We start from the raw sequence: 115343 nt of genomic DNA on the forward strand, positions 1-115343 counted from the left end.
TGCACACCTGGCCGCCGGGCGGTGGCCTCCGGGGGGCTCCGCGGGGGGGGGGGGGGGGGCGGTTCTCGCGCCGCTCGCGCGGGGCCGGGGGCTCCCGCCACGAGCACGACGACGGCCACGAAGAATTTGTCCTGAGAACCCAGGGCCTGAATGGCAGCCTCTTTGATAGATCCCGGTGTCAGGTCGACGGCCGCGGAGCCGATAGCGGCACGCGCATCGGCGCGCGCACCGAACGGGATGCCCACCAGCTCGGCCACCCCGAGCGACACGGACGCGGCAGCGAGCCCCGCGAGCATCCGCGCATTGGACGGGCCGACGACCATCGACCCACTGTACTCGCACTCACCGCAACGACTGCGCGTGGAAAGGCTCTTGGGGCCCTTGTCATTTCACACAGGGAATGCCATCGGCGCTCATGCGTGTGAGGTTGGTCGCCGCCGGTTCCTGCGTGCCTGTGGCGGTGGCCGGTACCGTGCTGACGGGCGCCGCGGAAGTGGTGGCCGGCGATGCCGACGTGGGGTGGAAATTGTCAAATCTGGCGAAATCGGTCCCGACGGTCAGTCGCACCGTGTTGCGGTCGACGCCGTCGGATGCCGTGGCAGTTATGCCGAATTCATCGGCCAGCTCGGCGGCGGCGATCTTCGCTCCCGGCCCGTAGGCGATGGTGCTCGTCTGGCTGGTGGAGTCCGCGGTGCTGACCTTTCCCTTGCTGAAGTGCCCTGTGGCCAAGGCCATTTCGAGGTCCGCGGCCTCGCCTTGCCTGCCTGAGGCGTTGACCACGTCGAGCGCGACGCCCCCGGCGGCCAGCGAAGTGTCGTCGCCCGGTTGCGCTGTTGTGCTGGGGATGCTGGTCGAGGTGGCCGCCGACGGATCGGCGGCGACCAGGTTCTGCACGATGGAGCGCACTGCGGATACGTCGATGAAATTGACGAATGCACCGTTTGAGATTTCGCCGAAACCGGTGACCGGCAGCGTGTAGAGCGAGACCGACCGGCTCTGGAACGCGGACGCGTCACGCGCGAGTTCGTCAAGGTCGAAGCCGGCGTCAACGGCGACGTTTTGCTTGGCGACCTCCAGCAAGCCGTGCAGTCGGATGGGGTCCGACAACGCTCCGCCGCGGCGCAGCGCACTGACCAGCGAGGCGATGAAGGCCTGCTGACGGCGGGTTCGATCGAGGTCGGTGAACATCGCGTCGTTGGCGTCGCGGCGTTGGCGGACGAACGCCATTGCCTGGGTCGCGTTGATCTGCTGGATGCCTCGATGAAAGTCCGCGCCGGAGTAGTAGCGATCCGCAGTGTCTTCTTTCAGGCACACGGTGAGGGGTTCGACCACCCGCGCGATCTGAAAGAACCCGGCCAACGTGACCTCAATGAAGTGGTCGATCGGAATTTGCAGCAGACGCCTGACCGTGCCGATCTCCGCTTTGCGGCCGGCCTCGCGCGCCGCCTGTTCTTTCGCCGCGGAGTCCTGCCCTGCGGGCGAGGCGGCATCGGATTCCGGCTTGTAGGAGCCGCGCCCCTCCATCACGCGCTCGTAGGCGAGGCTGTAGGCCTCCTTGACCTTGCCGCGGCATTCCGAGGCCGGGCATCCAGCCAGATCGACATAGTCGTCCCGCGGGATTGAGATCGCCGTGGCCGGGCCGTCCCCGGCGGGCAAGTGCACGACGATGAGCGCATCGGCGTCGCCGTCAGCGGAATCCTCGTTGCCTGCGTGCAGCGCGTCATAGATGTCGGGCGGCAGCGGCCGGCCGTGCTGGTCGCGACGGCTATCCAACCCCATGATCAGGATGTTCTGATCACTTCCGGGCGACGCGGGTTCACCGGCCAACGCCTCGGATTTGGTGATGCCCGCCGATGCCCTGCGGTAAGTGATCCATCCGATGCCAATGGCGACAACCACCACGACCGCTATCAGCGCGGCGATCACCTTGGCGCCCAGCGCCCTCCCGTTTGGGCGATGTCGTCGCTGGTGCGTCGGTGAACGCGCTCGATCTGTCATGACCAGGCGAGAATAGCCAGGTCGCCGGGGTTCAAACCAGCGTTTGCCCAGGTGACGAGGCCGTACACTCCGTTGACGAGCTATTTCTCCCCTTGATCAAGGTGGTGTTTACCCGGCCCTCGCCGGTCAGCTGCCTTCAGAACCCCACGGGCTGAGGCGTTTGAGGAGCGACCGCTCTGGATCTTTTTCGCGTTCGTCGAACAGGAAATCGAGCCCGCCCTCGATCGAAGCGGCCGTGCGGGCCCTCAGGTCCTGTGCGTTGTCCTTGTCGGCGACACCCTTGTATTCGAGTGTCGAGATCGGTTCACCGAACCAGAAGTACAGGCGCTCGGGCCGGGGTACGGGTGTCAGTCCGATGCCCCGCACGATCGGCAACGGTTCAACGTTCAGCAGCTTCTCGCACAGTTTGCGCAGCGGAGCCATCAGCGGATGATCGTTGTCCAAGACGATGTCCAACGCGTCTTCAATGCCCAACGAGGCAAACGGGACGATGGGGTAGCGGCCTTCGATCGCCATCTTGGCGAATCCGAGACGGTTCTTCCAGATCAGTTGATACCGTTCGCCTTTGCGTTTGGCGACCTCGCGAGCACCACCCGGAAAAACCAGGATCAAGTCGCGACGGCGCATAAGTTCACGCATGTTGGCTCGGGTTCCCGGGACGATACCGCAGGCTTTCAAGAGCTCACCGCTACCCGGCACCCGGAACAGGACATGCTCTCCGAGCCCGCGAACCATAATTCCCCGCTCAATCAACTCCGCAGTCCACAACAGCAGGTCGAACACCCCGTACAAGGTGTGGTTGCCTACCAGCAGCGCTCCGCGTTTGGGCACATGTTCGATGCCGTAGACCTTGGGTTTGATGACGCGGCGCAAGGGCGCCAAGGCCTTTACGACCGGCGCGAATGATTTGGCGGACGGGGCGTCGGGGACCGCTTCGCGCGGGTTTGCGGCTTTCGCCACTCGTCGAGTCTAGCGCCGGCCATGATCAGAGGAACATCGCGGAGAAACGGGTACTTAGGTGCCAATGAGTCTGGCCAGCAAGGTAATGAATGCACTCGTAAGCCCGCCGCGAGTGGCGGATCAAGGCAGGCTCCGGAGAGCGGTGTCCGGCAAGTGCGTGCTGGTGACAGGCGCGTCATACGGCCTGGGGGAGGCGACTGCCCGCAAACTCGCCGCCGCAGGGGCAACGGTTTTGCTTGTCGCTCGCTCCGCGGACAAACTCGACGAGCTTCGCGACTCGATCTCTGCCGACGGTGGGCGCGCAGTCGCCTTTCCGACTGATCTGACCGACGCAGCGGCGATCACCGCGCTGACAACCCAACTGACCGAGACGTACGGGCCGTTGGACATCATTGTGAGTAACGCCGCCAAGTCGATTCGCCGATCGCTGAAGCTGCAGTACGACCGGCCGCACGACTTCGAGCGCACGATCGACACCAACTATCTCGGGCCGATCCGGCTACTGCTCGGACTACTACCGGCGATGCAGGAGCGGGGAAGCGGACACGTCGTGAATGTGTCCAGCATCGGTGTGCGGATGATGCCAACCCCGCGTTGGGGCACCTACCTGGCATCCAAGGGCGCATTCGACCTGTGGTTGCGCAGCGTCACCCCCGAGCTCCGCGCCGTCGGCATCGATGTCACCTCGGTGTACATGGGGTTGATCCACACCCGAATGAGCGAGCCCACCCCCAGCCTGCGCAGAATGCCCGGCATGCAACCGGATGAGGCTGCTGATGTCGTCGCGAAGGCGATCATCCACCGGCCGCGCAAAGTTCAGCCGCGCTGGACCCTGCCCGGTGAACTCGCATCGGTGCTACTGGCCCCAGTGCTAGAACGCGGGGCAGGGCTGGTCTACCGGCACTCAGAAGACTCCGATCGGGCGCGGAATGTGTATCGATGACTGAAGACACCGTTGGGCTGGCCGATATCGCTGCCGGATTACCCGGTCTGATCAAGGATGCGCCCATCATCTTGCGTGGCGCGCTGACCGGCTTCATCGCCCATCGATCGATCAAGACCTCGATCGGCAAGGTCTTCCAGGACCGCGCGGCACGGCACGGCAATCAGGTGTTCATCCGGTTCGACGACGAAAGCTGGACCTATCGCCAGGCCAACGAGACGGTCAACCGCTACGCGGCGGTGCTTGTTGAGCGCGGCGTCGGGCGAGGCGATGTCGTGGGCGTCATGCTGAAGAACTCGCCGCGGATGGTGCTGGTAATGCTCGCGGCCGTGAAACTGGGCGCGATCGCCGGCATGCTGAACTACCACCAGCGCGACCAGGTGCTTGCCCACAGCATCGGCCTGCTTAATGCCAAGGTGTTGGTCGGCAGCGATGAGTTGCTCACTGCCGCCAAGGAATCCGGGGCGCAGGTCGCAGACATGATTTCCGTGGACGAACTGGACCGGCTCGCCGCCGACGCGCCCGCGGACAATCCGGCGGTGACGACATCGGTGCGGGCCAAGGACAACGCCTTCTACATCTTCACCTCCGGAACCACCGGCGCGCCCAAAGCCAGTGTGATGACGCATTTCCGGTGGCTGTGGGCACTGGGTGGGTCGGGCGCGTTCGGCATGCGGCTGAAGAGCAGCGACACGCTGTACTGCTGCCTTCCGCTCTATCACAACAACGCGTTGACGGTGGCGTTGTCGGCGGTGGTCGGCGCCGGTGCCACTTTGGCTTTGGGGCGGTCGTTTTCCGCATCGCGGTTTTGGGATGAGGTGATCCGGTATGACGCGTCGGCGTTCGTGTACATCGGTGAGGTCTGCCGCTACCTGCTCAACCAACCGGAGAAGGACACCGACCGCCAGCACAAGGTGCGCGTAATCGCCGGAAACGGGTTACGCGCCGACATCTGGGACGAGTTCACCACCCGGTTCAATATTCCGCGGGTCTTCGAGTTCTACGGAGCCAGCGAGGGCAACACCGGGTTCGTCAACGTGTTCAACATTCCGAGGACCGCCGGGATGTGCCCGACGCCGGTGGCCTTCGTCGAGTACGACACGGAAACCGGTGAGCCAGTTCGTGATTCCAAAGGTCGGGTTCGCAAGGTCCGCGGCGGAAAACCGGGGCTACTGCTGAGCAAGGTCACCAGCGTTCAGCCGTTCGAGGGCTACACCGATGCCGAAGCTAGCGAAAAGAAGTTGGTGCGCAACGCTTTCCGCAAGGGCGACGTGTGGCTCAACAGTGGAGACCTGATGCGACCTCAGGGTTGGCGCCACGCCGCGTTTGTCGACCGGCTCGGTGACACCTTCCGGTGGAAGGGTGAAAACGTCGCCACAACCGACGTCGAAGCGGCCGTGTTGGCTGACCCGAACATCGAAGCCGCCACCGTGTTCGGCGTCGAGGTGCCCGGCACCGACGGACGCGCCGGGATGGCCGCCGTGGTGCTGCACGAAGGTAAACAGTTCGACGGTGTGTCGTTGGCCAACACGGTGTCCGAGGGCCTGCCGAGCTACGCTCGCCCGCTGTTCGTGCGAGTGGTCGACTCGCTGGAGCAGACCTCGACGTTCAAGAGCAAGAAGGGTGATCTGCGCAGTCAGGGCTACGGATCAGACGTCTCCGACCCTCTGTACGTGCTGGAAGGTCGCGAAGAGGGCTACGTGCCCTTCTACGACGAATACGCCCAGGAGGTGGCGGCCGGTTCCCGTCCGGCGGGCTGACGGCGCAATCGGGGTTGCTGTGCTGTAATGGCGGTATGGCTGGCTATCGCCGCCCGCTTGGCTTTCAGTGGCAACCGCCTCGGCTGCCCGGGTTTGCTCGGGTCGGTCAGGTGCCCAGCGGCCGGACGGTGGAGTTGCCTGGCCGCGGTTGCACTTATGTGGTCGATTCCGGGCCGGTTGCCGGGGCGCCGACATTCATGCTGCTGCATGGGCTCGCCTGTACCGGGCTGATGATGTGGTATCCGGTCTTGGAGATGATGCGCGGGTTTGGCCGCGTGGTGGTGTTCGATCAACGCTTCCACGGGCAGGGCATTTCATCGCCCCGGTTTCTGCTCGAGGACTGCGCCGATGACGTCGCCGCGCTCGCCGATGCGCTCGGCGTGGAGACATTCGTCCCGGTTGGTTATTCGATGGGTTCGGCTGTGGCCCAGCTAGTTTGGCGTCGGCACCCGCAGCGCCTCGACGGGCTGGTGCTGGGGGCGGCGCCAACCGGATGGTGGAATGGGGTGACGTGGGAACGGATGGGAGCCGGAGTGTTGGCGGGGCTGATTGAGGCGTTCAGCCCGCGTCCCGGGCTGCCGCGGCCCGCGGCGGCCGACGCCGAAACCCTCGTCCGCAGTGACCTTAAGTGGCTGCTGGGCCAGTTCCGAAGCACCAGGCCGGGTGGAATCGCCCGTGCGGTTGCCGAGATGACGCGGTTCGACTCGACTTCGTGGGTTGGGCAGATCGATGTTCCGACGTCGGTGCTGATTCCGCTGCGCGACAGGGCGATTCCGCCAAAACAACAGTTCTGGCTGGCTAAGCAGATACCCGATGCGCACGTGGTGACCGTCGATGCCGGCCATTCATGCAGCGTGTTGCAGTCCGAGCAGTTCGTGCCGGCGCTGCGCGAGGCCGTTGATTCAGTGCGGCGACGCATCGACCCCAAGCCCGACAGCCGGGCGAGCGGCCAACTCAGGGCCTCGCACAAATAGACCATATTCGAGTCGGCGTGGCGCGGCGGCCCGGAAATTCGACCGAGCGCAAATCCTTCCAGGCGAACGCCAGCAGACGCTAACCCGGCGCCGGGTGGCGGACGAAGGTGCGCGGCTGGGTGAATGCCCGGATCCCCTCGACGCCCAGTTCCCGTCCGATGCCGGACTGGCCGCAGCCGCCGAACGGCAGGCGCGGGTCCTGGGCGGCCAGGCCGTGGCAGTTGACGCTGACCGTGCCCGCCACGAGCTGCCCGGCGACGCGGTCGGCGAGGGCGTCATCTCCGGTCCAGACCGACGCGGTGAGGCCGAATTCGGTTGCGTTCGCGGCGGTTACGGCGTCATCGATGCTGTCGTAGCCGAAGATCGGCAGCACCGGACCGAACTGCTCCTCGGTGGCCAGCTTCGAGTCCGGCGCCAGATCGGTGACGACGGTCGGCAGCGCGAAGTAGCCGCCCGCGGCGGCGTCTTCGTCGCGGACCCTTCCCGCCGTTCGCACTGTCGCTCCCTGCGTCTCGGCGTCGGCGACCAGCGTGGTGACGCGGTTGCGACCGGCGGCCGTGTGCAGCGGGCCCAGCGTCACCTCGTCGGCGAGGCCGTCGCCGAGAACCTCGCGCTCGCAGCGCGCCAGCACCGCCTCGGCCAGCTCACCGACGCGATCGGTGGGCGCATACAGCCGCTTGATCGCCATACACACCTGCCCGCCGGTGGTGTAGGTCGCCGTCACCAGGCGGTCGACCAGCTCGTCGCTGACCGCGATGTCGGGTGCGACGATCGCGGCGTCGTTCCCGCCCAGCTCGAGCAACACCGGGGTGAGCCGGCGCGCGGCGGCCGCCATGACCGCCCGCCCGGTGGCGACGCCGCCGGTCAGCGAGATGAGGTCGATGCCCGGGTGGGTGACCAGCGCCTGGGCGAGCTCGGTGCCCGGGCCCGCAAGCACGTTCACCACACCCGGCGGCAGTGCCTGCGCCAGCGCCCCGGCAAGTTGCAGCGCCGCCAGGGGACAGCTCGGCGGCACTTTCACGACGGCGGTGTTGCCGGCGGTCAGCGCCGACGCCAGCTTCGTCATCGTCAGCGCCAGCGGCCAGTTGAACGGGAGCACGAGCGCGGCCACGCCGAACGGCTCGCGGTGCAGCCGCGGGTATTTCGAGTGCGGATCGATCTGCTCGGGCGCCAGCGCGGCCTCGGCCATCGACCCGATCAGCGCGGCGAGCCCGGGTCCCGTGTCGATCTCGAAATTCGCTTCGGAGAGCACCTTGCCGTGCTCGCGGGTGTACAGGCGTGCGCCATCGCGTGCGGCCAATTGTTCGGCGGCAGTGGTGGCCGCGGCGGTGAAAGCGGCGATGCGTTCGGCGACGCCGAGGGCTCGCCATCCGGGCGCGGCCCGACGTGCGGCCGACACCGCGGCGTCGAGCTGGGCCTTGTCGGCGGCGGGCGCGTAACCGACGATCTCGGCCGGGCGGGCGGGGTTGTGGACGGGGTAGGTCCCCGCGGCACCCGGCTGCGCCTGGCCGCCAATCGTCAGTACCGCCTGATCGGCGTGGGTTTCCCGCGTGATCGTCGTTGATCCCGTCATGCCCGTCTCCCTTGACCCGGTGCGCATGTCCCGCCATCGTAAGTCGATATGACGTGGATCACACCGGCGGCCGTCCCATGAAAGCCGTCGTGCTGCGCGAGGTCGGCCAGCCCACCGCGGTGGAGGAACTCTCGCTACGGCCCCTCGGCAAGCAGGAGGTGCGGGTGCAACTGCGCGCCAGCGGCGTCTGCCACAGCGACCTGTCGCTGCGCGACGGGTCGATACCGACGCTGCTGCCATCGACGCTCGGACATGAGGGCGCCGGAATCGTCGCTGAGGTCGGCGACGACGTCACCACCGTGAGCCCGGGTGACCACGTCGTGCTGACGTGGAACGTGCCCTGCCGGGCCTGCCCGTATTGCCTGCGCGGCGAGGCCCAGCTGTGCGCGCACGGCTACGACCATGCCTACGGCGATCCGTACGCGGAGAGCGCCGGCGGGCCGGTGTGGCCTGGCATGGGCGTGGGGTCGCTGGCCGAACAGACGCTGCTCCCGGCGGCGGCGGTGGTGCCGGTCGACGAATCGCTACCGCTCGACCTTGCCGCGCTGCTGGGCTGCGGTGTCACCACCGGAGTCGGCGCGGTGATGCGCACGGCGGCCGTGCGGCCGGGGGAGAGCGTGCTCGTGATCGGTTGCGGCGGCGTGGGTTTGGCCGCGATCCAGGGGGCGCGGCTGGCGGGCGCGTCGCCGATCATCGCCGCCGATCGCGTCGCCGCCCAACTCCCGGCCGCCGTGGCCAACGGCGCGACCGACACCGTCGACGCGAGTGACGTCGACTTGCCCAAGGCGGTGCTCGACCTCACCGGCGGCGCCGGGGTCGATCACGGAATCGAGGTGGTCGGCAAGCCCGCCACGATGCGCGCCGCCTACGAGGCCACCCGCCGCGGCGGCCGGGTCACCCTGGTGGGCGCCGCCGGGATCGCGGAGGAGGTGACGTTTCCCGCGCTGTCATTGATGGCCGACGGCAAGACGATTCAGGGCAGCGTCTACGGCGCCAGCGATCCGGTGCGCGACATCCCGGTGCTCGCCGAGCTCGCCCGGCGCGGCCGCCTCGACCTCGAGGCGCTGGTGACGCAGCGGATCGGCATTGAGGACGTCGAGGCGGCCTTCACCGACATGACCGCCGGGCGCGGGGCGCGCAGCGTCGTCTGCTTCGCCTAAATTCGCCGAAATAATCAGCGAGACAACGTGATTGCCTGCTCCGGACAGTTCTGCTCGCCGACCGCGGCCTGCGCTTCGAGTTCACCGGAGACCTCGTCGACGAGCACGACGCAGTGACCCACCTCGTCGGCATCGTAGACCTCGGGCGCCAACGTGTAGCAGCGGCCGTGCCCCATGCAGCGCTCGGCGTCAACCGACACGCGGGTCATGACACCGGGAATACCAGCGGCAGCGACTCCACCGACCGCAGCGCTGCGGTGTAGGTCAGCTGCGTGCCCGGCTTGATCTCGTAATCCGGGATGCGCCGGTGGAATTCGCGCAGCGCCACCCGCAGCTCCATGCGGGCCAGGTGCGATCCGAGGCAGCGGTGCGGTCCGCCGCCGAACGCGCGGTGCCGGTTCGGGCTGCGGTTGAAGTCGACGAGTTCGGGGTCGGGGAATTCGGCAGGGTCGGTGTTGGCCGCACCGAGCAGCGGACTGATCCGTTCGCCCTTGCTGATCGGGCAGCCGCCCACTTCGGTGTCCTGGATGCAGACGCGGGCCACACCCGGCACCGGGGTCTCCCAGCGCAACAACTCCTCGATGGCGCTGGGCAGGATGTCGGGCTGCTCGACGAGCTGGCGACGGTGGTCGGGATGGCACGCCAGGTACACGAAAAAGCAGTCGAGCGAGTCGGTCACCGTGTCCAGCCCCGCGATGAGGAAAAGGATGCAGATGTCGAGGAGCTCCTCGCGCGTTAGCGGTCTACCTTCCACGTTCGCGGCGATCATGGCGGAGAGCACGTCGTCGCGCGGGCTGGCGATGTGGTCGTCGATGGCGCGGTCGAAATAGTCGTAGATCTGTTGCGCTGTGCCCGCACAGGTGTCGTGGCGGCGGTCGAAGCCTGAGTCGCCCTCGGGCCGGATGATGCCGTCCTTCCACTCCAGGAACTGGTCGAGGTCCTCCAGCGGCAGGCCGAGCAATTGCAGGAAGACGGTGCAGGGGAGGGGAACGGCGAACTCTTCGTGGAAGTCGCATTCGCCCCGGCCGGCGAAGCGGTCGATCATCTCGTTGACCAGCTCGCTGACGCGGGGCTCGCGCCGGGCCATTTCTCGCGGGGTGAACAACGGATCGAGGATGCGGCGGTACTTCGCATGGTCGGGCGGGTCGATTTGCAGCGGGATCATCGGGCGGACGTTGCCGAGGTCGACGGCGTCCATGTTCGACGAGAACAGCTCGGTGTGCTTGAGCGCCATCTCGATGTCGGCCAGGCGGCTGAGAACCACCGCCGTCGGGCCTCGGAACACCGGGGTGGATTCGCGCAACGCCTTGTACATCGGCTGGGGCTCGGCGATTCCCATGTACGCCTGATCGACATACCCTTCGGTTTCTGTCATCCGGTCAGCGTGACACCAACGTCGCTAATTAGGCAATGATTGAATAAATGGCGTAATGGACAAACGCCGCTGGCCAGCAGATTCCGCTGCGGGTACCGTGGATCGTCGCGGACGAGTTGGCCGGGCGGCCGCGGACCGTCGCAAGGCGGTTCGAGGAAAGTCCGGACTTCACAGAGCAGGGTGATTGCTAACGGCAATCCGAGGTGACTCGCGGGAAAGTGCCACAGAAAACAGACCGCCACCCTCGCGGTGGTAAGGGTGAAACGGTGCGGTAAGAGCGCACCAGCATTCCGGGTGACCGGAGTGGCTTGGCAAACCCCACCCGAAGCAAGGCCAAGAAGGCCGCACGAAAGTGTGGCCGCGCAGGCGTCCGAGGGTTGCTCGCCCGAGCCTGCGGGTAGGCCGCTCGAGGCACCCGGCAACGGTGTGTCCAGATGGATGGTCGCCGCCGCGTCGCCGTTGCTCAAGCGCGGCGGCGGGGAACAGAATCCGGCTTACAGGCCAACTCGTCCGCCCCCTTTGGGGCTCATTCCCGGGCTTTGCGCACCGACTTGGCGAGCTTGCGTAGCGCGTCGTCGAGCTGCTGGCGGCAACTCTCGGCGAGTTCGGCCTCCTGCTGATAGAGCAGACCGTAGGTGAAGGTGTCCTCGCCGGCGACGTGTGCGGCGTTGGCTTGTTGGTTCAGGTGCTCGCGGCTGACCACGCTGTCCTGGTGATCGCCGAGCAGCGTCTGGATGGCCTTGGCCTGCTTGGACACCTCGTCGTCGCCGGTGGCCGCCGCGGTGTAGCGAAGTCGCTTGGCGCGCTTGCGGATCCGGTGCAGCGCCTCGTCGCGATGATGCTCGTACTCCTGGTCGGTCTGATCGACTTGGTCCAGTTCGGCCGCGGCATTGGCCGCCTTTCGCACCTTCTTGTAGGCGCGCTCGATGGTTATCGCATGCGATTCCTCACCGGACGCGGGCGCCGGGACCTCGGCCACCATCGCATCGAGCGCGTCGAGCAGACGGAAGTATCGCTGCGAGCGCATCGCGATCAACGATCGCCGCAGCCCCGTCTGATAGCGGCGGCGGGCGCCCTCGACCAGGCGTTCCCAGATGGGTCCGCGCACCAGCTCCGGCGCCAACCGGTTCAGCTCCTGCTCGTAGCGCTGCCCGAGCACCTCGGCGTCGCGCGCCACGCCCAGCAAACCGGCCAACTCGCGCAGTTCGTCGAGGATCCAGGCGCCGTCGGACAACCCGAAGGACTCCGGCGATTCCCGCAGCAGGCTGCGGATCTTGCGGGTGGTCACACGCATCTGGTGCACGGCGTCGTCGACGTCGGCGCGTACGGCGCGGTCCCACGCCAACAGCTCGTCAACCTGTTCGGCCACCGCGCGGTGCACGGGGTCGTCGGGCGGGCGGCTGCCGTTGGCCGGCAACGTCGGGCCCAGCACGCGGGCCAACTTCGAGCCGTGACCGGCCGGCGCGGCACCCGCGTCGAGCAACCGATTGCTCAGCCGGCTCAACAGCGAGGCGTCGGCGGCCCCGTTCCCGGCGACGAGTTCGAGTTCCCACTCACGCCACTCCTGTTCGGCCGGGGCGGAGCCGGCGTCCGCGGCCGCGCCGCCCGACCAGGCGGTGACGTGGTCATTGCTGAACTCCGCCAGCGCGGTGCCGTCGACGCTGTACAGCAGCTGGCTTTCCCGCTGGGTGGCAATCCGGGCGACCGGCTCGATCGGGCGGTCGCGGACGATCGCGAGCACGACGTCGAGCAACTCGCTCGGCACGGTGTTGTCGTCCGCCGAGTCGCCCAGCGGCGCCCGGATCTCGGTGCGCGCATCGGGCCCGGCGGGCAGCTTCAGGTGCCAGCCCGCATCGTGGCCGCCGGTGCGGCGCCGCAGCGTGATCTTGTGGCGCGCCAGGTCGTGCGACGGTGTGTCGAAGTACACCGCATCCAACGATTGGGTCGGCGATCTCTCGACGTGGGCCACCGCCGCGATGCCCTCAAACGACGGCGACACCGTGGATTCGACGACGTCGAACTTGCGCTCGACCTCCAGATAGCGGGAGGTGTTTTGCGCTTCTGCAGGCATTTTCGGCTCCGTTGCGCGTTGCTGCGCTGTCAAAAGGTCGTCGGCGCTCGCGACCGGGCACACACAGATTGCCACACCGCGGTGCCGCGCTTAAGCAGCCCTAAGGGCGCAGGTGCATCGCCAGGCCGTTGAGCTGACGAATCGCTTGGATTTCATCATCCTGAAACGGCCGTCCATCGGGCTGAAGCAGATCGTGAAACCAGACGTCCGGAAACGCCGTGTATGGGTGATCCCACGAGTCCCACGGGAAGTAGGTCTGAGTCTTCCCCGCGACGAGTCCCCAATTGATCGCACCAACCTTGTAGCGTTTGGCGATTGGCAGGATCTCCGCAACGGTGCTGCCCAGGGGCCGGGCCAGGTACTCGGTGCACAGGATCGGTCGGTCCCCCGAGGCGAGATCGTCGATGCGCCTCTCGAAGTCCGCCGGTTCGCCGTAGGAGTGGAACGTGAGTATGTCGGAGTTGTCGAGCTGGATCCGGCTGATGGCATCGGTACTTCCGGCGTCCGGCCACTCGCCCTGCCAGACGGCACTCGTCAGCGGTTGAGCGGGATTCACCGAACGCGCCCACGCGAAAACCTGCGGAAGCAAGTCCGCGACCAGCTCCAACTTGTCCGGCCGCTCGACGGACGCATAGTGGCGCGAGGGATTGTCGGGCTCGTTCCACAGGTCCCAACCCAAAACGCGGTCGTCATTGCGGAATTGGGTCAGCACGCCGGTCACATAGTCGCGCAGCGTATCGAGGTAGCCGCGGTCGCCGAGGCGTTCGGCGCCCGGACTTTGCACCCAGCCCGAGTTATGGACGCCGGGCGTCGGGGCACGCTGCGGGCCCGCTTTCGGGATCGGGTCCCAGCAAGAGTCGAGCAAGACGAAGAGCGGCTTGATGCCGTGGTCGGCCGCGAGGGCGACGAACTGGGCCAGGCGGCCTTGGAACCCACGCCGATCCTCGGTCCAAAGCTGGTCGTGCAGGAACACCCGTACGGTGTTGAATCCCGCGGCGCGGGCCCAGCCCAACTCGAGATAAATGCGCAGGGGGTTGAAGGTGTCGGGCTGGAACATCTCCAGCTGGTTGACGGCGTTCGACGTGACGTAGTTAGCGCCGACGAGCCAGCCTTGGGCTCGATACCAGTGGTCGGCGCGGTCGGTCGACCACCGGCTCGAGTCCGGCGGGTCGAGGGGCGGTTGCGCGGCGGCGCGAGGCGCTCGCGCCAGGGCGGTGCCTCCTGCCAATAGCAGCGGCAACTTCAAGACCGTTCGGCGGTGCACGAAGCCACCACGATTGCCGACTATATGTTCAACCCCCCGCCCACGGAGTCGCGTTTGTATACAGGAGAAATCCTACCACCGTTGTCACACAACGATTTTCAGCAGAAGCGCTCCGGGTGGGGTGACGTGGGCGTCCGCCCGATGCTAGAAGCTGTGCTCGTCGGCCGGGAAAACCCCGCCCGCCACTTCCTGGGCGTATTGCGTTGCGGCCCGGCGCAATTCGGCCCCCACGTCGGCGAACCGCTTGACGAACCGAGCGGTCTTGCCGCCGCTCATCCCGGCCATGTCCTGCCAGACCAGGACCTGCGCGTCGCAGTTGGGGCCGGCGCCGATTCCGATCGTCGGGATGGTCAGCTTACCGGTGATCTGGGTGGCCAGCTCCGCGGGCACCATCTCCATCACGACGGAGAAGGCTCCGGCTTCCGCGACGGCGATCGCGTCCGCGATGGTTTGCTCCGCGCCGTCACCGCGGCCCTGCACCCGGAAACCGCCGAGGCTGTTGACGCTTTGCGGGGTGAAGCCGATGTGCGCCATCACCGGGATGCCCGCCGCGGTCAGGCAGGCGATCTGTTCGGCTACCCGCTCGCCGCCCTCGAGCTTGACGGCGTGCGCGCCGGCCTCCTTCATGAACCGCGTGGCGGTGGTCAGGGCGGCGTCGGGTCCGGGTTCGTAGCTGCCGAACGGCAGGTCGGCGACGACCAGGGCGTGCTGCGCCCCCCGGACGACGCCGCGAACCAGCGGGATCAGTTCGTCGACCGAGACGGGCACGGTGGTGTCGTAGCCGTACACGACGTTGGCGGCGGAATCACCGACAAGCAGAACCGGGATGCCGGCCTCGTCGAAGATGCGAGCGGTCGAGTAGTCGTAGGCCGTGAGCATGGCCCACTTGTGGCCCTCGGCCTTCATTTTCTGCAAGTGATGAGTGCGGATTTTGGCCGGCGGCTTGCCGTCGGTCGCCGAGTTTGCGGATGAGTTTGCACCGTAAACGTTGTGCTCAGACATCATTGTCCCTGGTAGTGGTCGGTCGATCCTCGTGGCCCCGCAGGGTCCCCGGGTTCGCTTGACGGTGCCATTGTGCCATCTCGGCTGCGCAATTGCACCGCCTCGGCGGTGTGAGACATACCATTCAGGCCATGCAGCGGCTCAGCGGACTCGACGCCAGTTTCTTGTACCTGGAGACCCCCTCTCAGCCCATGCATGTTTGCTCGATCGTCGACCTGGACACCTCGACGATGCCCGGCGGCTACAGCTTCGACCGGCTGCGCGACGCGCTGTCGCTGCGCCTGAAAGCGATGCCGCAATTCCGCGAAAAGCTCGCCAACAGTCCGTTGAACCTCGATCACCCGGTGTGGGTGGACGACGAGAACTTCGACGTCGACCGCCACCTGCACCGGATCGGGCTGCCACCGCCGGGAGGACGCGACGAAATGTCGCAAATCTGCGGGCACATCGCGTCGTTGCCGCTGGACCGGCAGCGGCCGCTGTGGGAGATGTGGGTCATCGAGGGCGTGGCGGGCACCGACTGCCATCGCGACGGGCGCGTGGCCGTGATGACGAAGGTGCACCATTCCGGAGTCGACGGGGTCACCGGCGCCAACCTGATGTCGCAGCTGTGCGCCACCGAAGCCGACGCGCCCCCGCCGGACCCGGTGGACGGGGTCGGCAGTGCCAGCGCCTGGCAGATCGCCGCGGGCGGCTTGTACCGCTTCGCCACCCGGCCGTTGCGTTTGGCCAACGCGGTGCCCGACACGGTGTCGTCGGTCGTCTCGACGCTGCGCAAGGCCCGCCACGGTCAGACGATGGCGCGTCCCTTCGCCGCGCCGCGGACCGTCTTCAACGCCCGGATCAATGGCCGGCGCAACATCGCTTACGCCACATTGGATCTCGACGACATCAAGAAGGTGAAAAACCGTTTCGACGTCAAGGTCAACGACGTGGTGTTGGCGTTGGTTTCCGGGGTGCTTCGGCAATACCTGGCCGAGCGCGACGACCTGCCCGAGGCGTCGCTGGTGGCGATGGTGCCGGTCTCGGTGCACGGCAAGTCCGATCGTCCTGGCCGCAACAAGGTTTCGGGCATGTTCGCCAGTCTGCACACCCAGATCAGCGATCCGGTGCAGCGCCTGAAGGCCATCGCCGAAGCGAATTCGGTTGCCAAGCAACATAGTTCGGCTATCGGCGCTTCGCTGTTGCAGGATTGGTCGCAGTTCGCGGCGCCCGCGGTGTTCGGCGTGGCGATGCGGCTCTATGCCAGTTCCCGGCTGACCGAGAGCATGCCGGTGCACAACCTCGTCGTCTCCAACGTGCCGGGTCCGCAGGTTCCGCTGTACCTGCTCGGCTGTGCCGTCAAGGCGATGTACCCGTTGGGCCCGATCTTTCACAGCTCGGGTCTCAACATCACCGTGATGTCGTTGTGCGGAAATTTGGACGTCGGGCTGATCTCCTGCCCCGAGTTACTGCCCGACTTGTGGGAGATGGCCGACGAGTTCGCGGTGGGGATGGAAGAGCTGCTCGAGGCCGCCGGCTAGCGGGCCGACGTCCGGCCGCTGATCAGGCACTCGGTGCTGCTCTGGCAGCATATGTTGGCATGGGTTCGTCTCGCCGCGACATGATCGCGCGCTTGCTGCTGATCTGGACGGCGATTGCTGCCGTGGCGTTGCTCCTCGCGGGGTGTGTTCGTGTCGTGGGCGGGCGTCCGGTCATGGCCGGGCCAAAGTTGGGCCAGCCGATCGAATGGACGCCGTGCCGTTCGTCCAACCCCAAAGCCAAGATCCCCACCGGCGCGCTGTGCGGCAAGCTGGCCGTGCCGGTCGACTACAACGATCCCAACGGCGACCTGGCGACCCTGGCGATGATTCGCTTCCCCGCGACGGGGGACAAGCTCGCGTCGCTGGTGATCAACCCCGGCGGCCCCGGCGAGTCGGGCATCGAGGCCGCGCTGGGCCTCGTCCAGACGCTGCCGAAGCGGGTGCGCGAGCGGTTCGACCTGATCGGGTTCGACCCACGCGGGGTGGGCTCGTCGCGACCGGCGCTGTGGTGCAACTCCGACGCCGACAACGACCGGCTGCGGACGGAACCGAACGTCGACTACAGCCCGGCGGGTGTGGCGCACATCGAGGACGAGACCAAGCAGTTCGTCGGCCGGTGCGTGGACAAGATGGGCAAGAGCTTCCTGGCGAACGTCGGCACCGTCAACGTCGCGAAGGATCTGGACGCCATCCGTAAGGCGGTCGGCGACGACAAGCTGACTTACCTCGGATATTCCTACGGCACCCGGATCGGCTCCGCCTACGCCGAGGCCTTCCCGCAGAACGTGCGGGCGATGATCCTCGACGGCGCCGTCGACCCCAACGCCGACCAGATCGAGGCGGACCTGCGTCAGGCCAAGGGATTTCAGGACGCGTTCAACGCGTTCGCCGCGGATTGCGCCAAGCAGCCGACCTGCCCGCTGGGCACCGACCCGGCCAAGGCCGTCGACGTCTACCACAGCCTGATCGACCCGATGGTCGACCCGAACAACCAGCTGATCGGCAGGCCGATACCCACCAACGACCCGCGCGGGCTGAGCTACAGCGACGCCATCGTGGGCACCATCATGGCCCTGTACTCGCCGACGCTGTGGCATCACCTGACCGACGGCCTGACCGAACTCGTCAACCACCACGGGGACACCCTGCTGGCGCTGGCCGACATGTACATGCGCCGTGACCCGCACGGCCACTACACCAATGCGACCGACGCGCGAGTGGCGATCAATTGCGTTGACCAACCGCCAATTGCGGACCGCGCCAAGGTTATCGACGAAGACCGCCGATCCCGGGAGATCGCCCCGTTCATGAGCTACGGGAAGTTCACCGGCGACGCGCCGCTGGGGACATGCGCGTTCTGGCCGGTGCCGCCTACCACCAAGCCGCATACCGTTACGGCGCCCGGCCTCGCGCCGACCGTTGTGGTGTCGACCACCCACGATCCGGCGACACCGTACAAGGCCGGGGTGGATCTGGCGAACGAGCTGCGCGGCTCGCTGCTGACTTACGACGGAACCCAGCACACGGTGGTCTTCCAGGGCGACAGCTGCATCGACGACTACGTGACGGCGTATCTGATCGGAGGCAACACGCCGCCCAGCGGCGCGAAGTGCTGAGGCCTGAGCCGTTGCGCCGTTCGGCGACAAGAGGTCCTGAGATCAAGGCGTAACCGTTTCGCGCTGCGACGGGTATTCGTGGATGCAACGATGACAGCCATGTCGCGCCGCAGACCATTGAGCTCGGCGCTGTTGTCGATGGGGCTGCTGGTCGCGGGGCAATCCGCGCTGCCGCTGGCCGGCGCGACTCCGGAACCCGGTGCGGGACAGACCCCGAGCCCGGCTCCGCCACCGGTCGCCGCGGCGCCGCAGAACTGGGGCGGCTGCGAGCAGTTCGACGTCGACAGCAGCGATCTCCCCACCGCCAAGTGCACGACCGTGTCGGTCCCGGTCGACTACGCCAATCCCGGTGGGGCGCAAGCGAAGCTGGCGGTGATCCGGGTGCCCGCGACGGGCCAGCGGATCGGATCGCTGTTGATCAATCCCGGCGGACCGGGCGCGTCCGCGGTGGACATGGTCGCGGCGATGGCATCCGACCTACAAGGCACCGACATCAGGCGCGATTTCGACCTGGTGGGGTTTGACCCTCGAGGGGTGGGTCACTCAACCCCGGCGCTGCGCTGCCGCACCGATGCCGAGTTCGACGCGTTCCGGACCGAACCGATGGTCGACTACAGCCCGGCCGGTGTGGCGCACATCGAACAGCTCAACCGGCAGTTGGCCCAGCAGTGCGTGACCCGGATGGGCAACGGTTTCCTGGCCAACATCGGCACCGCGTCCGTGGCTCGCGACATGGACATGGTTCGGCAGGCGCTGGGTGAGAATCAGATCAACTACCTCGGCTACAGCTACGGCACCGAACTCGGCACCGCATACCTCGAGAAATTCGGTGACCACGTGCGCACGATGGTTCTCGACGGCGCCATCGACCCGACCGTCGGGCCGGTCCAGGAGAACGTCAACCAAATGGCTGGATTCCAAACCGCTTTCAACGACTACGCCGCGGACTGCGCCCGTTCGAAAGCCTGCCCCTTGGGCACCGACCCGGCCCAATTCGTGAACCGGTATCACGCGCTGGTCGATCCGCTGGTCGCCAAGCCCGGGCATACGTCGGATCCGCGCGGCCTGAGCTACGCCGACGCGACCACCGGCACCATCAACGCGCTGTACACCCCGCAGCACTGGAAGTACCTCACCAGTGGCCTGCTCGGGCTGCAGCACGGCACCGACGCGGACGACCTGCTGGCCCTCGCCGACGATTATGAAGGCCGTGATAAAAACGGCCACTACAACAACGACCAGGACGTGTTCAACGCTGTCCGATGCGTCGACGCGCCGACGCCGACGGACGCCGCGAGCTGGGTGTCGGCCGACCGACAGATCCGTCAGGCCGCCCCGTTCCTGAGCTACGGGCAGTTCACCGGCAACGCCCCCCGCGATCTGTGCGCGCTGTGGCCGGTGCCCGCGACGTCGACGCCGCACAGCGCGGCGCGGGTCGGGCCGGGCAAGGTCGTCGTGGTCTCGACCACCCACGACCCCGCCACGCCGTATCAGGCCGGGGTAAATCTCGCCAGCCAGCTGGGCGCCCCGCTGATCACGTACGACGGAACCCAGCACACCGCGGTCTTCAACGGCGACCAGTGTGTCGATACCGCGGTGACGCGCTATTTCGTTGCGGGGACGGCCCCGCCCCCAACGCTGCGGTGCAAGCCCTAAGGCCGGCTCCCAGCCGACCCACAGCCCCCCGTCTGAGCGGTCCGCAATGGTTCTGAGCGGGCATCGGTAACACGGATTTAACAGCTGTTGCCTACTGTCGGGGTATGGATCGACAGAAGGAATTCGTCCTCCGCACGCTGGAGGAACGGGACATCCGCTTTGTGCGGCTCTGGTTCACCGACGTGCTCGGCTACCTGAAGTCGGTCGCCATCGCCCCAGCAGAACTCGAGGGCGCGTTCGAGGAGGGCATCGGCTTCGACGGATCGTCGATCGAGGGCTTCTCGCGTGTTTCGGAATCCGACACCGTGGCCAACCCGGATCCGTCGACCTTCCAGGTGCTGCCCTGGGCCACCCCCTCCGGCCATCACCACTCGGCGCGGATGTTCTGCGACATCACGATGCCCGACGGTTCGCCGTCCTGGGCCGACCCGCGGCACGTGCTGCGGCGCCAGTTGCAGAAGGCCAACGATCTGGGCTTCTCCTGCTACGTGCACCCCGAGATCGAGTTCTTCCTGCTCGAGCCGGGCCCCAACGACGGGTCGCGGCCCATCCCCGTCGACAACGCCGGCTACTTCGACCAGGCGGTGCACGACTCCGCGTCCAACTTCCGCCGGGAAGCCATCGACGCCCTCGAATTCATGGGCATCTCGGTGGAGTTCAGCCACCACGAAGGGGCGCCCGGCCAGCAGGAGATCGACCTGCGCTTCGCCGATGCGCTCTCGATGGCCGACAACGTCATGACATTTCGCTACGTCATCAAGGAAGTCGCGATCGAAAACGGTGCGCGGGCCTCGTTCATGCCCAAGCCTTTCGCGGAACACCCCGGCTCGGCCATGCACACCCACATGAGCCTGTTCGAGGGCGACGTCAACGCCTTCCACAGCGCCGACGATCCCCTGCAGCTGTCGGACGTGGGCAAGTCGTTCATCGCCGGAATTCTCGAGCACGCCTCTGAGATCAGCGCGGTCACCAACCAATGGGTCAACTCCTACAAGCGGCTGGTGGTTGGCGGTGAGGCGCCGACCGCCGCGTCCTGGGGCGCGGCCAACCGGTCGGCCCTGGTGCGGGTGCCGATGTACACGCCGCACAAGACGTCGTCGCGACGGGTCGAAGTGCGCAGCCCCGACTCGGCGTGCAACCCGTACCTGACATTCGCCGTGCTGCTGGCCGCCGGGCTGCGCGGGGTGGAGAAGGGCTACGTGCTGGGACCGCAGGCGGAGGACAACGTATGGGACCTCACGCCCGAGGAACGCCGCGCGATGGGCTACCGTGAGCTGCCCACCAGCCTCGACAGCGCCCTTAAAAGCATGGAGGCCTCCGAGCTCGTCGCGGAAGCGTTGGGGGAGCACGTGTTTGACTTCTTCCTGCGCAACAAGCGCACGGAGTGGGCGAACTACCGCAGCCACGTCACGCCGTATGAGCTGAGCACCTACCTGTCGCTGTAGACCACCGGGTCGCCCGGTCGGTCCGAACGATCGGCGGCTTGCGCTACCGTCTTGATCGTGACCAAACCCGCGACGCAGCGCCCGCGGCTGCCCAGCGTCGGACGGCTCGGGTTGGTCGATCCCGCCGCGGGTGAGCGGCTGGAGCGGCTCGGCTGGTACGACCACGACGACCAGGCGCACATCGACCGGTTGTGGGCGTTGTCGCGCGCGCCGGACCCCGACGCCGCACTGCGCGCGCTTGTCCGAATATCGGAGCACCCCGAGGCTGGTTGGGACGAGCTCTGCGCCGCGCTGCTCACCGAGCGGCCGCTGCGCGGTCGCCTGTTCGCCGTCCTCGGTTCGTCGCTGGCCCTCGGGGATCACCTCGCCATCCATCCGCAGTCCTGGAAACTGCTGCGGGGCACCGCGAAACTGCCGACTCGCGACGAGCTGCGGCGCGCGTTCACCGAATGCGCCGACGAGGCGTTGGCGGGACCCGGTTCTGCGCCGGGTTCGGCGATCCCGCCATTGCGCACCCTCTACCGCGATCAGCTGCTGCTGCTGGCGGCGCTCGACGTGGCCGCGACCGTCGAAGACGAGCCGGTGCTGCCGTTCCCCGTCGTCGGCGCGCAGCTGTCCGACCTCGCCGACGCGGCGCTGGCGGCCGCCCTGCGGGTGGCCGAGGCAACCGTGTGCGGCGACCGCACGCCACCGCGGCTGAGCGTCATCGCGATGGGCAAATGCGGTGCCCGCGAACTGAACTACGTCAGCGACGTCGACGTCATCTTCGTCGCCGAGCAGGCGGACACGCTCAGCACCCGGGTGGCCGGCGAGATGATGCGGGTGGCCTCCGACGCGTTCTTCACCGTCGACGCGGGGCTGCGGCCCGAAGGCCGCAGCGGTGAATTGGTCCGCACCGTCGAGTCGCACCTCGCCTACTACCAGCGGTGGGCGAAGACCTGGGAGTTCCAGGCGCTGCTGAAAGCCCGCGCCGCGGTCGGCGACGCCGAACTGGCCGAGCGCTACCTGACCGCGCTGACGCCCATGGTCTGGGTCGCCTGCGATCGCGAGGATTTCGTGGTCGAAGTGCAGGCCATGCGGCGCCGGGTGGAGGAGCTGGTGCCCTCCGACGTCCGCGCCCGCGAGATCAAGCTCGGCAGCGGCGGATTGCGCGACGTGGAGTTCGCCGTGCAGCTGCTGCAGCTGGTGCACGGCCGCAACGACGAATCGCTGCGCGTGGCGTCTACGGTCGACGCCTTGGCCGCGCTGGGCGACGGCGGCTACGTCGGGCGCGAGGACGCGGCGAACCTGACCGCGTCCTATGAATTTCTGCGGCTGCTCGAGCACCGGCTGCAGCTGCAACGGCTCAAGCGCACCCATCTGCTGCCCGAGGTCGACGACGAGGAGGCGGTGCGCTGGCTGGCCCGCGCGGCGCACATCCGCCCGGACGGCCGCCACGACGCCGCGGGGGTGCTGCGCGAGGAGCTCAAGCATCAGAACCTGCGGGTGTCGCAGCTGCACGCCAAGCTCTTCTATCAGCCGCTGCTCGAGTCGGTCGGGCCTGGCGGCGTGGAGATCTCGCACGGCATGACGCCCGAGGCCGCGGAGCGGCAGCTGGCCGCGCTGGGCTACGAGGGACCGCAGACCGCGCTGAAGCACATGTCGGCGTTGGTCAACCAGAGTGGGCGGCGCGGCCGGGTGCAGTCGGTGCTGTTGCCCCGGCTGCTGAACTGGATGTCGTACGCGCCCGACCCCGACGGCGGGCTGCTGGCGTACCGGCGCCTGTCCGACGCGCTGGCGGCTGAAACCTGGTATTTGTCCACGCTGCGCGATAAGCCCGCGGTCGCAAGGCGGCTCATGCATGTGCTGGGGACGTCCGCGTATGTGCCGGACCTGTTGATGCGTGCGCCGCGGGTGATCCAGGACTACGGCGACGGGCCGGCCGGCCCGAAGCTGCTCGAGACCGATGCGGACACGGTGGCCCGCGCGCTGGTCGCCTCGGCGGCGCGGCACTCCGACCCGGTGCGGGCGATCGCCGCCGCGCGTTCGCTGCGGCGCCGGGAATTGGCCCGCATCGGTTCCGCGGACCTGCTCGGCCTGCTCGATGTCATCGACGTGTGCAAGGGACTCACCTCGGTGTGGGTGGCCGTGCTGCAGGCCGCGTTGGACGCGATGATCAAGGCCAACCTCCCCGACGACGGCTCCCAAAAAGGAAAAGCCCCGGCGGCCATCGCGGTCATCGGGATGGGCCGGCTGGGCGGCGCCGAGCTGGGTTACGGGTCGGACGCCGACGTGATGTTCGTCTGCGAGCCGGCCGGCGGTGTCGAGGATTCCGAGGCCGTGAAATGGTCGACGTCGGTCGCCGAGCAGATCCGGGCGCTGCTGGGGACCCCCAGCGTCGACCCGCCGCTGGAAGTCGATGCCAACCTGCGGCCCGAGGGACGCAACGGCGCGCTGGTCCGCACGTTGGCGTCGTATGCCGCCTACTACGAGCAGTGGGCGCAGCCGTGGGAGATCCAGGCGCTGCTTCGCGCGCACGCCGTCGCCGGTGACGCGGACCTGGGCCAGCGCTTCCTGCTGATGGCCGACCGGACGCGGTATCCGTCCGACGGGGTGTCGGCCGAGGCGGTGCGCGAGATCCGCCGGATCAAAGCACGGGTGGACTCCGAGCGGCTGCCGCGCGGCGCCGATCCCAACACGCACACCAAGCTGGGCCGCGGGGGACTGGCCGACATCGAATGGACCGTGCAGCTGCTGCAACTGCAGCACGCGCACGAGGTTCCCGCCCTGCACAACACCTCGACGCTGGAATCCCTGGACGCCGCCGCCGCGGCCGATCTGATGCCCGAGGAAGACGTGGAGCTGCTGCGCCACGCCTGGCTGACCGCGACCCGGGCCCGCAACGCGCTGGTGCTGGTCCGCGGCAAGCCCACAGACCAGTTGCCGGGACCCGGACGCCAGCTCAACGCGGTCGCTGTCGCCGCGGGCTGGGGAACCGACGACGGCAGTGAATTCCTGGACAACTACCTGAGGGTGACGAGGCGCGCAAAAGCCGTGGTACGCAAGGTGTTCGGGAGTTGAGCGACGCCGGCGCGTTCGGAGCCAACTTCGACGCCGTGTTCGAAGTGCTCAGCGCGGCCGAGGCCGACCGGGTGACGTCCCTGTACGCACCGCTGGCCGACGCCGTGCGTGAACTCGTCGATGCCACCATCCGGACCGAGGCCGACGACGACGTCGTCGCCAGCGCCCGGACCGCGATCGAGGCGGTCACCCGGACGCTGCGGCAACGGACCCGGCCGGTCGGAGTGAGCTACCGCGTCGAGGATCGCCCGCTGCCCTTGGGCAACGCCGCGATCGGCGTGTGCAACCCGATCGCCCCGCCCATCGTCGTCCGTCACGACGGTAACGGGCGCTGCTGGAGCGAGTTCACCCTCGGGTCCGCATACGAGGGTCCGCCCGGGCGGGTGCACGGTGGCGTCAGCGCCCTGGTGCTCGACCACATGCTTGGCGAGGCGGCCAGCGACGGATTGTCCAAGGCGCGTTTCACCGGGACCATCACCGTCAAATACCTGCGCGGCACTCCGCTGGGACCGCTGCGCTGCGACGCGTGGATCGACCGCAGCGAGGGCGTCAAAGTCTTTGCGCGCGGCACCATTTCGGACGCGGACGGGGTAACCGTGGAGGCCGAAGGCATCTTCATCGAACCAGCCTGGGCACGGGGAACCGAATGAAGTTCTATATCAGCAGTGCCTTCTTGAACACCCGCGAGATCGTCGAGATCGCCAAGGCCGCCGACGAACTCGGCTATGACGGCATCGGCATCCCCGACCACGTCGTCAACCTGGAGACCCTGGAGACCCCGTACCCCTACACCAAAGACGGGCAACGGCGATGGCAGCCCTTCACCGACTGGCCCGATCCATGGGTCCTGGTCGGCGCGCTGGCGCAGGTCACCAAGCGGCTGCGGTTCGTCACCACCGTGTACATCCCCGCGATGCGCAATCCGTACTCCGCGGCGAAAGCCATTGGCACGGCCGCGGTTTTGGCCTCGGGACGGGTGGAGCTCGGCATCGGGGTCGGCTGGTGCAAAGAGGAATTCGCTTTGATGGGTGAGCAGTTCGGCGCCCGGGGCAAACGCACCGACGAAATCATCGATCTGATGCGGGCGCTGTGGCAGCCGGGCTGGACGGAGTTCGGGGGTCAGTTCTACCCGACGCCGCGGCTGGAGATGCAGCCCACGCCGCCGCCGATACCGGTCTACGTCGGCGGGCTCAGCGAGGCGGCATTGCGCCGCGCCGCTCGCAACGACGGCTGGATCGGGGACCTGATCAAGACCGATCGCGCCATCGAGGCGGTGGGCCGGCTGCGCGAACTGCGCGTCGAAAACGGCTTGTCCCTAGACGATTTCACCATCCTGACGCCGCTGACCGACGCATTCACCACCGCCGACTACCAGCGCGCCGCCGAGGCCGGTATCACCGGCATCATCACCATGCCGTGGATGTTTTACACCGGTCCCGACGCGGCCCTGGCCGACAAGATCGACGGGATGCAACGGTTCCGTAAGGATTTGGCGCTGGACGGCTAGACGCGAAGTTTCGACCACGCCATACTCGGACCCATGTCATTCACGGTGGTGTTCAAAAACGGTGTGCCGCGGGACTATGGCGTGTTCGACAGCTTCGAGATCACCGACGCGGGCGTGTTACTGATCCGAATGCAGCGCCAGGATGTCAGCAGGCACTATGTAGCTCCCGGTGGTTGGCTAGAGGTCGTCGAGATGGCCGAAGGACAGCCCGTCAAGATGTCACGCGGGATAATGGGCTGCCAAAACCCCTAATTACTTTGCCCCACAACATAGTTCGCGTCATCCAAGGACGATCGGAGGGATCATGAAATACCAAACCGGTGTCGCGGCGATCGCCATGGGTTTGGCCTTGGCCGGGTGCAGCAGTTCGCCGAATTCCAGCACGGCCACGACGACGACGGCGTCCAAGACGGCCACGGCCTCCGTGTCACAAGCTACGACGACCGCCAGCACGGGCGGGGACCTGAAATCGCTGATCCCCACACCGGCCAACGCCACGAGGACCGACGGTCCCGACGCGATACACGACAACGGCATCCATCTGCATTTCTTCGTCAACGGATCGCCGAAGGATGTGATGAGTGTGTACAAGGCTGCGCTCGAAGGCATGCAATGGTCAGTGTCCGTCCAGAGTGCAGGTGGCAGCGGCGGAGGCGGCGGCGCGACCATCACCGGCATCAACGGCAACGCCTACGGCGTGTTCGCCGGTGGCGGCTACGGCGGCACGACCGACGTCGACGCCTGCGCATGGCCATCACAGCCCACCAACACCGACTGCGGCCGCGGCGGCCGATGAACTGACGAGACGGCGTCCCGTTCGAATCCTCGGGGCATTGCGGCGTGGTCCAGCTCAATTCCGGAAAACAAAAGTGCGACACTGGTTGAAGTAGCGGTAAAACCGCCGCTACCCGTCCGCACCACAACTCTCGGTGGTAGCAGCCCTCCCAGCCGGTGCGGTTCCCGGAAGGTCACACGATGAAAGCACTCGGGATTGCGGTGGCAGCCGTCTTGGCGTTCGCCCCGTTCTCGGTGATAGCCACCGCGCCAGGTGTGGCGCAGGCGGCGCCGTGTGCCGGCGCCGGGGCGGACCCCGGACGCTGCCAGTACTGCCAGTTTCTGGTTGGCGCTTACCACACGTCGAACGGGGGCGTGTGTAGCGAAGACCCGCCGCCCCGCCCGGCCCAGGCGCCGCCGAGCAGGGTGCCGGTACCGCTTCCGGCGGCCCCGGCGCCCCCCGTGCCGGTGAATGTGCCGCCGGTGCCTACCCCGGAGGTTGTTCCGCCAAGCCCGGCGCCCCCGACCACAGCAGCCGTCCAGACCCCGAAGATCCCGCCCAACACCGGCGTGCCGGGAGGCGCGGCGGTGGTGACACCGCCAAAGGGTCTGGAGGCGTCGCCGCAGGCGATCGCCGCCGCCAAGGACGCCCCGGCGACCAGGGTCAATCCCGGCACCGCGCACCAGATGCAACAGCTGGTGGACTTCAACCGCCAGGTGCAAAACGTGGTCAACGCCCACGGCGGCAACATTGACGTCGTCAAGGCCGACAACCAGACGCTGGCCCGCCCGCGGCACTGGGACTACCTCGACTACGACACCTACCACCGCCCGAGCCTGTACAACCCGCTCAACCAGGCGATGACCTTCCGCTTCACTTACAACGGCGCCGCCCGGGAGGCGTACGTGCCAGCCGGCGGCCGCGTCGTGCTCGACGTCGCCACCGCGGGCCTGTTCCCGTTCACCGCGGTCGGCGACAGCTATGTGGCGTCGGGCAGTTTCTACGGCGGGGCGTGGATACCACCGGACGGCTGGGGCGGTCCGCCGCCGCCGAGCTACACGCCACCCGCGCCGGAGGTGTACCAGGACGTCTCGGTGGCTGTCCCCGCCGCCGCCCAGACCGTGCAGGTCGGCCAGGTGGTGCTGGTCGGGCACGACGCCAGCCAACCCGCGGGCAGCCAGGACACCTTCCTGCTCGACGACACCACGTTGGCCTGGGGTCAAATCAACGATCCCGGCAGCAGCGCCCAGATCAAGGTGACCAAGACGCAGTCACTGCCCGGCGTCGGTCCCACCGACAACGGCAGCTACCTGGTGGCGTTGACCTCTCAACACGACGCACCCGCCCAGCCCAGCGAGCCCTGGTGGCCCATTCCGCTTCGGTTCGGGGGCTTCGCGTTGGTCGTGGGCCTCGTCGCCTGGGTGATCAACCGCCGCAGGCGCAGCGCGGAGCCGACCGCGGGCCCCTAGGAACGAAGGGCCAGGACCGATGAACCTCGACGACGACTCCGTGACCACGCTGGAGGATCTCAGGGGAGATCTCGCGCAACGGTACAAGCGGACACCAACCGGCGGGAGCACGGTCGACGGGTCGCTTGCCGAGGCCGACATGGCGGCACTCGAGCGCGACGGCTACGTCATCTGGGAGAACCTGCTCAGTTCCGAGGAGTGCGCACAGATCCGCGAGGTCGTGCGGCCGTGGCTCAGGCACACCGGACGCAACTCGTTCGAGGGCCGTCGCACCCAGCGCATCTACAGCGTGCTGAGCAGGACCCGGGTGTGCGATCGCCTCGTCGATCATCCCCAGGTACTCGCCGTGCTCGACCGGCTGCTGATGCCCAACTATCTACTTTCGGCGTTGCAGGCCATCAACATTCAGCCCGGCGAGGCCGCGCAGCTGGCTCACCATGACGACGGCTTCTACCCGATCCCGCGGCCACGGGCACCGCTGGCGGCGGCAACGATTTGGGCGATCGACGATTTCACCGCCGACAACGGCGCCACGGTCCTATACCCCGGCAGCCACCGCTGGGGCAAGCGCCGGCCCGGCCCGGGCGATCACGCGCTACCGGTCGTCATGCCCGCCGGCTCGTGCGTCTTCTTCGTGGGCACCCTGTGGCACGGCGGGGGAGCCAACAACAGTGATCGGGAGCGCCTTGCGGTCACCGCGCAGTACTGCCAACCGTGGCTGCGGCCAATGGAAGCCTTCACGCTGTCCATATCGCGCGACATCGCTCGCAACGTCTCCGATGACCTCCGCCGCATGCTGGGCTACAGCATCCACCCGCCCTTCGTGGGCGCGGTCGACGGCCTGCACCCACTGCGGCTGTTGGAACCGGACCCGGAGGGCCCGTGAGAAAAAGGAAAAACCATGAAGAGGGCAATATTGACCGTGTTGGCGGGAGCAGCCGTAGCGCTGGCGCCCGTCGGCATTCCGCCGGCACAAGCACACGCCGGCGACGACCCCTGTGCCGGCATCACCAATCCCGCTGCCTACCAGGATTGCATCAGCGATTACATCACCAGACGCGAGCAGACCCAGTGCGATGCGAGCTCCAATCACGGACAGCTGGGCCAACTTTGCGGCTGACACCGCTACCGCTAGATCACGGACACCAAGGGGGGATTGGGCAGAATTTGAGGCCGGGTGGTGCCGGCGGCGGTGGCGGCGGACTGTCGCCCTCGAAAATGTTTTGAGCAACATTTCCCTGCCCAGGCGTGACATACCAGTAGGTGTGGCAGACGTTGTTGTCCCAAATGACTGGGTTGACGCGCTGATTTCCGGTGTGCACCGGCGCCATCCCGGGGCACCAGCGGCATGGCCCCGCGGGATGGTCATCGGGGCAGCCCGGCCAGGCGTGGTTATCCAGCGGCACGGGACCGGGCTGGGCCTGGGCGGTTCCGGCGCTCATCGCCACCACGCCCGCGACGCCGCCCCACAGCAGCGCCGCGGTCGATAAGCCGACGATCGTTCGCTTCACTAACCTGGGATTATTCTCCGAGCCGGCATTCATGGTGGTCCCTTTGCTTCATTTCGGCCCGTAGTCGGACTCGAAGCAAGTGGACACCGCCCGCGCTGCTACCGATCCCAAGTTCTCGCGGACCCCTGACCCGTGGCTGGGCCGCGGGTCAGGGGTTTCGCGGATTTACACGTCTCTAGACGTCGAAGTACAGCGAGAATTCGTAGGGGTGCGGCCGGATCTGGACCGGCAGGATCTCGTTCTCGCGCTTGAAGCTGATCCACGTCTCGATCAGGTCGGGCGTGAAAACCCCTCCCTCGGTGAGGTATTCGTGGTCCTCTTCCAGCCGGTCGATCACCGCGGACAGCTGCGTGGGCGCCTGCGGGATGTTGGCGGCCTCTTCGGGCGGCAGCTCGTAGAGGTCCTTGTCGACCGGGGCCTGCGGCTCGATCTTGTTCTTGATGCCGTCCAGGCCGGCCATCAGCATCGCCGAGAACGCCAGGTACGGGTTGCCCGACGAGTCGGGGCAACGGAATTCCAGCCGCTTGGCCTTCGGGTTGCTGCCGGTGATGGGGATGCGGACACACGCCGAACGGTTGCGCTGGCTGTACACCAGGTTGATCGGCGCCTCGAAGCCCGGAACCAGCCGCTTGTAGGAGTTCACCGTCGGGTTGGTGAACGCCAGCAGCGAGGGCGCGTGGTGCAGCAGTCCACCGATGTAGTGGCGTGCGGTGTCCGACAGACCGGCGTAGCCCGTCTCGTCGTACATCAGCGGGCTGCCGTCCTTCCACAGCGACTGGTGCGTGTGCATGCCCGAGCCGTTGTCGCCGAACAGCGGCTTCGGCATGAAGGTGACTGTCTTGCCCGCCTGCCACGCGGTGTTCTTGACGATGTACTTGTACAGCTGCATGTCGTCGGCCGCATGCAGCAGCGTGTTGAACTTGTAGTTGATCTCGGCCTGGCCGCCGCTACCCACCTCGTGGTGGCCCTTCTCCAGGCTGAAGCCCGACGCGATCAGGTTGTGCAGCATCCGGCTGCGCAGGTCGACGTAGTGGTCGACCGGGGCAACGGGGAAATACCCACCCTTGGGGCGGACCTTGTAACCGCGGTTGGGGCTCCCGTCGGTTTCGTTGGGAGCGCCGGTGTTCCACCACCCCGAGATCGCGTCCACCTCGTAGAAGGAGCCATTGGTGCGCGAGTCGAAGCTCACCGAGTCGAAGATGTAGAACTCCGCCTCCGCGCCGAAGTACGCGGTGTCGGCGACGCCGGTACTGATCAGGTAGTTCTCCGCCTTACGCGCGATGTTGCGGGGGTCGCGCGAGTAGGGCTCGAGGGTGAACGGGTCGTGGACGAAGAAGTTGAGGTTCAGCGTCTTGGCTTCGGTGAACAGGTCGATGCGCGCGGTCGCCGGATCGGGGAGGAGCAGCATGTCGGATTCGTGGATCGACTGGAACCCGCGAATCGACGAGCCGTCGAAGGCCAAACCATCCTCGAAGACGCTCTCGTCGAAGAACGAAATCGGAATCGTGAAGTGCTGCATGATGCCGGGCAGGTCACAGAACCGGACGTCGACAAATTCGACGTCCTCGTCCTTGGCGAGTTTGAAGACGTCGTCGGGCGTCTTTTCCGTCACTGAATGCTCCTTTACCTTGGTAATCCGCGGCCTGACGCTATGGAGACGATATTGCCCACCCGTCAACCACGTGTTGCACGGAGGTTACGTGACCACGCGTCCCACGACAGAAAGCGGAGCACAGGTCGGGTTCTATTGTGGGGCCCATGGACCGCAAGATCGTAACTGGTCTCGCCCCGCGGCGCAGCGTCGGGCCGTCCTCTTTTCGGACCGAGACGGCCGGCCGATGACGGCGGGGACACCGGGATCGCGCCCGGCCTATCCCGGCGAGGCGCTCGGGCTGCCCGAACGCGGGCCGGGATCGCTGGCGCCGATGGGACGTCGGCTGGTGGCGCTGCTCATCGACTGGCTGATCTCCTACGGCCTGGCGGCCCTGGCGATGGGTTTCGGTGTCATCTCCAAGGAGATGTTGGCGACGTCGGTGCTGGTCGTTTGGTTGGTGCTCGGCGTCGTCGCCGTCCGCCTGTTCGGTTTCACACCGGGGCAGTTGGTGCTGGGGCTGGGCGTGGTGGCTCTTGACGGCCGGCTGGGGCTGGGCCGGCTGGTGGCGCGGGGGCTCCTGGTCGGGTTAGTGGTCCCGCCGTTGTTCACCGACTGGGACGGCCGCGGGCTGCAGGATCGGGTGACCGGCACGGCCGTCGTGCGGCGCTGAAACCGCAGGGCTATTTGCGGCGCACGGTGCGCTGCACGCCGCGCATCTTGCCGGCGTTCGGCAGCGGCCCCTTCGGCATGACGGCGGCACCGGCACGCGTTCCCAGCGCCGCCAACCGCGACTCCAGGTTGTCCATCTGCTTGACCGTGATGTTGGCCGGAAGCCGGGTCAGGTGGCGCTCCAGCTTGCCCAGCGGAATCTCGCCCTCGCCGGTGCCGACGATGATGTCGTAGATCGGCACGTCGCCGACCAGTCGAGCGGTGCGCTTTTTCTCCTGGGCCACGAGCGGTTTGACCCGGGCCGCCGCTCCCTCGCCGACCAAGATGACGCCGGGCCGGCCGAGAACCCGGTGCACGGCGTCGAAGTGACCCGTCGCGGCAACGCCCGGGGTTACCCGCCACTTGCCGCGCAGATTGTCCAGCACCCACGCCGCGGCGCCGGTTTGACCTTCGGCTTTGCGGTAGATCGATCGCTGCGCGCGGCGGCTGAAGATGATGAAGGTGACCAAGCCGCCCAGCACCACGCCGAGCAGGATCAGGCTGATCATGGTGAATCCACCGACCAGGATGCCAGCCGCCACCGAGGCGCCCACGATCAGCACGAACGCGCCGATCATGTACGGCAGCAGGCGCTTGTCCTCCCGGCGCTGAATGTTGAACGCCTGCCACAACTGGGAGCGGCGCTCCCGCGCGGCCGCTTTGCGCGCGGCCTGCGCCTGCGCCCTGGCGGCCTTGTTCTCGGCGGCAGTGCGGGGTTTAGCCATAGTCACCAAGGATACGTACGTGGGGAGTCGGCTAGCGTGCCGAGGCGCCCGAGGCCCGGGTGCGTGCGGCCTGCTCGTAGAGGCGGCCCGCCCGGTACGACGACCGCACCAGCGGCCCGGCCAGCACCCCGGAGAATCCCAGCCCCTCGGCGTGCCCCGCGAACTCGACGAACTCCTCGGGCCGCACCCAGCGCTCGACCGGATGGTGACGCGTCGACGGCCGCAGGTACTGGGTGATGGTGACGATGTCGCAGCCGGCGGCGCGCAGGTCGGCCAGGGCGGTGCGCACTTCGTCGGGCGTTTCGCCGAGGCCGAGGATGAGGTTGCTCTTGGTGACCAGGCCGGCGTCGCGCGCCGCGGTGAGCACCGAAAGGCTGCGCTGGTAGGTGAAGGCGGGCCGAATCCGTTTGAAGATCCGGGGCACGGTTTCGACGTTGTGCGCCAACACTTCTGGGCGCGACTCGAAGACCTCCGCGAGTCGCGCGGGCTCGCCGTTGAAGTCTGGGATCAACAGCTCGACGCCGGTCGACGGGTTCAATTCCTTGATGGCGCGCACGGTTTCGGCGTACAGCCACGCCCCGCCGTCGTCCAGGTCGTCGCGGGCGACGCCGGTGACGGTGGCGTAGCGCAGCCCCATCGTGTGCACGCTTTCGGCGACGCGGCGGGGCTCGTCGCGGTCCAGCGGCGCGGGCTTTCCGGTGTCGATCTGGCAGAAGTCGCACCGGCGCGTGCACTGGTCACCGCCGATCAGGAAGGTGGCCTCGCGGTCCTCCCAGCATTCGAAGATGTTGGGGCAGCCGGCCTCTTCGCAGACCGTGTGCAGGCCCTCCCGCCGGACCAGGCTCTTCAGCTCGGTGTACTCGGGTCCCATCCGGGCCCGGGTCTTGATCCACGGCGGTTTGCGCTCGATCGGGGTCTGCGCGTTGCGCACTTCGAGGCGCAGCAACTTGCGCCCTTCGGGCGCCACAGACTTAGGCGAGCTCACTATGTCGATGCTACGCGGGCGGGGGTTGGTCGCCAGGTAAGGGCGAGGCGCCCGTCCAGCGCGTGGCAGACGGCTTCGGCGACCGCTTCCCGGACGTCGTCGACGGTGACCGTGCGGCCGAGTTCGGCGGACAGCGACGTCACGCCGGCATCGCTGATGCCGCACGGCACGATGGCCTTGAACGCGTTGAGATCGCAGTCGCAGTTGAGCGCGAAGCCGTGCAGGGTGGTTGCGCGCGCCACCCGCACCCCGATGGCGGCGACCTTGCGTGCGGGCCGGCCGCCGCCGGCGGGTACCCACACCCCGGACCTGCCCTCGATTCGGCTCGTGTCCAGACCGAGGTTGCCGCACACCATGATGAGCGATTCCTCAAGGCGCCGAACGTAATTGACGACGTCGAGCGGTTCGGCCAGCCTGATGATCGGGTAGCCGACCAACTGTCCCGGGCCGTGCCAGGTGATCTTGCCGCCGCGGTCTGTGTCTATGACATCTGCGACGCGAGCGTCGCTGACCGGTCGTTCGTGCGGCTCGGTCCGGCGCCCGGCGGTGTAGACCGACGGGTGCTCGAGCAGCAGCAGCGTGTCCGGGCCCCCGGCGACCCTGGCGTCGGCCAGGTCGCGCTGCAGCTGCCAGGCGGTGCGGTAGTCGACCGTGCCCAGCTGGCGGACGTCGATCGCGGTCGGCGTCGACCGGATGGAATCCATCACGCTCGTGACGGTACTCGGGCCCGGTGCGGTTTGCGACGCGACGGTCGGGTGATGTGGCTCAATCGCGCTCACGCCGGGCGGTGGCGTAGCCGAGCGCTTCGCCGATGGTGTTGTGATGGAACTGGAAACCGGCGCGCTCCAGCACGGCCGGGATGGCCCGCTGACCGATCAGCAGTCCCTCGTCGGCGAATTCGCCGAGCGCGGCCCGGACCGCGAAACCGGGCAACAGCAACGGCGTTGGGCGGTTGACCGCGCGGCCGAAGGCGGTGGTGAATTCGGCGTTGGTGACGGGCGCCGGCCCGGTCATGTTCACCGGGCCGGACAGGGTTGGGTTTGAGATGGCGAACAGCAGCGCCCGCACCTCGTCCTCGAGACTGATCCACGACATGTATTGGCGGCCGCTACCCAGCCGGGCACCGAGCCCGGCCGAGAACAGTGGCCGCATCCGGCGCAGCGCACCGCCCGCGCGGGCCAGCACCAGGCCGGTGCGGGCCAGCACAACCCGGACGCCGCCGTATTGGGCCGGCAGCGTGGCGGCTTCCCAGTCTTCGCACAGCTGGGCCAGGAAACCCGTTCCGGCACGGTCGTTTTCGTCGACCACTCGGTCCTTGGTGTCGCCGTAGAAACCGACCGCGCTGGCATTGACCAGCGTTTCGACCCCGGCGTCGACGACCGCGTTGGCCAGCACCTCGGTGGGGGCGATCCGGCTGTCGCGCAAGCTCTGCTTGAAGGCGCCCGACCACCGGCGCTGGCCGACGTTGACCCCGCAGAGGTTGACGACGGCGTCGACGTCGGTGAGCGCGTCGACATCGAACTCGCCGCTTTCCGGATTCCAGTGCAGTTCTTCGGAATTCGCCGGTGTGCGGCGCACGATGCGCAGCACCGTGTGATCGGCTGCGCGCAGCGCCGCCGCCAGGGCCGAGCCGATCAGGCCGGACGACCCCGCTATCGCGATGACGGCGTGATGACCAGCTCGGGACACGTCGTCACAACCCGAGGTCTGCCTCGAACGCTCCCTCTTCGAGCCGGTGTTTGATCGTGGTGAGGAAACGTCCGGCGTCCGCGCCGTCGATCAGCCGGTGGTCATAGGTCAACGGGAGATAGCACACCGAGCGCACGCCGATCGACTCGTTGCCGCTTTCGTCGACGACCACGCGCGGGCGTTTGACGATGGCGCCGGTGCCCAGCATGGCCGCCTGCGGCGGGACCAGGATCGGGGTGTCGAACAAGGCTCCCTGGCTGCCGATGTTGGTGATCGTGAAGGTGCCACCGGACAACTCGTCGGGTTTCAGGTTGCTCGACCGGGCGCGGGCGGCGATGTCGGCGATTGCCCGCGCCAGCCCGGCCAGCGACAGGTCACCGGCGTTGTGGATCACGGGGGAGAGCAGGCCCTGATCGGTGTCGACGGCGAAGCCCAGGTGCTCGGCGTCGTAGTAGGTGATCTCCTTGGTGTCCTCGTTGTAGCTGGCGTTGATGTTGGGGTGAATCTTCAGCGCATCGATCACGGCCTTGGCGATGAAAGGCAGGAACGTCAGGTTCACGCCCTCGCGCTCGGCGAACGCGGCCTTGGCCCTGGCCCGCAACCCGACGATCCTGGTCATGTCGACCTCGTGGGTCTGGGTGAGTTGCGCTGTCGCCTGTAGGGATTCGCGGGTCTTGGCCGCGGTGAGCTGGCGGATCCGGCTGGCCTTTTGCGTGGTGCCGCGCAGGTGTGCCAGCGCGGGCGCCGGAGTGGGCGCGGCGGGTGCGGCCGGTGCGGCGGCGGGGGCCGCCGCGGCCGGGGCGGGCGCCTTCTGCGCCTCTTCCTTCTTCTCGGCGGCGGCCAGCACGTCCTGCTTGCGGATACGCCCGCCCACGCCGGTGCCCGTGACCTCGGCGAGGTCGATGTTGTTCTCGCTGGCCAGTTTTCGTACCAGCGGGGTGACGTACGGGACGCCGTCGGTTGAGGTCTCCGCCGCCGGCCGCTGGGGAGCGGCGGGCTCGGCTTTCGGCGGCGGCGCAGGTTGGGGCTTGGGCTCCGGTGCGGGGGCCGGCTTGGCGGCGGGTTCAGGCTTCGGTTCGGGTTTCGGCTCGGGCTCGGGCTTGGGTTCGGGTTGGGGAGCGGGAGCGGGCGCCGCCGGGGCGCGATCCTCGGTCCCGACGCCAATCCGCGCCAACTCGCCGCCCACCGGGACCGTGGCGTCCTCGTCGGCGGTGATGCTGACCAACACGCCGGCCACCGGCGACGGGATCTCCGTGTCCACCTTGTCGGTGGACACTTCCACCAGCGGCTCGTCCACCTGCACGGAATCGCCGACCTTCTTCAGCCACCGAGTCACGGTGCCCTCGGTCACCGACTCGCCGAGCTCGGGCATCAGTACCGCCTGCCCGTCACCCGAGTCGCCGCTGGGCGCTTTGGGAGCCGCCGCCGCGGGTTCGGGTTCCGGCTGGGCCTGGGGTTCCGGCTCGGCCTGCGGCTCGGGTTGGCTGGGCGCTTCGGGTTCTGCTTGGGCTTCGGGTTCTGCTTCGGCTTCGGGTTGGGCCTCGGGCTGGGTTTCGGGCTGGCCCTGGGTTTGCTCGCCGGCGTCGCCGATCACCGCCAGGTCGCCGCCAACCTCGACGGTGTCGTCCTCCTGGGCAATGATCTTGGTCAGCACACCCGCGGCGGGCGACGGGATTTCGGTGTCGACCTTGTCGGTCGACACCTCGACCAGCGGCTCGTCGAGCTCGACCGTATCGCCTTCCTGCTTGAGCCAGCGCGTGACCGTTCCCTCGGTGACGCTCTCACCGAGGGCCGGCATCTGCACGGAGAAGGCCATCTCTATTGACTCCTCGATCGGTTGTCGGCGCAGGTCGACATCTGGCTTACCACACCGCGGTGTAGGCGGCGTGGAGGCCAAGTTTCGAAACTATCCTGTCATTGCTCCGGCACCGGCACACATCCAGGGCGGACCGCGCTCGGCGCCAGGTCAGCCCCGGCCCGCTTGCTACGGTGTGGCCACTGCCAGTAAAAGCGGGGAGGTCCGATGCCGGCAATTCAACAGGTACCCCAGCGGTTCGTCGACAGCGCGGACGGCGCACGCATCGCGGTCTACGAAGAAGGCAACCCCGACGGGCCGCCCGTCGTGCTGGTGCACGGCTTTCCCGACTCGCATGTGCTGTGGGACGGCGTCGTCCCGCACCTGGCCGAGCGCTTCCGGGTCATCCGCTACGACAACCGCGGAGTCGGGCTGTCGTCGGTGCCCAAGCCGGTTTCGGCGTACACCATGGACCGGTTCGCCGACGACTTCGCCGCGGTGACCGGTGAGCTGAGCCCCGGCAGCCCGGTCCACGTGCTGGCCCACGACTGGGGATCGGTGGGGGTGTGGGAGTACTTGAAACGACCCGGTGCCGGTGATCGGGTCGCTTCGTTCACCTCGGTGTCGGGTCCGAGCCATGAGCAATTGGTCGACTACATCTTCAGCGGCCTGCGGCGACCGTGGCGGCCGCGCAGGTTTGCGCGCGCGATCAGCCAGACGTTGCGCTTCAGCTACATGGTGTTTCTTTCGATCCCGGTGCTGGCGCCGTTGTTCCTGCGGCTGACGATGTCGGTCCCCGCGCTGCGGCGCAACGTGGTCGACAACATCCCCGACGAGCTGATCCACCATTCCGAGAACCTGGCCCGCGACGCCGCCCAGTCGGTTAAAACGTATCCCGCCAACTACTTTCGCTCGTTTGCCAAACGCCGCGAGGCCATCCACATCGTCGACGTACCGGTGCAGCTGATCGTCAACACCCAGGACAAGTACGTGCGGCCCTACTCCTACGACGAGACCGCGCGCTGGGTGCCACGGCTGTGGCGACGCGACATCAAGGCCGGTCACTTTTCACCGATGTCGCACCCGCAGGTGATGGCCGCCGCGGTGCATGACTTCGCCGACCTGGCCGAGGGCAAGCAACCCAGCCGCGCGCTGCTGCGCGCCCAAGTCGGGCGTCCGCGCGAGTACTTCGGCGACATGCTGGTCGCGGTCACCGGCGCGGGCAGCGGCATTGGGCGCGAGACCGCCTTCGCCTTCGCGCGCGAGGGCGCCGAGGTGGTCGTCAGCGACATCGACGAGGCGGCCGTCAAGGAAACCGCGGCCCAGATCGCCTCGCGGGGCGGCGTCGCCCACCCCTACGTGCTCGACGTGTCCGACACTGAGGCGGTCGAGGCCTTCGCCGCGCGGGTCAGCGCCGACCACGGCGTGCCCGACATCGTGGTCAACAACGCCGGCATCGGGCAGGCGGGCAACTTCCTGGACACCCCGGCCGAGCAATTCGACCGGGTCCTGGACGTCAACCTCGGCGGCGTCGTGAACGGCTGCCGGTCGTTTGGGCGGCGCCTGGTCGAGCGCGGCACCGGCGGGCACATCGTTAACGTGTCGTCGATGGCCGCCTACGCACCGCTGCAGTCGCTGAGTGCTTATTGCACGTCCAAGGCCGCGAGTTACATGTTCTCCGACTGCCTGCGGGCCGAACTCGACGCCGCCGGTGTCGGCTTGACCACCATCTGCCCCGGGGTGATCGACACCAACATCATCAACACCACCCGGTTCGACGCGCCCGCCGGAAAGCAAGAGGAGGATGTCGACGGCCGGCGGGGCCAGCTGGGCAAGATGTTTGCGCTGCGCCACTACGGGCCTGACAAGGTCGCCAACGCAATCTTGTCATCGGTCAAGAAGAACAAACCGATCCGCCCCGTCGCACCGGAAGCCTATGCGCTCTACGGCATTTCGAGGGTACTGCCGCAGGCGCTGCGCAGCACCGCCCGGATGCGGGTGATCTAGACCGCGCTCACGGGCCGGTTGCCGCTCGAGGACCGCGTGATACCAGCAGCGCGCCGCCGATCCCGAGGATCCCGATAACCGCCAGCGGGATGGCCCACATTTGCCGACCGTGCACCGCCGAATTGCATTGCGCCACAAAGTCGGTGTGCGGGAGGACCTGGTTGAGGATCGGGATGTTCGCCCCGTTCTTGTCGTTGGCGTTGCGTGCCGCGGAGGAATCCGGGGCAATTCCGTTGCCGCATGAAATGGATGTGCCGCTGCTGTCAGACACCGACACCGGCACGAGCAGCCCGATGACACCGGCCAGCAAAAGCACGGCGCCCAGCGCCATGATCAACCGTCGCGCAGTCACAGTTTGCCTCCTGTCGAACACCGACCCGTGAGAGGGTTATCCGCTGCGCCGCATGGCTAAACAGAAATTTGCTCATCGGTTGCGCGACGCGGCCCAATTGCCTTCGGTGGCAACTATCGCCGAACGTGGGTGCTATGGCCGTTTTCCGCTAGCCGTTTAGCGCGAGCCCGTTTCAGCTAGCCGTTTTCTGCTAGCCACTTTCCGCTATGTCGGCCAGCACCGCGAACATCGTCCGGGTGGGAACGCCGGTGGCTCCCTTGGGCGTGTATCCCCATGGGCTGCCGGTGTTATAGGCCGGGCCGGCCACGTCGATGTGCGCCCACGCCACTCCGTCCGCGACGAATTCGCGAAGGAACACGCCGGCCACCAGCATGCCGGCGAAGCGCTGCCCGCTGATGTTGGCAAGGTCGGCAACGGTGGACTTCAGGTCGTCTTTGAGCTCGTCGGGCAGCGGCATGGGCCAGCCGTTCTCGCCGACCCGCTGCGAGATCGCCGCGACCCGGTCGCGGAACTCGTCGCTGCCCATCACTCCGGGGATGCGTGCGCCCAGCGCCACGGTCTGGGCGCCGGTGAGGGTCGAGGTTTCGATCAGATAGTCGGGATTGTCCTCGCACGCGCGGACGATGGCGTCGGCCAGGATGAGCCGGCCCTCGGCGTCGGTGTTGAGCACCTCGACCGTCGTACCGCCGTATTGCGTCAACACGTCGCCGGGGCGCTGCGCGGTCGCCGACGGCATGTTCTCGGCCATCGGGACGGTCGCGATCACGTCGATCGGCAATTCGAGCTGCGCGGCCAGCGTGACGGTCGCGATGACCGCGGCCGCCCCGCCCATATCCGAGGTCATGTAATGCATCGACGCGGCAGGCTTGATCGAAATGCCGCCGGTGTCGAAGGTGACGCCCTTACCCACCAGCGCCACCTTCTTGGCCTGCTTCGGCTTTTTGGCCAGCCGCGAACCCCGGTGGATCAGCCGCACCAGCCGAGGCGGGCGCGACGAGCCCTGGCCGACGCCGATCACCCCGCCGTAGCCGCCCTTCTGCAACGCCTTGTCGTCGAGAACCTCGACCTCCAGGCCCGCGGACTCGCCCAAAGCCCTTGCGCGCTTGGCGAATTCGGCGGGGAAGAGGTGGCTCGGCGGGGTGTTGACCAGATCGCGGGCGGTCGCGACCGCGGTCGCGACGGCCGCGGCATGGGCCGCCTGGGATTTGGCGCCCTTGGCACTGGACAGCACGGTGATCTTGCGCAGGCCTTGGTCCTTCGGCGCGGTCTTGTCGCTGCGGAAAGCGGTGAATCGGTAGCTGCCCAGGAGCAGCCCCTCGACGGCTGCCTCCAGATCCAATTCGCTCAGCGTGGTGATTGCGGCCTCGGCGCTGTTCAGCGCGCGCGCCGCCGTGCCGGCCGCGCGACGGATCGTGTCCGCGGGCCACTCCGATCGCGGCTTGCCCAGGCCGACCGTGAGCACGCTGGCCACCGGCAGCGACGGCACCACCAGGCGGTGCACCTGATCACTGCCGCCGGTGGCCTCAAGCGCCCGCAGGCCGGCCTCGATCTCGGCGATCGCGGCGGCGGACAGGAACGCCTCGGCCGCGGTAACGACGGCCCCCGGCCGGTCTTCGTCGCCGGTCGAGACGACCGGCACAACCAACACCGAAGAACCCGCGCCACGTTTCGGCAGCGACGTGGCGACCTGGACGGACGGGGATTGGTAACTCGGTTCGGTGGTCACGGGCAATCACCCTAGTCACCGGGACCGGGCCCGGGGCCGGCACCGCCCTTAGCGCGCAACTCGAAGGCGGTGACCGGCTCGTCAAAACCCTTGAGCGTCAGCGGAGGGTGGGCGACCGCGGGCCAATCCGGCAACTCGTCGTGCAGCGCCGAGTCGGCGAGGATCTGCCGGGGCGCCGCCGCGGCGACCAAGCGCGCGGCCAGGTTGACCGGGTTGCCGAAGTAGTCCCCGTTGGTGGCCAGCACGCTGCCGTAGGCAAGGCCGGCACGAACGTGCAGGCCCTCCTCGCGCGCCCGCGGATGCTCGACAAGATCGACCGCCGCCGTGACCAGCTGCTCGGGCGACGCGCTGACCCACATCACCTCGTCGCCAATGAACTTCACCAGCCGCCCGCCGTCGGCATGCACCACGTCGGCGACGGTGCCGCCGAATTCGGTGAGTAGCAGCGACAATTGCGCCGGCGTGAGCGCTTGGGTCAACGCGGTGAAACCGGACAGATCCGCAAAACCGACGCCGCAGATCACGCTCGCCGACGTGCCGAGCAGGACGCCCTCGAAATACGTTCGGGCACTGATCAAGTGGTGACGGTGGACGACGTCGATCAGGGCGCCGATGCGAGGGATGAACTCGGCGACCGCGCGGTAGGCCTGCGCCGTGGCGAGCTCGTCGTGGGTGTAGTTCATCTGGATGTCCGGCGTCCCGGCGCGGATCATCGTCCCCTCGGCCTCCGCGAGGCGGGCCATCGCGGCGCCGAGCACCCGCAGCAGGCCGAACGCCCCGTCCTCGCCCACCACCGCCTTCAGCCCGACCCACGTCGACAGGGCGTCGACGTCGGCCTCGCTCAGCACCGGAACGTCGGGACCGGCGATGGTCAAACCGAGCAAACCCCACGCCTGCGCCACGTCGTCGGCCGACAAACCGAGCTTCTCGGCCGCGGCCTGCACGGTGTAGATGGGGCGTCCCGACCACGACAGGGCGTCACCGGCGAGCCCGAACAGCCTGCCGCGGCGCTCGGCCTCGACCATCTCCTCGACGCTGAAGCCCAGTCCATCGAGGTACTTGATCAGGTCGGTTCGCTCGCGCGGGTTCGCGATTCCGGCGGCCTCGAGCGCGTCGAAGTCCAGGTGATCGGACACCTACCCAAGTGTGCCAGCAATACCGCTCGATTAGGGTGAGACGCCGTGAGCGACGACCCGCAGCACGGACCGCTGGAAGACCGCCACCGCGAATTGGGTGCCAGCTTCGCCGAGTTCAGCGGCTGGCTCATGCCGGTGTCGTATGCCGGCACCGTCAGCGAACACAACGCCACCCGAAACTCCGTCGGCCTGTTCGACGTCAGTCACCTCGGCAAGGCGCTGGTGCGCGGGCCGGGCGCGGCGAAGTTCGTCAACTCCGCCCTCACCAACGATTTGGGCCGCATCGGCCCGGGCAAGGCCCAATACACGTTGTGCTGCACCGAATCCGGCGGTGTCATCGACGACCTGATTGCCTATTACGTCGACGACGACGAAATCTTCCTGGTGCCCAACGCCGCCAACACCGCCGCGGTGGTCGACGCGCTGCGGGCGGCCGCACCCGCCGGGGTGACCATCAGCAACGAGCATCGCTCGTATGCGGTGCTGGCGGTGCAGGGCCCGCGATCCGCCGACGTGCTCGGCGAGCTGGGGCTGCCGACCGACATGGACTACATGGGTTACGCCGACGCCGCCTTCTCCGGTGTGCCGGTGCGCGTGTGCCGCACGGGATACACGGGCGAGCATGGCTACGAACTGCTGCCGGCCTGGGATTCCGCGGGCGTGGTGTTCGACGCGCTGGCGGCGGCGGTCAAGTCCGCCGGCGGCGAGCCCGCCGGGCTGGGCGCCCGCGACACGCTTCGCACCGAGATGGGCTACCCGCTGCATGGGCACGAACTTTCGCTCGACATCTCGCCGCTGCAAGCCCGATGCGGCTGGGCGATCGGATGGAAGAAGGACGCGTTCTTCGGCCGCGACGCGCTGCTGGCCGAAAAGGAAGCCGGGCCGCGACGGCTGCTGCGCGGGCTGCGGATGGTCGGTCGCGGGGTGTTGCGTCCCGGGCTGACGGTGCTCGCTCACGAGGCGCCGGTCGGGATCACCACGTCGGGCACATTCTCGCCGACGCTGCAGGCCGGCATCGCGCTCGCGCTGATCGACACTGACGCGGGAATCGAAGACGGCCAGCAAATCACCGTCGACATCCGAGGCCGCGCGGCTGAGTGCGAAGTCGTGCGTCCGCCCTTCGTCGCCGTCAAAACTCGTTAGCCGGCAGGCGTTCCCGTGGCAAAAACCCGTTCGCGCGCAGGGATACAATCGGCGCCATGACCAGCGGCTCGCGTGAGTTCACGGTGATGCGCACGTCGAATCCGGCGAGCGACGCCGAACGTGCGGCGATTCTGGCCGACCCTGGTTTCGGCAAATACTTCACCGACCACATGGTCTCGATCGACTACGCCGAGGACCAAGGTTGGCACAACGCGCGGGTCATCCCGTACGGCCCGATCCAGCTGGACCCGTCCGCGATCGTGCTGCACTACGCGCAAGAGGTGTTCGAGGGACTCAAGGCCTATCGGTGGGCGGACGGTTCGATCGTGTCGTTTCGCCCCGACGCCAACGCGGCCAGGATGCGCTCGTCGGCGCGGCGGCTGGCGATTCCCGAGCTGCCCGACGAGCTGTTCCTCGAATCCCTGCGCCAACTCGTCGCCGTCGACAATGCATGGGTGCCCCGGGCCGGCGGCGAAGAGGCACTGTATCTGCGGCCGTTCATCTTCGCGACGGAGTCGGGGCTGGGGGTGCGGCCGGCCAAGCTGTACCGCTACCTGCTGATCGCGTCGCCGGCCGGCGCCTATTTCAAGGGCGGCATCAGCCCGGTCACCGTCTGGGTGTCGACCGAATACGTGCGGGCCTGCCCCGGCGGCACCGGGGCGGCCAAGTTCGGCGGCAACTATGCCGCCTCGCTGCTGGCTCAGGCCCAGGCCGCGGAGAACAGCTGCGACCAAGTCGTCTGGCTCGACGCCGTGGAGCGTCGCTTTGTCGAAGAGATGGGCGGCATGAACCTATTCTTCGTGCTGGGCAGCGGCGGATCGGCGCGGCTGGTCACCCCCGAGCTGTCCGGGTCGCTGCTGCCCGGGATAACACGGGATTCGTTGCTGCAGTTGGCCATTGACGCCGGATTCGCGGTCGAGGAACGCAAGATCGATATCGACGAGTGGCAGAAGAAGGCCGCCGCGGGGGAGATCACCGAGGTGTTTGCCTGCGGCACCGCGGCCGTCATCACCCCGGTCTCGCAGGTGAAGTACGGCGATGCCGAGTTCAGCATCGCCGACGGCCAGCCCGGGGAAGTGACGATGGCGCTGCGCGACACGCTGACCGGGATACAGCGCGGCACCTTCGCCGACACCCACGGCTGGATGTCGCGGCTGGGCTGACTTCCTTAGCGCGACCCGCCCGGCCCGCTAGAACCGCACCAATGCCGCCAGCGCCACGGCGCTGACCGTCGTCGTCAATTCGATGGCCGCCCCCAACACGTCGCCGGTGATGCCGCCGAAGCGGCGCACGCAGTGCGCCACCAGCGCCGCGCCGCAGCACACCGCCAGCAGCACCGCGACCGGGCCCTGCCACGGCCGCGGGCCCGCCGCCAGCGACGCGACGAGCAACACCGCGAGCCAGGCCGCCACCACCGGCGCGGGCTGCGTTCCCGCAACCCGCGCCCCCAGCGCGCTGCCCTCGGCCGCGGGCACGGACCGCCGGCAGGCCAGCACCACGGTGACGCGGCCCGCCGCGACGGCCACCACGATCGCGGCGGCACCGAGCGAGGCAAATGCCAGGCCCTGCAACGTGATCACGAGCACGACGGCGGCCACGCCGAACGGTCCGGTCGATCCGTCGCGCATCACCGCCAGTGCGCGCGGCGCCGGCCCGTAACAGCCCAGCCCGTCGGCCGTGTCGGCCACACCGTCGATGTGCAGGCCGCGGGTGGCCAGCAGCAGCGCCGCCACCGCGAGCAGCCCGGGCAGCGGGCTGGACGCGCCGAAAGCGTGCGCGCCGCCCCACGTGACCGCCGCGGCCAGCCCACCCAGCGCGACGCCGACCACCGGAAGCGCGGTCATGGCGCCGCGGCCCATCGGCCCCGCCCCGACGCGCGGCGCAACCGTGCCGAACGCGAAAGCCGTTGCCAGCGAACGCATCACGGCGGGGGAGCACCATCGGAGCGCGTGGACACACCGGCGTCGGTGAACGTCGCCATCGACGACAGCGCGGCCACCGCGCCGCGCAGCAGCGGCAGCGCCGCGGTAGCGCCGGTGCCCTCGCCGAGCCGCATGCGCAGATCCAGAATCGGGTCCAGCTCGAGAGCCGCCAAGGCCAGCGCGTGCCCCGGCTCGGTGGACCGGTGACCGGCCTGCCACCAGTGCCTGGCGCCCGGCGCCAGGCGCTCGGCCACCAACGCGGCGGCGGTCACCGCCATCCCGTCCAGCAGCAGCGGCGTGCGCCGCACCGCGGCCTGCGCGCAAAAGCCCGCCATCGCGGCCAGGTCCGCGCCGCCGCAGCAGCGCAGCAGCCCGACCGGGTCGGGCAGCACCCGCTGGGTCCGAAACAGGGCGTCGCGAACCGCGGCGGTCTTGCGTGACCAGCCGGCGTCGTCGACCCCGGTCCCGAAGCCGACCACCGCAACCGGCTCGGCATTCGTCAGCGCCGCCACCAAAACCGCTGCCGCAGTGGTGTTTCCGATTCCCATGTCACCGGCGATCAGCATGTCGGCCCCGGCGTCGACTTCCTCGTCGGCGATAGACCGCCCGGCCGCGATCGCCCGGGCGGTCTCCTCGTCCGTCAGCGCGTCCTCGACGGCGATATCGCCGCTGCCGCGCCGCACTTTGTGGCCGCCGATGCGTTCCGAGAGCGAGTCGGCGTCCACCGCCAGGTCGGCGACGCGCACGGTCGCCCCGGCGACATCGGCCAGCACGTTGATCGCCGCCCCGCCCGCGTCGATGTTGGCGACCATCTGGGCGGTCACTTCCGGCGGGTAGGCCGACACGCCGGAGCGGGCGACACCGTGGTCGCCGGCGAACACCACCACCCGCGCGCGCTCGAACTGGCGCGGCGGGCATTGCCCCTGGCACGAGCAGACCCAGACCGACAGGTCCTCGAGTCGGCCCAGCGCGCCCCGCGGCTTGGTCAGCGTGTCCTGCCGCGCGCGGGCGGCGGCCGCGGCGGCGGCGTCGGGCGGCGAAATCGCAGTGAATTCCATCACGTTCCCGGCGGTTTGATCGGGACCGCCTGGCCGGCGACCACCAGCACGACGTGGTCACACAACGCGGCCAGGCGCTGGTTGAGGTTGCCCAGTTCGTCGGCGAAGCGCCGGCCCGACGCGGTGGCCGGCACCACGGTCAGCCCGACCTCCGGGCTGACGAGCACCAGCGTCGATCCGAACGCGCCGATCGCGGCGACCATGTCGTCGATCGTCTCCGCGACCGCCGTCGCCGCCGACCCGTTCTCCCACGCATGATGGCGGTCCAGCGTGCCGGTGAGCCAGGCGCCGAGGTCGTCGACGAGCGTCGGGGTGTCCGGCGACCCCCGCAATTGGGTTGTGATGTCGTCGGTTTCGATCGTCGACCAATGCGCGGGACGACGGTCGCGGTGCTGCGCGACGCGGCGTGCCCACGCCTCGTCGGCGTGCCCGGCGGGCCCGGGGGCCAGGTAGCGGACCGGCCGACCGGGCGCCAGCGACGAGGCGATGGCCTCCTCGGCCCACCGGGATTTGCCCGACCTGATCCCGCCGAGCACCAGGGTGCGCACCGGGGTCAGACGGCTTTCAGGCGAAGGTCAATCGACACTGCTGCCGTGCTTGACTTGGGGCCGGGGCGTCCGCATCCGGCGCATTTGGGAGGCCCGGCTGGCGGCGTAAAGCCCTAGCTTCCAACGGCTTTCGGTGTTGTTCGGGAACTTGACGTCGACGAGCTTGTTGACCTTGCGGCCCAGGATCAGCCCGTCGACGCTCATCACGGCCATCAGGACCAGCATCGCCGGAGAGATGTAGAGCTGCAGTTGCGGGACACCGAACATGATGAACAGCAACGCCAGCGTGGACGGCATGAACAGCCCCAGGAAGTTACGCCGGGAATCCACCACGTCGCGCACGTACCGGCGCACCGGTCCCTGATCGCGCGGCAGCAGGTAGGCCTCTTCGCCGGCCATCATGCGCTCCCGGCGATCCGACATCCTTGCCCGGCTCACGGCTCGTTCGGCCCTGCGCTCCTCGCGGGACAGTTTCGGGCCGGCCAGCGATTTGCGCCGGGCCCGCGCCTCGGCGGCGGTCATCGGAGCCGGCGCGACCGGACCCTTGCGGCTGCTGCGTCGGGCATCGGTGCGCTTGGGCGTCGGCCGACCCTTTGGACCGGTCTTGCGCGACCCCCGGGCCGCGGTTTCGGCGGGATCGGCCGGCTCGGGCGCGACCAGCTCCGCCGAACCCCCGTCGAGGTCCTCTTCATGGGTTTTCTTGCGGCCCAGCAACTTCACAGTCGCCAGGTTACTTCGCGGGCCGTCCGCGCCGAAATGGCCCCGGACGGCGTCGTGATAATTCATGCTCCAGCACGCCGATGCACCTACGCTTACCTCTGATGAATGGCTGCCTGTGATGGACGACGGCTCGATGGCCTCGGATGATGCTGCCGCTGGCCTCGCACCCGGTCGCCTCCAGCTGCCGGCCATGCAGGTCCTGGTGGCCCCGGATTGCTACGGCGACAGCCTCACGGCCGTCGAGGCGGCTGCTGCCATCGCCACGGGCTGGACCCGGTCGCGTCCGGGGGACCGCTTCATCGTCGCCCCTCAGTCCGACGGCGGACCGGGCTTCATCGACGTGCTGGCCAGCCGGCTCGGCGAGAAGCGGCGAGCGCGGGTATCCGGGCCGCTGAACGCCCCGGTCGACGCCGAGTGGGTGTTCGATCGCGGCTCGGCAACCGCGTACCTGGAGTGCGCGCAGGCGTGCGGTCTGGCGTTGCTGGGCGTTCCACCTTCGCCGGAGACCGCGATGGCGGCCCACAGTAGGGGAGTCGGCCAGCTCATCGCCGAGGCGCTGGGCGCCGCGCCCAGGCGGATCGTGGTCGGGCTGGGCGGCAGCGCGTCCACCGACGGCGGGCAGGGCCTCGTCGCCGAGCTGGGCGGCCTGGAGGTCGCGCGGCAGCAACTGGCCGACGTGGAGCTGATCGCCGCCTCGGACACCGAATATCCGCTGTTGGGCCCGTGGGGAGCCGCCAGGATGTTCGGGCCGCAGAAGGGCGCGGACACCGCGACCGTCGCGGCGCTCGAAGTCCGCCTCGAGGCGTGGGCGCTGGAACTCGAAGCGGTGGCCGGCCGTGATGTGAGCTCCGAGCCGGGCGCGGGCGCCGCCGGCGGCATCGGCGCCGCGCTGCTGGCGCTGGGCGGCCGCAGCGAGTCCGGCGCGGACATCATCGCCGAGCACACCAACCTGGCCGACGACCTCGAGACCGCCGAGCTGATCGTCACCGGTGAAGGCCGGTTCGACGAGCAATCCCTGCACGGAAAGGTCGTCGGCTGGCTCGCCGGTAGGGCCCGCCCGCTGGGCATTCCGGTGATCGTGCTCGCCGGCCAGGTCGATTTGGAGAAATCGACGGTGCGATCGGCGGGCATCATGGCCGCCTTGTCGATCGCCGACCACGCCGGATCGGTGCGGCTGGCGCTGGCCGACGCGGCGAATCAGCTCATGGGGTTGGCGTCGGAGGTGGCCGAGCGACTCGGGAATAGCGGTCCCGCAAGGTACCGTTGAGGGAGTGAGTTTCCCCGCGTGGTCTCCGATCGCGGCTGACCCACCCAAACAATGAGGCATGTAGGAGAAGCAATGACGGTGCAGAACGAGTCGAGCGCCAAGACCCACGGCGTGATCCTGACCGAGGCCGCCGCCACCAAGGCGAAGTCCCTGCTGGACCAGGAGGGACGTGACGACCTGGCGCTGCGTATCGCGGTTCAGCCGGGTGGATGCGCCGGGCTGCGCTACAACCTCTTCTTTGACGACCGCACCCTGGACGGCGATCTGACCGCCGACTTCGGTGGTGTGACGTTGACCGTGGACCGGATGAGCGCGCCGTACGTGGAAGGCGCCTCCATCGACTTCGTCGACACCATCGAGAAGCAGGGCTTCACCATCGACAACCCCAACGCCACGGGTTCGTGCGCCTGCGGGGACTCGTTCAACTGAGCCGCTTGAACTGACCGTCCGGCCGGGCTAGTACGAGCCCCCGGTACGTAGCACGTACGAGCACACCAGCGTCTCACCGCGCTGGAAAAGCAGCTGCGCGACGCCCTGCACGTCGCCGCGCATCGGGCCGCCGGCCGCGGGTGACACCTTCATCGTGAACAGCGCCTGGGCCTGGTACTGCGACAGAAACACGATCTTGTCGACCGAGGTCACCTCGACCTCGGAGAACTGCTTGCGGAACGCGTCGCTGCTCAGCTTGGCCAATGCCTGGTCGGACCGCTTGTCGCGCACGGCGTCGTACAGGCCGCACAGCGCGTTGCGGACGATGTTGTCGGTGTCGCGGCGCTCGAGCGCGTCGAGGTAACCCTGTATGGCCGACTTGGCCGATGCCTCGGAGAACGCGGCGCCGGTACTGGCCCCGTTCGTGCGGACCCCGAACACGATCGCCACCGTCGTCGCGGCGACCAGCACGAAGGCCAGCAAAACGCCGATGATCCATCGCCGCTTGGACCGCCGCTTGGGATATCCCTGGGGCGGGGACGGCGGCGGCGCGAAGGTGGGGTCGCCGGCACCGGGCTCCTGCGGGAACTCGACCGGCTGCGCGTAGGGCGCGGGTCCGTCGGCGCCGACAGCGTGGTTCGGCGGGTGCGGACCGCCCATGTGGTTCTCCTACGGTGGTAGACGGGACACGAACCGATAGCGCCCGAGTATTCGGGTCCCGGCGACTTGAGTGAGTTCCCTTGGCAGGCTAGCGCACGGCCGCGCGCGCCGACCGCGGGCGCAACGACAGTGGATATGCCTGAGTAAGCTAGATAACCTTACTAACGAGGGATGGAGATTTCGTGACGATCGCGGTGACTGGTTCGATTGCGACCGATAACTTGATGCGGTTTCCCGGCCGATTTTCCGAACAGCTACTGCCCGAGCACCTGCAGAAGGTATCGCTCAGTTTTCTCGTCGACGACCTGGTTATTCACCGCGGCGGCGTGGCCGGAAACATCGCCTACGCCATCGGCGTGCTGGGTGGTGACGTCGCGCTGGTCGGCGCGGCGGGCGACGACTTCGGCGACTACCGCGACTGGTTGCAGGGCCACGGCGTCAACTGCGACCACGTGCTGATCTCCGAGACCGCGCACACGGCGCGGTTCGTGTGCACCACCGACATCGACATGGCCCAGATCGCCTCGTTTTATCCGGGCGCGATGTCGGAGGCCCGCAACATCAAGCTCGCCGACGTCGTTTCGGGCATCGGCACCCCGGACTTGGTGATCATCGGGGCCAACGACCCGGACGCGATGGTGGTGCACACCGAGGAGTGCCGTGAGCTCGGGCTGCCCTTCGCCGCAGACCCGTCCCAGCAGCTGGCCCGGCTGTCGGGAGCCGAGATCAGCAAGCTCGTCGACGGCGCCACCTACCTGTTCACCAATGACTACGAGTGGGACCTGATGCGGTCCAAGACGGGCTGGTCGGAGGAAGACGTGATGGCGCAGGTCGGCCTGCGGGTGACGACGCTGGGCGCCAAGGGCGTGGACGTGGTCGACCGCGACGGCACCACCGTCCACGTCGACGTGGTGCCCGAAACCAGCCAGGTCGACCCCACCGGCGTGGGCGACGCGTTCCGGGCCGGGTTCCTCACCGGGCGCAGCGCGGGCCTGACCGTGGAGCGTTCGGCGCAGCTGGGGTCGCTGGTCGCCGTGCTGGTGCTGGAGTCGACGGGAACCCAGGAGTGGACCTGGGACCACGCGGTCGCGAAGAGCCGGCTGGCCGGCGCGTACGGCGACGACGCGGCCGACGAGATCGCCGCCGTACTGGCCTGATTCGAGTGTGAGCAGACGCAGAATCGCATTGCGCGGCCCGTCCGCGTGCGATTCTGCGTCTGCTCGCGGTTACAACTGCACCGGGTAGAGCGGCTCGCGGATCTCGGGTACCACGCTGTGCTCGACGAAAATCGCGTGCCAGAGCATGAAGATCAGCACCGTCCATAGCCGGCGGCTGTGATCGCTGCTGCCGCTTCGGTGTTCGTCGAGCATCCGGCGCACTGCGGCGGTGTTGACCAGGTGATCGGCCTGCGACGAGTCCACCATCGCGTAGGCCCACTCGACGAGTTCGCCCGCGCGCAGCCAATGCCGGATCGGGACCGGAAACCCGAGCTTGGGCCGGTGCAGCACGTGCGCCGGGACGATTGGCTCCAGGGCGCGCCGCAGCGCGTACTTCGTGGTCGTTCGTGTGATTTTCGCCGCTACCGGCAGCCGCGAGGCCACCGCGAACACCTCGGGATCCAGGAACGGCACCCGGAGCTCCAGCGAGTTGGCCATCGTCATCTTGTCGGCCTTTACCAGGATGTCGCCGCGCAGCCAGGTGAACAGGTCGATGTGCTGCATGCGGGCCACCGGGTCCCAGCCGCGCGATTCGGCGTAGATCGGCGCGGTCACATCCGTATGGGTCCACTCATCGCGGAATCCCGGCAGCACGTCGCGCAGCTGCGCATCGGAGAAGCTGCGGGCGTTGCCGTAGTAGCGCTCCTCGAGCGTGAGCGATCCGCGGTGCAGCAGGCTCTTGCCGCGCATGCCCTCCGGCAACGGCTTGGACACCTTGCCCATCGAACGGCGCAGCGGCCGCGGCAGATACTCGAAGGGCTTGAGCGACAGCGGTTCCCGATAGATCGTGTAGCCACCGAATAGCTCGTCGGCCCCCTCACCCGACAGCACCACCTTGACGTGCTTGCGGGCCTCGCGGGCGACGAAGAACAGCGGCACCAGCGCGGGGTCGGCGACGGGTTCGTCGAGGTACCACACGATCTCGGGCAGGGCGGCGACGAACTCGTCGGGGGTCACGACCTTGGCGATGTGGCGGGCACCGATCGCCTCCGCGGAGGCCACCGCCACGTCGATCTCGGAGAACCCTTCACGCTCGAAGCCGGTGGTGAACGTGATCAGCCGGGGATTGTGCCGGATGGCCAGCGCCGCGATCGCGGTGGAGTCGATCCCGCCGGACAGGAACGCGCCGACGGTCACGTCGGCGCGCATGTGCTTGGCCACCGAATCCTCGAGCACCGCGGTGATTTCGTCGTAGCGGGCCTGTTCGGTATCGCGGGTGATCGGCGTGGCGGCAAACCGCGGCACGAAGTAGCGGGTGACCTCGGGCTCGAGCTGCCCGGGACGGATCATGGCGTAACAGCCCGATTCCAGGCGTCGCACCCCGCGGTGCAGCGTCTCGGGCTCCGGGACGTACTGCAGCACCGTGTAGTGCTGCACCGCCCGCTCGTCGATGGTGGTGTCGAAGCCGATCAACTCGGCCAGATCCAGCAGGCATTTCTTCTCGCTGGCCACCGCGGTGCCGCCAGGGCCGGTGGCCGTGAAAAGCGGTTTGATGCCGAAAGGGTCACGCGCGCAGAACAATTCGCGCTTGACGGTGTCCCATAATGCGAAGGCGAACATGCCGCGCAGCCGTGTCACGACGCCGGTGCCCCAGTGGTGGAAGCCCGCGACGATCGCCTCACCGTCACCCTCGGTGGCGAAGGCGGCTCCGTGGACAGCGGCCAGCTCGTCGCGCAGCTCCAGGTAGTTGTAGATCTCGCCGTTGAACACCAGCACGTAGCGGTCGGGCGCCTCCGGTGGTCCCCAGCGCAGCGGCTGATGGGAATGGGCGATGTCGATGATGGACAGCCGGTTGAAGCCGAACACGACGGATCCGTCGGCGCCCGGGTCGGCCCACGTGCCCGGCTCGTCGGGTCCGCGATGCCGCATCAGGTGCAAGGCGCGGGCGACCTCGGCATCGGCTCGGGCGGCGTCGGCGCCCTCCGGGGCCGCGACGAACGCCAGCAGACCACACACGGCGCCCCAGTATGCCGCACTTTTGCGCGGCGCGACGCCGCGCGGCCGCGGCGGGCCGGGGTTTCGTCGCCGCGCTGAGTGGCGTGGTCTACGCTGCGTAGTATTCGATTTTCCAAGCAGGAGGCGCCAACGTGACACCTCGCGAGCAGGCCCGTTCGCAACGTTTGTCGCAGCGCAGGTTCTCCGGCCTTCGGCCGCTGGCGCTGGCCCTGATGCTGGGCGTGCTGGCGGTGAGCCTGAGCGGATGCAGCTGGTCGGAGGCGCTGGCCATGGGCTGGCCGGAGGGCATCACCCCGGAGGCCCACCTCAACCGCGAGCTGTGGATCGGCGCGGTGATCGCCTCGCTGGTCGTCGGCGTCATCGTGTGGGGCCTGATCTTCTGGTCCGCTACCTTCCACCGCAAGAAGGCGACCGACACCGAGCTGCCCCGTCAGTTCGGCTACAACATGCCACTGGAGCTCGTGCTCACCGTCACGCCGTTCCTGATCATCTCGGTGCTGTTCTACTTCACGGTCGTGGTTCAGGAGAAGATGCTGCATCTGGCCAAGGACCCCGAGGTCGTGATCGACATCACCTCCTTCCAGTGGAACTGGAAGTTCGGCTACCAGAGGGTCAACTTCAAAGACGGCACGCTGACCTACGAGGGCGCCGACGAGGCCAAGAAGAAGGCGATGGTGTCCAAGCCCGAGGGCAAGGACAAGCACGGCGAGGAGCTCGTGGGCCCCGTGCGAGGCCTCAACACCGAGGACCGGACCTACCTGAACTTCGACAGGGTCGAGACCCTGGGAACCAGCACCGAAATTCCGGTGCTGGTGTTGCCGGCCGGCAAGCGCATCGAATTCCAGATGGCGTCGGCCGACGTCGTGCACGCGTTCTGGGTGCCCGAATTCCTGTTCAAGCGCGACGTGATGCCCAACCCCGTCGCGAACAACTCCGTCAACGTGTTCCAGGTCGAAGAGATCACCAAGACCGGGGCATTCGTCGGGCACTGTGCCGAGATGTGCGGCACGTATCACTCGATGATGAACTTCGAGGTTCGCGTGGTCCAACCCAACGATTTCAAGGCCTACCTGCAGCAACGGATCGACGGGAAAACCAACGCCCAGGCGTTGCAGGCGATCAACCAGTCCCCGGTAGCCGTGACCACCCACCCGTTCGAAACCCGCCGCGGCGAAATGACGGCAAGCCAGTAGGTTAGGACACTCAATGCACATCGAAGCGAGGCTGTTCGAGTTCGTCGCCGCGTTCTTCTTGGTCACGGCGGTGCTGTACGGGGTGCTGACCGCGATGTTCGCCACCGGCGGCGAGGAGTGGGCGGGGACCACCGCGCTGGCGCTGACGGGCGGTCTGGCGCTGATCGTGGCGACTTTCTTCCGCTTCGTCGCCCGCCGTCTCGACACCCGGCCTGAGGACTACGAGGGCGCCGAGATCAGCGACGGTGCAGGCGAATTGGGGTTCTTCGCGCCGCACAGTTGGTGGCCGATCCTGGTCGCGCTGTCCGGCTCGGTGGCCGCGGTCGGTATCGCGTTGTGGCTGCCGTGGTTGATCGTCGCCGGAGTCGTGTTCGTCCTTGCGACGGCGGCGGGTCTGGTGTTCGAGTACTACCTGGGTCCCGAGAAGCACTGAATTGCGACTCGAAGGTCACAATCCGGGCATCAGTTGACCGGCGGCCCCGCCGCTAAAGTCAATTGCCCCACTCGGTTCGGTAGGGTTTGCCCAGGCACAATGACAATTTCCCGAGCGCGCGCACAACGGCTCGACCGTAGAGCCCCGCGCGCTGGTGAGGCAGTTGGACAGGGCAGACAGACATGAACGGGCCGAAACCCCCGGGACGGGAACCTGAGGAACCCGAATCCGCCAGCGAGCTCAGCCACGAACCCGATTCCGGCGGCGCGCCCGGCGACGAAGCGGAACCCCTCGCTGAACCCGACGAGCGACGGTTCGACGACAGCGCCGAACTGGCGGCCGCGGACGACACGGGCCAGACGGACGCGTATTCGCGGGCCTACTCCGCACCGGAGTCCGAGCATTTCGTGACCGGCCCCTATGTGCCGGCGGACATGGCGCTGTACGACTACGACGGCTACGACGCGTCGGCCGACCACGGCGACGAACATGCCGCCCCGCGGTGGCCGTGGATCGTGGGCGTTGCCGCGATCGTCGCGGCGATCGCGCTGGTGGTCTCGGTGTCGCTGCTGGTTACGCGCACCGACACCAACAAGCTCGCCAACCCCGCCACCACCATGTCGTCCACGCCGCCGGTGCAGGACGAGATCACGACCACCACGCCGCCACCGCCCGGGCCGCGGCAAGTCACCTACTCGGTGACCGGCACGAAAGCGCCGGGCGACATCATTTCGGTGACCTACGTCGACGCCTCCGGACGGTCTCGCACCCAGCACAATGTGTACATCCCGTGGTCGATGACGGTGACACCGATCTCGACGTCGGACGTCGGATCGGTGCAGGCGTCCAGTCTGTTCCGGCTCAGCAGGCTCAATTGCTCGATCACCACCAGCGACGGGGCGGTGCTGTCGTCGAACAACAACGACTCACCGCAGACGAGCTGCTGATGGTCAGCAGATACTCCGCCTACCGGCGCGGATCGGACACCATCCCGCCGGAGGTCATCGACCGCATCGTGATCGGGGCGTGCGCGGCGATCTGGCTGGTGTTGCTGGGCGTCAGCGTGGCCGCCGCCGTCGCGCTGTCCGATCTCGGCCGCGGCTTTCACCGAACGGCCGGGGGCGGCTCGCACACCACGTGGGTGTTGTATGCCGTGATCGTCGTTTCCGCGCTGATCATCGCCGGCGCGATCCCGGTGCTGGTGCGGGCTCGGCGCATGGCTCAGGCCGATCCGGCCGTCCGGTCGGCGACCGCCCCGGCGCGCGCGCTGGGGAGAACCGCGCTGCGGCCGGGCGGGCCCGGCGCACGCACCGCGACGGAACGCGCACGCGCGCACACCGTGCAGTCCGCGGAGCCGGCGGCCGAGTGGTCCGGCGCGGCGGTGGACCGGGTCTGGTTGCGCGGCACGGTGATCCTGGCGGGCACGATGGGTGCCGCGCTGATCGCGGTCGCGGCCGCGACGTACCTGATGGCAGTCGGTCACGACGGCGCGTCATGGGCCGGCTACGTGCTGGCCGGGCTCGTCACCGCGGCGATGCCGGCGGTCGAGTGGTTCTATGTGAGGCAACTGCGCGGCCTCGCCGCCGAGCGCTGATCGCCCTTAGCGCCAGGACGACTCGGCAGGACCCTTGCGTCGCCCGGCTAGTGCTCGCCGTGCTCGCCGTTGGAACCGACGATGCTGTCCTGGTGCTCCCGCAGCGCGGTCAGGGCGCGTTGTTCGGCAGCGTGGGTCGCCTCGCGTAGCGCCGCGTCCTCGGACGGCGGATCGGCGAACAAGAAGCTGCCGTGACCCGGCGTTCCGCCCGAGCCCAGCCGGTTCATCTTGTTGGGCACGGGCGCGCCCTGGTACTCCAGCGGTATCGGGTGGCCGTGAGCGTCGACCGGACCCAGCGGCTGATGCAGCTCGATGTAGGCGCCGTGCGGCAGCCGCTTGATGATGCCGGTCTCGACGCCGTGCTCGAGCACCGCGCGGTCACTGCGCTGCAGGCCGATGCACCAGCGGTAGGTGATGAAGAAGATGAACGGCGGCAGGATCACCATCCCGATGCGCCCGATCCACGTCGTCGCATTCAGCGAGATGTGGAACTTGAACGCGATGATGTCGTTCATCGCAGCCAGGGTCAGCACCATGTAGAAGGAGATCGCCATCGCACCGATCGCCGTGCGCACCGGGACGTCCCGCGGTCGCTGCAGCAGGTTGTGGTGCGCGTAGTCACCGGTGAATCGCTTCTCCAGGAACGGATAGATGGTCAGCAGGACGAAAACCAGGCCCATGATGAGCGCCACCCAGACTGGGGCGGGGATGGTGTGGTGCCAGAAGTAGAACTCCCACGGCGGCCAGATGCGGGCCAGGCCCTCGGTCCACATCATGTAGAAGTCGGGCTGTGAACCGGCCGACACCTGGGATGGCTTGTAGGGACCCAGGTTCCAGATCGGGTTGATCTGCAGCAGCCCACCCATCAGGCCCAGCACACCGACGATGGCGGCGAAAAACGCGCCGGACTTGACGGCGAACACCGGCATCACGCGCACGCCGACGACGTTGTGCTCGGTGCGGCCCGGGCCGGGGAACTGGGTGTGCTTCTGGAACCACACCAATCCCAGATGTAATCCGATGAGCGCCAGGATGATTCCCGGTATCAGCAGGATGTGGATCGCATAGAGGCGCGGGATCAGGATGTCACCCGGGAAGTCGCCGCCGAAAAGCGCCCAGTGCAGCCAGGTTCCGATCACCGGCATGCCCAGGGTGATCGACGAGAGCGCGGCCCGCAGCCCGATGCCCGACAGCAGGTCGTCGGGCAGCGAGTAACCGAAGTAGCCCTCGAACATGGACAGGATCAGCAGCAGCGAGCCGATGACCCAGTTGGCCTCGCGCGGCCGGCGGAACGCTCCGGTGAAGAAGATGCGGGCCAGGTGCACCATGATCGCCGCGGAGAACATCAACGCGGCCCAGTGGTGGACCTGTCGGACGAACAGGCCACCCCGGACTTCGAACGAGATGTTGAGCGCCGTTTCGTAGGCGCGCGACATCTCGACACCGCGAAGTGGTTGGTAGACACCGTTGTACGTGACCTCGGTCATGGACGGGTCGAAGAACAGCGTCAGATACACACCGGTCAGCAGCAGCACGATGAAGCTGTAGAGCGCGATCTCGCCGAGCAGGAACGACCAGTGCGTCGGGAAGACCTTGTTGAGCTGTCTGCGCACGGCCGCCGACGGGTGATAGCGGGTGTCGATGTCCTCGCCCTGTTTGGCCAGGACATCGCCGATCTTCGGTGGACTCAGTTTGGGACTCATGTCGTCGTCCTCTCCCAAAATGCCGGTCCGACGGGCTCGATGAAGTCGCCGTTGGCGACCAGATACCCGTTGGTGTCGATGGTGATCGGCAGTTGCGCCAACGCACGCGCCGCCGGGCCGAAGATCGGCTTGGCGAAATGCAGTGCGTCGAACTGCGATTGGTGACACGGGCACAAGATCCGGTAGGACTGCTGCTCGTACAGCGACGACGGGCAACCCAGATGCGAGCACACCTTCGTGAATGCGAAGAACTCGCCGAAGTTGAAGCTTTCCTGGCCCTGCCGCTTGACCACGCGGGACATGTCGGTGGGCCGGATCCGGATGAGCATCACCGGATTTCGCACACCCAGCTTGATCGCGGTGAGCTTTTCGTGCGATTCCGCGGTGGTGCCGTCGCCGTCGGACTCCCGCCACGGGAACACCGTCTCCATTGCGCCCGCGTCCATGTCTTCCGGGCGCATTTTGACGAACGGCGCGCTGTCGGTCGAACCGGTGGCTCGCGCGAGATAGATGGTCTCGCCGTGGTAGCGCGGCGTCCAGCCGGACGTCCACAGCACGGCCTTCTTGCCATCCGCGGTGGGCACCACCGGTTTCCAAGGGTTTTTGATCAGGCCGCCCGCGAACGCCACCAGGGTGCCGAGGCCGAATGCGCCCAAGCCCAAGCCCAGCGACAGCCCCACGAGCTTGCGGCGCCCGATCGTCGAACCCTGATAGGCGTCGGTGAGGTTCGCCACCACCGTCTTGCGGTCGATTTCGCGGGAGGCGCCGTCGTGGCGTTCCTGGATCGAAATCTCTTCTGGGATAAACCTTTTCTGGAACAGCAGCGCCCCGACGGCGATCGCCAGGATGGACAGCCCGAACGTCAGGCCGTACAGCGGTGTGGTCAGCGAGTACCACAAGCTGCCCGCGGCTTCCCTCGGCTTGTATTCCCATGGCCAGAACAGGAAGATCAGCAGCAGCGCCAGCCCGAAGAAACCGCCGAGCAACAGCCACAGGGCCACACCCCGCTCGGCGCGCTTCTCGGCCTTGGTCTCTGTGGCCGGCCAGCGGGGCTCCTTGTAGACGGTCTCGACGCCGTCGATCTTGCCGCCCAGCGCCACCAGTTCGTCATTCGACATCTCGGCCAGCGCAGCCTCATTGGGCTCCTGGGCCGGCCCGGCGCCCCTGTCGGTGTCGGAGCCGGTGGGGATGTTCGAGCCGTCGCTCATGATCGCGCCCCAATCCACAGTGCCAGCCCGATGGCGGCGACCATCCCGATGATCCACATCGCCATGCCCTCGGGCGCGGGTCCGAAGCCACCGAGGCCGTAGCCGCCCGGCTGGCGCTCTTCGGCGACCGTCCGCACGTAGCCGATGATGTCTCGCTTGGCCTCGAAGGAAAGCTGGCGGTCGGAGAATTTCGGCATGTTCTGCGGGCCGGTCAGCATCGCGTCGAGGATCTGCTGCTCATTGGCGGGCCCGAGGTCGGGCGCGAACTTGCCGGACGACAGCGCCCCGCCCTTCCCGGTGAAGTTGTGGCACGACGCGCAGTTGAGCCGGAAGAGGTCGCCGCCGCGGCCCAGGTCGTTCCCGCGCAGCGACCGCATCGAGACGCTGCCGTCGGGGTTGCGGGTCACGGTCGGGCCGCCGCCGTTGGCCTGCACGTAGGCGCCGATGGCGTCGATCTGCGCCTCGTCGAAGACCGGGTCTTTGCGCGGGGCCTGGGCCTCACCGCGCATGGCGGGCATCCGTCCGGTCGACACCTGGAAGTAGACGGCCGCCTCGCCGACCCCGATCAGGCTTGGCCCGTGGTCGGGCACGCCCTGCAGGTTAGCGCCGTGGCACGACACACAGGAAGTGTCGAAAAGCTGTTTGCCGGTGCGCAATAGCGCCGAGGACGACTCATCGGCAACGGCCACCTGCGGCCGGGGGGTCAGCACCGCGGCCAGCCCGCCGGCCACGGTAAGCGCGATCAGCAGCAGCAGGCCGCCCGACAATCGGCGGCGCAACCGCCGCCGCGCGCGATCACTCCGCGGACCCCGGGGCTTGCTGCCACCGGATCGGATAGACCTCAGTCGCTTCAACCGAGCACTCCTGTTCATTCCTCTTTCAAAGCCCCTGCGAAAGCGCCGGCCTTCATCGGATGAAATAGATCACGGTGAACAGCGCGATCCACACGATGTCCACGAAATGCCAGTAGTAGGAGACGACGATGCTGGCGGTCGCCTGCGCCGGGGTGAACTTGGTCATCGCGGTGCGCGCCAGCAGGAAGATGAATGCGATCAGCCCGCCGGTGACGTGCAACCCGTGGAAGCCGGTGGCCAGGTAGAACACGCTGCCGTAGGCGCTGCTGGGGATCGTCGTGCCGTGCGTGGTCAGGTGGTAGTACTCGTAGGCCTGACCCAGGATGAAGAACAAGCCCATCAGGAAGGTGATCACGTACCACCGGCGCAGCCCGAAAACGTCGCCGCGTTCGGCCGCGAAAACCCCCATCTGGCAGGTGAAAGACGAGGCGATCAGCACCAGCGTCACCGGGACGGCCTGGTACAGATTCAGCTCTGTCGGTGGCGGCGGCCAGTTCCCGCCGGCCTGCGCGCGGGCCGTGAAGTAGAACGCGAACAGTCCAGCAAAGAACATCAGCTCGCTGGAAAGCCACACTATGGTGCCGACACTGACCATGTTTGGGCGATTGAGCGAATGCACCCGTGACGTGATCGCAGTACCCGAGGTCCCCACAGCGCTGGTCACATCCGCAAGTATGACGCTTTGTAGTTGTCGAACTCTACCCGGGTCTGAAATTGGCGTTTCGCGCGTCGTGCCGGCGCCGCTCTCGGCCTGCCTCCGGCGGCGGTTGGGGGGCGGTTGGTACTCGTGGGACCATCAGCGCGTGGCTCTGTCATCCGAGACTTCGCCTCCCGGGGGGTCCGCACCCGGCCCCGCCGGCTCGGCGTCGTCATGGCCGCAGGTCTTGGCTCGCCTGACGGACGGGCGGGAGCTCACCCGGGGTCAGGCCGCCTGGGCGATGGACCAAATCATGACGGGAAACGCGGCGCCGGCCCAGATCGCCGCGTTCGCGGTGGCGATGAAGATGAAGGGCCCGACCTCGGCGGAGGTCAGCGAGCTGGCCGACGTCATGCTGAGCCACGCGCTGCGGATGCCCGCCGACGCGATCCGCGACGACACCGTCGACATCGTCGGCACCGGCGGGGACGGGGTCAACACCGTCAACCTGTCCACTATGGCGGCGATCGTGGTCGCGGCCGCGGGCGTGCCGGTGGTCAAGCACGGCAACCGCGCGGCATCGTCGCTCTCGGGCGGCGCCGACACGCTGGAGGCGCTCGGGGTGCGCATCGACCTCGGGCCCGAGCAGGTCGCGCGCAGTCTCGCCGAAGTCGGGATCGGGTTCTGCTTTGCGCCGGTGTTCCATCCGTCGTACCGGCACGCGTCCGCGGTGCGCCGCGAGATCGGAGTGCCCACGGTGTTCAATCTCCTTGGGCCCCTTACCAATCCGGCGTGGCCGCGGGCCGGGTTGATCGGCTGCGCGTTCGCCGAGCTGGCCGAGGTGATGGCCGGGGTGTTCGCCGCGCGGGGCTCCAGTGTGCTGGTGGTGCATGGCGACGACGGGCTCGATGAGCTGACGACGACCACCACGAGCACCATCTGGCGAGTGCAGGCGGGCACGGTGGACCGGCTGACCTTCGATCCCGCCGGATTCGGGTTCGCCCGCGCCGAACTCGGTGAGCTGCTGGGCGGCGACGCGCAAGCCAACGCGGCGGAGGCGCGCGCGGTGCTGGCCGGCGCCGCGGGACCGGTCCGGGATGCCGTCGTCCTCAACGCCGCCGGCGCCATCGTCGCCCATGCCGGGCTATCCAGCCGCGCCGAATGGTTGCCGGCGTGGGAGGACGGGTTGTCCCGCGCCCGCGCCGCCATCGACACCGGCGCGGCCGAACAGCTGCTCGCGCGTTGGGTGCGGTTCGGCGAGCAGCTCTGAGTCCCAATCCCGGAGGGCCTGCTCGCATGCCAGCCGCGCCGAGCGCGCCGCGGCCGCCCAGGCCGCCCAGGGTCCGGCCGACCGCAGCGGCGAGGCCCAGCCGTCGTCGCCGGCCACCCGCACGACGCGCACGCCCGGGTTCGCCAGCCAGCGCGCGATCAGGGCGGTCTCCTCGACCAGCGCGCCGCCCAGCGGGGCCTGGGCGCGCAGGATCGATTGCGCGCCAGCCGCGATGGCGTCGACGACCGGCATCGGCGGCACCCCTCGTCTGGCGTTGCCCGCCGCGGCGAGCTGGCCGCAGCGGATGACGGCCAGGTGGTAGCCGCCGTTGCCGTCCGGTGCGGCGGCGATCAGCTCGCCCACCGCGGCGAGGGCCCGCAGCCGCTGCCCGCGCCACAGGGTTTCGACGGCGGTGGCGGTGCGGTCGCGCAATCGTGCGGCGCTCTCGTAGTGGCGACGCTCGGCGAGCACACTGACCTGACGCACCGCGTCGTTCAGCGCGCCGTTGTCCAGGCCGTCGATCAGGGCGGCGGCGCGGGCCACGGCCGCCGCGTATTGAGTGGCCGTGACGTCGCGGGCGGCGGGACAGGGCGACACCTCGGCCTCGGGACAGGCCGGCCCATGGCGCGCACCGCGCGCGAGCCGTGCGGTGCAGGTTCGGATTCCGCTGAACCGCGCGAGCAGGCCGGCGGTTTCGGCGGCATCGGCGCGAGACCGAAACGGGCCGACGGCGCGGTCGTGGCGCGGCGAGCGCACCACCGACAAGCGCGGAAACGCCTCGTCCGTCAGCGTCACCCACCACCACCGGTGCGGGAACCGCGAGCGGCGGTTGTAGGGCGGGGCGTGCGCGGCCAGCATCCGCAGTTCGCGCACGCCGGCCTCGAGCGGGTGCGCGCACTCGACGTGGTCGACCGCCGTGGCGAGCGAGACCATCTCCTTCATCCGGCCGCGGGGATCGGCCCCGGTGAAGTACTGGCTCACCCGGCGGCGCAGGTCGACGGCCGTCCCAACGTAGAGCACCTCGCCGGCCGGCCCGCGAAACAGGTAGACCCCGGGGCGGTGCGGCAGGGGATCGGCGAGCACCTTTTTGCGACGCTGGGCCGGGGTCACGTCGGGCAGATACGAGCGCAGGTCGGCAAAGGTGTGCACACCCTGATTGCCCACCCGCTCGATCAGGGCATGCAACACGTCGACGGTCGCGCGGGCGTCGTCGAGGGCCCGGTGCGTGGGCTGTGCGGCGACGGCGAACAGCCGCGCCAGCGCGGCCAGCCGCACACTGGGGGCCTCCTCGCGGCTCAACACCCGACGGGCCAGCCGGACCGTGCACAGCACTTGCGGTCGGGGCCAAGGGATTTCGCAGCGCTGCGCGGCGGCCCGCAGGAATCCGACATCGAACCCGGCGTTGTGGGCGACCAACACCGAGCCGCCGGCGAACTCCAGAAACATCGGCAGCACGGCGTCGATGGTCGGGGCGTCGCACACCATCGCCGTGGTGATCCCGGTGAGCCGCACGATCTGGGGCGGGATGCTGCGCTGGGGGTCGACCAGGGTGGCGAACTCGCCGAGCACGACGCCGCCGCGGACCTTCACCGCCCCGATTTCGGTGATCGCGTCGGGCGGTGTTCCATCGCTGCCCCGAGTGCGCCCGCCGGTGGTCTCCAGATCCACCACGACAAAGGTGGTTTCACGCAACGGGATTTCGTCGGTGGGCGTCCAGTCCGGGCCGGCGAAACTCAGCTGAGTCCCACCAGTCACACCCATGTGCGTGACGTTAAGCACCCGCACCGACACCGGCCGTGTTCCCACGCCGGGCGGAGTCGGGGGAGTCGGGCGCCGAAAGTTGTCGGTGTCCGCGGTTAGCGTGTGGACAGCCCGACCGGAGCGCAAGCGAGAGGACCGATCCGATGGCACACAGCAGCGGCCCCGACCACACCCGCATTGCGACGTCCGCGCACGGCGAACCGGTGGTGATCGACTGCGACGACTGCGCGGTGCGCGGTCCGGGCTGCCGCGATTGTGTGGTCAGCGTGCTACTCGGGATACCGGAAACTTTGTTGGAGGATGAACGCGCCGCGCTGGACGTGCTCGCCGAAGTCGGGCTGGCGCCTCGGTTGCGGCTGGTCCCGATCCACCGCGATCGCGGCTCCGGGGTGGCGTAATTGCCCTGTGCGCCAAAACTCCTGGATGGTAGCCGCACACCGGTTGTCGTTCACAAAGAATTGACAGAATTCTTTCTAATTTCTTAACGATCTGGTTTAGACAAACACCTATATCGTTTCGTAACCTGTTTGAGACCTAAACCAGCTCGACCGCGATGCGTCGATGGCCGTTTAAGGAAGCAAATCTTGAGTTTCGGCTCTGAGTATCCGATTGCGCGTGCCCTCACACGTTTGGTGGTCGGGATACTGGCGGGCTCGACGGTTCTAGCGGGCGCCCTCGCCGCGAGCGCGGCGGCCGATCCTGCGGACGACGCGATGGCGAAGCTCAATGAGCTATCGCGTCAGGCTGAGCGGACCACCGAGGCGATGCACAGCGCCCAGCTCGACCTGAACGCGAAGTTGGGGGCGCAGCGGGCGGCGGAGAAGAAGCACGCCGACGACCAGGCCGCGGTCGACGGGGCCAAGGCCAAGCTGGCCACCTTCCAGACCGCCGTCAACAAGCTCGCCGCCGCGACCTACATGGGTGGCCGCGTCGACGGCATGGAGGCCATGCTGACCGCGGGATCGCCGCAGGGGCTGATCGACAAGATGGCCGTGCAGCGGCTGATGGCGACTCAAATGCGCGAGCAGATGGCGGGTTTCCGGATGGCCGGCGAGCAGGCCGCCAAGGCCGAGCAGGCATCCGCGAAGTCCGCCGCCGACGCCAAGAGCGCGGCCGAGCAGGCGGCCGCGGTACGGGCCAGCCTGCAGTCCAAGCAGAGCCAGCTGCAGGTGCAGATCGCCGTCGTCAAATCGCAGTACATGTCCCTGTCGCCAGGCCAGAAGACCGCGCTCGCCGACCCCGGGCCCGTCCCCGCGGCTGCTCCGGCACCCGGCGCGCCGGCACCGGACGCGTTGCCGCCCGGTGCGCCGCAGCCCGGCGGCCCTGCGCCGGGCGAGGCTCCACCCCCCGGCGGACTGTTCGGACCACAGCCCGGCGGCGGCGTCGGCGGCGGTGACCGCGCGACGGTTGTGCAGGCGGCGCTGACGCAGGTCGGCTCGCCCTATGTGTGGGGTGGTGCGGCGCCCGGCGGGTTCGACTGCTCGGGACTGGTGATGTGGGCCTTCCAGCAGGCCGGCATCTCGCTGCCGCACTCCAGCCAGGCGCAGGCCCAAGGCGGTCAGCCGGTGGCGCTGTCGGATCTGCAGCCCGGCGATGTGGTGACCTTCTATAACGACGCGTCACACAGCGGCCTCTACGTCGGCGACGGCATGGTGATCCATTCCTCCACCTACGGCCAGCCCGTGCGGGTGGTGCCGATGAATTCCGCTGGCCCGGTCCACGACGCCCGCCGCTACTGAGCGCCGGGGCCGGCCCAGCCGCCGGCGAGGCTTGAAAATCCTGCTGGCCTGTGTCTTTGTTGGTGAGTTCGTCGCGGCCGCGGCATCCCAGTCGGTAGTCCACTCGGCGCCCGATGCCCCGCAACGACCCACACCGCCGGCCGCGTCCGCGCCGATGGTGGTCCGCGACCGGGCGGTCCGTCTGCTCGGTGGCGGCGGTCCGGCCACCGATCGTCTGCTGTCGCGCATCGCGTCGAACATCGGCACGGCGGTCGACGCCGTCGAGGCCTTTTGGGGGATCGATTGGCCGCGCGACATCTCGGTGGTCGCCACCGGCTCGGACGACGAGTTTCGCGCCGCCGCCGGCGGCGGCCCGGCCGAACAATGGGCCGACATCGCGGCGGTGACGGTCGTCGACCGCGTCGATCCCGCGCACCGGGCGGCGGTCGGCCAGCGGATCGTATTCGCGCCGGGCGCGGCCAACATGACCGAACCCGCACTGCGAATAGTGTTGACCCACGAGCTTTTTCACTACGCGGCGCGCATCGACACCGCCCTGGACGCGCCCAGGTGGCTGACCGAAGGGGTCGCCGATTTCGTCGCACGGCCACCCGGCCCGGTGCCCGCCGAGGCGGCCGAGGCCGTCGTGGCCCTGCCGTCGGACGCCGATCTGGATACCCCCGGCCCGCAGCGTTCGTCGGGGTATGACCGCGCATGGTGGTTCGCCCGCTTCGTCGCCGATACCTACGGGGCCGCGAAGCTGCGGGCGTTCTACCTGGCCGCGTGCGGGGCCGGGCATGCGGACGTCCCCGCCGCCGTGCGCGACGTCCTCGGCACCGACCCGGCCGCACTGCTCGCCCGCTGGAAGCATTGGCTGGTCCTATAGCCTGTCGCAGGTGAGTCGGGTCCTGCTGGTAACCAACGACTTTCCGCCCCGACGCGGCGGCATCCAGTCCTACCTGGGGGAGTTCGTCGGCCGGATTGTGGATGCCGGCTCGCATTCGGTGACGGTGTATGCGCCGCAATGGAAGGGCGCCGACGCGTTCGACGAGACGGCCGCGGCCGCGGGTTATCGAGTCGTGCGCCACCCGGGCACCCTGATGCTGCCCGGCCCGGCCGTCGATGCGCGCATGCGCCGGCTGATCGCCGAGCACGGCATCGAGACCGTATGGTTCGGTGCGGCCGCGCCGCTGGCCCTGCTGGCCCCGCGCGCCCGGCAGGCGGGTGCTACCCGGGTGGTGGCCAGCACGCACGGCCACGAAGTGGGCTGGTCGATGCTTCCGGTGGCCCGATCGGTGTTGCGCCGCATCGGTGACGGCACCGACGTCGTGACCTTCGTCAGCCGCTACACCCGGTCCCGGTTCGCGACGGCCTTCGGCCCCGCGGCGTCGCTGGAGTACCTGCCGTCGGGCGTGGACACCGACCGGTTCCGGCCCGACCCGGCCGCCCGCGCCGAGCTGCGCAGCCGCTACCGGCTGGGCGAGCGGCCCACCGTGGTGTGCCTGTCGCGGCTGGTCCCGCGCAAAGGCCAGGACGTGTTGATCAGGGCGCTGTCGTCGATCCGGCGACGCGTCGACGGAGCGGCCCTGGTGATCGTCGGCGGTGGCCCATACCTGCAGGAGTTGCAGAAGCTGGCCCGCGAGTGCGGGGTGGCCGACCACGTGACCTTCACCGGCGGCGTGCCGGCCGCCGAACTGGCCGCCCACCACGCGCTGGCCGACGTGTTCGCGATGCCGTGCCGCACCCGCGGCGCGGGCATGGACGTCGAGGGCTTGGGCATCGTCTTTCTGGAGGCTTCGGCCACCGGCGTACCGGTCATTGCCGGGCAATCGGGTGGAGCCCCAGAAGCGGTGCAGCACAACAAGACTGGGTTAGTGGTCGACGGCCGTTCGGTGGACAAGGTGGCCGACGCCGTCACCGAGTTGCTGACCGATCGCGACCGCGCCGCCGCGATGGGCGCCGCCGGTCGCGAATGGGTGATGTCGCAGTGGCGCTGGGACACGCTGGCGGCTCGGCTGGCCGACCTGCTGCGCGGCTAGTGCTTCGGTAAATCCTGGGCCGCTAGTCCTTGTCGTAGATCGCCTCGATGTCGGAGGCGAACTTCTCGGCCACCACGTTGCGCTTGACCTTCATCGTCGGCGTCAGTTCGCCGGTGTCCTCGGTGAAATCGACCGGCAGGATCCGGAATTTGCGGATCGACTCGGCATGTGACACCGACAGGTTGGCCTTCTTCACGGCCGCGTCCACCTCGGCGATCAGATCGGGATCGGTGGTCAGGTCGCCCACCGAGGCGCCGTCCGCCTTGCTGTTGCGCTGCTTCCAGCCGTCGAACGCCTCGGGGTCGATGGTGATCAGGGCGCCGATGAACGGCTTGGCATCCCCGACGACCATCGCCTGGCTGATCAGCGGGTGCGCCCGCAGCTGGTCCTCGAGCACCGCGGGAGCGACGTTCTTGCCGCCCGCGGTGACGATGATTTCCTTCTTGCGGCCGGTGATCGTCAAGAAGCCGTCGTCGTCGACCGCGCCGAGATCGCCGGTCTTGAACCAGCCGTTGCTGAACGCCTCCTCGGTGGCCTGCTCGTTGCGCCAGTAGCCGCTGAACACCACGCCGCCGCGGACCAACAGTTCCTTGTCCTCGGCGATGCGCAGGCTGTTGCCGGGCACCAGCTTTCCGACGGTTCCGATCTTGAGCCCGTCGATCTGGTTGACCGTGATGGCCGCGCTGGTCTCGGTCAGGCCGTAGCCCTCGTAGACAGTCAGGCCCACGCCGCGGTAGAAGTGGCCCAGCCGCGCCCCCAGCGGCGCGCCACCGGAGACGGCGGCGTGGCAGTCGCCGCCCAGCGCGGCGCGCAGTTTGTGATAGACCAGCCGGTCGAACACGGCGTGCTTGGCGCGCAGCAGCGGCCCCGGCCGGCCGTCGTCGAAGGCCTGGCTCCAGTCGACCGCGGTCTGCGCCGCACGCTTGAAGATCCAGCCCTTGCCGCCGTTGACGGCGTTCTGCTCGGCGGTGTTGTAGACCTTCTCGAACACCCGGGGAACCGAGACCACCACGGTCGGTTTGAACACGCTGAACAGCGGCAGCAGGTTCTTGATGTCGCTGGTGAATCCGACGGTGAGCTTGCTGGCGAACGCCGACAGCGTCAGCGCCCTGGCCAGCACGTGGGCGAGCGGCAGGAAAACCAGCAGCCGCTGGCCCTCCTGCAGCAACGTCGGCAGGCACTCCTGCGTGCCCCTGATCTCATGCAGCAGATTGGAATGGGTGAGCTGGCAGCCTTTGGGCCGTCCCGTGGTGCCCGAGGTGTAGATGAGCGTCGCCGGGTCCTGGGCCCGCAACCCGGCGAGCCGGGCCGTCAGCTCGGCCGGGTCGACCGATGCCCCGGCCTCGACGAGCTGGTCGAGCGCCTTGGGACCGGAACCGTTGATGTGCAGCACCCGGCGCAGCGCCGGAAGCTCGCCGGTCAGCTCGGTGACGATCGCGGCGTGTTCGTCGGTTTCGGCGAACGCCAGCACCGCCTCGGAATTCTGCAGCACCCAGCGCACCTGCTCGGCCGACGACGTCTCGTAAATCGGCACCGTCACGGCCCCCACCGCCAAGATCGCCAGGTCGAGGATCGCCCACTCGTAGCAGGTGGCGGAAAAGATCGATACCCGGTCACCGGCCTGCACCCCAAGCGAGATCAAACCCAATGCCGCAGAACGAATCTGATCGGCAGCCTCGGCGCACGTGACGTCGGTCCAGACCCCGTCGATCTGGCGTTGGTAGATGACAAAGCTGGGGTCGTCGCGCTCATGCTCGAAGACCATGGCCGCGACATTGTCGCGCTCGCCGACGGAGAAGCGGGCGGGGACGCTGTACTCACGCACTTGATGACCTCATTTGACCTGGTGACGTTGCCGGGGGCCGGCTTGCTGTCGCCCAGCCTAATCCGAGTGTTCGCCCAGCACGGCGGCGGTCGGGTGGGGTGGCACCACCATTGCCGCACGATTGCCCCGAGGTCGTTGCCGGGCGTCCGGGACGGGTGTGTGAAGCTGTGGCGATGCACAGCATCCAGATCGCCGACCAGACGTTCGTCGCGGCCGACGGTGCGCGGGTAGGTGCCGCGGTAGCCGATCGGTCGAACTGGCGTCGGTGGTGGCCCGATCTGCGGCTGCAGGTCGTGGAGGATCGCGCGGAAAAGGGCATCCGCTGGACGGTGACGGGCGCGCTGACCGGCACAATGGAGATCTGGCTGGAACCGTCGCTGGATGGGGTCGTGCTGCATTACTTCCTGCACGCCGAGCCGACCGGTGTCGCCGCTTGGCAGCTGGCCAAGCTGAACTTGCCGAAAATGACGCACCGCCGTCGGGTGGCGGGTAAGAAAATGGCCTTTGAGATCAAGACGACGCTGGAACGGTCACGCGCGGTCGGTTCTCCGGTAGTTTAACTGCGGTCAACGTTTCGCACGGGGAGTACCGTTTCGGACCGCTTACGGCAGAGAGGGCAGCAGCCAGGTGGCGGAGAAGACGACGCAAACCATTCACATCGACGCCGACCCGGGCAAGGTGCTCGAGGTGATCGCCGACATCGATTCCTACCCGGAATGGATCTCGGAGTACAAGGAAGCCGAGGTGCAGGAAAGAGGCACCGACGGCTACCCGAAGGTGGTGCGGTTCGTCATGGACGCGGGCATCATCAAGGACACCATGGTCATGTCCTACCAGTGGCCCGCCGACCGCAAGTCGCTGAGCTGGACCCTGGTCTCCAGTTCGCTACTGCGCTCCCTTGAAGGCTCATATCGCTTGGCGCCCAAGGGATCTGGCACCGATGTCACCTACGAGCTCTCGGTGGATCTGGCTCTGCCGATGATCGGCATGCTCAAACGCAAGGCCGAGCGCAGGCTGACCGACACCGCTTTAAAGGATCTGAAGAAACGAGTCGAGGCTGAGTGAGTCTGCTGAGCCCGCCCGGATCAGTCTCTTCGTCGGGAAGGGCGGGGTAGGAAAATCCACCCTGGCATGTGCCACCGCGGTCGGTGACGCGAGCGAGGGCGGCCGGGTGCTGGTGGTGTCCACCGATCAGGCGCATTCGCTGGGCGACGTGCTCGGTGTCCCGGTACCGCCGAGCGGTCGCGAGGATCCGGTTCGGGTGCTCGCCGACCTCGATACCGGGGACGCCGCGGCCGGCGGCGGCTTCCTCGACGCGCTGGCATTGGACACCCTGGCGCTGCTCGAGGACCGGTGGCGCGACGCGGTCGATGCGCTGGATCGACGGTTCCCCGACTCCGAGCTGAGCAGCATTGCGCCCGAAGAACTCTCGGCGCTGCCGGGCATCCAGGAGGTGCTCGGTCTGCACGCGGTCGGCGAGCTCGCGGCGTCCGGACGATGGGACCGCATCGTCGTCGACTGCGCCTCGACGGCGGACGCGCTGCGAATGCTGACGTTGCCCGCCACCTTCGGGCTGTACGTGGAGCGCGCGTGGCCGCGCCATCGCCGGCTGTCCGTGACCGCCGACGACACCCGGTCCGCGGCGGTCGTGGAGCTGCTGGAACGCATCAGCGCCAGCGTGGACGCGCTCGGCGCCCTGCTGACGGACGGCGGGCAGGTCAGCGCCCACCTGGTCCTGACCCCCGAGCGGGTGGTCGCGGCCGAGGCGGTGCGGACGCTGGGCTCGCTGGCGCTGATGGGCGTCCGCGTCGAGGAGCTGATCGTCAATCAGGTGCTGACCGAAGACGAGTCGTACGAATACCACAACCTGCCCGACCACCCGGCCTTCTACTGGTATGCCGAACGCATCTCCGAACAACATTCGGTGCTCGACGAACTCGACGCCACCATCGGGGACGTGGCCCTGGTGCTGACCCCACACCTGTCCGGCGAGCCGATCGGCGCCAAGGCGCTGGGCGGACTGCTGGACAGCGCCCGGCGCCGGCGCGGGGCGCCGCCGCCGGGGCCCCTGCGTCCCATCGTTGACCTGGAATCCGGGTCAGGACTTGGGTCCATCTACCGAATGCGGCTAGCGTTACCCCAGCTCGATCCCGGCGCGCTGTCGTTGGGGCGGGTCGACGACGACTTGATCATCAGCGCTGGCGGGCTACGGCGCAGGGTTCGGTTGGCGTCGGTACTGCGGCGGTGCACGGTGCTGGACGCACATCTGCGGGGCAGTGAGCTGACCGTTCGCTTTCGACCGGATCCGGAGGTGTGGCCTAAGTGAATGGCGCTCATCCCGAACTCGGTCCCGAGCTGCGCAAGCTCGCCCAGGCGATCCTGGACGGGATCGACCCCGCGGTGCGCACGGCGGCCGCATTGACGGCCGGCGCCGGCGTCGGGACCGGCAAGTGCCAGCAGGTGTGGTGCCCGGTGTGCGCCCTGGCCGCGCTCGCCACCGGCGATCAGCACCCGCTGCTCACCGTCATCGCCGACCACAGCATCGCGTTGCTCGAGGTCATCCGCGCCATCGTCGACGACATCGACCGGACCTCCCAACCAACACCGAAACCGCCGCCGGACGGACCGCCCGGGGGCGGCGTCTCGCCCGAGCCGGACGCGGGGGAAGCCGCCGGCAAGACGCGTTACCAGCCGATCCCAGTCACCGTCGAGGAGTGATCCGCTCGAAGCCGAAGGTGGTTCCTTGGGCTGCGGGTCGGTACAGTTGGCGCCAACAGAATCACCATCACCATCATCGAGTCGGGCGAGAGGGAGGGCCATGTGGTACTGGCTGTTCAAGTACGTCCTCCTGGGCCCGTTGCTGACGCTGCTGGGCCGCCCGAAAATCGAAGGCCTGGAACATGTTCCGAGTTCGGGCCCGGCAATACTGGCCAGTAACCACTTGGCCGTGATGGACAGCTTCTTCCTGCCCCTCGTTGTGCGCCGCCGCATCACGTTCCTGGCGAAGTCCGAATACTTCACCGGCACCGGCATCAAGGGCTGGTTCAGCCGGTGGTTCTTCACCGCCGTCGGGCAGGTGCCCATCGATCGTTCCAGCGCCGACGCCGCGCAGGCCGCGCTCAACACGGCCGAGCACGTGCTGTCCCAGGGCAAGCTCCTGGGCATGTACCCCGAGGGCACCCGGTCGCCCGACGGCCGGCTGTACAAGGGCAAGACCGGCCTGGCCCGGCTGGCGTTGCAAACCGGCGTCCCGGTGATCCCGGTGGCGATGATCGGCACCAACGTCGTCAACCCGCCCGGCACCACGATGCTGCGATTCGGCAAGGTCACCGTCCGTTTCGGCAAGCCCATGGACTTCTCCCGATTCGAAGGCCTCGCCGGCAATCGCTTCATCGAGCGGGCCGTCACCGACGAGGTGATCTACGAGCTGATGGGGCTGTCCGGCCAGGAGTATGTCGACATCTACGCCGCCAGCATCAAGGAACGCGGCGACGGCTCGACCGACGGCTCGACCGATGACTCGCCCGATCCGGAGTCGAACTCCGAGGCCGCTCGGATCCCCGAGACCGCCGTCGGCTAGCGCCCCGTTTCTCAGCCGACTTGCTCAGCCGACGGCCGTGGCCGGCGTGAGCGTCTTGGCCGCGGCGTCTCGCGAAGGCGCCCGGGCGGTGACGGCGAAGCCGGCGGTGACGATGACCGCCAGCGCCCACCACACGTAGGACGTCCCGACCAGCTGGCGCCACCAGTTCGCGGTCGTCTCGTGATGCTTGGGCAGCAGATCGATCGGCGTCCACCGCATCAACGCGACGCCGACGAGGCTCACCGCCGCCAGTGCGACGTTGCGGCGCCGCCAGCCCAATATCGCCATCACCAACACCGCCGGCAGTGCCCACACCCAATGGTGTGACCAGGACACCGGCGAAACCACCAACCCGAACAGGGCGACGCAGATCAGTGCCAGCGTCGGCTCCCCGGCCCGCAGCACCCGCCGCATCGCCCAGATGGTCAGTCCGAGCACCACGAGGCAGGCGGCCACCCACAGCGGAAAGCGTTCGTGCTCACCGAGCCCCAGCCGGGCGAGCGCACCCGCGATGTTCTGGTCGGTGTTCAATGCAGTCTCACCGATCCGGTCGGTGTGGTGCACGGTGCGGGTCCAGTACTCCCACGAATCGCTCCACGCCAAGACGAAACCGAGGAGCGTCGCGCCCACGAAGGACGCGACCGCCGTCCACGCGGCGCGGTTGTCGCGGCGCAGCACGAAATAGAGGAGAAACACCGCGGGGGTGAGCTTCAGCGCCATCCCCACGCCGAGCAGCAGGCCGCGGGGCCAGGGTGTGCGGCGTGGCAGGCAGTCGGCGATCACCAGCGTCATCAGCACGACGTTGACCTGGCCGAAGGCGAAGTTCGAGGTGATCGGTTCCAGCCAGATCGTCGCCCCCGCCGCGATGACCACGGCCAGCCACAACCGGCGCAGCCAGGCCGGCCCGCCCAGCACGGTCGAGCGGCCCCACACGTCGAGGCTGCTCAGCAGGATCGCCGTGGAGGCGACCAGCAGCGCGGCCGTCAGCACCGTGATCGCGACGCTGGCGGCCGGCATGTGCAGCCAGGAGAACGGGCAGAAGACGATGGCCGCCAGCGGGGGATAGGTAAACGGCAGGTTCAGCCCGATCGGTGTGTGGAACAACACGTCGCCGCGATACAGCGGACGCCCGTCCAGCCAGGCCCGACCGCCCATCTGATAGATGTCGATGTCGATGCGATACGGCGTCTGCCCGAACAGGCGCAGGCCCACGTAATACAGCGCCGCGGCGGCCAGCAGCCAGAGCAGGCACCACAGTGTCCACGACAGCAGCGCCCGCCCGGGGCCCCGTTCGCTCATCAAGCCCACGCCGGGCGCCCGCCATCTACTCATGTCGCAGAACAGCGTAATCGGTGCGCACGGCGCGACGCGTCGCAGCGCGGCTCCAACCTCGCGGGCGCATGCGGGCGTACGTTTCTAGAGTGCTCCACTGGTTCGTGCTCGGGGTGGGCCGCTGGTTCGCCGACGACATCGTCGACCGCGGCCGGCTGCCCCTGCTGTGCTGCCTGGTCGCGTTCATCCTGACCTTTTTCGTCACGCGGACGTTCGTGCGGGTTATCCGCCACCGCGCCGAAACCGGTCGCCCGGCCCGATGGTGGCAACCGCGCAATGTCCACATCGGGGGCATACACATCCACCACGTGACGTTCGGCGTCGTGCTGGTGATGCTCTCCGGATTGACGTTGGTGACCCTGTCGGTCAGTGGGCAGGAACCCGAATTCACCTTGGCCGCAATCCTTTTCGGGATCGGCGCAGCATTGGTTCTCGACGAGTACGCGTTGATCCTGCACCTCTCCGACGTCTACTGGGAGGAAGACGGCCGCACCTCGGTAGACGCAGTGTTCGCCGCGGTGGCGGTGGCGGGGCTGTTGATATTGGGTCTGCACCCGCTGATGTTCTTCTTCCCGTTCTGGCACGCCGCCGATTCGGTGGCGCTGCGCGCCGGGGTGGGCGGCGCGCTGGTGGTGACCTTTCCGCTGGCCGTCGTGGTGGTGCTCAAGGGCAAGGTCTGGACCGGCCTGCTCGGCATGTTCATCGTCGTACTGCTGGTCATCGGCGCGATCCGGTTGTCACGCCCGCACGCGCCCTGGGCACGCTGGCGCTACACCACCCAACCGGACAAGATGCGCCGCGCGCTGCAACGGGAGCGCACGCTGCGCCGCCCCGTCGTGCGGGCCAAGCTGTGGGTGCAGTGCGCGATCGCGGGCACCCCGCGACTGCCCGACGAACGCATGGTCGACGCCCAGCTCGACCATGACGTGCATGCGGCATCGGCGCCGACGGTGCCCATCCTGATCGGTCGGTAGGCCGCGTCCCAGGCCTGGGCTTTCCCATAGGCTTTCTGAGTGCGGTACTTCTACGACACAGAATTCATCGAGGACGGCCGCACCATCGAGCTGATCTCAATCGGCGTGGTCGCCGAGGACGGCCGCGAGTACTACGCCGTGTCCACCGAATTCGATCCCGAGCGGGCCGGAAGTTGGGTGCGCACCCACGTACTGCCCAAGTTGCCGCCCCCGGCCTCGCCGCTATGGCGCTCCCGAAAGCAGATTCGACTGGACCTGGAGGAGTTCTTCGGCGTCTTCATGACGGCGGAGCCGATCGAGCTGTGGGCGTGGGTGGGCGCCTACGATCACGTCGCCCTGTGCCAGTTGTGGGGCCCAATGCCGGGCCTGCCGAAGGCATTACCCCGCTTCACCCGGGAACTGCGGCAGTTGTGGGAGGATCGCGGGTCGCCCCGGATGCCGCCGCGCCCGCGTGAGGTCCACGACGCCCTGGTCGATGCCCGCGACCAGCTACGCCGATTCCGGCTGATCACGTCCGGCGACGATGGGCCCGGAGAACGTTCGTCCTAATCAGCCGTGCGTCGTCCCCAGTTACCATGGACCGATGAACTGGACCGTCGACATCCCGATCGAGCAGCTGCCGTCGCTGCCGCCGCTGCCGCCTGACCTGCGCGCCCGCCTGGACGCCGCATTGGCCAAGCCGGCCGCTCAGCAGCCCAGCTGGCCCGCCGACCGGGCCGAGGCGATGCGCACGGTGCTGGAGAGTGTGCCGCCGGTGACGGTGCCGTCCGAGATCGTCCGGCTGCACGAGCAGCTGGCCCAGGTCGCGCGGGGCGAGGCGTTCCTGCTGCAGGGCGGCGACTGCGCGGAGACGTTCGTCGACAACACCGAACCCCACATCCGGGGCAATGTCCGCGCCCTGCTGCAGATGGCCGTCGTGCTGACGTACGGGGCCAGCCTGCCGGTGGTGAAGGTGGCCCGCATCGCGGGCCAGTACGCCAAGCCCCGGTCCGCCGACATCGACGCGCTGGGCCTGAGGTCCTACCGCGGCGACATGATCAACGGCTTCGCCCCGGATGCCGCCGCGCGCGAACACGATCCGTCGCGATTGGTGCGGGCGTACGCCAACGCCAGCGCCGCGATGAACCTGGTGCGGGCGCTGACCTCGTCGGGGCTGGCGTCGCTGCACCTGGTGCACGACTGGAACCGCGAATTCGTCCGCACCTCGCCGGCCGGCGCGCGCTACGAGGCGCTGGCCACCGAGATCGATCGCGGGTTGCGGTTCATGAGCGCCTGCGGGGTGGCCGACCGCAACCTGCAAACGGCCGAAATCTATTCCAGCCACGAGGCTTTGGTGCTCGACTACGAGCGCGCCATGTTGCGCCTGTCGGATGTCGAGGGAACGCCGCAACTGTACGACCTGTCGGCGCACACCGTATGGATCGGCGAGCGGACCCGCCAGCTCGACGGCGCGCACGTCGCGTTCGCCGAGGTGATCGCCAACCCGATCGGTGTGAAGCTAGGGCCGACCATGACGCCGGAACTGGCCGTCGAGTACGTCGAGCGGCTCGACCCGCACAACAGGCCCGGACGGCTGACCTTGGTAAGCAGGCTGGGCAACAACAAGGTGCGCGATCTGCTGCCACCGATCGTCGAGAAGGTGCAGGCCACCGGTCACCAGGTGATCTGGCAGTGCGACCCGATGCACGGCAACACCCACGAATCGTCCAACGGCTACAAGACCCGGCACTTTGACCGCATCGTCGACGAGGTGCAGGGCTTCTTCGAGGTGCACCGGGCGTTGGGCACCCATCCGGGCGGCATCCACGTCGAGATCACCGGCGAGGACGTCACCGAATGTTTGGGTGGCGCGCAAGACATCTCGGATACCGACCTGGCCGGCCGCTACGAGACGGCGTGCGACCCGCGGCTGAACACCCAGCAGTCGCTGGAGCTGGCGTTCCTCGTCGCGGAAATGCTGCGCGACTAGGTCTCCTTTTCAGCTCGCGGAAAAGCGCCTACAGCAGGCCGGTCAGATTGCTGCCGATCGTCCACGCCGCGGTCGCGACCAGCCCGGTGAGGGCCAGCACGAGCGCCACCCAGACCAGCACCATGCGCCGGGCGTGCTGGCGCGCCCAGACGAAGTCGCTCATCGCGATCCCGGCGAATTCGCCTGAGACGGGCTGGTATTCGTAATCGCTGTCTTCGTGCTCGTCGAGTTCGGGGCCGGGCTGCGGCGGGGGTTGCGGCTCGTGCCAGTCTTCGGGCCCACGGGTGAGCTGGCGCGTGGGGTGGCGGACCGCGGCCTTGGCGGGCGCCGGCGGTTCCTGGCCGGTCGCCCGGCGCTCGCTCATCCGGCTCTGCTGTGCCGCAGCCGAGCGATGTTGCGCGGAGTTACGCGGGGCCGGCACCCGGAAGTCGGGCAAGCCCAATTCGTCGGCGATAGCGTCGATGTCGGCGGCCATCTCGATCGCGTCCGCGTAGCGGCCGGCCGGGTCGCGGGCGGTCGCGCGCGCGACGAGCGCGTCGAATTGTGGTGGCACACCGTCGATCGCGGCGCCGGCCCGCGGCACGTCGGTATCCAGCCGCTGGTAAGCGATCGACAGCGGCGAGTCGCCGGTGAACGGCGTGCGCCCCGTCAGCAACTCATAGGTGAGGATCCCGACTGAGTAGACGTCGCTGCGCGGGCTGCTGCTGCCGTTGCGCACCTGCTCGGGCGACAGGTAGGCCGCCGTGCCCAGAATGACGCTGGCGGAGGTGATTCCGGCGGCGGCGACGGCACGCACCAGCCCGAAGTCGGCGATTTTGACGTCGCCGTCGTCGGAGATGAGGACGTTCTCGGGCTTGACGTCGCGGTGCACCAGGCCGGCCAGGTGCGCGGCCGCCAGCCCACCCAGCACCGGGCGCAGCACCGCCACCACGGCGTGCGGCGGCATCGGGCCGCGTTCGGTCAGCAGCTCGCGCAGCGTGCCGCCCTCGATCAGCTCCATCACCAAAAACGGGTGGCGGGAGTCGGTGCCCTGGTCGTAGACCGCGACGAGCCCGGGATTCTTCAGGCGCGCGACCGTGCGGGCCTCGAGCTGAAAGCGGGTCAGGAATTGCGCGTCGCCGGCGTAGCGAGAATCCATCACCTTCAACGCCACCGGGCGATCGAGCCGGGTGTCGAGTCCCCGATACACCGTCGATGTACCGCCGCTGGCGATCTTGGCCTGCACCAGGTAGCGGCCATCCAGCAACGTGCTCTCCAACGGGTCGCCCGTGCCGGCTCGGCTCACGGGGCCATCGTAGGGGTGACGGTCCGATTGGCGGCGAAACAATAGCTTCAACGCGCCCACTCGGCCGCGCACCAAGGCCTACACTTGCGCGGTGGGCAGTTTTCCGGCCGGCGACGATGTTCTAGACCCCGACGAGCCAACCTACGACCTGCCACGGGTCGCCGAGTTGCTCCGGGTGCCGGTAAGCAAGGTGCAACAGCAGCTGCGGGAGGGTCACTTGGTCGCGGTGCGGCGCGGCGGGGGTGTGGTGGTGCCGCAGGTCTTCTTCACCAATTCCGGCGAGGTGGTCAAGAGCCTGCCGGGGCTGCTGACGATCCTGCACGACGGCGGCTATCACGAGACGGAGATCGTGCGCTGGCTGTTCACCCCGGATCCGTCGCTGACGGTCACGCGCGACGGTAGCCGCGACGCCATGAACAACGCCCGCCCCGTTGACGCGCTGCACGCCCACCAGGCCCGCGAGGTGGTCCGCCGGGCACAGGCGATGGCTTACTGAGCGCTCTCCGCTCTGACGGGTTCGGGCACCCGGTACAGCGTGCGCCACGCGATCAGTGCGGCGGCGAGCGCCAGGAAAACGTGCGGCCACGAATACATTCCGTGCGATCCATCGGGTTTGAAGATCACCATCACCCACGTGGAGAAGCCGGCGATGGCCGCCAGCGCCCGTCGTGACTGGGTCAGTGGGGCCATGACCGCCAGCGGCCAGGAGTAGTACCACGGCAGGGCCGCGGGGACGAACAGCACCACGATCAGCATCGACCACGCGATGCCGGCGAGCGCGGCCCGGTCGTCGCGCCGGAATCGCCACCACAACACCGGCAGGGACAGGGCGATGATCGCGATCCCGATGTAGCGGGTGATTCGCAGCGTGGCGTAGAAATTGACCGAGAAAAACCCGCTGCCCAGGGCGTGGATCAGGTTTGCCGTCGCGGTCGGCACGGTGAGCCAGTTGATGATCTTCACCGACCCGGCCAGCGCGGTCAGCCACCCCAGCCCGACGCCCGCCACCGCGGACAAGATCGCGAAAACCACGCTGAAGATCAGCAACGACAACGCGGTCGCCGCCACGAACGCCCGCGCGGGCCGATAGCCCCGTTGCTCGCGCAGATGCCGCGTCCACACCCACACCAGAAACGGCAACGCGATGCCGGCCGTGGCCTTGACCGCGATCGCGACCGTGATCAGCGTGACGCCGAGGATGTGCCGGCCCTGAAAGGTCAGCGCGATGCCGGCGGCCATCAAACCGACCATCAGCATCTCGTTGTGCACACCACCCATCAGGTGGATCAGCACCAACGGGTTGAGCACGCAGATCCACAGCGCGGCGGCGCCGCTGGTGCCCAGGTGGTGGGCCAGTCGGGGCGCGGCCCAGATCAGCAGCGCCAGCCCGGGCAGCATGCACAGGCGCAGCAGCATGGTGCCGGCGATGACGTGATTACCGACCGCCATCGTGACCACCTTGGCCACCAGAATGAACACCGGGCCGTAGGGCGCCGTGGTGATGCTCCAGATGGGGCTTACGTTGTCCAGCAACGCATTCGGGTTGGCGACCGGCCCCACGGCGTACGGGTCGAATCCGTCGCGCAGGAGCGCGCCCTGGGCCAGGTACGAGTAGGTGTCGCGACTGAAGACCGGGACCGAGACGAGCAACGGCGCCAACCAGAACGCGGTGGTGGCTCGCATCGTGAATTCCGTTGCGGTGCCGGCCACTACGCGGCGGCCCAGTGCCAGCCACGCGATCAGCAGCAGGCCCACACCCGCCCACAGCAGAATCGACGACAGCACCAGTCCGTGCCCGAAGCGCAGCCAGGACATGTGAATCGATTCGAGCACGGGGTCGTGCGGCTTGGTGCTGCCGGCGCCCAGCCCACCCAGGGTGATCAGCACCGAGCCCACGAAGCCCAGCCGTGCGGGCCCGGCGTCCGGCGTGGCAACGAAGGCGCGCAACCGTGAAAAATATTGGACGAGTGAATTTTTCGTCGCCGACGGGCGATCGGCCGGGGTGTCCGTCGGGGTCGTCATTGGTTCAGGCGGCCCGGTCCGTGGCGATCTTGGCCAGTTCGGCCAGCCCCGCCTTGGCCGCGGCGTTGATCGGTGCGGCCTCCAGCGTGGCGAGGGCCCGTTGGGTCAGCGCCGCAATGCGTTCCTCGGCCGCGGCCAGTGCGCCCACCGACTCGATGATGTTGCGCAGGTTACCAACTTGCGTGTCGGTCAGGTGTTCGCCGATTGAGCCACGTAACACGTTTGCCGCCAAGGGATCTGACTTGTCCGCCAACTCCACCGCCTCGGCGAGCAGCACCGTGCGCTTGCCCGACCTCAGGTCGTCGCCGGACGGCTTGCCGGTCACCGCGGGATCCCCGAACACGCCCAGCACGTCGTCGCGGAGCTGGAACGCCACGCCGAGGTCGGTCCCGAACCGGTCGAAGACGGCTTGCACATCGGGTCTGTCGGCCGCGGCGGCCACGCCGAGCTGGAGCGGTCGGGTCACGGTGTAACACGCGGTCTTGAAGGTGTCGACGTTCATCGCCGACGCGATGGACTCCGCGGCGCTCGCCTCGGCGACGATGTCGAGGTACTGCCCACCCAGCACCTCGGTCCGGATCTCGGCCCACACGCGGTGCACGCGCCGCTGCGCCTCGGGCGATATGTCCGCCCCGAACACGATGTCGTCTGCCCAGGCCAGCGCCAGGTCGCCGAGCAGGATGGCCGCCGATACCCCGAACTTCTCGGCCGAACCCCGCCAGCCGCGGTCGCGGTGTAGCGCCGCGAAGTGGACGTGGGCCGTCGGCCTGCCGCGGCGGGTGGAGGAGTCGTCGATCACGTCGTCGTGCACCAGCGCGCACGCGTGCAGCAGCTCCAACGCGGAAAACAGCAGCAGCACTTCGGGATCGGGCTCCGCGGTTGCCACCGCGCGCCAGCCCCAGTAGGCGAACGCTGGCCGCAGCCGCTTGCCTCCGCCAAGGACGAAATCCTCCAGGGCGGCAATCAGATCGCGGTAGTCGTCACCGATGTAGGCGGTCTCGATGCGCCGCTCGCGCAGGTACCGCCGAAGCCGGTCGGTCACGGCGCCGGTCAACTCGACGGTTGCCGCTGCAGCCGCTGCATCTAGGCTCAGCGCGGCGCCCCTTTCTTCTCGATGTTCTTCGCTATGGCTCGGTGCTCCACGGGCCCGACCAGTGTATTCGGCGCGTGCCGCGGGCCCCCAGTTGCTGCGCCCCTACCGGCAACTGGCCCACGACCACGCCCCTATGCTGGCGGGGTGCCTCGCCCTGGGCACTCGTCTGATGAAGAGGAGCCGCGTGACCCTCAACACCATCGCGCTCGAGCTGGTGCCCCCCAACGTGGAAGACGGTCGGGAGCGGGCGGAAGAAGACGCGCGAAAAGTGGTGCGGTACTCGGCCGAATCGGGTCTCGAAGGCCGGATCCGGCACGTGATGATTCCGGGCATGATCGCCGAGGAGGACGACCGTCCCGTCGCGATGAAGCCGAAGCTGGACGTGCTGGACTTCTGGTCGATCATCAAACCCGGGCTGCCCGGGCTAGACGGCCTGTGCACCCAGGTCACCGCGTTCTCCGACGAGCAGTCCCTGCGCAAGCGGCTCACGCTGCTATCCGACGCGGGCATGCAGGGCGTGGTGTTCGTCGGCGTACCGCGCACGATGAATGACGGTGAGGGCTCCGGGGTTGCGCCGACGGACGCGCTGTCGATTTACCGCGACCTGATCCCGAATCGTGGGGTCATCCTGATTCCGACGCGCGACGGCGAAGAGGGCCGCTTCAACTTCAAGTGCAACCAGGGCGCGACGTACGGCATGACGCAGTTGTTGTACTCCGATGCGATCGTGGGCTTCCTGACCGAATTCGCCAAGCACACCGATCACCGACCGGAGATCTTGCTGTCGTTTGGCTTCGTGCCGAAGGTGGAAAGCCGCGTGGGGCTGATCAACTGGCTCATTCAGGATCCGGGCAACGCCGCGGTGGCCGACGAGCAGGCGTTCGTCAAGCGCTTGGCCGCCAGCGAGCCCGCGCAGAAGCGCCAGCTCATGGTGGATCTGTACAAGCGTGTGATCGACGGGGTCGCCGACCTGGGCTTCCCGCTGAGCATTCACCTCGAGGCCACCTACGGCGTCTCGGGTCCTGCGTTCGCGACCTTCGCGGAGATGCTTGCTTACTGGTCACCCGATCGGTCACCCGACCGGCGGGTCTAGCTCGGCGGTTGATCCCGTGGCGCGGTGAACCGCTCGGAGCGGTCCCGGCTGACCCAGGCCAGGACCCCCACCACGGCAGCGGCCGCGAACGACGCGATTCCCAGCCAGACGCCCGCCCCGGTGAAGGACCGGGTATTGGGATCGGTGTAGCGGGCCTGGGCGGTCATCGTGCTCACCACGCCCGGCTTGAGCTTCCACGACACGACAGTGGGCTCGATGTGATCGCCGTTCGTCGAGGTCACCACGCCCGGGAAGGCGACGGTCAACTCGACGTCGGCGTCGTTGTCGGTCACCGACGTCAGATCCGCCCGGCCGTCCATGATCACCAGGTTGCCGCTTCTGCGCAGCGACAGATTCACGCCCTGCGCGTCGGCGTTCATGTGGGCCAGCTGCGGCACCTCGGCGAACGTCAGATCGGAGAACACCGCTTGGGAGCCCACGTAGCCGTCGCTGTCGTAGTTCGACACCGCCACCTTCTGGCTGAACGGCAGATCGCCGCCGAGCTGCGGGCCGGGGTCCTTGGGGCTCTTCGGCTTGGCCGCCGCGATGATCTCCCCGGACACCAGGTCGTCGGGTGAGATGGTCAGCGACGCTCGGACCCGCAGGCATCCCGTGGCCAGCGGGACAAGCAGCAGCAGCATCGCGATGACCAGCACGCGGCGCCGGCGGGCGGTGAATCCTCGGACTCTCACTGGTGCAGAGCTGGCGGGCACGAGGTCATCGTGCCAGATCCGGCACGTCTGCTATAGGGGCAGGGCGCGGCCCAGGATCGCGAATGCCCGTGGGTCACCGGCGAAGTGGTAGCGGCGGATGACGTCGGTGAATCCCAGCCGCCGGTACAACCGCCAGGCGCGGTTGGGCTCGCCGTTGGTTTCGGGAGTGGAGAGCAGGACGTTGCGCTCACCGCGGCCGGCCAGCAGCCGCCGGGCCAGCGCCTCGCCCAGGCCGCGGCCCTGCGCTCGAGGGTGGATGTGCAACTCGGTCAGCTCGAAGTAGCTGGTCATCAGCCGGGTGATCTCCTGAGACGGCAAGCCGCCCCGCTGCAAGCCCAGGACGACCTGCTGCTGCCACCACTGACCGGGGGCCCCGGGGTATCCGTAGGCCACGCCAAGCAGCGGCGCGTCGGTCAACTCCGCCGCCGACGGCGCCGCGCCGGTTGCGTCGGCTTCGACGTCGGCTTCAACGACGGCGGCTCCCTGCCACCCCTGCCGCCGAATGTGCTCCAGCCACATTGCGGCGCGCTGGTTCCCGGTGCCTCGCGGGTAGCGCATCGCGTCGACGTAGACACCGAGGGCGTCACCGAGGCGGCGCTCCATATCGTCCGGCGGCAGATCGATGAGGAATATCGCCAACTCGCGGTGTCCTCCTCGGCCGTCCAGTGATTCGGTGTCGCGCCGTGCCGCTGCGTCATGATGTCTCGGCCGTGCGCGCCTACCGCCATTATCGGACCCCGCGACGCGCGGCGGGCGAGCGGTCGCGCCAACGGGCCATCGTCGTTGCGGCCCATCTGATTGCCGGAATGATCGCCGGGCGGTGCGGGGGATAGAATCGCCGACGAACCAGTGGTACGCCGCAGATAGACCTCGTATCATCTGAGTTAGTTGCCCCCACAACGGGCATCCGCGTGATATCGATAGTTACGTGCCAAGCGGTCGGCAAGGAGGGACGAATGCCACTCTCCGATCATGAGCAGCGGATGCTCGATCAGATCGAGAGCGCTCTCTATGCCGAGGACCCCAAGTTCGCTTCGAGCGTACGTGGCGGGGGGTTCCGGGCGCCGACGGCACGGCGGCGGTTGCAGGGCGCGGCGCTGTTCATCATCGGTCTGGCGATGCTGGTGTCCGGCGTGGCATTCAAGGCGACGATGATCGGGAACTTCCCGATTCTCAGCGTCTTTGGCTTCATCGTGATGTTCGGCGGCGTGGTGTTCGCGATCACCGGTCCGCGGTTGGCCGGCAGGTCGGGCCACTCGGGTTCAATGCCGGGACGGCAGCAGCGTCGCGGCAAGGGCGGCGGTGGCTCGTTCACCAGTCGTATGGAGGACCGGTTCCGCCGTCGCTTCGACGATTAACTTCAGCGATTAGCTTCAGCGATTAGCCGGATCACCTGACACAGCATCACCTGGCACACCGGGGTAGCCGATGGCTACCCCGTTTTCGTGTTCGAGCCCAATTCGAGCCCGAACCGATCCCAAACCGAGCCCCACTTAGCCCCACGCGGACGCCCCATTTGGCCCCACCGACCGACTTTGGCGCCTTGAAATGCGAGTTTCCGACGCCGCGATCGGGTCCCCGGGTGGACTCGGACCGCTGTGGGGCGGCCCTACGTGGCGGACGACCTGGAAAACCCGGCGCCGACACGGCAGTAATGGGGCGAAGTGGGGGATTGTGGGGTATGGTGGCTGAAGTGTTTGGGTGAGCGTTTGGGTGAGGCGAAAGCCGGGTCTCCATGGGAGGTGAGCTGGTGTTTCTCGGCACCTACACGCCCAAGCTCGACGACAAAGGGCGGCTGACGTTGCCCGCCAAATTCCGCGACGCACTGGCAGGGGGGTTGATGGTCACCAAGAGCCAAGATCACAGCCTGGCCGTGTACCCGCGGACGGAATTCGAGCAGCTGGCCCGACGGGCGAGCAAGACATCGCGAAGCAACCCGGAAGCCAGGGCATTCCTGCGCAATCTGGCCGCCGGCACCGACGAGCAGCATCCCGACGCGCAGGGACGTATCACCTTGTCGTCCGACCATCGCCGCTACGCCAACCTTTCCAAGGACTGCGTGGTGATCGGGGCGGTCGACTACCTCGAGATCTGGGATGCACAGGCCTGGCACGACTACCAGCAAACCCACGAAGAGAACTTCTCCGCGGCCAGCGATGAAGCACTCGGCGACATCATCTGAGGCGCATGCCCGTGCATCGTGGCCTCTGCCCGAACCGACCCTGGCGTACTTCCCCAACGCCAGGTTCGTGCCTTCGGACAGGGACCTCGGTGCCTGGGCGTCCCGCCCGATCCGGGGAGGTGTTGCGGTGGTTGACGATCCAGAAGATTTGGGCCCAGAAGATTTGGGCCCAGAAGATTTGGGCCCAGGGAAATTCGGGCATGTGCCCGTCCTGGCGCAACGTTGCTTCGAGCTGCTCACCCCCGCATTGACCCGCTATCACGCGGACGGGTCGGGGGCGGTCCTCGTCGACGCGACCATCGGCGCGGGCGGGCACGCGGCGCGGTTCCTCACCGAATTACCCGGCCTGCGGCTGATCGGGCTCGACCGCGACCCCAGCGCGCTGGATATCGCCCGCAATCGGCTGAGGCAGTTCGAAGACCGAATCACGTTGGTGCACACGCGCTATGACGGGCTTGCCGCGGCGCTGGCCGAATCCGGTTACGCCCCAGTCGAATCGGTGGACGGCGTGTTGTTCGATCTCGGCGTTTCGTCCATGCAGCTCGACCGCGCGGAGCGGGGCTTTGCGTACGCCCAGGACGCGCCGCTGGACATGCGGATGGACCCGGGCTCGCCGCTTACCGCGGCTGACATCGTCAACACCTACGACGAGCGTGCCCTGACGGACATCCTGCGCCGCTACGGCGAGGAGCGGTTCGCACGCCGGATTGCCGGACACATCGTCCGGCAGCGCGCCCGCACCCCGTTGACGTCGACGTCCGAGCTGGTTGCCCTGATCTACCAAGCGATTCCGGCCCCGGCCCGGCGCACCGGCGGGCACCCTGCCAAGCGCACGTTTCAGGCGCTGCGGATCGCGGTCAACGAGGAGCTGGACTCGCTGCGGGGCGCCATTCCCGCCGCGCTGGGCGCGCTGGCCGCCGCGGGCCGCATCGTGGTGCTGGCCTACCAGTCGCTGGAAGACCGCATCGTCAAGCGCGTGTTCGCCGACGCGACCGCCTCGCGCTCGCCGGTGGACCTACCGGTCGAATTGCCGGGGCACGCGCCGCGATTCAGGTCGTTGACGCGCGGTGCCGAACGCGCCGACGCCGCGGAGATCGAGCGCAACCCGCGCAGCGCCGCGGTGCGATTACGGGCCCTGCAACGGGTGCAGCACGGGGTGGAACCGAATGCCGAAGCGCAGACAACCGGGAAGGGCGACGCATGAAGGCAAAGCGCGACACGCAGAAACGCCGCGCTGTCGGTGACCGCCGCGATCGGCGCGACGGCGTTGCCCGCAAAGGCAGGCGCGCCGTCGCAGAGTCGGCATCGTCGCGGCGGACCCGGCCGGGCAGGAGCGCCGCGCCCACCCGCGACGCCCGGGCGCCCAAATCGGGTCCCCAGACCAGCCCCATCGCCCGGCCGGTCGAGCGGGCGGCCCGTCCCAAGAGCACAAGCCAGGCCAAGGCGCGGGCAAAGGCGCGAAAAGCCAAGGCGCCCAAGGTTGTCCGGCCTCGCCTGAGCGAACGGTTGGCCAACCGGCTGGCATCGATTGACCTGCGGCCCCGGACCTTGGCGCGCAAGGTGCCGTTCGTCGTGCTGGTGATCGGGGCCCTCGGTCTGGGGCTGGGCCTGACGCTGTGGTTGTCCACCGATTCCGCGGAGCGTTCCTACCAGTTGAGCCATGCCCGGGAGAAGAACCGGTTGCTGCAGCAGCAGAAGGAGTCGCTGGAACGCGATGTGCGCGAGGCGGAGTCGGCGCCGGCGCTCGCCGAGGCGGCCCGCAAGCAGGGCATGATCCCGACGCGGGACACCGCCCACCTGGTCCAGGATCCGGCCGGCAATTGGGTGGTGGTGGGCACGCCCAAGCCGGCCGACGGCGTTCCGCCGCCGCCGCTGAACACCAAGCTTCCCGAGCCGGGCCCGCCGCCACCCCCGAAGCCGGTGGCGCTTCCCCCGGAGGTCCCGGTTCGGGTACAGCCCGCCCCGGCCGGTCCTGGTGTTCCCGGTGTTCCGTCGGCGCCGGCCAGGTCAGGGCCGGAGGCATTGCTGCGCGCGCCTGACGGCTCGACGACCGTCGGCGGCCAGCACCTGACGCAGCCCACGTCGCCGCTGCCGGGCATGCCCGGCGGGCCGGCCATCGGGCAGTTCCCCGGTGTGCTCCCGCTGCCGGGCCTGCCGGCGCCCGCGAGTCCGGCGCAGGCGGGTCCGGCGACTGGGTCGCTGCCCCCCGAAGTGTCAGTTCCGTTGGGCGGGCTGCCGATCCCGGCTGCGCCCCGGGTTCCCGCGCCGCTGCCCGCCGAAGTGCCGGTGCCGGTGCAACCGGGGGCGCAAGCACCCCAGGCTGTGATGCCGGCGCCCGCGATGGGTGCGCCCCGATGAGCCGGGGCGAGTCCCGGCGCGCCCGGCGGTCGCCGACGACCCGCGGTCCCGGTACTGCGCGAGGAGCCAAGGAGATAGGGAAAACGAGGCGAGCCCGCAAGCCGGAGAAAGCTCAGAAAGCTCCGAAAGCCCAGAAAGCTCAGAAAGCCCCGAAAGCCAAGGAGGCCAACAAGTCCCGCGCGCCCGGACGGCCCGATGCGCCGGGTCGCTCCGCACGGGAGCGGCGGACCCGTCAGCTGGTGGACGCCGGCACGCGCGGTGCGTCGTTCGTTTTCCGGCATCGGGCGGGCAATGCGGCCATCTTGGCGCTGATGCTGGTGGCAGTCGTGCAGCTCTTCGTCCTGCAGGTGACGAACGCGCCGACGCTGCGGGCGCAGGCGGCCGGCCAGCTCAAGGTCACCGACGTCGAAAAGGCCGTCCGCGGCAGCATCGTCGACCGCAACAACGAACGCCTGGCGTTCACCATCGAGTCGCGGGCGTTGACGTTCCAGCCGAAGCGAATTCGCAAGCAATTGGAAGAGGCCAAGAACAAGAACTCGGCCGCCCCCGATCCGCAGCAGCGGATGCGGGACATCGCCAAGGAGGTCGCGGCCCGGCTGAACAACAAGCCGGACTATCAGACCGTCCTGAAGAAGTTGCAAAGCAACGACAACTTCGTCTACCTGGCTCGCGCCGTCGACCCCGCCGTCGCCGGCGCGATCTCCGACAAGTATCCCGAAGTCGGTTCGGAGCGGCAGGATCTGCGCCAGTACCCGGGCGGATCGCTGGCGGCCAACATCGTCGGCGGCATCGACTGGGACGGCCACGGGCTGCTCGGGCTGGAGGACTCGCTGGATGCCGTGCTGTCGGGAACCGACGGCTCGGTCACCTACGACCGCGGCTCGGACGGCGTGGTCATCCCCGGCAGTTACCGCAACCGGCATCGGGCGGTCAACGGTTCGACCGTCCAGCTCACCATCGACGACGACATCCAGTTCTACGTTCAGCAGCAGGTCCAGCTGGCCAAGGATGCGTCTGGGGCACACAACGTTTCGGCGGTCGTGCTGGACGCCAAGAACGGCGACGTGTTGGCCATGGCCAACGACAACACCTTCGACCCGTCGCAGGACATTGGGCGTCAGGGTGACAAGCAGCTGGGCAACCTGGTGGTGTCCTCGCCGTTCGAGCCGGGCTCGGTGAACAAGGTGATCACCGCGTCCGCGCTCATGGAATATGGGCTGAGTAACCCCGACGAGGTGTTGCAAGTGCCGGGCTCGATCCAGATGGGCGGCGTCACCATCCATGACGCCTGGGAACACGGCGTGATGCCCTACACCACCACCGGCGTATTCGGAAAGTCGTCCAACGTCGGCACCCTGATGCTGGCGCAGCGCGTCGGTCCGGAACGCTTCTATGACATGGTCCGCAAGTTCGGGCTGGGTCAGCGCACCGGCGTCGGGCTGCCCGGTGAAAGCGCCGGGCTGGTGCCGCCCATCGACCAGTGGTCGGGCAGCACCTTCTCGAACCTGCCTATCGGCCAAGGCCTTTCGATGACGCTGCTGCAGATGACCGATATGTACCAGACCATCGCGAACGATGGCGTGCGGGTACCGCCGCGGATCATCAAGGCCACCATCGCACCCGACGGCACCCGTACCGAGGAACCCCGCCCGGAGGGTATCCGCGTGGTGTCGCCGCAGACGGCGCAGACCGTGCGGGGCATGCTGCGCGCCGTCGTCCAGCACGACCCGATGGGGTATCAGCAGGGCACCGGTCCGGCCGCCGGGGTCCCCGGCTATCAGATCGCCGGCAAGACCGGCACCGCCCAGCAGATCAACCCCGGCTGCGGCTGTTACTTCGACGACGTCTACTGGATCACCTTCGCCGGCATGGCCACCGCCGACAACCCCCGCTACGTCATCGGCATCATGATGGACAACCCGCAGCGCAACGCCGACGGCACGCCGGGGCACTCGGCGGCCCCGCTGTTCCACAACATCGCCGGCTGGCTGATGCAGCGGGAAAACGTGCCGCTGTCGCCCGACCCGGGCCCGCCGCTGACGCTGCAGGCCATGTAGCGGCCGACCACCCAGCCCGTCGAGTGTGCGGTGAGGGCGCCACCAGCGCGCACTGCGAGCCCTCAACGCACACTCGATGGACGAGCCAACCTCGTTGGGCCGTGCGCCTAGGTAGGGTGTCATGGCTGATCATGGGGATCACGCCGCGTCGTCAGGGAGGTGACACAGGTGGTGGCCACTGGGTTGTGTCCCCGCGACACCGCGGGCGTGCGGCTGCCCGTGCTGGCCGCCCAGGTGGGCGCGGTTCTCGCGGGCCAGGCCGCGGCCGTGCCTGACGTGGCGATCACCGGTGTGACGCTGCGTGCCCAGGATGTTCAGCCCGGTGATCTGTTCGCCGCCCTGCCCGGCTCGTCCACCCACGGCGCGCGGTTTGCCGGCGAGGCGATCGAGCGCGGCGCCGTCGCGGTGCTCACCGACGGCGCCGGGATCGGGGAGATCGGCGCTCAGGGCAGCGTGCCCACGCTGGTGCACCCCGCGCCGCGCAGCGTGCTCGGTGGCCTGGCCGCCACCGTGTACGGAAACCCGTCCGAGAAGATGACCATCGTCGGCATCACCGGAACGTCGGGCAAGACCACCACGACGTATCTGGTGGAGTCCGGTCTGCGGTCCGGCGGGCGCACCCCGGGGCTCATCGGCACGGTCGGCATCCGCATCGACGGCGTCGACGTCCCCAGCACGCTGACGACGCCGGAGGCGCCCGCGCTGCAGGCGATGCTGGCCGCCATGGCCGAACGGGGGGTCGACACCGTGGTCATGGAGGTGTCCAGCCACGCGCTGACGCTGGGCCGGGTGGACGGCACCGGATTCGTGGTGGGCGCCTTCACCAACCTTTCCCGTGACCACCTCGACTTTCACCCCACCATGGCCGACTACTTCGAGGCGAAGGCGTTGCTGTTCGACCCCGACTCGGCGCTGCGCGCCCGGACGGCGGTGGTGTGCATCGACGACGACGCCGGGCGCGCAATGGCCGCCCGGGCGGGTGCGGCGATCACCGTCAGCGTCGAAGACCAGCCCGCCGATTGGCGAGCCGTCGACGTGGCGCCGATGGGAGCCGGGGGACAGGAGTTCACTGTCGTCGACCCCGCCGGCGGCCGGCACCGGGTCGGCATCCGGCTACCCGGGCGCTACAACGTCGCCAATTGCCTTGTCGCGCTGGCCATTCTCGATGCTGTCGGGGTCTCCGTCGAGCGGGCGTCGCGGGGGCTGCTCGAAACCCGGGTCCCGGGGCGGCTGGAAGAGATCGACTGTGGGCAGGATTTTCTTGCGCTGGTCGACTACGCGCACAAGCCGGGCGCGCTGCGGGCCGTGCTGACCACGTTGCGGCGGCCGGGTCGACGGCTGGCGGTGGTGTTCGGTGCCGGCGGCGACCGCGACCCGGGCAAGCGGCGGCCGATGGGCGAAATCGCCGCCGAGCTCGCCGATTTGGTCGTCGTCACCGACGACAACCCGCGCGACGAGGACCCCGCGGCAATCCGGCGCGAGATCCTCGCGGGAGCGGCCGAGGGCAAGGCCCAGGTCGTCGAGATTGGCGACCGCCGCGCGGCGATCGACCACGCCGTCGCCTGGGCGGGCCCCGGCGACGTCGTCGTGATCGCCGGCAAGGGCCACGAGACCGGGCAGCGCAGCGCGGGCCAGACCCGCCCCTTCGACGATCGGGTGGAACTCGCCGACGCGATACGGGCCCGGGGGGCCGCGCGATGATCGACCTGACCGTCGCCCAGATCGCCGAGATCGTCGGCGGCACGCTGACGGACATCGCACCGGAGGCCGCCGCCGAACTCCGCGTCACCGGGTCCGTCGAATTCGACTCGCGCGCAATCGGTTCCGGCGGGCTGTTCTTGGCTCTGCCCGGCGCCCGATCGGATGGGCACGACCACGCCGGTTCGGCGGTCGCCGCCGGCGCGGTCGCCGTGCTGGCCGCCCGGCCGGTCGGGGTCCCCGCCATCGTGGTGCCCCCGGCGGGCCCCGCGGACTCGCGCGCCGGCGTGCTCGAGCATGACGCCGACGGGTCGGGCGCCGCGGTCCTGGCCGCACTGGCCAAGCTGGCCAAGGCGGTGGCCGCGGAGCTGGCCGCCGGCGGGCTGACCATCATCGGGATCACCGGCTCGTCGGGAAAGACCTCCACGAAAGATTTGGTGGCCGCCGTCCTGCGGCCGCTGGGTGAGGTGGTGGCCCCGCCCGGATCGTTCAACAACGAACTGGGCCATCCCTGGACGGTGTTGCGTGCGACCCGGGACACCGACTTCTTGATCCTGGAGATGTCGGCGCGCCATCCCGGCAACATCGCCGAGCTGGCGCGCATCGCCCCGCCCGCCATCGGAGTGGTCCTCAACGTCGGCACCGCCCACCTGGGTGAGTTTGGCTCGCATGAGGCCATTGCCCGCACCAAAGCCGAACTGCCACAAGCTGTTCCGGAATCCGGTGTGGTCATCCTCAACGTCGACGACCCGACGGTGGCCGCGATGGCCCATGTCACCGCGGCCTGGGTGGTCCGGGTGAGCCGAGTCAGCCAGACCGACTCCGGCCCCAGCGACGTCTGGGCGGAAAACGTGTCGTTGGACGAATTGGCCAGGCCGCGTTTTACCCTGCACGCGATGGACCCGCGAGGCGCAGTCGAGGCGGAGGTGCAACTCGGCGTGTACGGCGATCACCAGGTCACCAACGCGCTGTGCGCCGCTGCCGTGGCGCTGCAATGCGGCGCCAGCGTCGAACAGGTCGCCGCCGCGCTTGCCGAAGCCGGGCCGGTGTCGAGGCACCGCATGCAGGTGACCACCCGTCCCGACGGGGTGACCGTGATCGACGACGCCTACAACGCCAACCCCGACTCGATGCGGGCCGGGCTGCAGGCGCTGGCCTGGATCGCCCATGGCGGCGAAGAGCGTGCGCGGCCCCGGCGCAGCTGGGCGGTGCTGGGTGAAATGGCCGAGCTCGGCGACGACGCGATAACCGAGCACGATCGCATCGGCCGGCTGGCGGTGCGCTTAGATGTGTCTCGACTCGTTGTGGTGGGAATGGGGAGGTCGATGAGCGCCATGCACCACGGAGCGGTCATGGAGGGCTCGTGGGGCTCGGAGACCGGTCCGGGGGCCGATAGAGGGGCCGTGAACGTCGCCGACGGCGACGCCGCCCTGGCCTTGCTGCGGGCCGAGGTGCAACCCGGCGACGTGGTGCTGGTCAAAGCGTCGAACGCGGCCGGACTCGGTGGGCTCGCCGACGCGCTGGCCGCCGAGGGCGGGGCGCGCCCGTGAGACAGATTCTCATCGCCGTCGCCGTCGCGGTGGCCGTGTCAATCCTGTTGACTCCAGCGCTGATCCGGCTGTTCACCAAGCAGGGCTTCGGCCACCACACCCGCGAGGACGGGCCCCCCAGCCACCACACCAAACGAGGCACGCCGTCGATGGGAGGCGTGGCGATCGTCGCCGGCATCTGGGCCGGCTATCTGGGCGCGCACCTTGTCGGGCTGGCCTTCGACGGTGCGGGGATCTCCGCATCCGGTCTGCTGGTGCTGGGCCTGGCCACCGTGCTGGGAGGCGTCGGATTGGTCGATGACCTGATCAAGATCCGCAGGTCGCGCAACCTCGGTCTGAACAAGACCGCCAAGACGATCGGGCAGATCACCGCGGCGGTGTTGTTCGGCGGGCTGGTGTTGCAGTTCCGCAATGCCGACGGCTTGACACCGGCCAGCGCGGATCTGTCCTACGTCCGCGAAATCGCCACCGTCACACTGGCTCCCGGACTTTTCGTGCTGTTCTGCGTGGTCGTGGTCAGCGCCTGGTCCAACGCGGTCAATTTCACCGACGGCTTGGATGGGCTGGCCGCCGGGACCATGGCGATGGTCACCGGGGCCTACGTTCTGATCACCTTCTGGCAGTACCGCAACGCATGCGTCACGGCGCCGGGGCTGGGCTGCTACAACGTGCGCGATCCGCTGGACCTGGCGATCATCGCGGCCGCGACCGCGGGCGCGTGCATCGGCTTTCTGTGGTGGAACGCCGCGCCGGCCAAGATCTTCATGGGGGACACCGGGTCGCTGGCGCTCGGCGGCATCATCGCGGGGTTGTCGGTCACCAGCCGCACCGAGATCCTCGCCGTCGTGCTGGGTTCGCTGTTCGTGGCCGAGGTCACCTCGGTTGTCCTGCAAATCCTGGCTTTTCGCACCACCGGGCGCCGGGTGTTCCGGATGGCGCCCTTCCATCACCATTTCGAGTTGGTCGGCTGGGCCGAAACCACGGTGATCATCCGCTTCTGGCTGCTCACCGCGATCACCTGCGGTCTGGGCGTGGCCCTGTTCTACGGTGAGTGGTTGGCCGCGATCGGTGCCTGACATGTCCGGGCTCGAGCCGCTGGCGCCGGGCGCGCCGGTGCTGGTGGCCGGCGGCGGCGTCACGGGCAGGGCGGCTCTGGCGGCCCTGAAGCGTTTTGGTGCGGCCGTCACGCTGTGCGACGACGATCCCGCCACGCTGCGCGGCTATGCCGAGAGCGGGGTGGCCACCATGGCCACATCGATTGCCACGCAACGGATCTCGGGCTTCGCCTTGGTCGTCACCAGTCCCGGGTTCGCACCGACCACGGCGCTGCTGGCGGCCGCCGCGTCGGCCGGGGTGCCCGTCTGGGGCGACGTGGAGCTGGCCTGGCGGCTGGAGGTGGCGGGCTACTACGGGCCGCCGCGCCGCTGGCTGGTCGTCACCGGCACGAACGGCAAGACCACGACGACGTCGATGCTGCAGGCCATGTTGATGGCGGCGGGCCGGCGCAGCCTGCTGTGCGGCAACATCGGCACCCCGGTGCTGGACCTCCTGGAAGAGGATTCGGCCGAGCCCGCCGAGCTGCTGGCGGTCGAGCTGTCCAGTTTCCAGCTGCATTGGGCGCCGTCGCTGCGGCCCGAGGCGGGCGTGGTGCTCAACATCGCCGAAGACCACCTGGACTGGCATGGCACTTTGGCCGACTACGCCGCGGCCAAGGCCCGGGTACTGAATGGCCGTGTCGCGGTCGTCGGCCTGGACGACGCCCGGGCTGCCGCTCTGCTGGACACGGCGGCGGCGCCGGTGCGGGTCGGGTTTCGGCTCGGCGAACCGGCCGCGGGCGAACTCGGCGTGCGCGACGGCCAGCTGGTCGACCGCGCCTTCGCCGGCGACCTGACGCTGTTGCCGGCCGAGTCGATACCGGTTCCCGGCCCGGTCGGGGTTCTCGACGCCCTGGCCGCCGCGCTGCTGGCCCGCAGCGTCGGTGTGCCCGCGGAGGCGATCGCGGCCGCGCGCGCCGCGTTCCGGGTGGGCCGGCATCGGGCGGAGGTGGTGGCCGTCGCGGACGGGATCACCTACGTCGACGATTCCAAGGCGACCAACCCGCACGCCGCCGAGGCGTCGGTGTTGGCGTACCCGCGGGTGGTCTGGGTGGCCGGTGGTTTGCTGAAGGGCGCATCCATCGATGCCGAGGTCGCCAGGATCGCATCTCGGCTGGTCGGAGCGGTGCTCATCGGCCGGGATCGCCGAGAGGTTGCAGAGGCGTTATCGCGACACGCGCCGGATGTCCCCGTCGTCCAGGTTGTGACAGGCGAGGATGCTGATATGCATGCGACTGCTGAGGTCCCTGGTACATCTGTGACAGAAGTGAAACATTCGAGCGACGACCTCGGCATTCGCGTCATGACCGCGGCCGTGCACGCGGCGCGTGACATGGCGAAGGCCGGCGACACGGTGCTGCTGGCACCGGCCGGCGCGTCGTTTGACCAGTTCACCGGCTACGCCGACCGCGGCGACGCTTTCGCGGCCGCCGTGCGCGCGGCGATCCGGTAGGCGGGTATGGGTCACGCGCTGAGCCGGTTCTTACGCCGGGACAAGGGAAAGAACGCAACCCCGGCCGAGCGGGCCGAGGTCGAAGAACCGGCCGCCGCGACGGATCCAGCCGTACCAGACGCGCCCGAGCCTGACGTGCCCGACGAGGTTCCTCACGACGCGGGTTCTGATGACGCGGCCTCCGAGTCCGAGCCAGAGTCCGAGTCAGAGTTCGAGCCCGAGTTCGGGCCCGAAGACGCAAAGGCGGCGGACGCAAAGCCGCGGGCCAAGGCTTCCGGCAGCGAAGACGGCGGCCCGCGCCACCGGTTCCGCAACCGGTTTGGCGCCTGGCTGGGCCGCCCGCTGACGTCGTTCCACCTGATCATCGCGGTCGCCGGTTTGCTGACCACCCTCGGACTGATCATGGTGCTGTCGGCCTCCGGCGTGCGGTCGTACGGCGACGACGGCTCGGCCTGGGTGATCTTCGGCAAGCAGGTCCTCTGGACGGTCATCGGGGTCATCGGCGCCTACCTCGCGATGCGGATGCCGGTGCGGTTCATCCGCCGTGTCGCGTTCCCCGGATACGTGGTCACCATCATCCTGCTGGTGCTGGTGCTGGTGCCGGGAATCGGCAACCTGGCCAACGGCTCTCGCAAGTGGTTCGTGATCGCCGGCTTTTCCATGCAGCCGTCCGAGTTGGCGAAGATCGCGTTCGCCATCTGGGGCGCGCATCTGCTGGCGGCGCGACGAATGGAGCGGGCCTCGCTGCGCGAGATGCTGATCCCGTTGGTGCCGGCAGCGGTCATCGCGCTGGCGCTGATCGTGGCCCAGCCCGACCTCGGGCAGACGGTTTCGCTGGGCATCATCCTGCTGGCCCTGCTGTGGTATGCCGGGTTGCCGCTGCGGGTCTTCGTCACGTCGCTGTTCGCGGTCTTCGTCGCGGGCGCGATCCTGGCGATGTCCGCCGGTTACCGCTCGGACCGGGTGCGCTCCTGGATGAATCCCGAGACCGACCCGCAGGACACCGGTTACCAGGCGCGACAGGCGAAATTCGCGCTGGCGCACGGCGGCATCTTCGGCGACGGTCTGGGCCAGGGTGTGGCCAAGTGGAACTACCTGCCCAACGCGCACAACGACTTCATCTTCGCGATCATCGGCGAGGAACTCGGCTTCGTCGGGGCGTTCGCGCTGCTGGTGCTGTTCGGGTTGTTCGCCTACACCGGTATGCGGATCGCGCGCCGCTCCGCCGACCCGTTCCTGCGGCTGCTGACCGCCACCACCACGATGTGGGTGCTGGGCCAGGCGTTCATCAACATCGGCTACGTGATCGGCGTGCTGCCGGTCACCGGTTTGCAGCTGCCGCTCATATCTGCTGGCGGAACATCAACGGCTGCAACACTTTTCATGATAGGAATCGTTGCCAACGCGGCGCGCCATGAACCCGAGGCGGTCGCCGCGCTGCGAGCCGGCCGCGACGACAAGATGAACCGGCTGCTGCGGCTGCCGCTGCCCCAGCCGTATGTGCCCACCCGCATCGAGGCGTTCCGCGATCGCAAGCGGACTCGACCCACTGCCGGGGGCCGAAAGGCCGCCCAGGGGCCGGCTCGGAAGGCTGCCCGGAACCCCGACCCGCCGCTGCGGCCGGCTTTCCCCCGTACGGCTGCCCGCCCCGCCCGTCGCTCAGGGCATCATGGATCTGGCCAGCGCCGCGCCAGTCAGGCTGCCGGCCAGCGTCAACCACGGCGCGCTCGTGCATTGGAAGGTCAGCGTTACGGGTGAACAAGACGGTCAGGAAGGCGACCGGCGGGCGGGGGAAAAATTCCTCGCCCGCCGGTGCCGCTTTGTCGGTCGTACTGGCCGGCGGTGGGACCGCGGGGCACGTCGAGCCCGCGATGGCCGTCGCCGACGCGCTCTCCGCACTGGATCCGCAGGTCCGGATCACCGCGCTGGGCACCGCGCGCGGGCTGGAGACCAGGCTGGTGCCCGAGCGCGGCTACAACCTCGAGCTGATCACGCCGGTCCCGCTGCCGCGTAAGCCGACGGGCGACCTGGCGCGGCTGCCGACGCGGGTGTGGCGCGCCGTCCGAGAAACCCGCGCGGTGCTCGACGCCGTCGACGCCGACGTGGTCGTCGGGTTCGGCGGTTACGTGGCCCTGCCCGCCTACCTCGCCGCGCGCGGCTACCCCGGGCCATTAGGACCGTTACGCCGCCGGCGCCGCATTCCGGTGGTCATCCACGAAGCCAACGCCCGCGCCGGGCTGGCCAATCGCGTCGGCGTGCGCAGCGCGGACCGGGTGCTGTCCGCGGTGCCGGATTCCGGGCTGCGCCGCGCCGAGGTCGTCGGTGTCCCGGTACGCGCGGCCATCACCGCGCTGGACCGCGCGGCACTGCGGGCCGAAGCGCGCCGGCATTTCGGCTTCGCCCCCGACGCTCGGGTGCTCCTGGTGTTCGGGGGCTCCCAGGGCGCCGTCTCGCTCAACCGCGCGGTCTCGGGCGCCGCCGCCGAGTTGGCCGCCGCGGGCGTGTCCGTGCTGCATGCGCACGGCCCCAAGAACACCCTCGAACTGCGCACCCCGGAGCCCGGCGATCCGCCCTACGTGGCGGTGCCGTATCTGGACCGGATGGACCTGGCCTACTCCGCCGCCGACCTGGTGATCTGTCGCTCCGGCGCGATGACGGTCGCCGAAGTGTCGGCGGTGGGCCTGCCGGCCATCTACGTGCCGTTGCCGATCGGCAACGGCGAGCAGCGGCTCAACGCCCTGCCGGTGGTTGACGGCGGCGGCGGCGTGCTCGTCGCCGACGCGGATCTGACGCCGGGCCTGGTGGCTCAGCGGGTGATCGGCCTGCTCACCGATCCGCCGCGGCTCGCGGCGATGACCGCGGCGGCCGCCCGGGTGGGGCATCCGGACGCGGCGCGGCAGGTGGCCCAGGCGGCGCTGGACGTCGCCCGGTTGGCTTCCCGAGGACGACGGTGACCGAGCAGCTGCCTCCTGAACTCCAGCGGGTGCACATGGTCGGTATCGGGGGCGCCGGCATGTCCGGCATCGCCCGCATCCTGCTGGACCGGGGCGGCCAGGTATCCGGCTCGGACGCCAAGGAATCGCGCGGCATCCACGCGTTGCGGGCCCGCGGCGCGCTGATCCGCATCGGACACGACGCGTCGTCGCTGGATCTGCTGCCCGGTGGCGCCACCGCGGTCATCACCACCCACGCCGCCATCCCGAAGACCAACCCGGAGCTCGTCGAGGCCCGGCGCCGCGGCATTCCGGTGGTGCTGAGACCGGTGGTGCTGGCCAAGCTGATGGCTGGGCGCACCACGCTGATGGTCACCGGCACGCATGGCAAGACCACCACGACGTCGATGCTGATCGTGGTCCTGCAGCATTGCGGGCTCGACCCGTCGTTCGCGGTCGGCGGCGAGCTCGGCGAGGCCGGGACCAACGCCCACCACGGCAGCGGCACTTGCTTCGTCGCCGAGGCCGACGAAAGCGACGGCTCGCTACTCGAGTACACGCCCAACGTCGCAGTGGTCACCAACATCGAGACCGACCACCTGGACTTCTATGGCAGCGCCGACGCCTACGTCGGGGTGTTCGACACCTTCGTGGAGCGGCTCGCCCCGGGCGGAGCGCTGGTGGTGTGCACCGACGACCCCGGCGCGGCGGCGCTGGCCCAACGCAGCGCCGAGCTTGGCATCCGGGTGCTGCGCTACGGGTCTGGGTCCGGGTCCGGTTCGCAAGGACAGGACTTGGCCGGCGCGCTGCTGTCGTGGGAGCAGCAGGGCACCGGGGCCGTCGCGGACATCCAGTTGGCCGGCGAATCGCATCCGCGCGTGATGCGGCTTTCGGTGCCCGGGAGGCACATGGCGCTCAACGCGCTGGGCGCGCTGCTTGCGGCGGTCGAGGTCGGCGCCCCCGCGGACGCCGTGCTGGACGGGCTCGCCGGCTTCGAAGGGGTCCGGCGCCGCTTCGAACTTGTCGGGTCCGCAAGCGTCGGCAAGGGGACGGTGCGGGTATTCGACGACTACGCCCACCATCCGACGGAGATCAGCGCAACGCTGGCGGCGGTGCGCACCGTGCTCGAACAGAGCGGTGAGGGCCGCTCGCTGGTGGTGTTCCAGCCCCATTTATATTCGCGGACAAAGGCTTTCGCGGCTGAATTCGGGCGCGCGCTGGACGCGGCCGACGAGGTGTTCGTGCTCGACGTTTACGGGGCACGCGAACAACCCCTCGCCGGTGTCAGCGGAGCCAGCGTCGCCGAGCACGTCAGCGTGCCGGTGCGCTACCTCCCGCACTTCTCGGCGGCGGCCGAGGAGGTGGCCGCGGCCGCCGGGCCCGGCGACGTCATCGTGACGATGGGTGCCGGCGACGTGACGATGCTGGGGCCGGAGATCGTGACTGCACTGCGGGTGCGGGCGAACCGCGCCGCGCCCGGTCAGCCCGGGGTGCCGCAATGAGCGAACCCGACGAGGCCCCACCGACTGCCCCGCCGACCGACGTGGCGGCCGGCGCGGACTCGGACGCTGGGACCCGTGCAGACAACGCGGTCACCGAACCGCTGGAAGCGCAAAACGGTGAAACCCAAGCGGAGGAACCCGAATTCGAGGGGCCGCGGCGGCGTGCCCGCCGCGAACGCGCCGAGCGCCGAGCCGCGCAGGAGCGCGCCCGCGCGATCGAGGAAGCGCGCCGCGAGGCCAAGCGCCGCGTCAGTGGGCGCATCGTCAACCAGCCCAAACCCGTTGCGCGCGGCGTTGTTCGAGGCCTGAAAATGTTGTTGGCGTCGGTGGTGATCGCCGTCGTCGGTGTGGGACTCGGGCTGATTCTGTACTTCACGCCCGCGATGTCGGCCCGCGACATCGTGGTCACCGGGCTTTCGGTGGTGACCCGCGAGGAGGTCCTCGACGCCGCGCGGGTGCGGCCCGGGACCCCGCTCTTGCAGATCAACACCAACCAGGTCGCCGACCGGGTGGCGACGATTCGCCGGGTGGCCAGCGCGCGGGTGCAGCGCCAGTACCCGTCGGCGCTGCGGATCACCATCGTCGAGCGGGTCCCGGTGGCAGTGAAGGATTTTGCCGACGGCCCGCACCTGTTCGATCGCGACGGTGTTGACTTCGCGACGGCTCCGCCGCCACCCGCGTTGCCGTATCTCGATGTGGCCAATCCCGGACCGACCGACCCGGTGACCAAGGCTGCGCTGCAGGTTCTGTTGGCGCTGCGTCCTGAGGTCGCGGGTCAGGTCGCTCGCGTCGCGGCGCCCTCGGTGGCGTCGATCACCCTGACCCTGGGCGATGGGCGGGTGGTGATCTGGGGGACCACCGACCGCACCGAGGAGAAGGCCGAAAAGCTGGTGGCGTTGTTGACGCAGCCCGGGAAGACCTACGACGTGTCCAGCCCCGACCTGCCGACCGTGAAATAGCCAGCGCGCGCTCGAATGTGCGGCCCGCCGCACGCCCGACGCCGAATGTGCGGCCAGCCGCACGTTCGATGTCACAAAAATTTGCGCGCCGCGCGTCGGCGCGCCTGCGAGATTCGCGCGCGTCATGCCCATACCGTTCTGGTTGCGCGGAACTACTTGACATAACTCTAAATCTATGGTTGAGGTTGAGAGTTTGCCAGGCGGAGACACCGAGTCCCACCAGGGAGGAAGAGAAATGATGACCCCCCCGCACAACTACTTGGCCGTAATCAAGGTCGTGGGTATCGGTGGCGGCGGCGTCAACGCCGTCAACCGGATGATCGAGCAGGGCCTCAAGGGCGTGGAATTCATCGCGATCAACACCGACGCGCAGGCGTTGTTGATGAGCGATGCCGACGTCAAGCTCGACGTCGGCCGTGACTCCACCCGCGGATTGGGCGCCGGGGCGGACCCCGAGGTGGGCCGCAGGGCCGCCGACGACGCCAAGGACGAGATCGAGGAACTGCTGCGCGGGGCGGACATGGTGTTCGTCACCGCCGGCGAGGGCGGTGGCACAGGCACCGGCGGGGCGCCCGTCGTCGCAAGCATCGCCCGAAAACTCGGGGCGTTGACCGTCGGCGTCGTCACTCGCCCGTTCTCGTTCGAGGGCAAGCGGCGCAGCAATCAGGCCGAAACCGGCATCAACTCACTGCGGGAGAGCTGCGACACCCTGATCGTCATCCCCAACGACCGGCTGCTGCAGATGGGCGATGCCGCGGTGTCGCTGATGGACGCGTTCCGCAGCGCCGACGAGGTGCTGCTCAACGGCGTGCAGGGCATCACCGACCTGATCACCACGCCAGGACTGATCAACGTCGACTTCGCCGACGTCAAGGGCATCATGTCGGGCGCTGGTACGGCGCTGATGGGCATCGGGTCGGCGCGCGGCGAGGGCCGGTCGCTCAAGGCCGCCGAGATCGCCATCAACTCGCCACTGCTGGAGGCGTCGATGGAGGGCGCGCAGGGCGTGCTCATGTCGATCGCCGGCGGCAGCGACCTGGGACTGTTCGAGATCAACGAGGCGGCATCGCTGGTGCAGGACGCCGCCCACCAGGACGCCAACATCATCTTCGGCACCGTGATCGACGACTCGCTGGGCGACGAGGTGCGGGTCACCGTCATCGCGGCGGGCTTCGACGCATCCGGCCCCGGTCGCAAGCCCCTGCTCGGCGGCAGTGCCGACAAGGGGGAGAAGACCGGCGCGCACCGCATCGAGTCGGCCAAGGCCGGCAAGCTCACCTCGACGCTGTTCGAGCCCGTCGACGCCGTCAGTGTGCCGGTGCACACCAACGGTTCGACGCTGAGCATTGGCGGCGACGACGACGACGTCGACGTGCCGCCGTTTATGCGCCGCTGAGGGTCTCATTTTGCTTGCCAGTCCGCGACAAACCGGCCGCGGCGGGACGTCGCTGACACCTGAACGGCAACGGCGTCCGGATACTGGGCATGTGAGCGTTCGCATCCGGCGGGTGACCACCACCCGCGCGGGCGGCGTCTCGGTGGCGCCGTTCGACTCCTTCAACCTCGGCGACCACGTCGGCGACGATCCGAAGGCGGTCGCCGCTAACCGCGCCCGGCTGGCCGCCGCCATCGGCCTGAGCATTAAGGGGGGCACCGACCGGGTGGTGTGGATGAACCAGGTGCATGGCGATCGGGTCGAGGTGGTCGACGGGCCGCGGGATGCCGCCGTCGACGACACCGACGCGTTGGTGACCACCACGCCCCGGCTGGCGCTCGCGGTGGTGACCGCCGACTGCGTGCCGGTGTTGCTGGCCGACGCGCGCGCCGGTGTTGCCGCGGCGGTGCATGCCGGCCGCGTCGGGGCTCAGCGGGGCGTGGTTGCCCGCGCGGTGGAGGCGATGCAGCGGCTGGGCGCGCACGCGGGCGACATTTCGGTCCTGCTCGGCCCGGCGGTCAGCGGCCGCCACTACGAGGTGCCCGAGGCCATGGCCGACGAGGTCGAGGCGGCACTGCCGGGCAGCCGCACCACGACGGCGGCCGGGACGCCCGGACTCGATCTCCGCGCCGGAATCGCTTGCCAGCTCCAGGATTTGGGCGTCACGTCGATCGACATCGATCCGCGCTGCACGGTGGCCGACCCGACACTGTTCAGCCATCGCCGGGGTGCACCGACCGGGCGGCTGGCATCACTGGTCTGGATGGAGTGACCGCCGTGGCGGTGGACATGGGGGCGGCGGGGGCGAGCCAAGGAAACCGCGAATCGGAATTGACTCATGCGTTGGCGGCGGTGCGTTCGCGACTCGCGATGGCCGCGGAAGCGGTGGGTCGCAATGTCGGCGAAATTGAACTTCTCCCCATTACCAAATTCTTTCCAGCAACCGATGTTGCGATTTTGTCTCGATTGGGTTGTCGGTGCGTTGGCGAATCGCGGGAGCAGGAAGCCGCGGCAAAGGTGGCCGAACTCACTCGATTGTCACAAGCTGCGGGCCGAACGGATACGGGGCACGCGGATTGGCGGGAACTGCACTGGCACATGGTTGGGCGGATTCAGCGGAAGAAAGCTCGTTCCCTGGCGCGCTGGGCCCACACCGCCCACTCGGTCGACAGCGCGCAGCTGGTGACCGCGCTCGACCGGGCCGTCGCAGCGGCTTTGGCCGAGGGCAGTCGCAACAACCCGCTGCGGGTCTACGTGCAGGTAAGCCTCGACGGCGACGCGTCGCGCGGCGGCGTCGACGTTCGGGTGCCGGGGGCCGTCGACGACGTCTGCGGGCGGGTTCAGCAGGCGAAATGTCTGGAGCTGGTCGGATTGATGGGCATCCCGCCGCTGGACTGGGACCCGGACGAGGCCTTCGGGCGGCTGCAATCGGAGCACCGCCGGGTGCTCGAATCGCACCCGAACGCGGTCGGCCTGTCCGCCGGCATGTCCGACGATCTGGAAATTGCCGTCAAACATGGTTCGACGTGTGTGCGTGTCGGTACCGCGCTATTGGGCCCGCGGCGGTTACCGTCACCGTGAGTAGTCACTGTAGTCACACCTTCATCACGGACACCAATAATCCCAGGGGCTAGAAGGGGTCAACGCAATGAGCACACTGCATAAGGTCAAGGCCTACTTCGGTATGGCCCCCATGGACGACTACGACGACGAGTACTACGACGACCACGCTCCGTCGCGCGGCTTCCCGCGCCCTCGCTTTGACGATGGGTACGGCCGCTACGAGGGGCGCGACTACGACGATCCGCGCGGGGACCTGCGCGGCGAGCCCGACTACCCGCCGCCCGGTGGCTATCGCGGCGGCTACGGCGACGAGCCGCGCTACAGCCCCGTCCATCCCCGCGACTTCGACCGGTCCGAGATGAGCAGGCCGCGCCTCGGGTCGTGGTTGCGCAACTCCACCCGCGGAGCGCTGGCGATGGACCCGCGCCGGATGGCGATGATGTTCGAAGAGGGTCACCCGCTGTCGAAGATCACCACGCTGCGGCCGAAGGACTACAGCGAGGCCCGCACCATCGGCGAGCGTTTCCGCGACGGCACCCCGGTCATCATGGACCTGGTGTCGATGGACAACGCCGACGCCAAGCGGCTCGTCGACTTCGCGGCCGGCCTCGCCTTCGCGCTGCGCGGCTCCTTCGACAAGGTCGCGACCAAGGTGTTCCTGCTGTCGCCCGCCGACGTCGACGTCACCCCGGAGGAGCGTCGCCGGATCGCCGAAACCGGCTTCTACGCTTACCAATAACCCTGCCGGAGCTGCGATGCGGCCCACACTTGATGTGTGACCGTGCGCGCAGTCGGTACGCTGGCCATTGCCGCGCTAGCGTGCGGCGACTGACATCTGGCGACTGACGTCGTCAGACACCGTCGGTCTTCTCATCGGTAAGGTCGGGCTCTCGTTGGTGCTGTTCTTTCAGATCCTTGGGTTTGCGCTGTTCATCTTCTGGCTGCTGCTCATCGCCCGGGTCGTCGTCGAGTTCATCCGCTCGTTCAGCCGTGACTGGCGTCCCACCGGCATCACCGTGGTGATCCTGGAGATCATCATGTCGATCACCGATCCACCGGTGAAGCTACTACGTCGGCTGATCCCCCAACTGACCATCGGAGCCGTGCGCTTCGACCTGTCCATCATGGTCCTGCTGCTGGTCGCGTTCATCGGCATGCAACTGGCGTTCGGCGCCGCGGCATGACCCACCCGCAGGCAACACCTACCTACATGCCACACCTACCCGCATGCAACCGGCGACGGTTCGGCCACGGTTCGACGTCGCTTTGATGCGCGCAATTTTAAAATTTTAAGGATTGGGATTTTATTGCTCTTAGTCTGTGAAATTGGTTCTTATTTATCGGCCTAATCGGCAACCGCCGAGTCTGGTGTGACAGGATGGGCGGCAGTTGCACAACGGCTACCACTCCGTTCTACACTTTCCAGAACGTTTGACAGGAACTTAAGGGGAACGAACAATGCCGCTTACACCAGCCGACGTCCACAATGTGGCGTTCAGTAAGCCACCAATCGGCAAGCGCGGTTACAACGAGGACGAGGTCGACGCCTTCCTCGACTTGGTGGAGAACGAGCTGACGCGGCTCATAGAAGAGAATTCCGATCTGCGCCAACGGATCGAGGAGCTCGACCGGGAGCTGGCCGCCGGGGGCGGCGCCGGCCCCTCCGTTGCGGCCCAGCCCACTCAGGCGATTCCTGTCCGCGAACCCGAACCCGAGCCCGTCAAGCCGGCGCCCGTGGCGGCACCCGAACCGGCGGCGTTCGCGGGAAGCACCGAGGAACAGGCCATGAAGGCCGCTCGGGTGTTGAGCCTCGCTCAGGACACCGCCGACCGGCTCACCAGCACCGCCAAGGCCGAGTCGGACAAGATGCTCGCCGATGCCCGCGCCAACGCCGACCAAATCCTCAGCGAGGCCCGCAGCACCGCCGACAGCACTGTCGCCGAGGCCCGGCAGCGTGCCGACGCGATGCTGGCCGACGCCCAAACCCGCTCCGAGACGCAGTTGCGCCAGGCCCAGGAGAAGGCCGACGCGCTGCAGGCCGACGCGGAACGCAAGCATTCCGAGATTATGGGAACCATCAACCAGCAGCGCACGGTGCTGGAAGGCCGGCTCGAGCAGCTGCGTACTTTCGAACGCGAGTACCGCACCCGACTCAAGACCTACCTGGAATCTCAGCTCGAGGAACTCGGCCAGCGCGGCTCGGCGGCGCCCGTCGACTCGAGCGCGGACGCCGGCGGGTTCGACCAATTCAATCGGGGTAACAACTAGCCCGCCATCCGTGCCGGACTGCCGGGTTGGCAGACTGGACCCGCACTAGGCCTGACAGTCCCGCCCGTTGCTGGAGGATGACCGATGCTGATCATTGCGCTCGTATTGGCCCTAATCGGGCTCGTCGCGCTGGTGTTCGCGGTCGTGACCAGCAACGAGCTGGTGGCGTGGGTGTGCATTGCCGCCAGCGTCATCGGCGTCGTGCTGCTGATCGTCGACGCCCTGCGGGAGCGCCAGCGGCGTGACTCGGGCGAACAAGCGGTCGCCGAAGAAGGGTCCGGGGACGGCGAGGAAGCCGGCGTCGACTACCCAGTTGACTATCCGGAGGAAGTGCCCGATGAGGCGGCCAAGGACGCCGGTAGCGACGAGGCCAAGTAGAACTCAGCTTGTCGGCTTGGCGAGCAGCTCGCGCACCTCGTCGTCACTGACCTGATGAAAATCCTCGTAGACCTGTCCGACGGCCTCGAACGCGGGCGGCATAGTCGCACACACGACGTCGTCGGCTTCGCGCGCGAGCTCCTGGCAGACTGACTCCGGCCCGACCGGGACCGCGACGACGATCGATCGCGGTCTGGCCGCACGAATCGCGCGTACCGCCGCCATCATGCTGGCGCCGGTGGCGATGCCGTCGTCGACCAAGATCACGATCTTGCCCGCCGGATCGGAGAGCGGGCGCCCGCCCCGGTATGCGCGTTCGCGGCGCTCGAGCTCGGCCGTCTCGCTGTCGATCACCTCGCGCACCTGCTCGTCGGTGATGTGCAGGCTGGAAATCACGTTGTCGTTCATCACCACGCCGCCGCCGCTGGCCAACGCGCCCATCGCGAGCTCGGACCAGCGCGGCACCCCGAGCTTTCGAACCAGGAACACGTCTAGCTCAGCGCGCAGGGCCGCAGCGATTTCCCAGGCGACTGGAACGCCGCCCCGCGCCAGCCCAAGGACCAGCAGGTTGCCTTCGTCGCGATAGGACGTCAGCTCCCCGGCGAGCGCGCGACCGGCTTCGCCGCGGTCGCGGAAAGTCCGCATCGCCGTCCGCCGCAGAAAGCCACTAGGTGGGTTCATTGGTTTGCACTTCCCGCTATTGGCCTCCATCCAGACTACGTCGGCCCGCAAGGTTTGCCCGCAAGCCTGAAGAAGCGGTTGCTGGACGCCACGCCCTTGCGGCAACCGCGGTCAGGATTGGATCGTTATCTCGAACTGGATAGCGTTGTGCGCGAACAAGATCGAGAGGACCTGCGAGATGAGGCGGCGTTTCCACACCTATACGGCCTACAGCGTCGGTTGCGCGATTGTGTGGGCCGTCATCCTGGCCGGGGTCGGGTCCGCGGCGGACAGCGGCACCAGGCACAAGTTTGTTCTGGTTTTCGCGGGATGGGTGATCGGGTGGCTGTCGGCGACTATCGCCCGAGTTGTCTATCCACCGCCAAAGCGGCACTCCGGCCCATAAATACGGTGTGATCGCGGCTTCGCCGCTCAACACACTCCATCGGCTCGGAAATGAACGCGAGCGTCCATTTCGCTCGCCTCGCTCGTGTGTCCGAGGGGGGACTTGAACCCCCACGCCCATTAGTAGGGCACTAGCACCTCAAGCTAGCGCGTCTGCCATTCCGCCACTCGGACCGACCAACGAGAGTTGGCAGCTAAGGCTATCGGATGGGCCCGGGCGGACCCAACCCAGCTGGTGGCTCCGCGCCGCCGCCCGTCGGCCCCGGCGATGGTCGGGGCAATGGTAGGAAAGGTGGTTGTGACCGGTGAGACCGACGTGCCCCACGCCACCCCCGATAAGGCCGACGATAAGGCCAGGGATGACGTGGTCGAAGTTGTGAGCAGGTTGATCCGCTTCGACACCACCAACACCGGTGATCCCGAGACCACACAGGGTGAAGCGGAGTGCGCGCGCTGGGTCGCCGAGCAGCTCGAGGATGCCGGATATCGGCCCGAATACCTCGAATCCGGCGCGCCCGGACGGGGCAATGTGTTCGCCCGTCTCGAGGGCGCGGACCGATCGCGCGGCGCGCTGCTCATCCACGGGCATCTCGACGTGGTCCCGGCCGAACCGGCCGAGTGGAGTGTCCATCCGTTCTCCGGAGCGGTCGAGGACGGCTATGTCTGGGGCCGCGGCGCGGTCGACATGAAGGACATGGTCGGCATGATGATCGTGGTCGCTCGCAAGCTGAAGCGTGATGGCATCGTGCCGCCGCGCGACCTCGTGTTCGCGTTCGTCGCCGACGAGGAGCACGGCGGCCAGTACGGGGCGCGCTGGCTGGTCGACAATCGGCCCGATCTGTTCGACGGGATCACCGAGGCCATCGGTGAAGTGGGTGGGTTTTCCCTCACGGTGCCGCGTCCCGACGGCGGCGACCGCCGCCTGTACCTGATCGAGACCGCCGAGAAGGGCATCCAATGGATGCGGCTGACCGCCCGCGGCAAGGCGGGGCACGGTTCGATGGTGAACGATCAGAACGCGGTCACCGTCCTCGCCGAGGCCGTCGCGCGGGTGGGCCGCCACCAGTTTCCGCTGGTACTCACCGACACCGTCGTCGAGTTCCTGGCCGCCATCAGCGAGGAGACCGGTCTGACATTCGACACCGATTCGGCCGATCTGGAGGGGACAATCGAAAAGTTGGGGCCGATGGCCCGCATGCTGAATGCGGTGCTGCGCGACACCGCAAACCCGACGATGCTCAAGGCCGGATACAAGGCCAACGTCGTCCCGGCCACCGCGGAAGCGGTGGTCGACTGCCGCGTGCTGCCCGGTCGGCAGGCGGCGTTCGAGGCCGAAATCGACGAGTTGATCGGCCCCGACGTGACTCGCGAATGGATCAGGGATTTGCCGGCGTATCAGACCAGCTTCGACGGGGACCTGGTCGACGCGATGAACGCAGCCGTGCTCGCGATCGACCCGGACGGCCGGACGGTTCCCTACATGCTATCCGGGGGTACCGACGCAAAATCCTTCGCGCGCTTGGGTATTCGTTGCTTCGGCTTCAGCCCGCTGCGATTGCCTCCGGATTTGGACTTCTCTTCGTTGTTCCACGGCGTCGACGAACGGGTACCCATCGACGCATTACGGTTCGGCACCGACGTGCTGGCCCACTTCCTGACACATTGTTAGACCCACTGTTAGACCCACTGCTAGGTCAAATCGTTAAGAGAGAGAGGATCGCCCATGAGCTTGCCGACCGACCCGTACGACGCGCTACCCAAGCTGCCGTTTTTCAGCCTGAGTTCGAACTCGATTACCAACGGCCAGCCGCTCGCCACGCCGCAGATCAGCGGGATCCTGGGCGCCGGGGGAGAAGACGTCAGCCCGCAGTTGAGCTGGTCGGGATTCCCCGACGAGACGCGTAGCTTCGCGGTCACCGTCTACGACCCCGACGCTCCGACGCTGTCCGGGTTCTGGCACTGGGCCGTAGCCAACCTGCCCGCCGACGTCACCGAATTGCCCGACGATGCCGGTAATGGCGGCGAGTTGCCCGGCGGCGCTCTGCAATTGGTCAACGATGCGGGGATGCGCCGCTACGTCGGTGCGGCGCCGCCCCCCGGTCATGGCGTGCATCGCTACTACGTTGCGGTGCATGCCGTCGACGTCGACAAGCTCGACCTGCCCGAGGACGCCAGCCCCGCGTTCCTCGGTTTCAATCTGTTCCAGCACGCCATCGCGCGGGCCTACATCTACGGGACGTACGAACAGACCTAAGGATTTTGCAGCCGGGAATCGTGTCCGCGTCGACATCGGCTCCGAATAAAGATTGTGGAACCGCGCGGGTGCGTATTGGTCCTGCCGGGCGGCAAGGCGCGAAGCGAAGAGGCCTCCCGGTGGTGGCAACTGGCCAACGTCCGGATGATGTTGGTGGCCAAGGCGTTGCGGCGCCGGCTCGGGCCCGACGTCGAGGTGCGGCGCGTCCAGTATCGGTATCGCGGGTGGAATGGGCCCCGCCTGGACGCGCTGCGCGACGCCAAGCATGTGCTCGACGCGGTGCGCAACCGGTTTGAGCCGAAAAGCATTGTGTTGGTGGGGCATTCGATGGGCGGCCGGGTAGCGGCGCACCTGGCGGGCGGTTCCGACGTGGGCGCGGTGGTGGCGCTCGCGCCGTGGTGGGTCGGCGGCGATGGTGAGCTGATTCCGCCGGCCACTCGACTGCTGGTGCTGCATGGCACCGCAGATACCTGGACCGACCCGGGTGCATCGCGCATGCAGACGTTGCGGGCCGGTGAGCGCGGGCTGGCCGCTCAGTGGGTGGGCGTCGAGGGCGCCGGCCACTACATGGTGCGGAGGTGGGCCGAGTGGCATCGCCGAACCGTCGATTTCGTCGCCGACTACCTGCGGCGGTGATCCTGTCGGTGGGCAGCGATAGTATTCGAACATGCATTCGAGTAGTCGCGAGGAGATCGAGGCGGACTACGCCGCCTTGCGCGAGGTGATGTCGCGGATTGTCGCTCACCGGTACGACGCGCTCACCACGCCGGAGCGGTTGACCTTGCTCGAGCAACTTGAGCGCGAGACGCGGAGGCTTCGGGTGCCGGGCCATGAACTCATCAATCAGCTCGCCGAGCAGGCACCGCTTGAGGAGCTGGGCGGCACACTGGCCGCGGCATTGGCCGGCCGACTGCGCATCACCCGCGGCGATGCCCGCCGGCGGGTGGCTGAGGCCGCCGACCTGGGTGCGCGCCGTGCGATCACCGGCGAACCACTGCCTTCAATATTGACCGCAACGGCCGTGGCCCAGCGCGAAGGCAAGATCGGCGCCGGCCATGTCGACGTGATCCGGCGATTCTTCAACCAGTTGCCAAGCTCGGTAGACCTCGATACTCGCGCGTGCGCCGAAGCGCAGCTGGCCGGTCTAGCTGTCCAGTTTCGGCCCGACCACCTTGCCAATCTCGCGAGGCAACTCGCCGCCTACCTCAATCCGGACGGGAACTTCAGCGACGAGGATCGCGCGCGACGCCGTGGGCTGAACCTCAGCACACAAGACATCGACGGGATGTCGCGGCTCAGCGGCTGGTTGACGCCTGAGGCCCGTGCCACCCTCGAGGCGGTGCTGGCGAAACTCGCCGCCCCCGGCATGGCCAACCCCGACGACGACACCCCGACGGTCGACGGGCCACCCGCCGAGGAAGTGGCACGGCGCGACATTCGCAGCACCACGCAACGCAACCACGACGCTCTCAATGCCGCGCTGCGCGCGCTGCTGGCATCGGGAAAACTCGGCCAGCACAACGGGTTACCGGCATCCATCATCGTGACCACCACGCTGAAAGACCTCGAGTCGGCATCCGGTCGGGGGCTCACCGGCGGCGGCACCCTGCTGCCCATGACCGACGTCATCCGCCTGGCCCGTCATGCGCATCAATACCTTGCGATCTTCGACAAGGGCGAAGCCCTGGCCCTGTATCACACCAAACGGCTGGCGTCGCCCGCTCAGCGAATTGTGCTGTACGCCAAGGATCGTGGTTGCACGCGTCCCGGCTGCGATGTGCCCGGCTACCTGTGCGAGGTGCATCACGTCGAAGACTGGGCGACCACCCACCGCACCGACATCAATGGGCTCACCCTGGCCTGCGGCCCCGATCACAAACTCGTCCAGCCGGGCGGCTGGACCACTCGAAAACGCAAAAATGGTGACACCGACTGGATCCCGCCGCCCCACCTCGACTACGGCCAACCCCGCAGCAACACCTTCCACCATCCCGAGAAGGCGCTCTACGAGGAAGGCGGCGCGGCAGAGGACGAAGATGACGAGGACGGGGCAGCCTGAGATCTAGCCCGGCGGCCGCTCCGGCTTTCTCGCCGCCGAGCCGACCGCGTCGGCCAGCGAGGCGAACCCGCCGTCGCGCAGCCGCCGGGCGATGCCGTCGTGAATGTGCTTGGGCCACAAGCCCCCGCCGTAGATGAACCCGGTGTACCCCTGCAGCAACGACGCCCCCGCGGTGATCCGCTCCCAGGCGTCGTCCGCCGTCTCGATGCCCCCAACGCTGATCAGCACCATGCGGTCGCCGACGCGCGCGTAGAGCCTGCGCAGCACCTCGGCGGCGCGGGCCGCGACCGGCGGCCCAGAAATGCCGCCGCTGCCCAGCTCGTCGACGCCCGGCGTGGCCAGGCCGTCACGCGACACCGTCGTATTGGTGGCCACGATGCCGGCCAAGCCCAATTCGACTGCCAGATCGGCGATGTCGTCGATGCCGGAATCCGAGACATCGGGCGCGATCTTCACCAGCACCGGGGCCGACGTCTCGGCGAGTACGCCCGACAGGATGGGCCGCAGCGACTCGACCGCCTGCAAATCGCGCAGCCCCGGAGTGTTCGGCGAGCTGACATTGACCACCAGATACGACGCAAGCGGGCCAACCAGTCGCGCGCTTGCCCGATAGTCGTCGACGGCGTCGGTGGCCGGGGTGTCCTTGGTCTTGCCGATGTTCACCCCGATCGGCACCTCGGGCCGCTGATGGGCCAGCCGGATCGCCAGCTGCCCGGCGCCGCGGTTGTTGAACCCCATCCGGTTCAGCAGGGCTCGGTCGGCCGGCAACCGGAACAGGCGCGGGGCCGGGTTGCCCGGCTGCGGGTGGGCGGTCACCGTCCCCACTTCGGCGTAGCCAAAACCCATCGCCCCCCACGTCAGCAGCCCCATGCCGTCCTTGTCGAAACCGGCGGCCAGGCCCAGCGGTCCGGGAAAGCGCAGCCCGAACACCGTGCTCGCCAGCACCGGGTCCCGCGGGCCCAGCAGCCGGTGCAGCAATCGTCGTGTCAAGGCGAGGGCCGTGCCGGCGCGGAGCACGGCGAAAACCAGCGTGTGGATGCGCTCCGGCGGCACCATGAAAAACAGCCGGCGAAGAATGCGATACATCACAGCTCAGGCTGGTCGGGCCGCCGACCCGGGGAGCCCGCACCGTCGAGGCGAGATTTCTTACGGCGCAACAAAACCCGCCTACTGCCGTCGGTGTATAACCGCACCCGGGTGAGTTCCCAGCCGCGGTACTCGGCCTCGATGGACAGCCGAATGGACGCGCTGAGTCGGGTCACTTCGGGCGGCAGTCGCAACGGTATCCACTCGTACTCGTCGGACATCTCGGCGACCCAGCCCGCCGGCAGCCGACTCCACCGCGGCGCGGCCCGACTCGTCACGGCGTGCCTGCCGCGCGCTCGATGATCTGGATGCCCGCTCCCGACCCTGACACCACGTACAAGGTGTCCGACGCATCGTCAAAGGCCAGCGAGTTGGGTTGCTGCACGGTTGGGTATCGCACCCTTTCGACGGGAATTCCGGTTGACAGATCGTAACCAATGACTGTGTTCGACGCGGTCTGGGACACCCAGGCCAACGCGTGCGAGCCGGCCAGGCCGTAGGGGGCCTGGCGCACCGGATAGGCCTGACGCAGGATCAGCGGGTCCACACCGTAGACCAGGAGTTCGCCGCCGCGAGTGTCGGCGACCAGGACTCGGCCCAGCGGATCCGCGGCAAGCGTCGTCGCGCCCTGGCCGGCCCGCAGCGCAAGCTCGGCGCGACCGTCGGCGCCGATAGTGGTCACCGAGGTTTGTCCACGATCCAGAACCACCGCCGTATTTCCTTGTGTCACAAGGGAATCGACGCGGGCAAAGATCTTGTTCCGGCTTTCGACCTTCGCGGTGCTAGCGGTGCCATCGCTGTGAGGCGCGGCAGGTGTGGAGGCGAGTATGTAGACGGCACCGTCGGCGCTGCCCAACACCAGCTTGCCGTCGGCGCGGCGCGCGATCGCGGTGAAATCGACCCGCTCGGCACCGCTGACACCGACCTGCGTCGTGTGCCCGGCGGCTAGATCGACCGCGAAATAGCCCCCGCGTGTTGCCAGGTAGGCGGTGCCGTGGCCGTCGCCGGTCAGGGCGGCCGCCGGGCCCTGCAGCGCGGTCGCACGCGCCGCGGCCTGCGCGCCACCGAACACCGCGACACTCGCGGGCGCCGCCGGATCCGCGCCGGGGACCAGGACGGCCAGCTGGTGAGTGTCGCCGTCGAAAACCGCGGCCTGAGCGTCACCGGGTAGCGGTCTGACCGCACCGGCTGGAGGCGCCGACACCGGCGGCGATTCGGCGGCCCGTGCCGGCTCGATCGTGGGCGGCTTCGGTGACGTGAGCGGGTTCGACGAACAACCGACGACCAGCGCCAGCAAAAGCAACAGACCGACAAAGCGGCAGCTCTTTAAGCAGCTATGCCCTGACAGCAACAATCGACCTTCGAGTGGGGAGCATGGAGTTCACATTTTAAGGAACGGTTTCGCATCCAATCTGGCATCCAATCTGACCATGTTGCCCACACGCGGTCGTTCTGGAGAGGTATGGTCGCGATATGACCGTCATCGTTGACCGGCATACCGCAGACAAAGAGTTTGCTATCGAAGACATTTCGACAGGCATTTTTGCCAGCGGGTATGGACAAGTCGGTGATGGACGCAGTTTTTCCTTCCACATTGAGCATCGTTCGCTCGTCGTCGAAGTTTACCGGCCGCGGCTTTCGGGGCCGGTTCCGCAGGCCGAGGACGTAGTCGCGAGGGCGGTTCGCAGCCTGTTCGACATCGATGTCACCGACGTGCGCAGCCTGACCGCGGCGGTCCGCGACTCGGTCGCGCACGCGGTGCCCGTCCCGCGCTAGGCACGTCAGCTAGTCATATCCCGTCGCAGTCACCCGCAGCGGGTACGGTCGTCGTGACATGACCGTCATCCTGTTGCGCCACGGCCGGTCCACCTCGA

General features: G+C 68.3%; 107 protein-coding genes, 1 tRNA gene, 1 other RNA gene and 3 pseudogenes (1 of these 112 running past the window's edge). 69 read left to right on the forward strand and 43 right to left on the reverse strand.

The window, feature by feature from the left end; all coding sequences use genetic code 11:
- From A5744_RS25070 to A5744_RS14855, 3 genes and pseudogenes are all read right to left on the reverse strand, one after another.
- A pseudogene (locus A5744_RS25070) lies at positions 1-323 on the reverse strand (hypothetical protein); the annotation flags it as partial.
- A gap of 61 nt (positions 324-384) precedes the next feature.
- The gene (locus A5744_RS14850; protein WP_076062240.1) at positions 385-1998 is read right to left on the reverse strand and encodes an LCP family protein; all 1614 of its coding nucleotides are present in this window, start codon (positions 1996-1998) and stop codon (positions 385-387) included.
- 126 nt (positions 1999-2124) lie between these two features.
- On the reverse strand, positions 2125-2958 hold the full coding sequence (locus tag A5744_RS14855; RefSeq protein ID WP_076062242.1) for a lysophospholipid acyltransferase family protein: 834 nt from the start codon (positions 2956-2958) through the stop codon (positions 2125-2127).
- 64 nt (positions 2959-3022) lie between these two features.
- Between A5744_RS14855 and A5744_RS14860 the strand changes: the two genes are divergently transcribed.
- The 3 genes from A5744_RS14860 to A5744_RS14870 are packed head-to-tail and all read left to right on the forward strand — an operon-like array spanning position 3023 to position 6635.
- Positions 3023-3901: an SDR family NAD(P)-dependent oxidoreductase gene (locus tag A5744_RS14860; protein ID WP_076062244.1), complete on the forward strand. Its 879-nt coding sequence runs from the start codon at positions 3023-3025 to the stop codon at positions 3899-3901.
- The gene (gene fadD6, locus A5744_RS14865) at positions 3898-5661 is read left to right on the forward strand and encodes a long-chain-acyl-CoA synthetase FadD6 (protein WP_076062245.1); all 1764 of its coding nucleotides are present in this window, start codon (positions 3898-3900) and stop codon (positions 5659-5661) included. Before A5744_RS14860 ends, fadD6 begins: the two co-directional genes overlap by 4 nt.
- A gap of 35 nt (positions 5662-5696) precedes the next feature.
- Positions 5697-6635: an alpha/beta hydrolase gene (locus tag A5744_RS14870; protein ID WP_076062247.1), complete on the forward strand. Its 939-nt coding sequence runs from the start codon at positions 5697-5699 to the stop codon at positions 6633-6635.
- 79 nt (positions 6636-6714) lie between these two features.
- Here the strand turns inward: A5744_RS14870 and A5744_RS14875 are convergent, their stop codons facing one another.
- A complete protein-coding gene (locus A5744_RS14875; protein WP_076062416.1) occupies positions 6715-8208 on the reverse strand; it encodes an aldehyde dehydrogenase family protein in 1494 nt (497 codons plus the stop codon).
- Between the two features lie 53 nt (positions 8209-8261).
- On the opposite strand from A5744_RS14875, the gene A5744_RS14880 reads away from it, so the two are divergent.
- The gene (locus tag A5744_RS14880; RefSeq protein WP_205866314.1) at positions 8262-9368 is read left to right on the forward strand and encodes a Zn-dependent alcohol dehydrogenase; all 1107 of its coding nucleotides are present in this window, start codon (positions 8262-8264) and stop codon (positions 9366-9368) included.
- A 14-nt stretch (positions 9369-9382) separates the two neighbouring features.
- Here A5744_RS14880 and A5744_RS14885 read toward each other — a convergent pair whose 3' ends face one another.
- On the reverse strand, positions 9383-9577 hold the full coding sequence (locus A5744_RS14885; protein WP_076062251.1) for a ferredoxin: 195 nt from the start codon (positions 9575-9577) through the stop codon (positions 9383-9385).
- Entirely contained in the window at positions 9574-10743 is a 1170-nt protein-coding gene (locus A5744_RS14890; RefSeq protein ID WP_076062253.1) for a cytochrome P450, read from the reverse strand. Before A5744_RS14890 ends, A5744_RS14885 begins: the two co-directional genes overlap by 4 nt.
- A gap of 112 nt (positions 10744-10855) precedes the next feature.
- Between A5744_RS14890 and rnpB the strand changes: the two genes are divergently transcribed.
- Positions 10856-11256, forward strand: an RNA gene (gene rnpB / locus A5744_RS14895) — RNase P RNA component class A.
- A 13-nt stretch (positions 11257-11269) separates the two neighbouring features.
- On the opposite strand, the gene A5744_RS14900 is transcribed toward rnpB, so the two are convergent.
- The 3 genes from A5744_RS14900 to panB all read right to left on the reverse strand — a co-directional run bounded on the left by A5744_RS14900 (position 11270) and on the right by panB (position 15080).
- The gene (locus A5744_RS14900) at positions 11270-12814 is read right to left on the reverse strand and encodes a CYTH and CHAD domain-containing protein (protein ID WP_076062254.1); all 1545 of its coding nucleotides are present in this window, start codon (positions 12812-12814) and stop codon (positions 11270-11272) included.
- Between the two features lie 100 nt (positions 12815-12914).
- A complete protein-coding gene (locus A5744_RS14905; protein WP_076062256.1) occupies positions 12915-14078 on the reverse strand; it encodes a cellulase family glycosylhydrolase in 1164 nt (387 codons plus the stop codon).
- Between the two features lie 144 nt (positions 14079-14222).
- Complete coding sequence (gene panB, locus A5744_RS14910) at positions 14223-15080, reverse strand: 3-methyl-2-oxobutanoate hydroxymethyltransferase (protein ID WP_076062417.1); 858 nt, start codon at positions 15078-15080, stop codon at positions 14223-14225.
- A 131-nt stretch (positions 15081-15211) separates the two neighbouring features.
- Between panB and A5744_RS14915 the strand changes: the two genes are divergently transcribed.
- From A5744_RS14915 to A5744_RS14950, 8 genes are all read left to right on the forward strand, one after another.
- Positions 15212-16603 carry a wax ester/triacylglycerol synthase family O-acyltransferase gene (locus tag A5744_RS14915; RefSeq protein ID WP_076062258.1) on the forward strand — a complete coding sequence of 464 codons (1392 nt, stop codon included), beginning with the start codon at positions 15212-15214 and terminating at the stop codon, positions 16601-16603.
- 59 nt (positions 16604-16662) lie between these two features.
- Positions 16663-18219, forward strand: a complete 1557-nt coding sequence (locus A5744_RS14920; RefSeq protein ID WP_076062260.1) for an alpha/beta hydrolase — start codon at positions 16663-16665, stop codon at positions 18217-18219.
- A gap of 90 nt (positions 18220-18309) precedes the next feature.
- Entirely contained in the window at positions 18310-19875 is a 1566-nt protein-coding gene (locus A5744_RS14925; protein WP_139331358.1) for an alpha/beta hydrolase, read from the forward strand.
- 104 nt (positions 19876-19979) lie between these two features.
- On the forward strand, positions 19980-21320 hold the full coding sequence (gene glnA, locus A5744_RS14930) for a type I glutamate--ammonia ligase (RefSeq protein WP_076062263.1): 1341 nt from the start codon (positions 19980-19982) through the stop codon (positions 21318-21320).
- 51 nt (positions 21321-21371) lie between these two features.
- Complete coding sequence (locus A5744_RS14935) at positions 21372-24380, forward strand: bifunctional [glutamine synthetase] adenylyltransferase/[glutamine synthetase]-adenylyl-L-tyrosine phosphorylase (RefSeq protein ID WP_076062265.1); 3009 nt, start codon at positions 21372-21374, stop codon at positions 24378-24380.
- Complete coding sequence (locus A5744_RS14940; protein WP_076062266.1) at positions 24377-25030, forward strand: PaaI family thioesterase; 654 nt, start codon at positions 24377-24379, stop codon at positions 25028-25030. The genes A5744_RS14935 and A5744_RS14940 overlap by 4 nt, the downstream gene beginning before the upstream one ends.
- Positions 25027-25887: a TIGR03619 family F420-dependent LLM class oxidoreductase gene (locus A5744_RS14945; protein ID WP_076062267.1), complete on the forward strand. Its 861-nt coding sequence runs from the start codon at positions 25027-25029 to the stop codon at positions 25885-25887. Before A5744_RS14940 ends, A5744_RS14945 begins: the two co-directional genes overlap by 4 nt.
- Before the next feature lie 33 nt (positions 25888-25920).
- Complete coding sequence (locus tag A5744_RS14950; protein WP_076062269.1) at positions 25921-26139, forward strand: hypothetical protein; 219 nt, start codon at positions 25921-25923, stop codon at positions 26137-26139.
- A 27-nt stretch (positions 26140-26166) separates the two neighbouring features.
- Here A5744_RS14950 and A5744_RS25075 read toward each other — a convergent pair whose 3' ends face one another.
- Complete coding sequence (locus A5744_RS25075; RefSeq protein WP_240563051.1) at positions 26167-26304, reverse strand: hypothetical protein; 138 nt, start codon at positions 26302-26304, stop codon at positions 26167-26169.
- A gap of 7 nt (positions 26305-26311) precedes the next feature.
- Between A5744_RS25075 and A5744_RS14955 the strand changes: the two genes are divergently transcribed.
- From A5744_RS14955 to A5744_RS14970, 4 genes are all read left to right on the forward strand, one after another.
- Positions 26312-26683: a hypothetical protein gene (locus A5744_RS14955; RefSeq protein WP_240563052.1), complete on the forward strand. Its 372-nt coding sequence runs from the start codon at positions 26312-26314 to the stop codon at positions 26681-26683.
- A gap of 179 nt (positions 26684-26862) precedes the next feature.
- Entirely contained in the window at positions 26863-28131 is a 1269-nt protein-coding gene (locus tag A5744_RS14960) for a hypothetical protein (protein WP_083679303.1), read from the forward strand.
- A gap of 19 nt (positions 28132-28150) precedes the next feature.
- Positions 28151-29017 (forward strand): phytanoyl-CoA dioxygenase family protein, encoded by an 867-nt coding sequence (locus tag A5744_RS14965; RefSeq protein ID WP_076062273.1) that lies wholly within the window; start codon positions 28151-28153, stop codon positions 29015-29017.
- A gap of 15 nt (positions 29018-29032) precedes the next feature.
- Positions 29033-29251 (forward strand): hypothetical protein, encoded by a 219-nt coding sequence (locus tag A5744_RS14970; RefSeq protein ID WP_139329532.1) that lies wholly within the window; start codon positions 29033-29035, stop codon positions 29249-29251.
- Positions 29252-29267: 16 nt separating this feature from the next.
- On the opposite strand, the gene A5744_RS14975 is transcribed toward A5744_RS14970, so the two are convergent.
- Together A5744_RS14975 and glnA (A5744_RS14980) are read right to left on the reverse strand one after the other, a co-directional pair.
- Positions 29268-29642: a hypothetical protein gene (locus tag A5744_RS14975; protein WP_240563053.1), complete on the reverse strand. Its 375-nt coding sequence runs from the start codon at positions 29640-29642 to the stop codon at positions 29268-29270.
- 175 nt (positions 29643-29817) lie between these two features.
- Complete coding sequence (glnA, locus tag A5744_RS14980; protein ID WP_076062279.1) at positions 29818-31254, reverse strand: type I glutamate--ammonia ligase; 1437 nt, start codon at positions 31252-31254, stop codon at positions 29818-29820.
- Positions 31255-31480: 226 nt separating this feature from the next.
- On the opposite strand from glnA (A5744_RS14980), the gene A5744_RS14985 reads away from it, so the two are divergent.
- Positions 31481-31906: an RDD family protein gene (locus A5744_RS14985; RefSeq protein ID WP_076062281.1), complete on the forward strand. Its 426-nt coding sequence runs from the start codon at positions 31481-31483 to the stop codon at positions 31904-31906.
- A gap of 10 nt (positions 31907-31916) precedes the next feature.
- Here the strand turns inward: A5744_RS14985 and A5744_RS14990 are convergent, their stop codons facing one another.
- Genes A5744_RS14990 through sucB form a run of 5 tightly spaced genes read right to left on the reverse strand, consistent with a single transcriptional unit; the run spans position 31917 to position 37159 of the window.
- On the reverse strand, positions 31917-32669 hold the full coding sequence (locus tag A5744_RS14990; protein ID WP_076062283.1) for a DUF4191 domain-containing protein: 753 nt from the start codon (positions 32667-32669) through the stop codon (positions 31917-31919).
- 31 nt (positions 32670-32700) lie between these two features.
- Complete coding sequence (gene lipA, locus A5744_RS14995; protein WP_076062285.1) at positions 32701-33654, reverse strand: lipoyl synthase; 954 nt, start codon at positions 33652-33654, stop codon at positions 32701-32703.
- On the reverse strand, positions 33654-34361 hold the full coding sequence (lipB, locus tag A5744_RS15000; protein WP_170874501.1) for a lipoyl(octanoyl) transferase LipB: 708 nt from the start codon (positions 34359-34361) through the stop codon (positions 33654-33656). Before lipB ends, lipA begins: the two co-directional genes overlap by 1 nt.
- A 58-nt stretch (positions 34362-34419) precedes the next feature.
- Positions 34420-35343 (reverse strand): TIGR01777 family oxidoreductase, encoded by a 924-nt coding sequence (locus A5744_RS15005; protein ID WP_076062287.1) that lies wholly within the window; start codon positions 35341-35343, stop codon positions 34420-34422.
- A gap of 4 nt (positions 35344-35347) precedes the next feature.
- Positions 35348-37159: a 2-oxoglutarate dehydrogenase, E2 component, dihydrolipoamide succinyltransferase gene (gene sucB, locus A5744_RS15010; RefSeq protein ID WP_076062289.1), complete on the reverse strand. Its 1812-nt coding sequence runs from the start codon at positions 37157-37159 to the stop codon at positions 35348-35350.
- A gap of 207 nt (positions 37160-37366) precedes the next feature.
- On the opposite strand from sucB, the gene A5744_RS15015 reads away from it, so the two are divergent.
- Entirely contained in the window at positions 37367-39145 is a 1779-nt protein-coding gene (locus A5744_RS15015; protein ID WP_076062290.1) for an SDR family oxidoreductase, read from the forward strand.
- Positions 39146-39152: 7 nt separating this feature from the next.
- Here A5744_RS15015 and A5744_RS15020 read toward each other — a convergent pair whose 3' ends face one another.
- From A5744_RS15020 to A5744_RS15030, 3 genes are all read right to left on the reverse strand, one after another.
- Positions 39153-39497: an aminopeptidase gene (locus tag A5744_RS15020; protein WP_076062292.1), complete on the reverse strand. Its 345-nt coding sequence runs from the start codon at positions 39495-39497 to the stop codon at positions 39153-39155.
- Between the two features lie 190 nt (positions 39498-39687).
- Positions 39688-41223 carry a leucyl aminopeptidase gene (locus tag A5744_RS15025; protein ID WP_076062294.1) on the reverse strand — a complete coding sequence of 512 codons (1536 nt, stop codon included), beginning with the start codon at positions 41221-41223 and terminating at the stop codon, positions 39688-39690.
- An 11-nt stretch (positions 41224-41234) separates the two neighbouring features.
- Complete coding sequence (locus A5744_RS15030) at positions 41235-42359, reverse strand: adenylate/guanylate cyclase domain-containing protein (RefSeq protein ID WP_076062296.1); 1125 nt, start codon at positions 42357-42359, stop codon at positions 41235-41237.
- Between the two features lie 45 nt (positions 42360-42404).
- Here A5744_RS15030 and gcvT point away from each other — a divergent pair, with 45 nt between their 5' ends.
- On the forward strand, positions 42405-43502 hold the full coding sequence (gcvT, locus tag A5744_RS15035) for a glycine cleavage system aminomethyltransferase GcvT (protein ID WP_076062298.1): 1098 nt from the start codon (positions 42405-42407) through the stop codon (positions 43500-43502).
- A gap of 56 nt (positions 43503-43558) precedes the next feature.
- The gene (locus A5744_RS15040) at positions 43559-44665 is read left to right on the forward strand and encodes a branched-chain amino acid aminotransferase (RefSeq protein WP_076062300.1); all 1107 of its coding nucleotides are present in this window, start codon (positions 43559-43561) and stop codon (positions 44663-44665) included.
- A 27-nt stretch (positions 44666-44692) separates the two neighbouring features.
- Here A5744_RS15040 and A5744_RS15045 read toward each other — a convergent pair whose 3' ends face one another.
- Genes A5744_RS15045 through A5744_RS15060 form a run of 4 tightly spaced genes read right to left on the reverse strand, consistent with a single transcriptional unit; the run spans position 44693 to position 47690 of the window.
- Positions 44693-45427, reverse strand: coding sequence for an adenosylcobinamide-GDP ribazoletransferase (locus A5744_RS15045; protein ID WP_076062301.1), 735 nt, complete (start codon positions 45425-45427; stop codon positions 44693-44695).
- Positions 45424-46485, reverse strand: coding sequence for a nicotinate-nucleotide--dimethylbenzimidazole phosphoribosyltransferase (gene cobT, locus A5744_RS15050; protein WP_170874502.1), 1062 nt, complete (start codon positions 46483-46485; stop codon positions 45424-45426). The genes A5744_RS15045 and cobT overlap by 4 nt, the downstream gene beginning before the upstream one ends.
- Positions 46482-47030, reverse strand: a complete 549-nt coding sequence (locus tag A5744_RS15055) for a bifunctional adenosylcobinamide kinase/adenosylcobinamide-phosphate guanylyltransferase (protein WP_076062305.1) — start codon at positions 47028-47030, stop codon at positions 46482-46484. Before A5744_RS15055 ends, cobT begins: the two co-directional genes overlap by 4 nt.
- 27 nt (positions 47031-47057) lie before the next feature.
- Entirely contained in the window at positions 47058-47690 is a 633-nt protein-coding gene (locus A5744_RS15060; RefSeq protein WP_240563055.1) for a DUF3043 domain-containing protein, read from the reverse strand.
- A gap of 250 nt (positions 47691-47940) precedes the next feature.
- On the opposite strand from A5744_RS15060, the gene A5744_RS15065 reads away from it, so the two are divergent.
- Together A5744_RS15065 and A5744_RS15070 are read left to right on the forward strand one after the other, a co-directional pair.
- Positions 47941-49017 carry a glycerate kinase gene (locus A5744_RS15065; protein ID WP_076062423.1) on the forward strand — a complete coding sequence of 359 codons (1077 nt, stop codon included), beginning with the start codon at positions 47941-47943 and terminating at the stop codon, positions 49015-49017.
- 72 nt (positions 49018-49089) lie between these two features.
- Complete coding sequence (locus A5744_RS15070) at positions 49090-49446, forward strand: iron-sulfur cluster assembly accessory protein (RefSeq protein WP_067920675.1); 357 nt, start codon at positions 49090-49092, stop codon at positions 49444-49446.
- Positions 49447-49473: 27 nt separating this feature from the next.
- On the opposite strand, the gene A5744_RS15075 is transcribed toward A5744_RS15070, so the two are convergent.
- Positions 49474-50106, reverse strand: a complete 633-nt coding sequence (locus A5744_RS15075) for a hypothetical protein (RefSeq protein WP_076062307.1) — start codon at positions 50104-50106, stop codon at positions 49474-49476.
- A gap of 182 nt (positions 50107-50288) precedes the next feature.
- On the opposite strand from A5744_RS15075, the gene A5744_RS15080 reads away from it, so the two are divergent.
- Positions 50289-51263, forward strand: coding sequence for a carbohydrate kinase family protein (locus A5744_RS15080; RefSeq protein WP_076062309.1), 975 nt, complete (start codon positions 50289-50291; stop codon positions 51261-51263).
- A gap of 69 nt (positions 51264-51332) precedes the next feature.
- Here the strand turns inward: A5744_RS15080 and asnB are convergent, their stop codons facing one another.
- On the reverse strand, positions 51333-53279 hold the full coding sequence (gene asnB, locus A5744_RS15085; protein WP_076062311.1) for an asparagine synthase (glutamine-hydrolyzing): 1947 nt from the start codon (positions 53277-53279) through the stop codon (positions 51333-51335).
- A 131-nt stretch (positions 53280-53410) separates the two neighbouring features.
- Here asnB and A5744_RS15090 point away from each other — a divergent pair, with 131 nt between their 5' ends.
- From A5744_RS15090 to A5744_RS15105, 4 genes are all read left to right on the forward strand, one after another.
- Positions 53411-54472: a cytochrome c oxidase subunit II gene (locus A5744_RS15090; protein ID WP_076062313.1), complete on the forward strand. Its 1062-nt coding sequence runs from the start codon at positions 53411-53413 to the stop codon at positions 54470-54472.
- 13 nt (positions 54473-54485) lie between these two features.
- Positions 54486-54905: a cytochrome c oxidase subunit 4 gene (locus tag A5744_RS15095; RefSeq protein WP_076062315.1), complete on the forward strand. Its 420-nt coding sequence runs from the start codon at positions 54486-54488 to the stop codon at positions 54903-54905.
- A 182-nt stretch (positions 54906-55087) separates the two neighbouring features.
- Entirely contained in the window at positions 55088-55852 is a 765-nt protein-coding gene (locus A5744_RS15100; RefSeq protein WP_076062317.1) for an MmpS family transport accessory protein, read from the forward strand.
- Positions 55852-56499, forward strand: a complete 648-nt coding sequence (locus tag A5744_RS15105; protein WP_076062319.1) for a DUF2561 family protein — start codon at positions 55852-55854, stop codon at positions 56497-56499. Before A5744_RS15100 ends, A5744_RS15105 begins: the two co-directional genes overlap by 1 nt.
- A gap of 47 nt (positions 56500-56546) precedes the next feature.
- Here A5744_RS15105 and A5744_RS15110 read toward each other — a convergent pair whose 3' ends face one another.
- Genes A5744_RS15110 through A5744_RS15125 form a run of 4 tightly spaced genes read right to left on the reverse strand, consistent with a single transcriptional unit; the run spans position 56547 to position 60928 of the window.
- Positions 56547-58202: a cytochrome bc complex cytochrome b subunit gene (locus A5744_RS15110; protein ID WP_076062321.1), complete on the reverse strand. Its 1656-nt coding sequence runs from the start codon at positions 58200-58202 to the stop codon at positions 56547-56549.
- Positions 58199-59410 (reverse strand): ubiquinol-cytochrome c reductase iron-sulfur subunit, encoded by a 1212-nt coding sequence (locus A5744_RS15115; protein ID WP_076062424.1) that lies wholly within the window; start codon positions 59408-59410, stop codon positions 58199-58201. The genes A5744_RS15110 and A5744_RS15115 overlap by 4 nt, the downstream gene beginning before the upstream one ends.
- Positions 59407-60282 carry a cytochrome c gene (locus A5744_RS15120; protein WP_139329372.1) on the reverse strand — a complete coding sequence of 292 codons (876 nt, stop codon included), beginning with the start codon at positions 60280-60282 and terminating at the stop codon, positions 59407-59409. The genes A5744_RS15115 and A5744_RS15120 overlap by 4 nt, the downstream gene beginning before the upstream one ends.
- A 34-nt stretch (positions 60283-60316) precedes the next feature.
- Positions 60317-60928: a heme-copper oxidase subunit III gene (locus tag A5744_RS15125; RefSeq protein WP_076062325.1), complete on the reverse strand. Its 612-nt coding sequence runs from the start codon at positions 60926-60928 to the stop codon at positions 60317-60319.
- A gap of 145 nt (positions 60929-61073) precedes the next feature.
- On the opposite strand from A5744_RS15125, the gene trpD reads away from it, so the two are divergent.
- Positions 61074-62171 (forward strand): anthranilate phosphoribosyltransferase, encoded by a 1098-nt coding sequence (gene trpD / locus A5744_RS25080; protein WP_240563056.1) that lies wholly within the window; start codon positions 61074-61076, stop codon positions 62169-62171.
- Here the strand turns inward: trpD and A5744_RS15135 are convergent.
- Positions 62109-63932 (reverse strand): annotated as a pseudogene (locus A5744_RS15135) (DEDD exonuclease domain-containing protein); the annotation flags it as partial. The gene trpD and the pseudogene A5744_RS15135 overlap by 63 nt on opposite strands.
- Before the next feature lie 143 nt (positions 63933-64075).
- Between A5744_RS15135 and A5744_RS15140 the strand changes: the two are divergent.
- From A5744_RS15140 to pimB, 4 genes are all read left to right on the forward strand, one after another.
- Complete coding sequence (locus A5744_RS15140; protein ID WP_076062329.1) at positions 64076-64330, forward strand: hypothetical protein; 255 nt, start codon at positions 64076-64078, stop codon at positions 64328-64330.
- Between the two features lie 186 nt (positions 64331-64516).
- A complete protein-coding gene (ripC, locus tag A5744_RS15145; RefSeq protein ID WP_076062331.1) occupies positions 64517-65671 on the forward strand; it encodes a peptidoglycan hydrolase RipC in 1155 nt (384 codons plus the stop codon).
- 40 nt (positions 65672-65711) lie between these two features.
- Entirely contained in the window at positions 65712-66536 is an 825-nt protein-coding gene (locus A5744_RS15150) for a hypothetical protein (RefSeq protein ID WP_076062427.1), read from the forward strand.
- Between the two features lie 10 nt (positions 66537-66546).
- The gene (gene pimB / locus A5744_RS15155; protein ID WP_076062332.1) at positions 66547-67689 is read left to right on the forward strand and encodes a GDP-mannose-dependent alpha-(1-6)-phosphatidylinositol monomannoside mannosyltransferase; all 1143 of its coding nucleotides are present in this window, start codon (positions 66547-66549) and stop codon (positions 67687-67689) included.
- 22 nt (positions 67690-67711) lie between these two features.
- On the opposite strand, the gene A5744_RS15160 is transcribed toward pimB, so the two are convergent.
- On the reverse strand, positions 67712-69514 hold the full coding sequence (locus A5744_RS15160) for a long-chain fatty acid--CoA ligase (RefSeq protein WP_076062334.1): 1803 nt from the start codon (positions 69512-69514) through the stop codon (positions 67712-67714).
- Positions 69515-69687: 173 nt separating this feature from the next.
- Between A5744_RS15160 and A5744_RS15165 the strand changes: the two genes are divergently transcribed.
- The 5 genes from A5744_RS15165 (at position 69688) to A5744_RS15185 (ending at position 73094) form a co-directional block, all read left to right on the forward strand.
- Positions 69688-70074 carry a polyketide cyclase / dehydrase and lipid transport gene (locus A5744_RS15165; protein WP_076062429.1) on the forward strand — a complete coding sequence of 129 codons (387 nt, stop codon included), beginning with the start codon at positions 69688-69690 and terminating at the stop codon, positions 70072-70074.
- Positions 70075-70141: 67 nt separating this feature from the next.
- Positions 70142-70579 (forward strand): SRPBCC family protein, encoded by a 438-nt coding sequence (locus A5744_RS15170; RefSeq protein ID WP_076062336.1) that lies wholly within the window; start codon positions 70142-70144, stop codon positions 70577-70579.
- Complete coding sequence (locus A5744_RS15175; protein ID WP_083679304.1) at positions 70572-71840, forward strand: ArsA family ATPase; 1269 nt, start codon at positions 70572-70574, stop codon at positions 71838-71840. Before A5744_RS15170 ends, A5744_RS15175 begins: the two co-directional genes overlap by 8 nt.
- A complete protein-coding gene (locus tag A5744_RS15180) occupies positions 71837-72232 on the forward strand; it encodes a hypothetical protein (RefSeq protein WP_076062340.1) in 396 nt (131 codons plus the stop codon). The genes A5744_RS15175 and A5744_RS15180 overlap by 4 nt, the downstream gene beginning before the upstream one ends.
- 100 nt (positions 72233-72332) lie before the next feature.
- The gene (locus tag A5744_RS15185) at positions 72333-73094 is read left to right on the forward strand and encodes a lysophospholipid acyltransferase family protein (protein ID WP_076062342.1); all 762 of its coding nucleotides are present in this window, start codon (positions 72333-72335) and stop codon (positions 73092-73094) included.
- Between the two features lie 24 nt (positions 73095-73118).
- Here the strand turns inward: A5744_RS15185 and A5744_RS15190 are convergent, their stop codons facing one another.
- On the reverse strand, positions 73119-74393 hold the full coding sequence (locus tag A5744_RS15190; RefSeq protein WP_139331367.1) for a glycosyltransferase 87 family protein: 1275 nt from the start codon (positions 74391-74393) through the stop codon (positions 73119-73121).
- Positions 74394-74515: 122 nt separating this feature from the next.
- On the opposite strand from A5744_RS15190, the gene A5744_RS15195 reads away from it, so the two are divergent.
- Genes A5744_RS15195 through A5744_RS15205 form a run of 3 tightly spaced genes read left to right on the forward strand, consistent with a single transcriptional unit; the run spans position 74516 to position 77369 of the window.
- Positions 74516-75400: a hypothetical protein gene (locus tag A5744_RS15195; RefSeq protein ID WP_076062343.1), complete on the forward strand. Its 885-nt coding sequence runs from the start codon at positions 74516-74518 to the stop codon at positions 75398-75400.
- Between the two features lie 39 nt (positions 75401-75439).
- A complete protein-coding gene (locus A5744_RS15200; protein WP_076062345.1) occupies positions 75440-75949 on the forward strand; it encodes a polyadenylate-specific 3'-exoribonuclease AS in 510 nt (169 codons plus the stop codon).
- Between the two features lie 34 nt (positions 75950-75983).
- Complete coding sequence (locus A5744_RS15205; protein WP_076062347.1) at positions 75984-77369, forward strand: 3-deoxy-7-phosphoheptulonate synthase class II; 1386 nt, start codon at positions 75984-75986, stop codon at positions 77367-77369.
- 28 nt (positions 77370-77397) lie between these two features.
- Here the strand turns inward: A5744_RS15205 and A5744_RS15210 are convergent, their stop codons facing one another.
- Positions 77398-78654 carry a protein kinase gene (locus tag A5744_RS15210; RefSeq protein WP_139331361.1) on the reverse strand — a complete coding sequence of 419 codons (1257 nt, stop codon included), beginning with the start codon at positions 78652-78654 and terminating at the stop codon, positions 77398-77400.
- Between the two features lie 91 nt (positions 78655-78745).
- Here A5744_RS15210 and A5744_RS15215 point away from each other — a divergent pair, with 91 nt between their 5' ends.
- Positions 78746-79150, forward strand: coding sequence for an Rv2175c family DNA-binding protein (locus tag A5744_RS15215; protein ID WP_076062348.1), 405 nt, complete (start codon positions 78746-78748; stop codon positions 79148-79150).
- On the opposite strand, the gene A5744_RS15220 is transcribed toward A5744_RS15215, so the two are convergent.
- Together A5744_RS15220 and idsA2 are read right to left on the reverse strand one after the other, a co-directional pair.
- On the reverse strand, positions 79144-80676 hold the full coding sequence (locus A5744_RS15220) for an alpha-(1->6)-mannopyranosyltransferase A (protein ID WP_076062350.1): 1533 nt from the start codon (positions 80674-80676) through the stop codon (positions 79144-79146). The two genes, A5744_RS15215 and A5744_RS15220, sit on opposite strands and share 7 nt — an antisense overlap.
- Positions 80677-80680: 4 nt before the next feature.
- A complete protein-coding gene (gene idsA2, locus A5744_RS15225) occupies positions 80681-81730 on the reverse strand; it encodes a bifunctional (2E,6E)-farnesyl/geranyl diphosphate synthase (RefSeq protein WP_076062352.1) in 1050 nt (349 codons plus the stop codon).
- 223 nt (positions 81731-81953) lie between these two features.
- On the opposite strand from idsA2, the gene A5744_RS15230 reads away from it, so the two are divergent.
- Positions 81954-82862 (forward strand): mycobacterial-type methylenetetrahydrofolate reductase, encoded by a 909-nt coding sequence (locus A5744_RS15230; protein WP_076062434.1) that lies wholly within the window; start codon positions 81954-81956, stop codon positions 82860-82862.
- Here A5744_RS15230 and A5744_RS15235 read toward each other — a convergent pair.
- Together A5744_RS15235 and A5744_RS15240 are read right to left on the reverse strand one after the other, a co-directional pair.
- Entirely contained in the window at positions 82859-83503 is a 645-nt protein-coding gene (locus A5744_RS15235) for a DUF3153 domain-containing protein (RefSeq protein WP_076062436.1), read from the reverse strand. The two genes, A5744_RS15230 and A5744_RS15235, sit on opposite strands and share 4 nt — an antisense overlap.
- 102 nt (positions 83504-83605) lie before the next feature.
- Positions 83606-84214: an N-acetyltransferase gene (locus A5744_RS15240; RefSeq protein WP_076062354.1), complete on the reverse strand. Its 609-nt coding sequence runs from the start codon at positions 84212-84214 to the stop codon at positions 83606-83608.
- A 317-nt stretch (positions 84215-84531) separates the two neighbouring features.
- On the opposite strand from A5744_RS15240, the gene A5744_RS15245 reads away from it, so the two are divergent.
- From A5744_RS15245 to A5744_RS15340, 20 genes are all read left to right on the forward strand, one after another.
- On the forward strand, positions 84532-84933 hold the full coding sequence (locus A5744_RS15245; RefSeq protein WP_076062355.1) for a DUF3040 domain-containing protein: 402 nt from the start codon (positions 84532-84534) through the stop codon (positions 84931-84933).
- A 392-nt stretch (positions 84934-85325) separates the two neighbouring features.
- On the forward strand, positions 85326-85757 hold the full coding sequence (gene mraZ / locus A5744_RS15250; protein ID WP_076062437.1) for a division/cell wall cluster transcriptional repressor MraZ: 432 nt from the start codon (positions 85326-85328) through the stop codon (positions 85755-85757).
- Positions 85732-86961 (forward strand): 16S rRNA (cytosine(1402)-N(4))-methyltransferase RsmH, encoded by a 1230-nt coding sequence (rsmH, locus tag A5744_RS15255; protein WP_139331362.1) that lies wholly within the window; start codon positions 85732-85734, stop codon positions 86959-86961. Before mraZ ends, rsmH begins: the two co-directional genes overlap by 26 nt.
- Positions 86958-88115 (forward strand): hypothetical protein, encoded by a 1158-nt coding sequence (locus tag A5744_RS15260; RefSeq protein ID WP_076062359.1) that lies wholly within the window; start codon positions 86958-86960, stop codon positions 88113-88115. The genes rsmH and A5744_RS15260 overlap by 4 nt, the downstream gene beginning before the upstream one ends.
- Positions 88112-90172, forward strand: coding sequence for a penicillin-binding protein 2 (locus tag A5744_RS15265; protein ID WP_076062361.1), 2061 nt, complete (start codon positions 88112-88114; stop codon positions 90170-90172). The genes A5744_RS15260 and A5744_RS15265 overlap by 4 nt, the downstream gene beginning before the upstream one ends.
- A gap of 159 nt (positions 90173-90331) precedes the next feature.
- On the forward strand, positions 90332-91873 hold the full coding sequence (locus tag A5744_RS15270; protein WP_139331363.1) for a UDP-N-acetylmuramoyl-L-alanyl-D-glutamate--2,6-diaminopimelate ligase: 1542 nt from the start codon (positions 90332-90334) through the stop codon (positions 91871-91873).
- A complete protein-coding gene (murF, locus tag A5744_RS15275; RefSeq protein ID WP_076062363.1) occupies positions 91870-93420 on the forward strand; it encodes a UDP-N-acetylmuramoyl-tripeptide--D-alanyl-D-alanine ligase in 1551 nt (516 codons plus the stop codon). Before A5744_RS15270 ends, murF begins: the two co-directional genes overlap by 4 nt.
- Positions 93417-94496: a phospho-N-acetylmuramoyl-pentapeptide-transferase gene (gene mraY, locus A5744_RS15280; RefSeq protein WP_076062365.1), complete on the forward strand. Its 1080-nt coding sequence runs from the start codon at positions 93417-93419 to the stop codon at positions 94494-94496. Before murF ends, mraY begins: the two co-directional genes overlap by 4 nt.
- 1 nt (position 94497) lies before the next feature.
- A complete protein-coding gene (gene murD, locus A5744_RS15285) occupies positions 94498-95967 on the forward strand; it encodes a UDP-N-acetylmuramoyl-L-alanine--D-glutamate ligase (protein WP_076062367.1) in 1470 nt (489 codons plus the stop codon).
- Positions 95968-95973: 6 nt separating this feature from the next.
- On the forward strand, positions 95974-97725 hold the full coding sequence (ftsW, locus tag A5744_RS15290) for a putative lipid II flippase FtsW (protein ID WP_076062369.1): 1752 nt from the start codon (positions 95974-95976) through the stop codon (positions 97723-97725).
- Positions 97722-98921 (forward strand): undecaprenyldiphospho-muramoylpentapeptide beta-N-acetylglucosaminyltransferase, encoded by a 1200-nt coding sequence (murG, locus tag A5744_RS15295; protein ID WP_076062371.1) that lies wholly within the window; start codon positions 97722-97724, stop codon positions 98919-98921. Before ftsW ends, murG begins: the two co-directional genes overlap by 4 nt.
- 35 nt (positions 98922-98956) lie before the next feature.
- Positions 98957-100402, forward strand: coding sequence for a UDP-N-acetylmuramate--L-alanine ligase (gene murC / locus A5744_RS15300; protein WP_205866316.1), 1446 nt, complete (start codon positions 98957-98959; stop codon positions 100400-100402).
- On the forward strand, positions 100399-101361 hold the full coding sequence (locus A5744_RS15305; RefSeq protein ID WP_083662631.1) for a cell division protein FtsQ/DivIB: 963 nt from the start codon (positions 100399-100401) through the stop codon (positions 101359-101361). Before murC ends, A5744_RS15305 begins: the two co-directional genes overlap by 4 nt.
- A gap of 238 nt (positions 101362-101599) precedes the next feature.
- On the forward strand, positions 101600-102757 hold the full coding sequence (ftsZ, locus tag A5744_RS15310) for a cell division protein FtsZ (RefSeq protein ID WP_076062373.1): 1158 nt from the start codon (positions 101600-101602) through the stop codon (positions 102755-102757).
- A gap of 91 nt (positions 102758-102848) precedes the next feature.
- Positions 102849-103568: a peptidoglycan editing factor PgeF gene (pgeF, locus tag A5744_RS15315; RefSeq protein WP_205866315.1), complete on the forward strand. Its 720-nt coding sequence runs from the start codon at positions 102849-102851 to the stop codon at positions 103566-103568.
- A 17-nt stretch (positions 103569-103585) separates the two neighbouring features.
- Complete coding sequence (locus A5744_RS15320; protein WP_076062444.1) at positions 103586-104377, forward strand: YggS family pyridoxal phosphate enzyme; 792 nt, start codon at positions 103586-103588, stop codon at positions 104375-104377.
- 67 nt (positions 104378-104444) lie between these two features.
- Positions 104445-105098 (forward strand): cell division protein SepF, encoded by a 654-nt coding sequence (locus A5744_RS15325; protein ID WP_076062376.1) that lies wholly within the window; start codon positions 104445-104447, stop codon positions 105096-105098.
- A 154-nt stretch (positions 105099-105252) separates the two neighbouring features.
- Positions 105253-105543: a YggT family protein gene (locus tag A5744_RS15330; RefSeq protein WP_067007636.1), complete on the forward strand. Its 291-nt coding sequence runs from the start codon at positions 105253-105255 to the stop codon at positions 105541-105543.
- Positions 105544-105817: 274 nt separating this feature from the next.
- Positions 105818-106627 (forward strand): DivIVA domain-containing protein, encoded by an 810-nt coding sequence (locus A5744_RS15335; protein WP_076062378.1) that lies wholly within the window; start codon positions 105818-105820, stop codon positions 106625-106627.
- An 84-nt stretch (positions 106628-106711) separates the two neighbouring features.
- A complete protein-coding gene (locus tag A5744_RS15340; protein WP_076062380.1) occupies positions 106712-107005 on the forward strand; it encodes a hypothetical protein in 294 nt (97 codons plus the stop codon).
- A 3-nt stretch (positions 107006-107008) separates the two neighbouring features.
- Here A5744_RS15340 and A5744_RS15345 read toward each other — a convergent pair.
- Positions 107009-107698: pseudogene (locus A5744_RS15345) on the reverse strand (phosphoribosyltransferase); the annotation flags it as partial.
- Between the two features lie 460 nt (positions 107699-108158).
- A tRNA-Leu gene (locus tag A5744_RS15355) sits at positions 108159-108244 on the reverse strand.
- A 106-nt stretch (positions 108245-108350) separates the two neighbouring features.
- On the opposite strand from A5744_RS15355, the gene A5744_RS15360 reads away from it, so the two are divergent.
- The 4 genes from A5744_RS15360 to A5744_RS15375 are packed head-to-tail and all read left to right on the forward strand — an operon-like array spanning position 108351 to position 112383.
- Positions 108351-109739, forward strand: coding sequence for a M20/M25/M40 family metallo-hydrolase (locus tag A5744_RS15360; protein ID WP_076062385.1), 1389 nt, complete (start codon positions 108351-108353; stop codon positions 109737-109739).
- Positions 109740-109793: 54 nt separating this feature from the next.
- Positions 109794-110324, forward strand: a complete 531-nt coding sequence (locus tag A5744_RS15365) for a YbhB/YbcL family Raf kinase inhibitor-like protein (RefSeq protein ID WP_076062387.1) — start codon at positions 109794-109796, stop codon at positions 110322-110324.
- A 54-nt stretch (positions 110325-110378) separates the two neighbouring features.
- Complete coding sequence (locus A5744_RS15370) at positions 110379-110960, forward strand: alpha/beta hydrolase (RefSeq protein WP_240563054.1); 582 nt, start codon at positions 110379-110381, stop codon at positions 110958-110960.
- Between the two features lie 31 nt (positions 110961-110991).
- A complete protein-coding gene (locus A5744_RS15375; protein WP_076062390.1) occupies positions 110992-112383 on the forward strand; it encodes an HNH endonuclease signature motif containing protein in 1392 nt (463 codons plus the stop codon).
- Positions 112384-112386: 3 nt separating this feature from the next.
- Here A5744_RS15375 and A5744_RS15380 read toward each other — a convergent pair whose 3' ends face one another.
- Genes A5744_RS15380 through A5744_RS15390 form a run of 3 tightly spaced genes read right to left on the reverse strand, consistent with a single transcriptional unit; the run spans position 112387 to position 114820 of the window.
- Positions 112387-113469 (reverse strand): quinone-dependent dihydroorotate dehydrogenase, encoded by a 1083-nt coding sequence (locus tag A5744_RS15380; protein WP_076062392.1) that lies wholly within the window; start codon positions 113467-113469, stop codon positions 112387-112389.
- Positions 113469-113690, reverse strand: a complete 222-nt coding sequence (locus A5744_RS15385; protein WP_076062445.1) for a DUF5703 family protein — start codon at positions 113688-113690, stop codon at positions 113469-113471. The genes A5744_RS15380 and A5744_RS15385 overlap by 1 nt, the downstream gene beginning before the upstream one ends.
- Before the next feature lie 53 nt (positions 113691-113743).
- Positions 113744-114820: a hypothetical protein gene (locus tag A5744_RS15390; protein ID WP_076062394.1), complete on the reverse strand. Its 1077-nt coding sequence runs from the start codon at positions 114818-114820 to the stop codon at positions 113744-113746.
- A 122-nt stretch (positions 114821-114942) separates the two neighbouring features.
- On the opposite strand from A5744_RS15390, the gene A5744_RS15395 reads away from it, so the two are divergent.
- Both A5744_RS15395 and A5744_RS15400 read left to right on the forward strand, forming a co-directional pair.
- Positions 114943-115245 (forward strand): hypothetical protein, encoded by a 303-nt coding sequence (locus tag A5744_RS15395; RefSeq protein ID WP_076062396.1) that lies wholly within the window; start codon positions 114943-114945, stop codon positions 115243-115245.
- 58 nt (positions 115246-115303) lie between these two features.
- Positions 115304-115343, forward strand: the start of a protein-coding gene (locus A5744_RS15400) for a histidine phosphatase family protein (protein WP_076062397.1). The gene runs 791 nt beyond the window's last position; the window shows 40 of its 831 coding nt (coding positions 1-40); it begins with the start codon at positions 115304-115306; the stop codon falls past the right edge of the window.

Source organism: Mycobacterium sp. IS-1264, assembly GCF_001954195.1.
Lineage (GTDB): Bacteria > Actinomycetota > Actinomycetes > Mycobacteriales > Mycobacteriaceae > Mycobacterium.

What these genes read in the sequence shown, in the direction of transcription:
- A5744_RS15305 (WP_083662631.1), top strand. Translation starts at nt 100,399, where the DNA reads ATGAGCGAACCCGACGAGGCCCCACCGACTGCCCCGCCGACCGACGTG.
- A5744_RS15360 (WP_076062385.1), top strand. Translation starts at nt 108,351, where the DNA reads ATGGTAGGAAAGGTGGTTGTGACCGGTGAGACCGACGTGCCCCACGCC.
- A5744_RS15260 (WP_076062359.1), top strand. Translation starts at nt 86,958, where the DNA reads ATGAAGGCAAAGCGCGACACGCAGAAACGCCGCGCTGTCGGTGACCGC.
- A5744_RS14850 (WP_076062240.1), bottom strand. Translation starts at nt 1,998, where the DNA reads ATGACAGATCGAGCGCGTTCACCGACGCACCAGCGACGACATCGCCCA.
- A5744_RS15075 (WP_076062307.1), bottom strand. Translation starts at nt 50,106, where the DNA reads ATGGGCGGTCCGCACCCGCCGAACCACGCTGTCGGCGCCGACGGACCC.
- A5744_RS15380 (WP_076062392.1), bottom strand. Translation starts at nt 113,469, where the DNA reads ATGTATCGCATTCTTCGCCGGCTGTTTTTCATGGTGCCGCCGGAGCGC.
- murF (WP_076062363.1), top strand. Translation starts at nt 91,870, where the DNA reads ATGATCGACCTGACCGTCGCCCAGATCGCCGAGATCGTCGGCGGCACG.
- A5744_RS15395 (WP_076062396.1), top strand. Translation starts at nt 114,943, where the DNA reads ATGACCGTCATCGTTGACCGGCATACCGCAGACAAAGAGTTTGCTATC.
- A5744_RS15110 (WP_076062321.1), bottom strand. Translation starts at nt 58,202, where the DNA reads ATGAGTCCCAAACTGAGTCCACCGAAGATCGGCGATGTCCTGGCCAAA.
- A5744_RS14870 (WP_076062247.1), top strand. Translation starts at nt 5,697, where the DNA reads ATGGCTGGCTATCGCCGCCCGCTTGGCTTTCAGTGGCAACCGCCTCGG.
- A5744_RS14945 (WP_076062267.1), top strand. Translation starts at nt 25,027, where the DNA reads ATGAAGTTCTATATCAGCAGTGCCTTCTTGAACACCCGCGAGATCGTC.
- A5744_RS15340 (WP_076062380.1), top strand. Translation starts at nt 106,712, where the DNA reads ATGCTGATCATTGCGCTCGTATTGGCCCTAATCGGGCTCGTCGCGCTG.
- A5744_RS15040 (WP_076062300.1), top strand. Translation starts at nt 43,559, where the DNA reads ATGACCAGCGGCTCGCGTGAGTTCACGGTGATGCGCACGTCGAATCCG.
- A5744_RS15375 (WP_076062390.1), top strand. Translation starts at nt 110,992, where the DNA reads ATGCATTCGAGTAGTCGCGAGGAGATCGAGGCGGACTACGCCGCCTTG.
- A5744_RS15265 (WP_076062361.1), top strand. Translation starts at nt 88,112, where the DNA reads ATGAGCCGGGGCGAGTCCCGGCGCGCCCGGCGGTCGCCGACGACCCGC.
- A5744_RS15165 (WP_076062429.1), top strand. Translation starts at nt 69,688, where the DNA reads ATGCACAGCATCCAGATCGCCGACCAGACGTTCGTCGCGGCCGACGGT.
- rsmH (WP_139331362.1), top strand. Translation starts at nt 85,732, where the DNA reads ATGAAGCACTCGGCGACATCATCTGAGGCGCATGCCCGTGCATCGTGG.
- A5744_RS15245 (WP_076062355.1), top strand. Translation starts at nt 84,532, where the DNA reads ATGCCACTCTCCGATCATGAGCAGCGGATGCTCGATCAGATCGAGAGC.
- A5744_RS14920 (WP_076062260.1), top strand. Translation starts at nt 16,663, where the DNA reads ATGGGTTCGTCTCGCCGCGACATGATCGCGCGCTTGCTGCTGATCTGG.
- A5744_RS14950 (WP_076062269.1), top strand. Translation starts at nt 25,921, where the DNA reads ATGTCATTCACGGTGGTGTTCAAAAACGGTGTGCCGCGGGACTATGGC.
- A5744_RS14960 (WP_083679303.1), top strand. Translation starts at nt 26,863, where the DNA reads ATGAAAGCACTCGGGATTGCGGTGGCAGCCGTCTTGGCGTTCGCCCCG.
- A5744_RS15220 (WP_076062350.1), bottom strand. Translation starts at nt 80,676, where the DNA reads ATGACGACCCCGACGGACACCCCGGCCGATCGCCCGTCGGCGACGAAA.
- A5744_RS15105 (WP_076062319.1), top strand. Translation starts at nt 55,852, where the DNA reads ATGGTCAGCAGATACTCCGCCTACCGGCGCGGATCGGACACCATCCCG.
- A5744_RS14900 (WP_076062254.1), bottom strand. Translation starts at nt 12,814, where the DNA reads ATGCCTGCAGAAGCGCAAAACACCTCCCGCTATCTGGAGGTCGAGCGC.
- A5744_RS15205 (WP_076062347.1), top strand. Translation starts at nt 75,984, where the DNA reads ATGAACTGGACCGTCGACATCCCGATCGAGCAGCTGCCGTCGCTGCCG.
- A5744_RS15065 (WP_076062423.1), top strand. Translation starts at nt 47,941, where the DNA reads ATGCAGGTCCTGGTGGCCCCGGATTGCTACGGCGACAGCCTCACGGCC.
- A5744_RS15070 (WP_067920675.1), top strand. Translation starts at nt 49,090, where the DNA reads ATGACGGTGCAGAACGAGTCGAGCGCCAAGACCCACGGCGTGATCCTG.
- panB (WP_076062417.1), bottom strand. Translation starts at nt 15,080, where the DNA reads ATGTCTGAGCACAACGTTTACGGTGCAAACTCATCCGCAAACTCGGCG.
- A5744_RS14925 (WP_139331358.1), top strand. Translation starts at nt 18,310, where the DNA reads ATGACAGCCATGTCGCGCCGCAGACCATTGAGCTCGGCGCTGTTGTCG.
- A5744_RS14875 (WP_076062416.1), bottom strand. Translation starts at nt 8,208, where the DNA reads ATGACGGGATCAACGACGATCACGCGGGAAACCCACGCCGATCAGGCG.
- A5744_RS15015 (WP_076062290.1), top strand. Translation starts at nt 37,367, where the DNA reads ATGCCGGCAATTCAACAGGTACCCCAGCGGTTCGTCGACAGCGCGGAC.
- murD (WP_076062367.1), top strand. Translation starts at nt 94,498, where the DNA reads ATGTCCGGGCTCGAGCCGCTGGCGCCGGGCGCGCCGGTGCTGGTGGCC.
- A5744_RS14990 (WP_076062283.1), bottom strand. Translation starts at nt 32,669, where the DNA reads ATGGCTAAACCCCGCACTGCCGCCGAGAACAAGGCCGCCAGGGCGCAG.
- A5744_RS15385 (WP_076062445.1), bottom strand. Translation starts at nt 113,690, where the DNA reads ATGTCCGACGAGTACGAGTGGATACCGTTGCGACTGCCGCCCGAAGTG.
- A5744_RS14970 (WP_139329532.1), top strand. Translation starts at nt 29,033, where the DNA reads ATGAAGAGGGCAATATTGACCGTGTTGGCGGGAGCAGCCGTAGCGCTG.
- A5744_RS14985 (WP_076062281.1), top strand. Translation starts at nt 31,481, where the DNA reads ATGACGGCGGGGACACCGGGATCGCGCCCGGCCTATCCCGGCGAGGCG.
- A5744_RS14860 (WP_076062244.1), top strand. Translation starts at nt 3,023, where the DNA reads ATGAGTCTGGCCAGCAAGGTAATGAATGCACTCGTAAGCCCGCCGCGA.
- A5744_RS15235 (WP_076062436.1), bottom strand. Translation starts at nt 83,503, where the DNA reads ATGCTGCTGCTGCTTGTCCCGCTGGCCACGGGATGCCTGCGGGTCCGA.
- A5744_RS15140 (WP_076062329.1), top strand. Translation starts at nt 64,076, where the DNA reads ATGGCACACAGCAGCGGCCCCGACCACACCCGCATTGCGACGTCCGCG.
- A5744_RS14890 (WP_076062253.1), bottom strand. Translation starts at nt 10,743, where the DNA reads ATGACAGAAACCGAAGGGTATGTCGATCAGGCGTACATGGGAATCGCC.
- ftsW (WP_076062369.1), top strand. Translation starts at nt 95,974, where the DNA reads ATGGGTCACGCGCTGAGCCGGTTCTTACGCCGGGACAAGGGAAAGAAC.
- murC (WP_205866316.1), top strand. Translation starts at nt 98,957, where the DNA reads ATGGTCGGTATCGGGGGCGCCGGCATGTCCGGCATCGCCCGCATCCTG.
- A5744_RS15120 (WP_139329372.1), bottom strand. Translation starts at nt 60,282, where the DNA reads ATGAACAGGAGTGCTCGGTTGAAGCGACTGAGGTCTATCCGATCCGGT.
- fadD6 (WP_076062245.1), top strand. Translation starts at nt 3,898, where the DNA reads ATGACTGAAGACACCGTTGGGCTGGCCGATATCGCTGCCGGATTACCC.
- glnA (WP_076062263.1), top strand. Translation starts at nt 19,980, where the DNA reads ATGGATCGACAGAAGGAATTCGTCCTCCGCACGCTGGAGGAACGGGAC.
- ftsZ (WP_076062373.1), top strand. Translation starts at nt 101,600, where the DNA reads ATGACCCCCCCGCACAACTACTTGGCCGTAATCAAGGTCGTGGGTATC.
- A5744_RS15190 (WP_139331367.1), bottom strand. Translation starts at nt 74,393, where the DNA reads ATGAGCGAACGGGGCCCCGGGCGGGCGCTGCTGTCGTGGACACTGTGG.
- A5744_RS15365 (WP_076062387.1), top strand. Translation starts at nt 109,794, where the DNA reads ATGAGCTTGCCGACCGACCCGTACGACGCGCTACCCAAGCTGCCGTTT.
- A5744_RS14965 (WP_076062273.1), top strand. Translation starts at nt 28,151, where the DNA reads ATGAACCTCGACGACGACTCCGTGACCACGCTGGAGGATCTCAGGGGA.
- A5744_RS15095 (WP_076062315.1), top strand. Translation starts at nt 54,486, where the DNA reads ATGCACATCGAAGCGAGGCTGTTCGAGTTCGTCGCCGCGTTCTTCTTG.
- A5744_RS14885 (WP_076062251.1), bottom strand. Translation starts at nt 9,577, where the DNA reads ATGACCCGCGTGTCGGTTGACGCCGAGCGCTGCATGGGGCACGGCCGC.
- A5744_RS15325 (WP_076062376.1), top strand. Translation starts at nt 104,445, where the DNA reads ATGAGCACACTGCATAAGGTCAAGGCCTACTTCGGTATGGCCCCCATG.
- sucB (WP_076062289.1), bottom strand. Translation starts at nt 37,159, where the DNA reads ATGGCCTTCTCCGTGCAGATGCCGGCCCTCGGTGAGAGCGTCACCGAG.
- A5744_RS15335 (WP_076062378.1), top strand. Translation starts at nt 105,818, where the DNA reads ATGCCGCTTACACCAGCCGACGTCCACAATGTGGCGTTCAGTAAGCCA.
- A5744_RS15320 (WP_076062444.1), top strand. Translation starts at nt 103,586, where the DNA reads ATGGGGGCGGCGGGGGCGAGCCAAGGAAACCGCGAATCGGAATTGACT.
- A5744_RS15185 (WP_076062342.1), top strand. Translation starts at nt 72,333, where the DNA reads ATGTGGTACTGGCTGTTCAAGTACGTCCTCCTGGGCCCGTTGCTGACG.
- A5744_RS15115 (WP_076062424.1), bottom strand. Translation starts at nt 59,410, where the DNA reads ATGAGCGACGGCTCGAACATCCCCACCGGCTCCGACACCGACAGGGGC.
- A5744_RS14915 (WP_076062258.1), top strand. Translation starts at nt 15,212, where the DNA reads ATGCAGCGGCTCAGCGGACTCGACGCCAGTTTCTTGTACCTGGAGACC.
- A5744_RS15100 (WP_076062317.1), top strand. Translation starts at nt 55,088, where the DNA reads ATGAACGGGCCGAAACCCCCGGGACGGGAACCTGAGGAACCCGAATCC.